Annotated in this window: 116 protein-coding genes, 1 other RNA gene, 1 pseudogene and 1 other annotated feature (2 of these 119 only partly in view); of the genes and pseudogenes, 36 read left to right on the top strand and 82 right to left on the bottom strand. The window is 47.0% G+C overall.

Annotation, left to right across the window (positions count from 1 at the left end; translation table 11 throughout):
• A protein-coding gene (gene comER / locus ACUUHJ_RS11005; RefSeq protein ID WP_472298896.1) for a late competence protein ComER crosses the window boundary here: on the top strand, positions 1–569 show its 3' portion. It extends 265 nt beyond the left edge of the window; 569 of the gene's 834 nt are visible here — the last part of the coding sequence; the start codon falls outside the window, past its left edge; its stop codon occupies positions 567–569.
• 94 nt (positions 570–663) lie between these two features.
• On the opposite strand, the gene leuS is transcribed toward comER, so the two are convergent.
• From leuS to ACUUHJ_RS10960, 9 genes are all read right to left on the bottom strand, one after another.
• Complete coding sequence (gene leuS / locus ACUUHJ_RS11000) at positions 664–3,081, bottom strand: leucine--tRNA ligase (protein ID WP_472298895.1); 2,418 nt, start codon at positions 3,079–3,081, stop codon at positions 664–666.
• 67 nt (positions 3,082–3,148) lie between these two features.
• Positions 3,149–3,393, bottom strand: a binding site (T-box leader).
• 39 nt (positions 3,394–3,432) lie between these two features.
• A complete protein-coding gene (locus ACUUHJ_RS10995) occupies positions 3,433–4,182 on the bottom strand; it encodes a class I SAM-dependent DNA methyltransferase (RefSeq protein WP_472298894.1) in 750 nt (249 codons plus the stop codon).
• A gap of 6 nt (positions 4,183–4,188) precedes the next feature.
• Complete coding sequence (gene rsfS, locus ACUUHJ_RS10990) at positions 4,189–4,545, bottom strand: ribosome silencing factor (RefSeq protein ID WP_047072622.1); 357 nt, start codon at positions 4,543–4,545, stop codon at positions 4,189–4,191.
• Positions 4,545–5,135 (bottom strand): bis(5'-nucleosyl)-tetraphosphatase (symmetrical) YqeK, encoded by a 591-nt coding sequence (yqeK, locus tag ACUUHJ_RS10985; RefSeq protein ID WP_472298893.1) that lies wholly within the window; start codon positions 5,133–5,135, stop codon positions 4,545–4,547. Before yqeK ends, rsfS begins: the two co-directional genes overlap by 1 nt.
• Complete coding sequence (locus ACUUHJ_RS10980; protein ID WP_472298892.1) at positions 5,119–5,712, bottom strand: nicotinate-nucleotide adenylyltransferase; 594 nt, start codon at positions 5,710–5,712, stop codon at positions 5,119–5,121. Before ACUUHJ_RS10980 ends, yqeK begins: the two co-directional genes overlap by 17 nt.
• 14 nt (positions 5,713–5,726) lie before the next feature.
• Entirely contained in the window at positions 5,727–6,017 is a 291-nt protein-coding gene (yhbY, locus tag ACUUHJ_RS10975; protein WP_007727776.1) for a ribosome assembly RNA-binding protein YhbY, read from the bottom strand.
• 29 nt (positions 6,018–6,046) lie between these two features.
• Positions 6,047–6,898, bottom strand: a complete 852-nt coding sequence (locus tag ACUUHJ_RS10970) for a shikimate dehydrogenase (RefSeq protein WP_472298891.1) — start codon at positions 6,896–6,898, stop codon at positions 6,047–6,049.
• 75 nt (positions 6,899–6,973) lie between these two features.
• Positions 6,974–8,095 carry a ribosome biogenesis GTPase YqeH gene (yqeH, locus tag ACUUHJ_RS10965; RefSeq protein WP_289677279.1) on the bottom strand — a complete coding sequence of 374 codons (1,122 nt, stop codon included), beginning with the start codon at positions 8,093–8,095 and terminating at the stop codon, positions 6,974–6,976.
• Positions 8,092–8,616, bottom strand: a complete 525-nt coding sequence (locus tag ACUUHJ_RS10960) for a YqeG family HAD IIIA-type phosphatase (RefSeq protein ID WP_012685700.1) — start codon at positions 8,614–8,616, stop codon at positions 8,092–8,094. The genes yqeH and ACUUHJ_RS10960 overlap by 4 nt, the downstream gene beginning before the upstream one ends.
• A 199-nt stretch (positions 8,617–8,815) precedes the next feature.
• On the opposite strand from ACUUHJ_RS10960, the gene ACUUHJ_RS10955 reads away from it, so the two are divergent.
• The 3 genes from ACUUHJ_RS10955 (at position 8,816) to ACUUHJ_RS10945 (ending at position 11,146) form a co-directional block, all read left to right on the top strand.
• Complete coding sequence (locus ACUUHJ_RS10955) at positions 8,816–9,379, top strand: TetR/AcrR family transcriptional regulator (protein ID WP_016742576.1); 564 nt, start codon at positions 8,816–8,818, stop codon at positions 9,377–9,379.
• A gap of 106 nt (positions 9,380–9,485) precedes the next feature.
• On the top strand, positions 9,486–10,703 hold the full coding sequence (locus ACUUHJ_RS10950; protein ID WP_472298890.1) for an MFS transporter: 1,218 nt from the start codon (positions 9,486–9,488) through the stop codon (positions 10,701–10,703).
• A complete protein-coding gene (locus tag ACUUHJ_RS10945; RefSeq protein WP_472298889.1) occupies positions 10,700–11,146 on the top strand; it encodes a GNAT family N-acetyltransferase in 447 nt (148 codons plus the stop codon). Before ACUUHJ_RS10950 ends, ACUUHJ_RS10945 begins: the two co-directional genes overlap by 4 nt.
• 54 nt (positions 11,147–11,200) lie before the next feature.
• Here ACUUHJ_RS10945 and ACUUHJ_RS10940 read toward each other — a convergent pair whose 3' ends face one another.
• From ACUUHJ_RS10940 to ACUUHJ_RS10920, 5 genes are all read right to left on the bottom strand, one after another.
• Entirely contained in the window at positions 11,201–11,386 is a 186-nt protein-coding gene (locus ACUUHJ_RS10940) for a hypothetical protein (protein WP_007727789.1), read from the bottom strand.
• Positions 11,387–11,399: 13 nt separating this feature from the next.
• The gene (locus ACUUHJ_RS10935) at positions 11,400–12,452 is read right to left on the bottom strand and encodes a DNA polymerase IV (RefSeq protein WP_472298888.1); all 1,053 of its coding nucleotides are present in this window, start codon (positions 12,450–12,452) and stop codon (positions 11,400–11,402) included.
• Positions 12,453–12,525: 73 nt separating this feature from the next.
• Positions 12,526–12,966, bottom strand: a complete 441-nt coding sequence (locus ACUUHJ_RS10930) for a peroxiredoxin (RefSeq protein ID WP_289677275.1) — start codon at positions 12,964–12,966, stop codon at positions 12,526–12,528.
• A 178-nt stretch (positions 12,967–13,144) separates the two neighbouring features.
• Entirely contained in the window at positions 13,145–13,882 is a 738-nt protein-coding gene (locus ACUUHJ_RS10925; RefSeq protein ID WP_472298887.1) for a gamma-glutamyl-gamma-aminobutyrate hydrolase family protein, read from the bottom strand.
• 27 nt (positions 13,883–13,909) lie between these two features.
• Positions 13,910–15,535 (bottom strand): peptide ABC transporter substrate-binding protein, encoded by a 1,626-nt coding sequence (locus tag ACUUHJ_RS10920; RefSeq protein WP_472298886.1) that lies wholly within the window; start codon positions 15,533–15,535, stop codon positions 13,910–13,912.
• Positions 15,536–15,645: 110 nt separating this feature from the next.
• On the opposite strand from ACUUHJ_RS10920, the gene ACUUHJ_RS10915 reads away from it, so the two are divergent.
• On the top strand, positions 15,646–16,458 hold the full coding sequence (locus ACUUHJ_RS10915) for a serine hydrolase (protein WP_289677271.1): 813 nt from the start codon (positions 15,646–15,648) through the stop codon (positions 16,456–16,458).
• Positions 16,459–16,564: 106 nt separating this feature from the next.
• Here ACUUHJ_RS10915 and ACUUHJ_RS10910 read toward each other — a convergent pair whose 3' ends face one another.
• The 4 genes from ACUUHJ_RS10910 to ACUUHJ_RS10895 all read right to left on the bottom strand — a co-directional run bounded on the left by ACUUHJ_RS10910 (position 16,565) and on the right by ACUUHJ_RS10895 (position 21,016).
• A complete protein-coding gene (locus ACUUHJ_RS10910; protein WP_016742568.1) occupies positions 16,565–17,860 on the bottom strand; it encodes a phytoene desaturase family protein in 1,296 nt (431 codons plus the stop codon).
• A 280-nt stretch (positions 17,861–18,140) separates the two neighbouring features.
• Positions 18,141–19,271, bottom strand: a complete 1,131-nt coding sequence (locus ACUUHJ_RS10905) for a virulence factor (protein ID WP_172142980.1) — start codon at positions 19,269–19,271, stop codon at positions 18,141–18,143.
• A gap of 103 nt (positions 19,272–19,374) precedes the next feature.
• Positions 19,375–20,235 (bottom strand): GNAT family N-acetyltransferase, encoded by an 861-nt coding sequence (locus tag ACUUHJ_RS10900; protein WP_472298885.1) that lies wholly within the window; start codon positions 20,233–20,235, stop codon positions 19,375–19,377.
• 22 nt (positions 20,236–20,257) lie between these two features.
• Complete coding sequence (locus ACUUHJ_RS10895) at positions 20,258–21,016, bottom strand: DUF4931 domain-containing protein (protein WP_173604649.1); 759 nt, start codon at positions 21,014–21,016, stop codon at positions 20,258–20,260.
• A 202-nt stretch (positions 21,017–21,218) separates the two neighbouring features.
• On the opposite strand from ACUUHJ_RS10895, the gene ACUUHJ_RS10890 reads away from it, so the two are divergent.
• Both ACUUHJ_RS10890 and ACUUHJ_RS10885 read left to right on the top strand, forming a co-directional pair.
• The gene (locus tag ACUUHJ_RS10890) at positions 21,219–21,464 is read left to right on the top strand and encodes a hypothetical protein (protein WP_012685685.1); all 246 of its coding nucleotides are present in this window, start codon (positions 21,219–21,221) and stop codon (positions 21,462–21,464) included.
• Positions 21,465–21,541: 77 nt separating this feature from the next.
• Positions 21,542–21,913, top strand: a complete 372-nt coding sequence (locus tag ACUUHJ_RS10885; RefSeq protein ID WP_012685684.1) for a L,D-transpeptidase — start codon at positions 21,542–21,544, stop codon at positions 21,911–21,913.
• 43 nt (positions 21,914–21,956) lie between these two features.
• Here ACUUHJ_RS10885 and ACUUHJ_RS10880 read toward each other — a convergent pair whose 3' ends face one another.
• The 4 genes from ACUUHJ_RS10880 to ACUUHJ_RS10865 form a co-directional block, all read right to left on the bottom strand.
• The gene (locus tag ACUUHJ_RS10880) at positions 21,957–22,178 is read right to left on the bottom strand and encodes a hypothetical protein (RefSeq protein WP_289677267.1); all 222 of its coding nucleotides are present in this window, start codon (positions 22,176–22,178) and stop codon (positions 21,957–21,959) included.
• 90 nt (positions 22,179–22,268) lie between these two features.
• Positions 22,269–24,185 (bottom strand): ABC transporter ATP-binding protein, encoded by a 1,917-nt coding sequence (locus ACUUHJ_RS10875; RefSeq protein WP_472298884.1) that lies wholly within the window; start codon positions 24,183–24,185, stop codon positions 22,269–22,271.
• Positions 24,186–24,449: 264 nt separating this feature from the next.
• Positions 24,450–25,172 carry an NAD-dependent deacylase gene (locus ACUUHJ_RS10870; RefSeq protein ID WP_289678065.1) on the bottom strand — a complete coding sequence of 241 codons (723 nt, stop codon included), beginning with the start codon at positions 25,170–25,172 and terminating at the stop codon, positions 24,450–24,452.
• A 101-nt stretch (positions 25,173–25,273) separates the two neighbouring features.
• Positions 25,274–26,029, bottom strand: coding sequence for a cupin domain-containing protein (locus ACUUHJ_RS10865; protein WP_472298883.1), 756 nt, complete (start codon positions 26,027–26,029; stop codon positions 25,274–25,276).
• Positions 26,030–26,207: 178 nt separating this feature from the next.
• Here ACUUHJ_RS10865 and ACUUHJ_RS10860 point away from each other — a divergent pair, with 178 nt between their 5' ends.
• The 6 genes from ACUUHJ_RS10860 to ACUUHJ_RS10835 all read left to right on the top strand — a co-directional run bounded on the left by ACUUHJ_RS10860 (position 26,208) and on the right by ACUUHJ_RS10835 (position 30,537).
• On the top strand, positions 26,208–26,993 hold the full coding sequence (locus ACUUHJ_RS10860) for a metallophosphoesterase family protein (RefSeq protein ID WP_472298882.1): 786 nt from the start codon (positions 26,208–26,210) through the stop codon (positions 26,991–26,993).
• A 169-nt stretch (positions 26,994–27,162) separates the two neighbouring features.
• Complete coding sequence (locus tag ACUUHJ_RS10855; RefSeq protein WP_142495733.1) at positions 27,163–27,591, top strand: disulfide oxidoreductase; 429 nt, start codon at positions 27,163–27,165, stop codon at positions 27,589–27,591.
• A gap of 3 nt (positions 27,592–27,594) precedes the next feature.
• Entirely contained in the window at positions 27,595–28,065 is a 471-nt protein-coding gene (locus ACUUHJ_RS10850) for a thioredoxin family protein (protein ID WP_016742557.1), read from the top strand.
• Between the two features lie 174 nt (positions 28,066–28,239).
• Positions 28,240–29,109 (top strand): cytochrome c oxidase assembly factor CtaG, encoded by an 870-nt coding sequence (gene ctaG, locus ACUUHJ_RS10845; protein ID WP_289677262.1) that lies wholly within the window; start codon positions 28,240–28,242, stop codon positions 29,107–29,109.
• Between the two features lie 33 nt (positions 29,110–29,142).
• The gene (locus ACUUHJ_RS10840) at positions 29,143–29,754 is read left to right on the top strand and encodes an SCO family protein (RefSeq protein ID WP_172142973.1); all 612 of its coding nucleotides are present in this window, start codon (positions 29,143–29,145) and stop codon (positions 29,752–29,754) included.
• Between the two features lie 6 nt (positions 29,755–29,760).
• Positions 29,761–30,537, top strand: a complete 777-nt coding sequence (locus ACUUHJ_RS10835; protein WP_472298881.1) for a FixH family protein — start codon at positions 29,761–29,763, stop codon at positions 30,535–30,537.
• Here ACUUHJ_RS10835 and ACUUHJ_RS10830 read toward each other — a convergent pair.
• On the bottom strand, positions 30,526–30,798 hold the full coding sequence (locus ACUUHJ_RS10830; RefSeq protein WP_472298880.1) for a hypothetical protein: 273 nt from the start codon (positions 30,796–30,798) through the stop codon (positions 30,526–30,528). The genes ACUUHJ_RS10835 and ACUUHJ_RS10830 overlap by 12 nt on opposite strands.
• 281 nt (positions 30,799–31,079) lie before the next feature.
• Positions 31,080–32,246 carry a UDP-N-acetylmuramoyl-tripeptide--D-alanyl-D-alanine ligase gene (locus ACUUHJ_RS10825; protein WP_472301167.1) on the bottom strand — a complete coding sequence of 389 codons (1,167 nt, stop codon included), beginning with the start codon at positions 32,244–32,246 and terminating at the stop codon, positions 31,080–31,082.
• Between the two features lie 154 nt (positions 32,247–32,400).
• On the opposite strand from ACUUHJ_RS10825, the gene ACUUHJ_RS10820 reads away from it, so the two are divergent.
• On the top strand, positions 32,401–33,468 hold the full coding sequence (locus ACUUHJ_RS10820) for a CapA family protein (protein WP_472298879.1): 1,068 nt from the start codon (positions 32,401–32,403) through the stop codon (positions 33,466–33,468).
• 150 nt (positions 33,469–33,618) lie between these two features.
• The gene (locus ACUUHJ_RS10815) at positions 33,619–34,587 is read left to right on the top strand and encodes a GNAT family N-acetyltransferase (RefSeq protein WP_472298878.1); all 969 of its coding nucleotides are present in this window, start codon (positions 33,619–33,621) and stop codon (positions 34,585–34,587) included.
• A 68-nt stretch (positions 34,588–34,655) separates the two neighbouring features.
• Here ACUUHJ_RS10815 and ACUUHJ_RS10810 read toward each other — a convergent pair whose 3' ends face one another.
• The 5 genes from ACUUHJ_RS10810 to ACUUHJ_RS10790 form a co-directional block, all read right to left on the bottom strand.
• The gene (locus tag ACUUHJ_RS10810) at positions 34,656–35,159 is read right to left on the bottom strand and encodes a CarD family transcriptional regulator (RefSeq protein ID WP_289677255.1); all 504 of its coding nucleotides are present in this window, start codon (positions 35,157–35,159) and stop codon (positions 34,656–34,658) included.
• Positions 35,160–35,261: 102 nt separating this feature from the next.
• Positions 35,262–35,729 (bottom strand): DMT family transporter, encoded by a 468-nt coding sequence (locus ACUUHJ_RS10805; RefSeq protein ID WP_472298877.1) that lies wholly within the window; start codon positions 35,727–35,729, stop codon positions 35,262–35,264.
• 21 nt (positions 35,730–35,750) lie between these two features.
• Positions 35,751–36,449 carry a Crp/Fnr family transcriptional regulator gene (locus ACUUHJ_RS10800; RefSeq protein ID WP_289677253.1) on the bottom strand — a complete coding sequence of 233 codons (699 nt, stop codon included), beginning with the start codon at positions 36,447–36,449 and terminating at the stop codon, positions 35,751–35,753.
• 23 nt (positions 36,450–36,472) lie between these two features.
• On the bottom strand, positions 36,473–36,898 hold the full coding sequence (locus ACUUHJ_RS10795; protein ID WP_289677252.1) for a DMT family transporter: 426 nt from the start codon (positions 36,896–36,898) through the stop codon (positions 36,473–36,475).
• A 139-nt stretch (positions 36,899–37,037) separates the two neighbouring features.
• The gene (locus tag ACUUHJ_RS10790) at positions 37,038–37,532 is read right to left on the bottom strand and encodes a DUF1648 domain-containing protein (RefSeq protein ID WP_289677251.1); all 495 of its coding nucleotides are present in this window, start codon (positions 37,530–37,532) and stop codon (positions 37,038–37,040) included.
• A 130-nt stretch (positions 37,533–37,662) separates the two neighbouring features.
• Here ACUUHJ_RS10790 and ACUUHJ_RS10785 point away from each other — a divergent pair, with 130 nt between their 5' ends.
• Positions 37,663–38,469, top strand: coding sequence for a DUF2935 domain-containing protein (locus ACUUHJ_RS10785; protein ID WP_289677250.1), 807 nt, complete (start codon positions 37,663–37,665; stop codon positions 38,467–38,469).
• A gap of 213 nt (positions 38,470–38,682) precedes the next feature.
• Here ACUUHJ_RS10785 and ACUUHJ_RS10780 read toward each other — a convergent pair whose 3' ends face one another.
• Positions 38,683–38,805: a hypothetical protein gene (locus ACUUHJ_RS10780; protein ID WP_256435350.1), complete on the bottom strand. Its 123-nt coding sequence runs from the start codon at positions 38,803–38,805 to the stop codon at positions 38,683–38,685.
• Between the two features lie 165 nt (positions 38,806–38,970).
• Here ACUUHJ_RS10780 and ACUUHJ_RS10775 point away from each other — a divergent pair, with 165 nt between their 5' ends.
• The 5 genes from ACUUHJ_RS10775 (at position 38,971) to ACUUHJ_RS10755 (ending at position 43,670) form a co-directional block, all read left to right on the top strand.
• On the top strand, positions 38,971–39,762 hold the full coding sequence (locus ACUUHJ_RS10775; protein WP_289677249.1) for a DUF2935 domain-containing protein: 792 nt from the start codon (positions 38,971–38,973) through the stop codon (positions 39,760–39,762).
• Between the two features lie 964 nt (positions 39,763–40,726).
• Positions 40,727–40,879, top strand: coding sequence for a hypothetical protein (locus tag ACUUHJ_RS10770; protein ID WP_472298876.1), 153 nt, complete (start codon positions 40,727–40,729; stop codon positions 40,877–40,879).
• Between the two features lie 166 nt (positions 40,880–41,045).
• Entirely contained in the window at positions 41,046–41,291 is a 246-nt protein-coding gene (locus ACUUHJ_RS10765; RefSeq protein ID WP_472298875.1) for a hypothetical protein, read from the top strand.
• A 570-nt stretch (positions 41,292–41,861) separates the two neighbouring features.
• Complete coding sequence (locus tag ACUUHJ_RS10760) at positions 41,862–43,025, top strand: serine hydrolase domain-containing protein (RefSeq protein ID WP_472298874.1); 1,164 nt, start codon at positions 41,862–41,864, stop codon at positions 43,023–43,025.
• A gap of 216 nt (positions 43,026–43,241) precedes the next feature.
• Positions 43,242–43,670: a NucA/NucB deoxyribonuclease domain-containing protein gene (locus ACUUHJ_RS10755; RefSeq protein ID WP_472298873.1), complete on the top strand. Its 429-nt coding sequence runs from the start codon at positions 43,242–43,244 to the stop codon at positions 43,668–43,670.
• A 147-nt stretch (positions 43,671–43,817) separates the two neighbouring features.
• Here ACUUHJ_RS10755 and ACUUHJ_RS10750 read toward each other — a convergent pair whose 3' ends face one another.
• On the bottom strand, positions 43,818–44,414 hold the full coding sequence (locus ACUUHJ_RS10750) for a hypothetical protein (RefSeq protein ID WP_289677244.1): 597 nt from the start codon (positions 44,412–44,414) through the stop codon (positions 43,818–43,820).
• 276 nt (positions 44,415–44,690) lie between these two features.
• On the opposite strand from ACUUHJ_RS10750, the gene ACUUHJ_RS10745 reads away from it, so the two are divergent.
• A complete protein-coding gene (locus ACUUHJ_RS10745) occupies positions 44,691–44,984 on the top strand; it encodes a hypothetical protein (protein WP_289677242.1) in 294 nt (97 codons plus the stop codon).
• 385 nt (positions 44,985–45,369) lie between these two features.
• Here ACUUHJ_RS10745 and ACUUHJ_RS10740 read toward each other — a convergent pair.
• The 3 genes and pseudogenes from ACUUHJ_RS10740 to ACUUHJ_RS10730 all read right to left on the bottom strand — a co-directional run.
• Positions 45,370–45,744: pseudogene (locus ACUUHJ_RS10740) on the bottom strand (sigma-70 family RNA polymerase sigma factor); the annotation flags it as partial.
• A 33-nt stretch (positions 45,745–45,777) separates the two neighbouring features.
• Positions 45,778–47,277 (bottom strand): recombinase family protein, encoded by a 1,500-nt coding sequence (locus ACUUHJ_RS10735; protein WP_472298872.1) that lies wholly within the window; start codon positions 47,275–47,277, stop codon positions 45,778–45,780.
• A gap of 213 nt (positions 47,278–47,490) precedes the next feature.
• Positions 47,491–48,681: a hypothetical protein gene (locus tag ACUUHJ_RS10730; protein ID WP_472298871.1), complete on the bottom strand. Its 1,191-nt coding sequence runs from the start codon at positions 48,679–48,681 to the stop codon at positions 47,491–47,493.
• A 624-nt stretch (positions 48,682–49,305) separates the two neighbouring features.
• Between ACUUHJ_RS10730 and ACUUHJ_RS10725 the strand changes: the two genes are divergently transcribed.
• Positions 49,306–49,686: a DUF1259 domain-containing protein gene (locus ACUUHJ_RS10725; protein WP_012685641.1), complete on the top strand. Its 381-nt coding sequence runs from the start codon at positions 49,306–49,308 to the stop codon at positions 49,684–49,686.
• 525 nt (positions 49,687–50,211) lie between these two features.
• Complete coding sequence (locus tag ACUUHJ_RS10720; protein ID WP_289677237.1) at positions 50,212–50,559, top strand: hypothetical protein; 348 nt, start codon at positions 50,212–50,214, stop codon at positions 50,557–50,559.
• Between the two features lie 118 nt (positions 50,560–50,677).
• Here the strand turns inward: ACUUHJ_RS10720 and istB are convergent, their stop codons facing one another.
• Together istB and istA are read right to left on the bottom strand one after the other, a co-directional pair.
• Positions 50,678–51,397 carry an IS21-like element helper ATPase IstB gene (gene istB / locus ACUUHJ_RS10715; RefSeq protein WP_092272886.1) on the bottom strand — a complete coding sequence of 240 codons (720 nt, stop codon included), beginning with the start codon at positions 51,395–51,397 and terminating at the stop codon, positions 50,678–50,680.
• Positions 51,394–52,896 carry an IS21 family transposase gene (gene istA / locus ACUUHJ_RS10710; RefSeq protein WP_472298126.1) on the bottom strand — a complete coding sequence of 501 codons (1,503 nt, stop codon included), beginning with the start codon at positions 52,894–52,896 and terminating at the stop codon, positions 51,394–51,396. The genes istB and istA overlap by 4 nt, the downstream gene beginning before the upstream one ends.
• 677 nt (positions 52,897–53,573) lie before the next feature.
• Between istA and ACUUHJ_RS10705 the strand changes: the two genes are divergently transcribed.
• Positions 53,574–53,924, top strand: a complete 351-nt coding sequence (locus ACUUHJ_RS10705; RefSeq protein WP_289677236.1) for a DUF2834 domain-containing protein — start codon at positions 53,574–53,576, stop codon at positions 53,922–53,924.
• A gap of 457 nt (positions 53,925–54,381) precedes the next feature.
• On the opposite strand, the gene ACUUHJ_RS10700 is transcribed toward ACUUHJ_RS10705, so the two are convergent.
• From ACUUHJ_RS10700 to ACUUHJ_RS10690, 3 genes are all read right to left on the bottom strand, one after another.
• Complete coding sequence (locus ACUUHJ_RS10700) at positions 54,382–54,843, bottom strand: hypothetical protein (RefSeq protein WP_289677235.1); 462 nt, start codon at positions 54,841–54,843, stop codon at positions 54,382–54,384.
• 55 nt (positions 54,844–54,898) lie between these two features.
• A complete protein-coding gene (locus tag ACUUHJ_RS10695) occupies positions 54,899–55,354 on the bottom strand; it encodes a hypothetical protein (RefSeq protein ID WP_472298870.1) in 456 nt (151 codons plus the stop codon).
• Between the two features lie 828 nt (positions 55,355–56,182).
• Positions 56,183–56,542, bottom strand: a complete 360-nt coding sequence (locus ACUUHJ_RS10690) for a sigma-70 family RNA polymerase sigma factor (protein WP_012685634.1) — start codon at positions 56,540–56,542, stop codon at positions 56,183–56,185.
• 153 nt (positions 56,543–56,695) lie between these two features.
• Here ACUUHJ_RS10690 and ACUUHJ_RS10685 point away from each other — a divergent pair, with 153 nt between their 5' ends.
• Positions 56,696–56,893, top strand: a complete 198-nt coding sequence (locus ACUUHJ_RS10685) for a hypothetical protein (protein WP_472298869.1) — start codon at positions 56,696–56,698, stop codon at positions 56,891–56,893.
• Between the two features lie 20 nt (positions 56,894–56,913).
• Here the strand turns inward: ACUUHJ_RS10685 and ACUUHJ_RS10680 are convergent, their stop codons facing one another.
• Genes ACUUHJ_RS10680 through ACUUHJ_RS10670 form a run of 3 tightly spaced genes read right to left on the bottom strand, consistent with a single transcriptional unit; the run spans position 56,914 to position 59,193 of the window.
• Complete coding sequence (locus ACUUHJ_RS10680; RefSeq protein ID WP_173604906.1) at positions 56,914–57,384, bottom strand: ankyrin repeat domain-containing protein; 471 nt, start codon at positions 57,382–57,384, stop codon at positions 56,914–56,916.
• Positions 57,385–57,421: 37 nt separating this feature from the next.
• Complete coding sequence (locus tag ACUUHJ_RS10675; RefSeq protein WP_472298868.1) at positions 57,422–57,850, bottom strand: immunity 22 family protein; 429 nt, start codon at positions 57,848–57,850, stop codon at positions 57,422–57,424.
• A 17-nt stretch (positions 57,851–57,867) separates the two neighbouring features.
• Positions 57,868–59,193, bottom strand: coding sequence for an SMI1/KNR4 family protein (locus tag ACUUHJ_RS10670; protein ID WP_289677229.1), 1,326 nt, complete (start codon positions 59,191–59,193; stop codon positions 57,868–57,870).
• 184 nt (positions 59,194–59,377) lie between these two features.
• Here ACUUHJ_RS10670 and ACUUHJ_RS10665 point away from each other — a divergent pair, with 184 nt between their 5' ends.
• From ACUUHJ_RS10665 to ACUUHJ_RS10655, 3 genes are read left to right on the top strand one after another with little or no spacing between them, the layout of a single operon-like run.
• The gene (locus ACUUHJ_RS10665) at positions 59,378–61,078 is read left to right on the top strand and encodes a molecular chaperone HscC (protein WP_289677228.1); all 1,701 of its coding nucleotides are present in this window, start codon (positions 59,378–59,380) and stop codon (positions 61,076–61,078) included.
• Positions 61,078–63,036, top strand: coding sequence for a J domain-containing protein (locus ACUUHJ_RS10660; RefSeq protein ID WP_472298867.1), 1,959 nt, complete (start codon positions 61,078–61,080; stop codon positions 63,034–63,036). Before ACUUHJ_RS10665 ends, ACUUHJ_RS10660 begins: the two co-directional genes overlap by 1 nt.
• A 20-nt stretch (positions 63,037–63,056) precedes the next feature.
• Complete coding sequence (locus tag ACUUHJ_RS10655) at positions 63,057–63,779, top strand: DUF1266 domain-containing protein (protein ID WP_472298866.1); 723 nt, start codon at positions 63,057–63,059, stop codon at positions 63,777–63,779.
• Between the two features lie 91 nt (positions 63,780–63,870).
• On the opposite strand, the gene ACUUHJ_RS10650 is transcribed toward ACUUHJ_RS10655, so the two are convergent.
• Entirely contained in the window at positions 63,871–64,437 is a 567-nt protein-coding gene (locus tag ACUUHJ_RS10650; protein ID WP_289677225.1) for a GNAT family N-acetyltransferase, read from the bottom strand.
• 193 nt (positions 64,438–64,630) lie between these two features.
• Positions 64,631–65,695 carry an HD-GYP domain-containing protein gene (locus ACUUHJ_RS10645; RefSeq protein WP_289677224.1) on the bottom strand — a complete coding sequence of 355 codons (1,065 nt, stop codon included), beginning with the start codon at positions 65,693–65,695 and terminating at the stop codon, positions 64,631–64,633.
• Positions 65,696–65,911: 216 nt separating this feature from the next.
• On the opposite strand from ACUUHJ_RS10645, the gene ACUUHJ_RS10640 reads away from it, so the two are divergent.
• Positions 65,912–66,403, top strand: coding sequence for a Mov34/MPN/PAD-1 family protein (locus tag ACUUHJ_RS10640; RefSeq protein WP_472298865.1), 492 nt, complete (start codon positions 65,912–65,914; stop codon positions 66,401–66,403).
• Here the strand turns inward: ACUUHJ_RS10640 and ACUUHJ_RS10635 are convergent.
• The 9 genes from ACUUHJ_RS10635 to ACUUHJ_RS10595 all read right to left on the bottom strand — a co-directional run bounded on the left by ACUUHJ_RS10635 (position 66,315) and on the right by ACUUHJ_RS10595 (position 76,052).
• Entirely contained in the window at positions 66,315–68,141 is a 1,827-nt protein-coding gene (locus tag ACUUHJ_RS10635; RefSeq protein WP_472298864.1) for a peptidoglycan D,D-transpeptidase FtsI family protein, read from the bottom strand. The genes ACUUHJ_RS10640 and ACUUHJ_RS10635 overlap by 89 nt on opposite strands.
• Before the next feature lie 106 nt (positions 68,142–68,247).
• On the bottom strand, positions 68,248–68,892 hold the full coding sequence (gene udk / locus ACUUHJ_RS10630; protein ID WP_142495701.1) for a uridine kinase: 645 nt from the start codon (positions 68,890–68,892) through the stop codon (positions 68,248–68,250).
• Positions 68,893–68,943: 51 nt separating this feature from the next.
• Positions 68,944–69,579, bottom strand: coding sequence for an O-methyltransferase (locus tag ACUUHJ_RS10625; protein WP_012685621.1), 636 nt, complete (start codon positions 69,577–69,579; stop codon positions 68,944–68,946).
• Positions 69,580–69,684: 105 nt separating this feature from the next.
• Positions 69,685–70,785: an endolytic transglycosylase MltG gene (gene mltG / locus ACUUHJ_RS10620; RefSeq protein WP_472298863.1), complete on the bottom strand. Its 1,101-nt coding sequence runs from the start codon at positions 70,783–70,785 to the stop codon at positions 69,685–69,687.
• A gap of 148 nt (positions 70,786–70,933) precedes the next feature.
• Complete coding sequence (locus ACUUHJ_RS10615; protein WP_005832492.1) at positions 70,934–71,224, bottom strand: DUF1292 domain-containing protein; 291 nt, start codon at positions 71,222–71,224, stop codon at positions 70,934–70,936.
• A gap of 5 nt (positions 71,225–71,229) precedes the next feature.
• Entirely contained in the window at positions 71,230–71,646 is a 417-nt protein-coding gene (gene ruvX / locus ACUUHJ_RS10610) for a Holliday junction resolvase RuvX (RefSeq protein WP_289677221.1), read from the bottom strand.
• Between the two features lie 9 nt (positions 71,647–71,655).
• Positions 71,656–71,916 (bottom strand): IreB family regulatory phosphoprotein, encoded by a 261-nt coding sequence (locus ACUUHJ_RS10605; protein WP_007727936.1) that lies wholly within the window; start codon positions 71,914–71,916, stop codon positions 71,656–71,658.
• Positions 71,917–72,026: 110 nt separating this feature from the next.
• Complete coding sequence (gene alaS, locus ACUUHJ_RS10600; protein ID WP_472298862.1) at positions 72,027–74,675, bottom strand: alanine--tRNA ligase; 2,649 nt, start codon at positions 74,673–74,675, stop codon at positions 72,027–72,029.
• A gap of 312 nt (positions 74,676–74,987) precedes the next feature.
• Positions 74,988–76,052, bottom strand: a complete 1,065-nt coding sequence (locus ACUUHJ_RS10595) for an AI-2E family transporter (RefSeq protein ID WP_472298861.1) — start codon at positions 76,050–76,052, stop codon at positions 74,988–74,990.
• A 378-nt stretch (positions 76,053–76,430) separates the two neighbouring features.
• On the opposite strand from ACUUHJ_RS10595, the gene ACUUHJ_RS10590 reads away from it, so the two are divergent.
• On the top strand, positions 76,431–77,117 hold the full coding sequence (locus ACUUHJ_RS10590; protein ID WP_472298860.1) for a TerC family protein: 687 nt from the start codon (positions 76,431–76,433) through the stop codon (positions 77,115–77,117).
• Between the two features lie 112 nt (positions 77,118–77,229).
• On the opposite strand, the gene ACUUHJ_RS10585 is transcribed toward ACUUHJ_RS10590, so the two are convergent.
• The 7 genes from ACUUHJ_RS10585 to cymR form a co-directional block, all read right to left on the bottom strand.
• Positions 77,230–77,424 (bottom strand): hypothetical protein, encoded by a 195-nt coding sequence (locus ACUUHJ_RS10585; RefSeq protein WP_289678064.1) that lies wholly within the window; start codon positions 77,422–77,424, stop codon positions 77,230–77,232.
• A 27-nt stretch (positions 77,425–77,451) separates the two neighbouring features.
• On the bottom strand, positions 77,452–77,658 hold the full coding sequence (locus ACUUHJ_RS10580) for a hypothetical protein (RefSeq protein WP_007717618.1): 207 nt from the start codon (positions 77,656–77,658) through the stop codon (positions 77,452–77,454).
• A 34-nt stretch (positions 77,659–77,692) separates the two neighbouring features.
• Complete coding sequence (locus ACUUHJ_RS10575; protein ID WP_087349711.1) at positions 77,693–78,172, bottom strand: PRC-barrel domain-containing protein; 480 nt, start codon at positions 78,170–78,172, stop codon at positions 77,693–77,695.
• 74 nt (positions 78,173–78,246) lie between these two features.
• A complete protein-coding gene (recD2, locus tag ACUUHJ_RS10570) occupies positions 78,247–80,508 on the bottom strand; it encodes an SF1B family DNA helicase RecD2 (RefSeq protein WP_289677216.1) in 2,262 nt (753 codons plus the stop codon).
• Positions 80,509–80,589: 81 nt separating this feature from the next.
• Positions 80,590–82,254 (bottom strand): methyl-accepting chemotaxis protein, encoded by a 1,665-nt coding sequence (locus tag ACUUHJ_RS10565; protein WP_289677214.1) that lies wholly within the window; start codon positions 82,252–82,254, stop codon positions 80,590–80,592.
• A gap of 171 nt (positions 82,255–82,425) precedes the next feature.
• A complete protein-coding gene (locus tag ACUUHJ_RS10560) occupies positions 82,426–83,571 on the bottom strand; it encodes a cysteine desulfurase family protein (protein WP_289677213.1) in 1,146 nt (381 codons plus the stop codon).
• Between the two features lie 210 nt (positions 83,572–83,781).
• Positions 83,782–84,201 (bottom strand): cysteine metabolism transcriptional regulator CymR, encoded by a 420-nt coding sequence (cymR, locus tag ACUUHJ_RS10555; protein WP_017247589.1) that lies wholly within the window; start codon positions 84,199–84,201, stop codon positions 83,782–83,784.
• 97 nt (positions 84,202–84,298) lie between these two features.
• Between cymR and ACUUHJ_RS10550 the strand changes: the two genes are divergently transcribed.
• Entirely contained in the window at positions 84,299–84,472 is a 174-nt protein-coding gene (locus ACUUHJ_RS10550; RefSeq protein ID WP_016739245.1) for a hypothetical protein, read from the top strand.
• A 16-nt stretch (positions 84,473–84,488) separates the two neighbouring features.
• Here the strand turns inward: ACUUHJ_RS10550 and ACUUHJ_RS10545 are convergent, their stop codons facing one another.
• The 7 genes from ACUUHJ_RS10545 to ACUUHJ_RS10515 form a co-directional block, all read right to left on the bottom strand.
• Complete coding sequence (locus tag ACUUHJ_RS10545) at positions 84,489–85,847, bottom strand: AAA family ATPase (RefSeq protein ID WP_016739244.1); 1,359 nt, start codon at positions 85,845–85,847, stop codon at positions 84,489–84,491.
• A 6-nt stretch (positions 85,848–85,853) separates the two neighbouring features.
• Positions 85,854–86,609 (bottom strand): tRNA threonylcarbamoyladenosine dehydratase, encoded by a 756-nt coding sequence (locus ACUUHJ_RS10540; RefSeq protein ID WP_016739243.1) that lies wholly within the window; start codon positions 86,607–86,609, stop codon positions 85,854–85,856.
• A gap of 69 nt (positions 86,610–86,678) precedes the next feature.
• Positions 86,679–86,860, bottom strand: a non-coding RNA gene (gene ssrS, locus ACUUHJ_RS10535) — 6S RNA.
• A gap of 50 nt (positions 86,861–86,910) precedes the next feature.
• Entirely contained in the window at positions 86,911–88,701 is a 1,791-nt protein-coding gene (aspS, locus tag ACUUHJ_RS10530; RefSeq protein WP_289677212.1) for an aspartate--tRNA ligase, read from the bottom strand.
• Positions 88,702–88,725: 24 nt separating this feature from the next.
• Positions 88,726–90,000 carry a histidine--tRNA ligase gene (gene hisS, locus ACUUHJ_RS10525; RefSeq protein WP_289677210.1) on the bottom strand — a complete coding sequence of 425 codons (1,275 nt, stop codon included), beginning with the start codon at positions 89,998–90,000 and terminating at the stop codon, positions 88,726–88,728.
• 490 nt (positions 90,001–90,490) lie between these two features.
• The gene (locus ACUUHJ_RS10520; protein WP_289677209.1) at positions 90,491–92,014 is read right to left on the bottom strand and encodes a coproporphyrinogen III oxidase; all 1,524 of its coding nucleotides are present in this window, start codon (positions 92,012–92,014) and stop codon (positions 90,491–90,493) included.
• Positions 92,015–92,121: 107 nt separating this feature from the next.
• A complete protein-coding gene (locus ACUUHJ_RS10515; protein ID WP_012685602.1) occupies positions 92,122–92,292 on the bottom strand; it encodes a hypothetical protein in 171 nt (56 codons plus the stop codon).
• Between the two features lie 155 nt (positions 92,293–92,447).
• Here ACUUHJ_RS10515 and ACUUHJ_RS10510 point away from each other — a divergent pair, with 155 nt between their 5' ends.
• Both ACUUHJ_RS10510 and ACUUHJ_RS10505 read left to right on the top strand, forming a co-directional pair.
• Positions 92,448–94,337, top strand: coding sequence for an SH3 domain-containing protein (locus ACUUHJ_RS10510; protein WP_472298859.1), 1,890 nt, complete (start codon positions 92,448–92,450; stop codon positions 94,335–94,337).
• A gap of 191 nt (positions 94,338–94,528) precedes the next feature.
• A complete protein-coding gene (locus tag ACUUHJ_RS10505) occupies positions 94,529–95,071 on the top strand; it encodes a DinB family protein (protein ID WP_472298858.1) in 543 nt (180 codons plus the stop codon).
• A gap of 81 nt (positions 95,072–95,152) precedes the next feature.
• Here ACUUHJ_RS10505 and ACUUHJ_RS10500 read toward each other — a convergent pair whose 3' ends face one another.
• From ACUUHJ_RS10500 to ACUUHJ_RS10465, 8 genes are all read right to left on the bottom strand, one after another.
• Positions 95,153–95,704, bottom strand: a complete 552-nt coding sequence (locus ACUUHJ_RS10500) for a short-chain dehydrogenase (RefSeq protein ID WP_289677206.1) — start codon at positions 95,702–95,704, stop codon at positions 95,153–95,155.
• 22 nt (positions 95,705–95,726) lie between these two features.
• The gene (dtd, locus tag ACUUHJ_RS10495) at positions 95,727–96,164 is read right to left on the bottom strand and encodes a D-aminoacyl-tRNA deacylase (RefSeq protein ID WP_047072750.1); all 438 of its coding nucleotides are present in this window, start codon (positions 96,162–96,164) and stop codon (positions 95,727–95,729) included.
• A 51-nt stretch (positions 96,165–96,215) separates the two neighbouring features.
• Complete coding sequence (locus ACUUHJ_RS10490) at positions 96,216–98,387, bottom strand: RelA/SpoT family protein (protein WP_289677205.1); 2,172 nt, start codon at positions 98,385–98,387, stop codon at positions 96,216–96,218.
• A 383-nt stretch (positions 98,388–98,770) separates the two neighbouring features.
• Entirely contained in the window at positions 98,771–99,283 is a 513-nt protein-coding gene (locus ACUUHJ_RS10485; protein ID WP_016739232.1) for an adenine phosphoribosyltransferase, read from the bottom strand.
• Positions 99,284–99,295: 12 nt separating this feature from the next.
• Positions 99,296–101,644: a single-stranded-DNA-specific exonuclease RecJ gene (gene recJ / locus ACUUHJ_RS10480; protein WP_472298857.1), complete on the bottom strand. Its 2,349-nt coding sequence runs from the start codon at positions 101,642–101,644 to the stop codon at positions 99,296–99,298.
• 164 nt (positions 101,645–101,808) lie between these two features.
• Positions 101,809–102,726, bottom strand: coding sequence for a protein translocase subunit SecF (gene secF / locus ACUUHJ_RS10475; protein ID WP_289677203.1), 918 nt, complete (start codon positions 102,724–102,726; stop codon positions 101,809–101,811).
• Positions 102,716–103,954 carry a protein translocase subunit SecD gene (gene secD / locus ACUUHJ_RS10470; RefSeq protein WP_289677202.1) on the bottom strand — a complete coding sequence of 413 codons (1,239 nt, stop codon included), beginning with the start codon at positions 103,952–103,954 and terminating at the stop codon, positions 102,716–102,718. The genes secF and secD overlap by 11 nt, the downstream gene beginning before the upstream one ends.
• A gap of 185 nt (positions 103,955–104,139) precedes the next feature.
• Positions 104,140–104,376, bottom strand: coding sequence for a post-transcriptional regulator (locus tag ACUUHJ_RS10465; RefSeq protein ID WP_172142895.1), 237 nt, complete (start codon positions 104,374–104,376; stop codon positions 104,140–104,142).
• Positions 104,377–104,464: 88 nt separating this feature from the next.
• Here ACUUHJ_RS10465 and spoVB point away from each other — a divergent pair, with 88 nt between their 5' ends.
• A complete protein-coding gene (spoVB, locus tag ACUUHJ_RS10460) occupies positions 104,465–106,051 on the top strand; it encodes a stage V sporulation protein B (protein WP_289677201.1) in 1,587 nt (528 codons plus the stop codon).
• A 9-nt stretch (positions 106,052–106,060) separates the two neighbouring features.
• Here spoVB and ACUUHJ_RS10455 read toward each other — a convergent pair whose 3' ends face one another.
• Entirely contained in the window at positions 106,061–106,768 is a 708-nt protein-coding gene (locus ACUUHJ_RS10455) for a DUF421 domain-containing protein (protein ID WP_289677200.1), read from the bottom strand.
• A 68-nt stretch (positions 106,769–106,836) separates the two neighbouring features.
• Positions 106,837–107,814, bottom strand: coding sequence for a magnesium/cobalt transporter CorA (gene corA, locus ACUUHJ_RS10450; RefSeq protein WP_007717563.1), 978 nt, complete (start codon positions 107,812–107,814; stop codon positions 106,837–106,839).
• Between the two features lie 130 nt (positions 107,815–107,944).
• Here corA and ACUUHJ_RS10445 point away from each other — a divergent pair, with 130 nt between their 5' ends.
• On the top strand, positions 107,945–108,352 hold the full coding sequence (locus ACUUHJ_RS10445; protein ID WP_012685589.1) for a TIGR04086 family membrane protein: 408 nt from the start codon (positions 107,945–107,947) through the stop codon (positions 108,350–108,352).
• A gap of 77 nt (positions 108,353–108,429) precedes the next feature.
• Here ACUUHJ_RS10445 and ltrA read toward each other — a convergent pair whose 3' ends face one another.
• The 5 genes from ltrA to ACUUHJ_RS10420 all read right to left on the bottom strand — a co-directional run.
• Positions 108,430–109,692, bottom strand: a complete 1,263-nt coding sequence (gene ltrA, locus ACUUHJ_RS10440) for a group II intron reverse transcriptase/maturase (protein ID WP_106834678.1) — start codon at positions 109,690–109,692, stop codon at positions 108,430–108,432.
• Between the two features lie 599 nt (positions 109,693–110,291).
• On the bottom strand, positions 110,292–110,612 hold the full coding sequence (gene yajC / locus ACUUHJ_RS10435; protein WP_016739221.1) for a preprotein translocase subunit YajC: 321 nt from the start codon (positions 110,610–110,612) through the stop codon (positions 110,292–110,294).
• An 18-nt stretch (positions 110,613–110,630) separates the two neighbouring features.
• Positions 110,631–111,761 carry a tRNA guanosine(34) transglycosylase Tgt gene (tgt, locus tag ACUUHJ_RS10430; protein WP_012685587.1) on the bottom strand — a complete coding sequence of 377 codons (1,131 nt, stop codon included), beginning with the start codon at positions 111,759–111,761 and terminating at the stop codon, positions 110,631–110,633.
• Between the two features lie 117 nt (positions 111,762–111,878).
• Positions 111,879–112,907, bottom strand: coding sequence for a tRNA preQ1(34) S-adenosylmethionine ribosyltransferase-isomerase QueA (gene queA / locus ACUUHJ_RS10425; protein ID WP_472298856.1), 1,029 nt, complete (start codon positions 112,905–112,907; stop codon positions 111,879–111,881).
• A 43-nt stretch (positions 112,908–112,950) separates the two neighbouring features.
• Positions 112,951–114,041 carry the 3' portion of a SpoIID/LytB domain-containing protein gene (locus ACUUHJ_RS10420; protein ID WP_472298855.1) on the bottom strand. It continues 844 nt past the right edge of the window, so the window shows 1,091 of its 1,935 coding nt (coding positions 845–1,935); its start codon lies beyond the right edge, outside the window; it ends in the stop codon at positions 112,951–112,953.

Genomic DNA, 114,041 nt, shown 5'->3' with positions numbered 1-114,041 from the left:
CAGACCACCTATTGATTACGATCACCAGTCCGATCAAGCTTGCGGATTTGGAGTCTCAAGTTCCTTGTGCCGTTGCCAGAGTCGTTCCTTCTATAACAAATGCCGTCATGAGTGGTGTCAGCTTATGTGAATTCGGGTCACGAATCAAAGAGGAACAGCGTCAATTCATACGAAGTCTGTTTGCGCACATTAGCTCCCCTATTGAGATTTCGGAGCCTTTCTTACGAATTACTTCTGACATTGTCAGTTGTGGGCCAGCGTTTATCAGCTATATTTTGCAGCAAATGATTCAAGAAGCCGTTGAAGAAACGGGTATTTCCGCAGAAGCTGCTACCTACATGACTACGCAAATGCTAATTGGGATCGCAGATCTTTTACGGGAAGAAGCGTTCACCCTCCCTACTCTCCAAAAAAGGGTCTGCGTGCCCGGAGGAATTACTGGGGAAGGACTGATTCCTTTGCAAGACGGTATTCCTGGTCTTTTCGCCCAAGTATTTCGCCGCACACAAGCGAAGTTTGCCGAGGATCAGGAACTGGTTGCACGAAATTTGAACAATCAGCCGCATTAGCGTATGACGACGTAAACGTGGATTGACGAAAAAAGGAGTGGATACCTGTCACTCTCAGGTTCCACTCCTCTTCTTATTTCTTGTCGCCCTTTTCTTAACGAACGACGATATTCACCAGTTTGCCTGGAACAGCGATGACTTTGACGATCGTTTTTCCTTCGATCAGTTCGTTAATCATCTCGTTGTTTTTCGCCATCTCTTCCATCTGTTCTTTCGTCGAATCAGAAGCGATGAGCAGCTTTTCTTTGTTTTTGCCGTTAATTTGCAGGACGATTTCTACCTCGTCTTCAACCAGCTTCGCCTCGTCGTACGTAGGCCATGCTGCGTATGCCACGCTCTCGCTGTGACCGAGTTTTTCCCACAGCTCTTCACCCAAGTGCGGAGCGATTGGAGACAGCATTTTTACAAAGTCCTCCATGAATTTCTTCGGCAAAACTTCTGCTTTGTACGCTTCGTTTACGAATACCATCAACTGAGAGATACCTGTATTGAAACGCAGGCCCTCGTAGTCTTCTGTTACTTTTTTCACAGTTTGGTGGTACACGCGCTCCATGCCAGCTACGTTGGAGGTTTCCACGATTTTTTCGTTCAGCTCACCGTTGTCACCCACAAACAGGCGATATACGCGATCCAGGAAGCGGCGTGCGCCATCCAAGCCTTTTGTCGACCAAGCGATCGATGCATCCAGTGGCCCCATGAACATTTCGTACAGTCGCAGTGTATCGGCACCATGGCTGTCGATGATATCGTCTGGGTTTACGACGTTGCCTTTGGACTTACTCATTTTCTCGTTGTTTTCACCCAGGATCATCCCTTGGTTAAACAGCTTTTGGAATGGTTCCTTGGTTGGTACGACACCGATATCGTACAGGAACTTGTGCCAGAAACGAGAGTAGAGCAAGTGCAGTACCGCATGCTCTGCACCACCAATGTAAATGTCGATTGGCAGCCATTCTTTCAGTTTGTCTGGATCAGCCAATGCCTTGTCATTGTGCGGATCGATGAAGCGCAGGAAGTACCAGCAGCTACCGGCCCATTGCGGCATCGTGTTTGTCTCACGGCGTGCTTTCATGCCTGTTTCCGGATCGACAGTGTTGACCCACTCCGCGATGTTTGCCAATGGCGATTCACCTGTACCGGATGGTTTGATTTCTTTTGTTTTTGGCAACATGATTGGCAGTTCGGATTCTGGAACGATTTTCATCGTGCCATCTTCCAGGTGGAGAATCGGAATTGGTTCACCCCAGTAGCGTTGACGGCTGAACAGCCAGTCGCGCAGACGGTACGTTACTTTGCGATTTCCTTTTCCTTCTGCTTCCAGCCACTCAATCATTTTGCTGATCGCCTGTTCTTTGTTCAAACCATCGAGCATGCCGGAGTTAATGTGCTCTCCGTCGCCTGCATACGCTTCTTTGGAGATATCTCCACCAGCGATGACTTGTTTGATTGGCAGATCGAATGTTTTCGCGAACTCATAGTCACGTTCATCGTGCGCTGGAACCGCCATGATGGAGCCCGTTCCGTAGCTGATCAGCACGTAATCTGCAATCCAGATTGGCAGACGCTCGCCGTTAACCGGATTGATCGCATACGCTCCGGTAAATACTCCCGTCTTTTCTTTTGCCAGATCAGTACGCTCCAGATCGCTCTTGCGCTTCGCTTGATCCAGGTACGCTTCTACTGCTTCTTTTTGAGCTGGTACGGTAATTTGTTCAACCAGCTTGTGCTCAGGAGCCAATACCGCATACGTCGCTCCGTAAAGAGTGTCTGGACGAGTCGTAAAGACGGTAAAGGATTCATCATGACCTTCGATACCAAAGGTTACTTCTGCCCCTTCAGAACGGCCGATCCAGTTGCGTTGCATTTCCTTGATGCTCTCTGGCCAATCCAGTTCATCCAGGTCAGCGAGCAGTCTTTCCGCATACGCAGTAATTTTCAAGACCCATTGCTTCATTGGGCGGCGTTCTACTGGGTGTCCGCCACGCTCACTTTTTCCATCAATCACTTCTTCGTTCGCCAAAACCGTTCCCAAAGCAGGGCACCAGTTTACAGCTACCTCGTCAATATAAGCCAAACCGTGCTCATACAGCTTCGTAAAAATCCATTGTGTCCACTTGTAGTATTGCGGATCAGTTGTGTTAATTTCACGATCCCAGTCGTAGGAAAATCCGAGCGACTTAATTTGGCGGCGGAAGGTGTTGATATTGTGCTCGGTGAATTCCGCCGGATCGTTTCCTGTATCGAGCGCGTATTGCTCCGCTGGCAAGCCAAACGCATCCCAGCCCATTGGATGGAGAACATTATATCCTTGCATCCGCTTCATGCGGGACAAAATATCAGTAGCCGTATAGCCTTCCGGATGTCCTACGTGCAAACCAGCTCCAGATGGATACGGGAACATGTCTAGTGCGTAAAACTTTTTCTTGCCTTCATCCTCGGAGGTTTTGAAGGTCTTGTTCTGCTCCCAATATTGCTGCCACTTCTTTTCGACATTGCGATGACTGAATACCATGGTAAAGCACTCCCATCTTAAAATAGGTAAAAATTAAAGAAAACCTCACATCCCAGATCGCTCTTGCGAAAGGGACGAGAGGTTGTTTACATTCCCGCGGTACCACCCAGATTGGCAAATGCCAAGCATTCACCCACTTGTTTCATCCGTATCGGGGATAAGCCGCTCACCCTTACGCAGTCATGACTTGGATGACCTTGGGGGCAAGTGCTGGGAGGTGAGTTCAGATAGATCCGGGTTGACTTGCACCATCCGTCAACTCTCTGTGAATGCTCGAATCCGATTCCTACTATTCCTCTTAAACGCGTCGAAATCTGTAGTTATAACGCCATTATAGTCAATCCGAACCAATCATGTCAAACTTTTCGGCTTGCGGGCTGAGAAAAATAGGCGTTCACTCGCTTCTTGTGGCGGCAAATCCGAGTAATCAGCGGTGATGATGATATCTGTGAAGCCAGCATCTGTCAGCCAGCGCATCAGTTGGACAGGCTGGTAAGCCCTTTGCCAATGCTCCTCTTCCATCCGCTCGTACAATCCGTTTGGCTGACGAATGAAAAACGTTAACTGATGCTCTACCTCTAGTCGCAGTGGGTCGCAAAAACATTGCCAAATGTACGAAACTTCATCTTCTACATGTGTGAACGTCTCATCTCCGAAAATGTGCAGCATCTTGTACGGACTGTGCACATCAAACAGAAAGCTCCCACCAGGCGCGAGATGGGCGAAAACGCGCTTGAACGTTTCCTGCACATCCGCTTCCTCTGTAAGATAGCTCAATGAATCACACAAGGAGATGACCGCATCCGCTTCCGGCAAGGACAGCTCCCGCATATCCTGCTGCACCCACGCTACTTCTACTTGCTCCTGCCTCATTTTGTCATAGGCGATTGCAAGCATTTCTGTTGAGAGATCCACTCCCGTAACACGGTATCCCCGCTTGGCGAGTGGGATCGCAATCGTGCCAGTCCCACAGCCAAGATCAATGACTCGCACAGGCTTCTCTCCCTTTTTCCAATGACGCTCGACCCAATCGAGCCACTGGTCATAAGGAGTATCCGCCATCAGCCTGTCATATACAGCGGCCATATGTGCGTATGCCATCTGTCCTTACCCTTGCGCGCTGAAGGAAACTTCCTCTGCGTCCTTCCACAGGCGCTCCAGGTTGTAAAACTCGCGATCTTCGCGATGGAAAACGTGAATGACGATATCTCCCAGATCAACCAGTACCCAGCGCCCTTCATCCGCTCCCTCGATACCGCGGACGTCAAAGCCGTTTTTGTGGGCTTGGTCACGGATTTCGCGAACAATTGCCTGTACTTGACGCTCGTTGTTTCCGTGGCAAATCATGAAATAGTCTGCGATCACAGACAGCTTTTTAATATCGAGCACCTTCAAGTTCTCTGCTTTTTTGTCCTCTGCTGCCTTCACAACCAACTGGGCCAAATCTTCTACTGTTTTAACCATCAAAACCCTCCTTCTCTCCCTTTGCGGGAAACCAAATCGTTATAGGCCGTCAATGTCAACGGGAAAACTGTCTTTTGCTTCTCTATCAAAAATTGAATGGTCCCTCCCAAGGCAAGTGCCAGGGCGGCATCCAAATCATGCATGGCTTTGGCGCGAATAAAATCGACACCGGGGTAAACCCGGTTTGGTTCTATATAGTCTGCCACACAGACGACTTTTTCTAACAGGGACATGCCAGCCCGCCCCGTCGTATGGTAGCGAACAGCTTGTAAAATATCTGCATCCGTTACACCCAGGTCAGTCTGGATCACAATCGCTGCTGCAAAGGCGTGCCACAGCTCTTTTTCCCCTTCCAAAAGCTCTGTAGGCATATCGTGGCGAACGAGAATCTCAAACATTTTTTCCACAGCCCAGCACTTACAGTAATCGTGCAACAGACCAGCAAGCTCGGCTTTGTCAGGATCAGCCCCGAATCTCTCTGCCAGCTCGCGAGCCGACGCAGCTACCCCTAGCGTGTGATTGTAGCGTTTTTCATGCATTTGTTGCCGTACGCGAACGAGAAGCTCTTCCCGATTATCCAAAATTCTCATAGATTCGGTTCTCCTTTATATAGCGCTCCACGGCATCAGGCACAAGATAACGGATGCTTTTCCTGGCAGCTGCCTTCTCGCGAATCATCGTGGAGGAAATGTCCCAAACAGGCATCTCCACAAATGTGACGTCCTCGCTCGATTTTAGGTCCAGTTCGGTTCCTGGTCTCGCTAGACCTATAAAGCGTACCATATGAATCAGCTCTTGGTACTGGTACCATTTGGGCAAGATTTTTACCATATCTCCCCCCATGATAAAGGAAAACCGGCAATCCGGGAACTGCCTAATGAGCTGAGTCATCGTATCATAGGTGTACGATGGCCCTTTTCTTTCGAACTCTACATCTGTAACACGAAACACCTCGTGATCAGACACGGCCAGCTGAACCATTTGCAAGCGGTGATGCGCCAGCGTCAGACTCTCTCTTTCTTTGTGTGGTGGAACGTGTGTAGGCATAAACCAGATTTCATCCAGACCCGCTTGCTCTCTGGCTTGTTCGGCCGCCAGCAAGTGCCCACAATGAATCGGGTCAAACGTTCCTCCCATGATCCCTACTTGCTTGATTGGCTGTCTCATTGCATGCAGGTCACTTATGGAAGCTTGATCGTCTTGTTCTCCCGAGACTCTTTGTACAAGACAACTGTATGGCCAATCAACTGCACAAGCTCTGCTCCAGCACCTGCAGCGAGATCTTCAGCCACTTGATGTTTATCGTCATTATTGTTTTGCAAAATCGCTACCTTGATCAATTCACGTACTTCCAACGCTTCTTTGATCTGCGTGATCATGTTTTCGTTTACGCCGCCTTTTCCAACTTGGAAAATAGGGGTGAGATGATGTGCTTCTGCGCGCAAAAAGCGCTTTTGCTTGCCGGTCAACATCGGCAATGCCTCCTTTTATATCCTGCCAATCAGGTTGTTTTCTTTAATTGTTGCAAGACGACCTCACGCATAACCCCAGTTGGTGCACGTTCGCCCGTCCACAGCTCGAATGCCAGTGCACCTTGATTCACGAACATGCCGATTCCGGAATGAACAGCGGCTCCGATGGCACGCGCTTCTTTGAGCAGACGTGTTTCGAGCGGGTTATAAATCAGATCGCTAACGGTTAAACCGGAATGAAGCCACTCTGCTGGCACAGGTGTCTCCTGCACGTTTGGCAGCATTCCGATTGATGTCGTATTGATCAACAGCGAAGAGTCCGCGATAGCTGCTTCCCCTTCGCCCTGTTCTACGATTTTCGTAGGTACAATCGTTCCCACATGCTCAGCCAATACCGCGGCTCTTTCCCGGGAACGATTGATGATGCGAATTTCCTTGACTCCTTTTTCAGCCAAGGTAAACGCCACAGCACGCGCAGCGCCTCCAGCCCCTACCATGGTTACCACTTGCTTTTCAAGAACGATTCCCGTCTCTTCCACAAGCGAACGAACATAGCCCATACCATCTGTGTTATAGCCGATCAAGCGTCCATCACGAGAAACGACGGTATTAACGGCACCGATTCGTTTGGCAAGCGGATCGATTTCATCCAGCATCGGCATGATAGCGACCTTGTGGGGAATCGTGACGTTAATCCCTTTCAGGCCTAACGCGCGAATACCCGCGACTGCATCTTCCAGATTTTCCGGTTCCACATCGAACGCAGCATAGGCAAATCCCAACCCGGTCTCTAAAAAAGCTGTATTGTGCATCATCGGTGATTGTGAGTGGGAAACTGGATGCCCAAACAGACCAACCAGTTGTGTTTTGCTTGTAATCATGGAGCTTTTCCTCCCCGGACGTCTCTCTATAGCATATGGCAAGGGGCAAGGCTAACTCGACTTTTCTTGTTTAAGCTAGATCAGCCCTTTGCGCATCCCAACACTTACGCCTTTAGGTGCATGCACGACAACACTCGCTTCGTGTTTTCCTTGGATGCTGACCCAGCCCAAACCGGAAATTACGATGTCAGTGGTCGTGGTGGACTTGTTGATTTTAAAGGTGTGCTTCACAAATGGTGGAAGTGCTTTCGCAGCTTCCTCCCCTGTTGGCGGTACCAGCAAGGTTCCATGGTGCTTTTGCATCACTTCGTCTGCTTTCTCCAGCTTCGTCCGGTGGATGTACAGATCGTTGTCGACATAGACGATGAACGGCTGTCTCTCTCCGCGTACGAAGTCGATACGGGCTAAACCACCCAAAAAGAGCGATTGTCCATCATCGAGCTGATACACCTTGGAATTGATCCGGCTGGTCGGGGTAATCTTTCTCAGATCAGTCGGGGATACCATATGTCCGATCTGGTCGCGATTAATGATTCCCGGCGTATCAAAAATGGAGCGGCCATCCTCGAGCGGGATCTCGATTTTGTCCAGTGTCGTACCAGGGAATGGCGAAGTGGTAATCTCCAGCTCAGCCGCGCCGTAGTCATGCAAGATACGGTTGATCATCGTCGACTTTCCTACGTTGGTCACACCGACAATATAAACATCACGGCCTTTGCGCAGCTCTCCAATGCGATTCAACAGTTCATCGATATGAAGCCCTTTCTGCGCGCTAATCAGAACGACATCCTCCGGGCGCAGTCCGCGTTCTTTTGCTTCGTGCTGCATCCAGTTGCGTACACGGTTCAGGTTGATGTTTCTCGGCAGCAGATCAACCTTGTTACCCACGAGCAAAATCGGATTCTTCCCGACAAAACGTGGCAAACCCTTGAGCCAGGAGCCTTGGAAATCAAAGATATCGACTACCATTACGACAAGAGACTCCGTAGAACCGATGCCATCCAAAATCTTGAGGAAGTCGTCATCGCCCATTCCTACGGGAGCTACTTCATTATAATGCTTGATGCGATAACAGCGCTGGCAAATGATTACCTTTCTGCCAAGCGCGGATTCAGGTGCATAGCCAGGCTTTTTTGCATCTGCTGTCTGAATGGCAATCCCACATCCAGCACAAGAGCCATGCGATTGTTCCGTCATGCTTTTCTCCTCCACGAAACCATTCCTTTCCTCTCCATCCAAATAAGGGCCACACGCTCCATCTGACGATTAAAGCGCGTCCAAAAACCATCCGTCTGGGCTACAGGAACAACCAGGATCGTATGAAATCCTAATCGATTTCCTCCCAGCACATCGGTAAACAATTGATCGCCAATGACAACAGTCTCAGCGATGGTTACATTCATCTGCCGCACTGCCTGCAAAAAGGCACGGTTTGTCGGCTTTTTGGCCGCATAAATAAACCCGAGATTTAATGGGGCACAGAAGCGGTCTACACGCTCCTTGTTGTTGTTGGAGACAACAGTGACCTGTATGCCTGCCTCATGCATGCGAGCAAGCCAGTTGATGACCTCCTCGGTAGCATGTGGCCTGTCCCATTCCACCAAGGTATTATCCAAGTCTGTAATCACCGCACGGATGTTATTTCGTTTCAATTGATCTATGTCAATGTGATGGATTGATTCGACGAACTGACTAGGCATCAGCTTCTCTAAAAACACGGGGCACCTCCAAATGATGTGAAGCAATCAACCGCGATTTCGGCACTTACTATACCATAATCGACCACTTGGTTGCAAAACAAAAAGCATGATCACCACTTGCATTGCACTCTCATCCTGTGTAAAATGGCGTTACCAAGAAAACTATTTTTGTTTTTATGGTTTTCTATTCCGTTGTTTTGGCTGGGGGTCGATTGCAATGAAAAACCGGATCATGAAAGGTTTCATTGAAGAGATTCGCGATAAAGGCATGAAATTCTCCATGGATGATTTGGCGAAGCGGCTCGGGATCAGCAAACGCACGTTATACGAGCACTTCTCATCCAAAGTGGAAATTCTGGAAACAATCATACAGCAGTCCTTTGAAGAGGGCGATGAAAAAACACAGCAAATTCTCGCAGACGACAGTCTCTCTCTTATCGATAAAATCAAAGGCGTCATGATGGTTTTACCGACACACTATGAATTTTATGATTTGCGCATCCTCGAACAGATGAAGCGATATTATCCTGAGCAATATGCCCAAGTTGAGGCTTCTCTATCCGAGGATTGGCAGACGCTTCGCCTCCTACTCGAGCAAGCGATTCGAGAAGGACTCATCGTTAATATGGACGTCACGCTCATGCTGAAGGTCATTGTCGATGCGCTGAATTCTACACTCGACCAGCGCTTTTACATGAAAAACCAGATTACAGTCTCAGAAGCGCTATCCGCTATTGTAGATGTCCTCTTATTTGGATTGGTACCAGCCGATAAAAGGTAACAAATGACTCGTGGTCATCCCACTAACATTGGAAGACCACGATATCGTTTTTTGTAAGAAAACCAATAAAACAAAAATAGTTTTTATAGTTGAGAGGTGTTCCATCATGTCCATTTTTACACAAATGACCAAACAACAACGAATCGGACTTTTGTTTGTCATCCTGATCCTTTTCATCGATATGTTACTCTATAGCTTATTGATTCCGATTGTTCCTTATTTTACGGAAAAGCTGCAGCCATCATCAACAATGATGGGCGTGCTGTTTAGCAGCTATGCGATTGCAATGCTCATTGCCACTCCTATTTTCGGGCCGATATCCGATCGGATCGGCAGACGAACTATGCTTTTGATCGGTTTGCTCGGTCTTGCTGCTTCTACGTTATTGTTTGCTTTTTCTGAAACAATGGCCTTGTTGATTACCGCGCGTTTTGTTCAAGGTATTGCTGCTGCGGCTACATGGCCAACTGCCCTTGCCCTCTTGGCGGATTTGTTCCCATCCAAAATGCGGGGAACTGTAATGGGAATTGCATTGACGGCCATTTCGACCGGTACATTGCTCGGAGCGCCGATTGGCGGATGGCTGTTTGAAATCAGTGACCATCGCATGCCTTTCCTGGCAGCAGCAGCCTTTACTGTGATCAACATTGTGCTGGTCTACTTGTTCTTGAAGGAAGACGCGACGAAAACTGTCAGTGAAAAGCTTCATGTTGGTGGATTTATCCGCAATCCGCAAGTCATCTTTATCGCTGGAATCGTCCTGTTGGCTGAGATCTCCCTTTGCTTGCTGGAGCCGACGTTACCCGTATTTTTTACAGAGAAACTCAACATGACGCCGACAACGATTGGTCTTTTGTTTGGGGTCATGACACTCGCGTACGGACTGATCGCCCCAGTTGCCGGCTCGCTTTCTGGCCGCATGAATCCGTATAAACTCATGTTTGGCGGAATCATGACGTTGGCTGTGTTTCTGCCATTTTTGGCGTGGGCGGACTCCCTCTGGCAGGCAATGCTCGCAATGGCCCTGATTGGAGCCAGCATTGGTTTCACCTTATCGCCTACCTTGGCTACACTGGGGGCCATCATTGACCAAGGAGGAAGCGGTGCATACGGCACAGCGTACTCTCTTTTTAATATGTTTCACGGGATCGGAATGGTTGCAGGCCCACTGGCAGGGGGAATTTTGACGGATTTACTTCCTGTATCGTCTGCCCTCCTGATCGTTGCAGCATCCATCCTTGGCTTCGGCATTTTCCTTTTTGTGCAATTAAAAGCAAGCAAATCCACCAGCCTCAGTATCAAGGAAAGCGAGATGAAATTTTGAGCTTGTCGATTCGTGAAATTACGAAAGAAAATTGGCGCCAAATTGCCAGCTTGACTGTAACGGAACGTCAACACTCCTTCATTGAAAGCAACTCTTTTTCCATCGCCCAATCAGGGTTTGAACCGGAATGGATATCATGCGGTTTGTATGACAAGGACATCGCTGTCGGTTATGCCATGCACGGGATCGAAGTAGAGAATGGCCGAATTTGGCTGGATCGCTTTATGATTGATGGCCGCCATCAGGGGAAGGGTTACGCCAAAAAGTTTCTGCGCATGCTCGTTGAGGAAATGGGCAGACGCTACAGCTGTACGCGCATTTACTTGAGTATTCATCCTGAAAACGAGTTCGCTCGTAAGCTGTATGAGTCGTTAGGCTTTACCTCCAATGGCGAAATGGATGGCCCGGAGGAAGTGATGGTCCTCGACTTGACAATGGAATAGAAAGGCACCTCCTCTGTCGATACGGACGAAGGGGGTGCCTCTTTTTTGTCGTTATCATTGACTTTTCCGTGCTTCCATCAGTCGCTTGACCTTCTCAGTCGGAGTCCAGCATTGGAATCGATAGTCCGGACGCGTCTCATAGGTCAGACGAGAACATCGATAGCTGACTCCACCCGTACCTTTCTCCACGCGAAAATGAATACAGGTCGCACAGCAATGAAAGGCATTCTCTGTCTCCACCGTTCTCCCTCCCTTACCTCCCCAGCTTCCACGAAAACATCGAGAGCTGTTCGTACCGCTCCCCTTGCTGCTCGGCAAAATTAGAAAAGCCTACGCCAACTAATCGAACGCCCGCTGTATAGTCAAAAGCGTCGAGTAAATCGTCCAACAGCTCCTGCCAATTAGCCCCCGACACAGCCTTGTGCTGCTTGGTCCGCTGGGTAAAGTCCGCGTACTTGATTTTTAGCGTAATCGTCTGGGGCTCGACCCCTTCTTCACGGATGTCCTCTTCGACCTCACGCAAAAGGGAGGTGGCAATCGGCGCAATCGCTTCCCTATCAAACAAATCAAAGGGCAGAGTCGTTTCGCGGCTCGTTGATTTCGGCGCGCGGTCCATCTCAATTTCGCGATTGTCTTCTCCCCTCGCCCGGTAATAGAGGGAACGACCGAACTTCCCAAATAATGTAGTGGCCTCATCGAGTGAAAGCCGCCAAAAATCCTCTACCGTCTCAATCCCCTTTTTCGCGAGCAGCTCTTGTGACTTTTTGCCGACTCCATGCAAGGTGCCAATTGGCAACGGCCGCAGCACATCCAAAGCCTGCTCTGGTCGGATGATGACAAAGGCATCCGGCTTTTTCAAATCACTGGCAATCTTAGCCAACGACATATTGTAGGAAAGTCCGATGCTACAAGTAAGTCCGGTCTCTCGTTTGATTCGCCTCTTGATATCGCGGGCGATGGGTACCGCATTCTTATAATGGGACACGTCCAAATAAGCCTCGTCTAGACCCACTGTTTGATAACGTTCTGTATAAGAAGTAAATATCTGTCTGACTTCAGCCGATTTTTCGATATAACGGCTATAGCGGACAGGCAAATAATAGCCTTGCGGACATTTCTTCCTTGCCATGGCGACAGGCATTGCGGAGCGAACACCGTATTTGCGTGCCTCGTAGCTACAGGTCGATACGACACCTCGATTGCCAGTTCCCCCGACAATGACCGGCTTCCCCCGAAGTTCAGGGCGATCTAACTGCTCTACACTCGCGAAAAATGCGTCAATATCCAAGTGAAGAATTTTTTTCATAGGGATACCCACCAAACATACATTCTCATTTCTATTATCCCTGTTTTGTTCCATTGACGCAAGCGAGAACGTCCTAGGCTTGGCTTTCGATTACCTGTAGCAGCTCTGATACTGGAGGATTTCCTTTTTTGGCGTAGATGATCGTCCCGTTTTTGCCTATGATATACACAATGCGTTGCTGGAAAAACAATCCAAGAACCTTGCCGACAGCATATGCTTTTCGAATGGATTCGTCTTCATCTACGATCAACGGAAATTCATAACGGAACTTATTAGCAAACGAGCGCTTTTTGTCCATGCCACCGGAATTGACACCAAAAACGACAGTATTTGCTTGTTCGATTTTGGTATAGTGATCCTGAACCGCACATAGCTGCTTCGTGCAAATCGGGGTATCATCTCCCGGATAGAAAATGAGGACAATATTTTCTTTGCCGATGTGATTCCTAAGATCAATGGTTCCTTTTGTGCTCGTCGCCGTAAAAACGGGAGCTGAGTCTCCGACCTTTAACATTTCTCTCACCTCTATGCTCAGTATACAGGGGCTTTCGGAATGTCAAAATCCACTCTCTTACGTGAAGTTCGATTCTGCCTGTCATTTATCCTTGTTTCACTACACTTCTACGGGGAAGCCCTCCCGCACGCAAAAAACCGCTCTGGGCAAACCCAGAACGGTTTCTCTCATTACGACTCTAGTTAGTCGCTTGCAGCTTCAACTGCTTTACCCGGGCAACAAATGCCTCGGCAATCTTCAACATGTCGTCGTCGTGTGCCCACATCCGTTCTGGATGCCACTGTACGCCTACATGTAGCCCGTCGAGGCTTTCCATCGCCTCAATCACACCATCAACCGCGCATCCTGTGACTTTGAAGCCCGGTGCTATGTCTTTGACTGCTTGGTGATGAGAAGTGTTCACGAGCACCTCTGTCTTTCCGAGGGCATCCGCTACAAAGCCAGGTTGCAGCGTAATCTTGTGCGCCCCGTATTGCCGCGAACCCTTCTGTGCATGCTGTAATGCTCCTGGTACTTGGTTCGGGATATCTTGAATGAGGGTGCCGCCACACGCCACATTCAAAATTTGCATCCCGCGGCAAATGCCCAGGATTGGCTTTTTCAGCTCCATCGCAATCTTGATAATCTCAAGCTCCGTGATGTCTCTTTCGTAATTGATATCGCCCAGCCCTTGCAGCGGGTCTTCGCCGTACAAATGCGGCGCAGGATCTTCACCACCGGACAAAATCAAGCCGTCCAGCGATTCAATCATCTCACGAAACGGAGCATCCTGAATCGTCAGCAGTGGCAAGATCAGTGGAGTACCACCACTGCGTGCAATTCCGTTCACATAGCCTGAACCTACATAGAAAAACTGGTCGAGATCGTTCTTCGGAAAATACATTTTCGTACATGCCACACCAATGATCGGACGCACGCCAGTCACTCCCTCATAGACTCATGATTACTTTTGATTGGAAGCGTACTTGAAATCGATGAACCCGAGTGCATCTACTACCACATCTTTAACGCTATCCTGCTTCACCCACGCATAGGTGAAATAGTAGATTGGCAACGCAGGCATTTCATCCATGACGATTTGTTCAGCTTTCTTGAGGATTTCCTTGCGCTTCGCTACATCCCCTTCTTTGGCAGATTGCGCGAGCAAATCGAGGAACTCCTTGTTTTCCCATTTGGATGTATTCAGCCCACCCTTGAAGACTTCCAGGAAGTTGATCGGATCGTTGAAATCGCCAATCCAGCTACCACGACCGATGGTGAAGTTCCCTTGCTTCATGTCCTCACGGTGAACCTTGTTCTCTTTGTTAACCAGTTTGACTTCGATTCCAAATGCTTTGCGCCATTGATCCTGAATGACTGTCGCAATACGTGAATTAACCTCTGATGTATTGTATGCAATCGTGATCGGTGGCAACTCTTTGATCCCCGCTTCTTTCATACCGTCCGCCAAGAGCTTCTTCGCAGTCTCTACATCGCCGTCTTTGATGTAGCCTTCTGGCGTGAGTGCCATGGTCGGTGGGAGAATACCCGTCGCTGGCGTGCTCTTATATGGTACGACATTATCGGAGATTTCCTGACGATTGACTGCCGTAGCAAATGCCTGACGAATCTTTTTGTTGTCAAACGGCTTTTGCTTCGTATTAAAAATGTACCAGTACGTACCCGCTGTTGCTTGAGATTGCATCTTTCCGGATTCTTTCAGCGCATCCAGCGCATCCAGCGGCAAATCGCCCAGTGGTGAGCCCGCCCAATCCAGATCACCTTTTTCAAACATCGATAGCTCTGTATTGGCATCCTCGATCATGTTCAACGTCAGCTTGGACAATTTGACAGCGTCCTTATCCCAGTAAGAATCGCTCTTTTCGAATTCGATCTTTGATTTGTGCTCCCAATTTTTCAAGCTGAATGGCCCGTTTGAAATGTACGTCTCTGGCTTCGAAGCCCACTCTTTGTTGCCCTCAACCGCTTTTTTGTTGACCGGGAAATAGGTGACGGACGCAACCAGTCCCGGGAAAAACGGCGCCGGGTTTTCCAGTGTAACCACCAGCGTCTTGTCGTCTGTTGCCTTCACGCCGACATCTTCTGCTTTTGCCTTGTTGGCGTTAAAAGCTTGCCCATTTTTCAAATAGTACATCTGATACGCGTAACCAGAAGCGGTCTTCGGGTCGAGAACCCGTTTCCATGCGTATTCGAAGTCATGAGCCGTAACCGGATCTCCATTGGTCCATTTGGACTCCCGCAGATGGAAGGTGTACGTGAGACCATCAGCGGAAACCTCGTACTTTTCTGCGACCGCCTCTTTTAGCTCGCCTTTTTCATTCAGGCGCAGGAGGCCATCAAATGCTGCACGGGCAACAGACATCGAAGGGATATCTTCTGCCAGTCCAGGGTCGATCGTGCTTGGCTCACCCGAGTTCAGGTTGACCTGCATTGTTTGGGGGGCGCTACTCTGCTCCTGCTTCGCACCTGTCGTCTCCCCCGTGTTGCTTGCTTGCGGTGCTCCACAACCAGCGAATGCTAAACTTGTTAACAGAACAGCACAAAATGATAGTTTCTTCCACTTATGCAACAGTAAAACCCCCATCTTCGAATAATTCTTCTTGATTGTTAGGAGCATGACTAAATAATATTATCTTGAGAAAATTTTGTCTACATCGAAACAAAAGGAGATGGGTCTGCATGTTATCCAGTCTTTTTGCCCAAATATCCAGTCTGATCAAGGACGCTGGCGGGGAATGGGGAATCTTTTTCGAAGATTTGCAAACCGGCGAAACATTATCCATCAACGAAGATCAGCGCTTCTATGCAGCCAGTGTGATCAAAGTCCCGATCATGACAGCTGTTTTTGCAGAAGCGTATGCAGGCAAGTTTGCCTTCGAGGACAAAATCAAGCTGCGCACAGAGGATCTCGTTGGCGGTGCAGGTGTTCTTCAGCATATGACTCCAGGCACTGAATTTACGATTCGCGACCTGGTTACCCTGATGATCATCCAAAGCGACAATACGGCGACGAACATGATGATTGATCTCGTCGGAACAGAGAGCATCCGCAACGCGATGCAAAAAACCGAAATGACAAACAGTCACTTCTACAACAAACTCATGGTCGTTCCAGCCGAATTGGAAGGATACAATGAGGTGACGGCAAAAGACATGGGAAGCCACCTCCGCTACTTGGCAACAGGAAAAATCATCTCCTACGACAGCTGTTTAAAAATGGTCGCCATTTTGAAGACTCAGCAGCACCGTGAGCGCATCCCCTTCCTTTTGCCTGACCCGTACGGTGATGTGATCGGGACGATTCCGAAATGGGAATTCGCCAACAAGACTGGCTCTGTAACCAAAATCACGCATGATGTCGGAATCCTCTACGTCGGTTCACACGCTGTCACCTTGTCCATTTTAAACAAGGGACTCGAACAAAAGGATGCCGCCAACGTCATGGCGCAAATCGGCAATCTCGTTTATCACGTATATAGTCAGAAAGCGTAATCCATGTGGCCTGCCATCTCCATTGGCGGGCTTTCTCTTTATAACGTTGAATGAGAAAAAACAAGCAGGCATTCCTTTCTCCAAGGAACACCCGCTCGTCATCGACTTATTCTTTTTCCAAAATCAGCTTGGCAACGTTCATCGCGCTAGAGAAAGACAGCTCAGACAGTTGGCCTTGTCCTTCACACCAGTCACCCGCAAAGAACAGGTTGCGGTAATCCGGCATGAAAATCGGCATTGGCTTCTGATTCATGGTCCATTTGATCTCCTGTACGACTGCACGAGCAGAAACGCGCGGCACAACCAGTTGCTCACGCCAGCCTGGGAAATGCTTGTCATACAGGTTTTCAATCTCTTGTTTGCGGATTTCGGCCGCTTCCTTGTTTCCTACTTCATCCTGACGCATGTAAGCAGTCGCCTGCAGCAACTGCCCGCCTTCAGGTACACAAGTGCGGTCATAATACGAGATATCGGTAATGAAAATATTGTTTGCTTTTTCGTAGATGTAGGAGAACGGTACGTCAATTCGCTCTTTCAAGCCAATGTCATACACCATAACAACCGTTGGCTCGTATTCAGCATGCTGTGCAACCGCATGTTCCAGGCGCGTCTCCGCAAAGACCTTCGCCATCTCCTTCGGCGGGATACAGCAAATAAATTCATCCGCCGTAAATTCGCCCTCCGGTGTCACCACTCCAACCACACGGTCATTCTCTACTTGGAACTTTTCTACTTTGGTTTTGATCAGAATCGTACCCTGATTTGCTTCAATCACACGCACGAATTCATTGATCAGTGCTTGCCAGCCGCCACCGATATACGCTACCGGTTTATTCGTTGTAAACAAACGGCTGTAGTAAGAAAAGAAAACGTCAGAAGGAATCTTTTCAGGCTCACGCGTGAAGAAGTTGGAAGAAGCAAGCGTCAACATCATTTCTCGCACTTCTTCGTTGACTTGCTTTTTCTCCATCCACTTTTGAATCGACATATGTGGATGGCCTTTCTCCATTTTTAGCATCGTTTTCAAAATCTCAAACGTGAACAATACTTTGTCCATACCTTTTAAGAGCTTCGTTTGGAAAAGTCCTTGTACATTCGCCGGAACTGCAGTCAGATCGCTACCAATATCGTACTTGGCTTTTGTCGGATTGAAATCCTGCCAATCGATGTTCAGACCCAATTCTTTTTCAAACGTTCTCAAAACGGAGCTGTCGCGAGCATAAATGGCGTGGGCACCGAAGTTGAAGTTAAATCCTTTGATCTTCAGTGTAACGGCACGTCCACCCAATTGACCGCGTTCCAAAACTGCAACTTTTTTGCCTTTCGACGACAGGTAGGCAGCGCTGGAAAGACCAGCAAGTCCTCCACCTACAATAACAACGTCATAGTGATTGGTTGTCATACACAATCTCCCCTACGCACTAGCGATGTTGAATACATAAACTAAACCCTATCCTAGTCTAAGGGATGGATAAGGTGGAAGTCAACTATTATTGAACTGTGTCTATTTTTATACTGACTTATACCAATATTTACCTAATAAACCAGCTTGTTTACCGCTCTTCTTGAAGCAGTATGCCCCGCTATCCGCTGTATATCCAACCAACGAAAATACCATAAAAAAGCCCTCTCCAGCAGGAATCTGCTTGATAGAGGGCTCAAACGCAACGGGAAGGAGCGAACTAATCGTTTCGCCGAGTCATTTGCTGCCAAACGGTACCGCTTGCCGCCTCGCCGCTTTCAATGCGCTGGACAGCCATTTGGACTTGCAAGCTGACCTCGAACTCGGGATCATTCTGTGCGGCACGCAAAGCATCCAAGGCCGTTTCGTCCCCCACCTCAAACAAGTAACGTGCAGCACGCCAGCGTACCAGCTTATTTTTATCCTTCAACGCCTCACACATCGGCAGAATTGCGCGTGTGTCACCTAAGTCAGACAAGGTATCTCCCGCTGTGCGTCGTACAGAGACGGAATCATCGCGGAGCGCTTCAAACAGCAGCGGGAAGACGTCATCTCCGCCAATCATACCCAAATACACAACGGCCAGCCTGCGAATCGATGGCTTGCTATCACGAAGCGCTTTTTCTAAAACAGGCAAATCCTCTTCAGTAGGCTCCATTCGATCCAGCGCTTCATATCTTTTTTGCCAATCCGGATCATCGAGCATCTCCAGCGTAACGACTTTCTTTTCACGCACGACTGGCTCTGGGGTTTCCCCGGGACCAAGCGCCATGGCCTGTTCCACGATTTCTTCCACGCGGCTCTCCGGATAGGAAGCATCGACTTCCAGTGCGACCTCTTCACCAATCTCGCGCAAATCGCCATAGCGCACGCCATGCTCGACCCATTTTCGCTCCATGATGAGGTTAGGCGACGCAGATCCCGCCCGCACGGCTGCCTGTCCAAAACGCTCTGGCAACGCTGCACGAATCTGCTCCGTCCCCATGGTCACCTTGACCTGCATCGGAACTCCACGGAACATTTGAATGTACACTTGCGCCTCTCCAAATGCCCCCGCATCTTCGGCAGACAGGTCAGGAACAGCCGCTCCTCCACCTGCATGCAAAACCTCGCGCGCGACCGTCAAAATACGTTGCCAATCTGCATTGGACTTTCGCTCCAGCGCGAGAAAATCTGCCGTATGAAAAATGGAGGTAACCCCTTCGATCTCCAAGAGCTTGTTCATGAGTTCTGGTGCTTTACTCGTATCTTTCTTTGTATAGACATGTTGGACCCCATCAGGCAAACGCTCGTCTACATTCAGCTTCATGACGTTTGGACTCGGCGTCGGTTCGATGGACAACAGTTTCATAATGAGTCACTCCTTTTTACAGCACACTTGCTTTCTCTTCTATCGTAGCATGGAACTTAATACGTTTTCCAACCCGAGAGATAGAGAAATGCAGTTTGCCCCTCTACAACGCCAGCTTGTAGTAATCATTGGCCGACTTTACGAAAAAGCCGCATGATTCATACAGCCCCAAAGCATTGCTGTTTTCACAGGCTACCTCCAATGATATGTTCTGGTATCCTTCTTTCCCCAGCATCTCGATCGTTTGTGCCAAAGCCTGGCGTCCATATCCTTTCCCTTGGTAATCCGGGTGGACACAAAATCCATAAATAAACGCCTTGCCCTCATCCTTGTTGACACTTATTTTACCAATTGCCTTATCATCGACAATCATCAAAAGCGTGGTGGCCTTTGGATCACCCGCCATGTTTTCGGCCATTTCCCTTGCACGTTCTTCCTCCATTTGAAAGCCATGGACGTTCAGCCAAATCAATGTTTCGTAGTCACTAGCGGTCTCCGGTCGAAGCAGCACGTTTCCAGAAACCGTTGCTCTTTGCTTCTCTCCCAAATCCATCCAATATTCCGAGAATTGATATTCCCCGCCGATTCGCTCCATAAATGACTTACCGTTTTCCGATTCTCGCTGAACGATAAACAACTGCGCCGGTATGCCTCTTCGTCTGCATGCACCTGCGGCTTGTGCTTGCAACGCTGTGAATATGCCTTTTCTCCTGTAGGCTGGGTGGACCATGCCGCTTACTTCTGCCTCACCGCCATGAAACACGTAAAGCCCGAGAAAGCCAACCAGCCTTCCATCCGCATAACAGACAAAATCCTCTTCATGCTCTCCCGAACGCTTCTCCAGCATCCCCGGGTTTACTTTGAGATCAATCCCATCCTGCTCATTGCAAATCCCAACCAATTCTTTAATTTGTGCCAGTTCCTCTGAGGTGAGTGTTTTTCTTGCCGAGATCGTATACGTCATCGCGTAAGCACCCTTCCTATGATTAGAAGTATCGTCGTTGCAATTGGGCGACCATATCTTCCAAATTATTGGCGACCTGCGGAATCGAATAGCCTACGTAAAGAGGCGAGGTAACAAATCTCGGAACCACTTTGGCGATCAGCTTTTCTCCCCAATGGTAAAAGAAAAAATTATAGCTTTGATGACGAGGATTGACATGAGTCAGTATCCAATGTGCTAAAATTTGTAAGTAGTCTGCCATTTTCGGCAGTCGATCAAAGTCCGAAAGAATGACATTGTATTCAAAAAAACCTGCACGCGGATGCGTAGACAGATTGCATTCAACCCCGGCCTCTTGATCGATGGTCATGCCAATAAAGTCACTGTCTTTTACTTGATCCAGATAGTCGTAGTCGTTTAATCCGACGATTTGCATGTGCGGATGGCGAATGCTCCCTCCGGAATACGGACCGTGGTTCTTGAAAAACAGAACGGAACGATAAGACTTGCTTTGCTCCATTTCAAGCCACTTCTCTACCCCGAATGCCAGCAATGCACGTACATGCTCTTTGGAATAGACAGACCAATCCCCTTGGCATTCATCCGTCTCAATCAAAACAGTCTGATGTGTATCCTCCAGAACAGGGAATTTGTTCATGAGCCAAATCATGGAGCCCCGCTGCTCCAAAACATCGGTGAGACTGTTTCGATCACAAAAAGGACAGGCCGTTTCCGTGTTGTTTACACTCACTGGCTTTTTTCTGCCTATTTGCATGTTAAAGTGCAAGTGCGTCTGCTTCATTCCCTTGTCCCTCCAGTTTGTGCTTACTTCCACTTTACACGCATTTTCTGGGAAAATCATGACGTTTTTTGCCTAGACGACACTTTAAAAAACGCAATTAGGCTGCCTATTTTCCAATGACTATGGCGTTTGTTTCTTTTTTTATCTCAAATGTTTTACATACAATGGGAAGCAGTGAAACCTGGAAAGGTGTTGGAATTGGATGGAGAGATCATTTTATTATCCTGTTAGCTGGAGTGAGGCTCAACATTACAAAACGTTGCTTGATCAAGAAGGAGTCCCTTATGAAATTCAATCGCCGCTCGATTTGCCTGTCTTGGAAGAAGGTAAGCTCGCCATCGTCTTTCCTTCCATTCCATTACGGATGTACGTCTGGGTGCGGACCTTGTTCTATCGTGACGGACTACGCTATCCAGATACGTTTTCGTTAGATTTCAAACTACATTAATCATCAGAGAAAAGGTACCGGTTCCGTTGGTTTTCATAAGATGGTAAAAGCGGCATTTCGTATCGTTTGTGGGGGAGGTGAAGAAGCTGCCGTCCTACAACATCCGCATCTCGATTGCGAAGCTACGGCTCGACCTGTTCGATGGGAACCGACTCATCCGTTCTTATCCTGTCGCCTTGGGCAAAATTGCCACATCGACACCACGAGGGGATTTTACCATCATCAGTAAGGTCCCCTATCCGAATTCCTATCCGGGAGGTCGTTTGAGTGCTTTCGGCACCTTATGGATGGGACTAAGTAAGCCACACTATGGGATTCATGGTACGAATGATCCTTCTTCTATTGGCAAGTATGTATCTCACGGCTGTATTCGCATGTTCAATGAGGACGTGAATGCGCTGGCAAAAATCGTGCCCATAGGTACGCCCGTTCGAATCAGACAGCAATAAATAGAAACAAAGACCCGCCCTTTTAAACCAAGGCGGGTCTTCTTCACATAAGACGAGTCTTTTTCGTTCTTTCTGCTTCCGTTTCATCCGATTCCAAGTATACAAGAAATCTTCTCGCTTGCTTGTACATGATCGATAACGTCATTTCCCTGATCTTGTTCATGATCACTTCTTTATCCTCTGGATGCACTTCGGAAGAGAGCTGATGTTCTTGCAGCTCTAGGTAAGACATCACCCATTCCGGGTCTAACTTATAGGCAGGCAACGACAGCGACTCCTCTACTCTAGTAATCTACTCTAGTCTACAGGTGGATGCGTCGGATTCCCAGCCCTCAATTACTGGCTACGTCACTAATTATTTCCCTTGCTCCAATTCCTCTACCATTGCAGATAATTCCGCCCAACGCTCAATAGTGGCTTCCAGCTCTGCCGCCACTTGCTGTTCTTCTGCATAGAGCTTTTCAATTTTGCCGTAATCGCTCCCAGACGCTGCAATCTCTTGCTTTAGCTTTACGCTGCGCTCTTCCAAAGCTGCGATCTTGCCTTCAATCGCATCCCATTCCTTCTGATCCTTGTAGGACAGCTTGCGCGTGCGATTGTTGCCTCGATTAGCCCCGCTGTTGCTTTGCTCCTTTTCTGCCTGTTGATCCGCTTCTTGCACTTGTGTTGCCTTTTCCTGACGTCTTTCTTCCAGGTACTCGGAGTAGTTGCCGTAGTAATGACGAATGTTTCCTTGCCCCTCAAAAGCAAACAAATGGTCTACGGTACGATCGAGGAAATAGCGGTCATGCGATACCGTGATGACTGCGCCGGGGAACTGCTCGAGATAATCCTCCAAAATACTGAGTGTTTGAATATCCAAATCATTGGTCGGCTCATCTAAAAACAGCACATTCGGCTCTCCCATCAACGTCCGAAGCAGATAGAGACGTCTGCGCTCTCCCCCAGACAGGCGGGAAATCGGTGTCCATTGCATATGCGGCGAAAACAGGAACCGCTCCAGCATTTGCGATGCCGTAATCGATTCTCCGTTGCTCGTCTGAATGACCTCTGCGGCTTCCTTTACATATTCGATGACGCGCAGCTTTTCGTCCATCTCGACACTATCCTGCGTGTAGTAGGCGATTTTTACGGTCGTCCCAATTTCCAATGAACCGCTATCTGGTTGAATTCTTCCTGCAAGCATGTTCAAGAGCGTTGTTTTTCCGCTTCCATTTGGCCCGATAATCCCCACACGATCACCCGGTAGGACAATATAGCTGAAATCGTTGATCAGTTTTCGCTCACCGTACGCTTTATGGATGTTTGTAAGCTCAATCACCTTTTTGCCGAGACGACTGGCCCCGAGTGCCATTTCCATCTTGGCAGCCGGTCCATCTACAGCTTTATCTCGTAACTCCTCAGCCCGTTGCACACGCGCCTTTTGTTTGGTCGTCCGTGCTTTTGCTCCGCGACGAAGCCATGCCAGCTCGCGTCGAAGCAGATTTTGCCGCTTGCTCTCTACGGCCGCTTCATTTTCTTCACGCTCTGCTTTTTTCTCCAGGAACATCGCGTAGTTGCCTTCGTAGCTATAGAGGTTGCCGCGATCCAGCTCAAACGTGCGGTTCGTCACGCGATCCAGGAAGTAACGATCATGGGTAACGAGCAGCAAAGCACCCTTGTATCGGGACAAATACTCTTCCAGCCACTCGACTGTCTCATTGTCAATATGGTTCGTAGGCTCATCCAAAATAAGCAGGTCTGCTGGTTGGATCAAAGCACGTGCCATGGCTACACGCTTTTTTTGCCCACCAGAGAGCTCGCCTACCTTTTGCGAGAAATTGTGCAGGCCAAGCTTGGTCAAGATCATTTTGGCTTGCGTATTGCTCTCCCAAGCATCAGCCGCATCCATCCGGTTTTGAACAGCAAACAATCGCGCCTGCTTTTTCTCGTCGTCAGGCGATTCCTGAACAGCCTCTAGTGCTGTTTCATAATCACGCAAAAGCTGAATGAGTGGAGAATCGCCGTAAAATACTTGTTCCAGTATGGAGGAGTTTTCGTCAAAATCAGGATTTTGCGGCAAATACTCCACATGGAAATGATTCGCGTGAACAATTTTCCCGCTATCCGCTGTATCCAAGCCTGCTACGATTTTCAAGAGCGAGGATTTTCCCGTACCATTAACACCGATCAGACCAATGCGCTCTTGCTCGGCAATATGAAAGGAAATGTTATCGAACAATACTTTTTCTCCATAGCCTTTGGAGAGGTTTTCTACTGATAATATTTGCATGAACGTCACCTGTTCTTTTCTATTTGCTTATCGAGAAGCCATATGAATCTTACACTCGATGGTATCATGTTTTTCGCGCAAGCTCTAGGGTGATTCAAATGGATGGACCAAATATTGGAATGCCGCCTCATTAATGGTAAAATATTGAATATTAAGTAATAATAACTCATGGACAAAAATACAATAGGAAGCGTCACCAGCAGTAAAGCAGGTCAACGAGCCCAAACAGAAGAGGCGTACTCTTTTCATCGAGCACGCCTGCTTTTATTCTCCTAATGACCGTCCTACTCTTTGCAACACGTCGCCGATCCGTTCTTTTTGGATGACCTCATCTGCCCACGCGTCCAATGGGGTAGGTTCCTGATTGACAATGACCAGTTTGGCTCCTCTTTCTTTTGCATGCTGCGGAAACCAATTAGCTGGACTCACGGTTAGAGAAGAACCTAACACGATGAACAAATCGGCTTGTTCCGTCCACGAGATGGCCTGATCGACTTGGGATTGCGGCAAAGATTCGCCAAACAGGACAACACCAGGACGCAAAAAGCCTCCGCATGCGCAAATCGTCCCTTGATCCTCCAGATAACATGTATTGGCATACTCGGTCCCGCAGTCTAGACAGCGGATTTTCGCAAGGGAGCCATGGAGTTCGGCTACTGCCAAGCTTCCCGCCGCTTGATGAAAGCCATCTACATTTTGTGTAATGATCCCATGAACGAAACCACGGCGCTCCCATTCTGCTAACCATTCGTGTCCGGCGTGTGGCTTGCAAGACAGTAGTCCTTGAATGCGCATCTGATAAAATTCCACAAACGCTTCCCGATTCTCCATCATCGCGCGTGTACTCGCGAGTTGCATCGGATCTTTGCCACGCCATAGCCCCGACTGTGAACGAAAATCAGGCAAGCCACTCTCTGTCGACATGCCTGCTCCGGTGAATACGACGGTAAAGGAAGATGTCCGTAACCAGTGTGCCAGATGATCCATCATGGTCTCCCCTCTTCTTTGAAAATGTTCTTCTTCTGATTGTAATAGAAGAAGAACAGATTTAGGAGACCTGCCCATCAGAACACGATCTTTCTTTCTCTTTAATAGGATGGATAAACGGGCTGTGGCGGATATCCGGTATGAGGGGGATTCGTGCCATATTGCGGATAACCGGTCTGCTGTTGATAGACTGGGTGCTGTCCATACCCACCCTGCTGCATGTAGTTGGTATCGTAATAACCGTAACTGTCTGGCAAATGACTCGAGTAACCATAGTACGGATACTGGCTTGAAGCAGCTCTATCTGGCAACGTCCCCTGCTGCTGACACCCTACTGGCGGACCAATCACAACTGTTTGGGTAAGAGGCGCAAATGTTTCTTGTACCTTTCCTTCGTCTAAACAATACGTATGTGCCCACACACTCGCAGGAGTCAATCGTAATATATCGGAGCCAAAGATCACCTCAGGTACAGGCGCATCAAAAATAGCCAATAGATGCGTATCGTCTGTCAAGGCCATTTCATAATGCCACCAGCCCTGCGGAATATTGGCAACTTGTCTCGGTTTTATATGATAGTTGAGCAATTGATTAGTAAAAGGATTGATCAAGGACACAATGGCTTCACCAGCGATGCAATACACCAGTTCTGCTGCATTTTGATGAATGTGTGGCTCGACAACATTTCCGGTTGTCAGGAAAATATCTAGCAGCGAACTGTTGCCCAATGTATTTAATTGGGCGATCCCCAAGGAATCGATGAAATTCCGATCGTCCTTTTTGAAAAACAGATTATTTCTCATATCGTACGTGAACTGCGTATTTGGCGATGTATAGTCGCGATAAGAAGTAGCCATCTTTCGTTTGATCCTCCCACCGTATGGGTATTTGACTCATTATGCATCTCTATTCCCATTTACAAAAGATGTGCACCCATTTATACACCTGGGAAAGAGACACACCCTTTCACCCTCCACTTTGCACAAACATATCCTACTAATAGGCAAAACGGGCAATCGAGGAGGGTGATCTTGTTTGGCTACTTATTTGGTCTCGGACATACATGGTCAGAATCAGGCCTTTCAAAAGGCGCTACGGGACGTTTCCTTCTCCCCTCAAGCTGGTGATCGTCTGTTCGTATTGGGGGACATGATCGATCGAGGACCTGAATCAAAGGAAGTATTGCTCGATTTACTCGCTCTTCGGCAGACGTATCCGAACCAAATCTATCTCATAAAAGGCAACCACGAGCAAATGCTTGTAGATTGGCTATCCGGCAACGGCAATCCCGAGTTATACCTGCGCTACAACGGCGGCGATGCCACCATTCGTTCTTTCTTAGAGAATCACCCGCTTCGGCGAGCTTTTCTTAATCGGGTGCCTTCTTTGCAGGAACAAGAAGAAGCACGGCAATTTATCCTTTCACACTACCCAGCAATTTTACCAGCCTTGTCGTCTCTTCCTTTGTATATAGAGCTGCCAGCCGATCCGCGAACAGGAGCTCCAGCTGCACTTTTGGTACACGCAGGCATTCGACCCGGCGTCCCCTTGCAGGAACAAAATCCGCATGATTTACTATGGATTCGCGAGCCTTTCTACCTGAATTATGATGGAGATCTCCCAGTCATCTTTGGCCATACCCCTGTGCCAGGATTGCCTCAATACGCTGGCAGCGGTCCTTGGCGCAGAGACAATATGGTCGGCATTGATGGTGGCGCAGGATATTGGCGAGGCGTCATGCTCGTCGAATGGCCTTCGCTACAAACCACTTTCGTACCGATTCGGGAAAGGCAATCCTCTCCACACGTACGGGTCTACTGATTATGGTCGGGAAAACGGAGAGCTTTCGCACTGGTTTCTACCTGCTGCAAGCGCATCGGGTAGTGCAGCCAGTATGATGCAGGAGACAAGCCCATACTTTCAACAAATTATTACTTTTTATAATCTACTTTCGATTTGTAATATGTTAAGATATGGACGAGGTGTTTATATGAAACGTCAGCAAATCGTTGAACAAGCCATGTTTGCCGCATGGGGAGTCTCCCTCATCGCAACAGGAGGCAGTTTGTTTTTTTCAGAGGTGTTAAAGTACATACCGTGTGACCTGTGCTGGTACCAGCGAATCTTGATGTACCCGCTCGTCATCTTACTGGGGGTTGCCTCCGCAAAGAAAGACGACAAGATCGCGTCGTACGCCTTGATTCTCTCCATTATCGGAGGACTCACATCGCTGTATCATTACTCGATTCAAAAAATACCTGCCCTTCAAGATCTCGGCAGCGCTTGCGGCATTGTGCCATGCAACACGGACTATATTAACTGGCTAGGGTTTATCACGATTCCGTTCCTTGCTCTCATTGCCTTCACCTTGATCAGCATCCTGCTTGTCATCGTTATAAAAAATGCAAAGGAGAAATGATTCATGAAGAAAGTCATCGCTCTATCCATCCTTGTGGCTGCGCTCCTGATCGGTGCGATTGTGTACGCTGACATTTCGAACCGTCAGCTTGCGGAAGGAAACCCTTATGGTAAAGCCAATTTGCACCCCGCTACTCTCGAACAATTGAGTGACCCACTATATGATAATCTCATTATGCCTAATGAGCTTAAAGGTAAGCTCGATAATCAGGAGGACGCGTTTGTTTACTTTTACAGCCCAGTTTGTGAGCATTGCAAAGCAACTACCCCCGTCCTTGTACCGATCGTGAAAAGCTTGGACATCGATATGAAAAAGCTCAATTTGCTGGAATTTAACGCCAGCTATGGTGAATACAACATCGAATTCACTCCGACCCTCGTTCATTACAAGGGCGGCAAGGAAGTGGCGCGACTCGTCGGTGGACGCGAAGCAAGCGAATGGAAAGCTTGGTTGGAAGAACAGAAAAAATCATAACGTGTGGTAGCCTCCCTCGATTAGCGGGAGGCTCTTTTCATATTGGACATACGTGACAAATATGTGAAGAATTCCGTTCCCTTGGAAGAAATAGCCCGAACGAGTCATTAGGCTTTCCCAGTTATTTGCCTATAATGGGTACTGGGGATAATCCTTGAAAACGGAGGTAATCGAATGACCCTCACCTATTTCACTGAAACCTTTGGCTTTCGGGCGACATGGAATCCAGAGCTGATTCTTTTGACTTTCTTGATTGGTCTGGCTTATTTCTCTCTGACCGGACCATTACGCCAAACCTTTCAAGATTCCACACCTGTCACACGCAAGCAAAAGATCTTTTTCACTCTCGGCTTACTTGGTTTTTACTTTAGTTTGGGGAGTCCCTTGAACGTAGCTGGGCATTTTTTGTTTAGCGCCCACATGCTACAGCAATCATTGCTTTATCTCGTCATGCCCTTGCTGCTCTTGGCAGGTACCCCGTCATGGTTGATTCGCTCCCTGTTCTATCGCCGGGGGCTCAAGCTTTTCATGCGCATAGCGAGTCATCCGATCCCTGCTATTCTCATGTTCAATGCCCTGTTCTCGTTTTACCATATGCCTGTTATTTTAGACTTGGCAATGAACAACCTGGCCCTACATAATTTGATTCATTTACTGCTGCTGGTGACTGCGATTTTGATGTGGATGCCTGTTATCGCTCCGATACCGGAAATTCACCGTCTGTCAGAGCTGCAAAAGCTTGCCTACATCTTTGCTAACGGCGTTTTGATTACACCTGCTTGTGCACTGATTATTTTTTCAGCAACCCCTTTGTATACGACATATGTAGACGGTCCTTCCATGCTCTGCGCTCCATTCTTTTCCGCGCCGATCGACAAATCGATGTTCGCCGTTCCCCTTCTCCCTCTGGATGATCAACGACTCGGCGGAATCGTGATGAAGCTCATGCAGGAGCTGACGTACGGAGTCGTCCTGGCTTACATTTTCTCTACCTGGTACCGAAAAGAAAAGAATCAGGAAGAGGACGGCCTCATAACGCCATAGCCAAAAAGAATGAGAAAGGAGGCGCTCTCACACGTGAATATCGCCCCTGCTACCGCTATCCGAATCAGACGGTTGCTCTTGTTGTTACCCGTCCTCGTCCTTGTTGCTCTTGTCGTTTCTTGGGTTGGGTTCGGGCCCAAAAACGCCCAGGCGAAATTGCCAGATGTAACTTTGCAAACCATCGATGGACAACCCTATTCGCTAGCACCGCAAAAGAAAACATTTCGCTTGGTGGAGCTAATTTATACCCGTTGCCCGGATATTTGTCCCACGACAACCATCAAAATGGTTCAGCTGCAAAAGCGCTTGCTCGAAGCAAATCTGATGGGGCAAGACGTTGAGTTTTTGACCATCACGATTGATCCGCAAAACGACACTCCTGATGTCATGCGCTACTATGGCAAGCAGTTGGGGATTCAAGAACACGGCTGGACCCTGCTTCGGGGTGATGACGAAACGATCAAAACGGTTACAAATTCGCTTGGCTTTTTTGCCAATAAGATGGATGATGGATTTATCTCTCATACATCGAGTACGTATCTCGTGGATGATAACAATGCTGTCATTCAAAAATTCGGCATGGGTGACGATTTCGATCCCGATCAAATTTATCAGGAACTGTTGAAATTAAAAAAGGAAGGGTAATCCAACATGAAACGAACGATGATTTTGCTCTTATCCATGCTTCTGCTCCTCTTAGCCGCTTGTGGAAAAGAGAACGAGCAACAAGCTTTTCAACCCGGAGCTCCCGTTAAGGCTGCCTTTACTTTGGAACCAAAGGAGCTTGTAGCGGGCGACACCGTTACCTTCTCTGTTAAAGTGACACAAGATGGCCAACCCGTAGATGATGCCAAGGAAGTGAAATTCGAATGGTGGAAAGATGGGCAAGAAAAGCATGAAACGATTCCGGCTTCGCTGCAAGGAGACGGTGTCTACACGGCCCAACAAACCATTAAGGAGCCAGGTTCTTATTTTGTCTACTACCATGTAACGGCACGAGATTTCCACAATATGCAGAAGACACCTTTTACCGTAACCAACAAAGCAGGCGAAACTCCTGGACCTGGGGCGCCCTCCGCGCCGGAAGCTGGTGCAGATCAGTCACACGATCATGGAGCGACAGGCCACGCGAATGCCGAAACGGTAGATTATCATTTCTCGCCAGCCGACAATATCGAAGTAGCAACACCAACTGCCCTCACTGTTCATCTCATGAAGGACAACAAAGCGTTGGACAAAGCGACAGTCAAGTTTGAGTTCTGGAGGGGTACTGACCAAAAGCATAGCTTCGTGGATGCAACGGAAACTGCGGCTGGTCAATATGACGGCAACGTACAGTTCCCTACTGCTGGGGATTATACAATCAAGGTCCATGTGGAAAAGGGAGAAATTCATGATCACAAGGATTTTTCACTTTCAATAAAATAAGAACACAAAATAAAGCGGCCATCCACCCAAGGAATGGCCGTTTTTCTTGTAAATTTGGTTAGCAAGTAAAATAAGCGATTCGATGCAAGTCTGTCCCGTAATACTCCCAACGATATCCAGTCCATCGGTATCCAGATACAGAATTACGACTGACATAGACGGGGTAAAACCAGAAAGAACGACCATTTCGCAACCATACGTACGTGTAGCGATATAAGCAGGGATAGAATCCTCCAGCATCAATCCGGCGTGTTCCCCCATAGCCTCTGGCTCCTGGTGCACTTGGCGTCCTGCTGGGTGGAGGACCTGGTGGTGGCGGGGGGAAACCTCCCGGTGAACCGGGGGAACCAGGGGAGTCTGGAAAACCTGGGGAACCATCTCGGCCGCCAGGGGGAAATTGATATGACATGACGTGTCACCTCCTACTAGTCTCCCTATAGGAAATGCAGCAAACGCACAGATGGTATGTGCGTTTGCCCGCCGTCATTCACCTATTTTTTCCGCAATAGCCTGTATATAGATCCGCAGGCGCCCCCACTCTTTCATCCATTCCGAGCACCTAGATTGGCAGTTACCCTGCACAAAAATTGTACAGTCTCTCCCATTTTCAACCGATTCGATCCTTTTACGAGAAAAGCTGTATCTGGTTTCAGCTGTTTTGCTAGACGCCGATGCAAGCCTGCCTTACTCAAGCAATGCCTCACCCGATTTGCCGGAAATCCGGAGCGAATCGCTGCTCTTGCAATATACCTCGCACTATTTCCCAGCGTATATAAGTAGTCTACATTTTTTTGACTCAAATATATCCCGACATCCTCATGACCTTTCACGTCGTATTTTCCCATTTCTAGCATACTGGCGAGCACGGCGATCTTTGTGGTATGCCCGACCTGGCTTAACACATCAATCGCTGCCTTGGCCGCATCGGGATTCGAACTGAAGGTATCATCCAGCACCTGAATGTTATTTGCGAGTCGATAGCTGGTAAGACGTTTTCTCTGTCTGCGAAACTGGCTTAACCCGCGACGAATGTCATCGACGGGAATCCCCATCGTATGTGCGACTGCAATAGCAGCTAATGCGTTGTATAAATTATGCTCGCCAGGAATAGGAACAAAAAATGACTCCTTTTCTCCACGCAAAGAACATTCGAATCGAAACCCATTGCCTTCTATTTTCGTTCGCCCCGCCTTATAGTCCGCCTCCTGCTCCTTGCCAAATGTCACGATTTTTCCCGTGAACGACCCCAGGTAAGGCTGTTGAACGAACTCGCGAGAATAGGGACAATCCCGATTCAGAAAAACGGTTCCCGTGGGTTTCATATGACGAATTAACTCCGTTTTTGCTAACGCCAGCTGCTTGGCATCACCGCCAAAATTTCCGATGTGAGCCGTGCCAATATTCGTGATGACTCCCATAGACGGCTGGATGATTTTGCAATGCTGTCGCAAATGACCGCTTCGATAAATTCCATATTCAAGCACTGCGGCTTTGTGCTCGTCCCGAATTCTTTTGGTATGCGCTCTTGTATTTCCCAGGAAGTTCTTGTTGTACATCGATTTATATGTGGGCATCCGTAGACTTAAGATGCTGTAGATCATTTCCTTTGTCGTGGTCTTCCCTGCGCTTCCTGTCACAGCGATAACCGGCTTGTCAAGAATTAGCGTCTTTACAGGTGCAGCAGCTCTTCTCTTCTTTTTCACGGGCATCACCCCTTTGCCTCGTTCTTCTTCTCTCGATCAGCTTTCCTATTGTATGAACGGCATAGACAGCCTGTATAGACCATTATCTATGAAAACGTTCCGCTACTATCCAAATCAGAAGGACGACTTCTGGAATAGAGTAGGAGGGGAGGTGAAGTGCATGAAAAAGAAGGCTACGATCGCCGCTGTAGGCGACATCCTGATGTGGAAAGAGCAGGTGGCAACTGCCAGATTGCCTGGTACAGATCAATTCTCTTTTACCGATATGTTTCATCCCGTGGCACCGATTCTCTCAGCGGCGGATCTCACGATTGGCAATTTAGAAACCACTTTTTCCGGGAAAACACAGCCCTATCAAATCGGCTCGGCACGAACCGGTTACCCTCGCTTCAACTGTCCAGATGAATTGGCTCGGGACTTGAAAACATCTGGATTTGACGTATTGACTACAGTGAATAACCACTGTCTGGATGGCGGAGTAACCGGACTATGCCGAACCCTTGATGTTTTGGATCGATACAAGCTTGCTCATACCGGAACCTATCGAAGCCCCGACGAGGCAAATACCTACCTGATCAAGGAGGTAAACGGCATTCGCATCGCCATGCTTGCTTATACCTACGGGACAAACAAGCAGGTGATCCCCGCTCATACACCATGGATCGTCCGACTTCTTCATCTTGACACGATATTATCCGACTTGAGAAAAGTTCGTCCTCTCGTCGATGTCGTGATCATCTCCCTTCACTTTGGGATTGAATTCCGCTATACACCGACAACGCGCCAGCGGCAGCTCGTACAAAGCCTGCTCGACAATGGTGCTGATGTCATCCTCGGGGCTCACCCACATGTTCTGCAGCCTGTTGTCACTCCGAGTATCATGACTCCTCACGGGACAAAGAGACAAACATTAGTCGCGTATTCTTTGGGCAATTTTACATCAGAGAAAATGCTTTCGTTTGATCAATCCCAGTGCGGGGCAATCCTGCGATTTACTGTCGAAAAAAATGAGAGGAATCAGATTTCACTCGAGCAAATCTCAGTCATCCCGACCTTTTCGCAACGATATGTAAGTCAAGGACGTATATGTTTTCGTGTCATCCCCATGCGTTCCTATTTGAAAAGCCCTGATCTGTATGTGCGACCCCTGCTGAGAAAAAAGCTCCAGCTGCTGTGGAATCGGGCCATCCGCATCATAGGCAGGTCGCGGGGCGTGTTGATTGAATAACACAGGAGCAAACGAGGGAGCGGGCAGTTTGCTCCTCCCCTTCCTCTTTTCCTACATAGACCAAGATTGACGATTTACAGAACATTTTGGTAAAATCCATTTGTAACTAACAAAATAACTATGGGTAGTTACAAAGGAGAGATGCCTTGCATGATCACTGTTCGCCGTATCGACTCGGAGGATTTACCTGCATTTCTGGCCTTCCCGGATCACCCTGCTTCCGTTCGGGATGATATCGCTGCTTATCTCGATAAAATGTTTACACAAGGAGCCATGCGTCAAGACTGGTGCTTCGTTCTGGAGGTACAGGGTGAGATCGCTGGTCGTCTTGCCTTCTGGACATTGCCTGGCAGTAAGCAAGCGACTGATTTGGTTTTGTGGGAGCTTCCATGGAAAGAAACAGAATGTCCTTCGCTCGGAGCTCATTTTTTACGCGAAGTCTTTACACTCATGGCAGGGGATCTATCGGAGAAAATCGGCTATGTTCTGGATTCCCCTTCCTCCTCTCCCCAATGGCAAACGGATCACCAAGAGCAGAGAAATGTTCTGGAAGCGCTCGGCTTTCAGATTAGCCGGGAAACAAACCGATTCGAATGGCATGCTTCGAACGAGACAACTGCTATACCGTCAAAAGGAACGCATGATCTGATCGTGTACCGCAGTCTTCCTGAGGTTGGCGAGGCTGCATTTGTGGATGCCATCCTGCGTGTCTCGCAGTTCACCCATGATCAACAAATAACAGAGCAGCGCTTGGAAAAAGGCCCTCAAGTCCAAGCGCAGGAAATGTTCCAAGATTTGCAACAAATGAAATACGAACCGGAATGGTGGCAGCTTGCCTATACTGCCAAAAATGAGCTCATTGGATTTTTGATGCCTACAGTCAGCCCTACCTTTGCTACGATTGGATACATCGGTGTTCTCCCCGAGCAAAGAGGACACGGCTATGTTGATCAATTGCTGAAGCAAGCCACAGACGTTCTTGTACTAGCTGGCGAAACATACATCCGCGCAGATACCGATGTAAAAAACACACCAATGGCCAAAGCCTTTTTACGTGCTGGTTATCACCAGTTTGCCAGTCGCCAAGAATTTTCCCTCGATCGCAGCTTGTTGCTCTAACAGACAAACAAAAAAGGGGGCGATTGCATTAACAATCACTCCCCTTGCTTCCCTTGTATAGACAATATTTATGGGACAATTTCAGACATTTCTTCTGGGCATACAGCCTGCTTTAGCATTTCTGTTGCCTGTTGCGTATCTACATCTTTTACCAATTCAATCTCACTAATGAGGAGCTGCTGCGCATTATCCAGCATCACTTTGTCACTCGTTCCCAACACTTTTTCTTTACTCATGCCAACCAAATCGCGAATGACCTCAGATTGCTCGTAAATATCGCCACTCTTCATTTTTTCTGTATGAAGCTTGTAGCGCTGTGCTGCATTCAACGCGGTGTCGCGTTGCCCCTCTAGCATGGCGGCCAAAACATTCTCTAGAATGTCGGCTTCGACCACCTTTCTGATACCAAGAGCGGACATCTTTTCAACCGGGACCATGATGTTTAACTCTTTCAGCGACATGTTGAGCACATAATAGAGGTGCTTTTCACCCAGAAATTCCTTCTCCTCCATCGCCTCGATTACGCCTGCTCCGTGCATCGGATAAAAAACCTTGTCTCCAACTTGAAACATACGTCCACCTCCTTCAAAGCAATCTATAGCCATTATAACACAAATATTGAATTTAAAATTTTTTATTTTATCATGACGTTTAAAATTAAGTCAACAAAAAAATTACATCTTACTCACGGAGCGTTTCTGTTGCCATTCGCCACCTAGTTTAAAAACGACCACACCCCCGACAATGACCAGAACCCCAAGCAATTGCGTAAACGTAATCGGCACTTGAATCAGCCCTAACCAGCCGATTGAATCCGACCATAAAGCAAAGCCGAGCTGGGCAGTGAGAACGATGGAGATGGCATACGTTGGGCCAAGCAGTCTCATCCCTTGAACCAAACAAAAGACCACCCCAACGCCGATCATGCCGCTGAACCAGTACCACGGCTGCATAGTTTGTGGCGAAAACAACTGATTTCCTTCAAAAATGAGACCCATCGTCAAAGACGACAGAAATCCCATCCCAAGCACAAGAGTCGTCGTAGACCATGTTCCTGCCTGTTCACTTACTTTCCTGTTAAAAATATTTTGCAGGCTGACCAACAAGCCAGCCAGTAACGCAAAAAATAGCCCGACTACCATGATTTTGACACTCCTGTCTCCTTATTCGTTGGGAGTCTCGCTCGCCATTTTAGCTAAACCTTCCCTATCCTTGATTAGAAGGTATCCATTGGCACGCTCAATCAGTCCCTCCTTGCAGAACTGTTGAATGACCCGATTCAAATGTCTGTAGCTCGTTCCAATCATATTCGCTGCATCCAAGAAATAGCTCGTACTGATCTGTTCTCTGTTAGCAGAATTCCACTCCTCTATCGAAACGGACAACAAATAACGTGCGAAACGTACTTCTACTGGGTACAAAAGGTTGATACTTAATGTGTTGGACTTCACACAAAATTTATTCGTAATGATTTGCAGTAAAAATTGCAGGAGTGGAGCGTAGTCTGTCCCGTATTTTTTCAACCAGCGATAATGAATCCCGATCATCTGAACAGACGAGGCCGCTTCTACCGAATTTAGATAAGAAATTCCTCTTACATACTCAATATCTCCGATCACTTCAAGGGGCTTTTTAAAGGATAGGATCAGCGTTTTTCCTTCGGGGGACGTCGTAAAAACCTTTACTTTTCCCTTCACCAAAACATACAGGTGACAGGCCGCTTCACCCTGGGCACAAATGAGCTCCCCTTGATCAAATTGGTACAAGGACAAATACGGCAGAAGAGGCTCATAAAAAACAGACGCTAACTGATGCTCATGGAGATATTGTTGCAAAAGCTCACGATTTTCGATTTCCTTCATCCCTCTGTTTCACCCTCTCGCTATCAGGATCTCAGTATCAGCACACCCAGAATCATCATCCCGATCCCAATAAAATGCGGCAGCCTCATCTTTTGTTTATCGACACCAAACCACCCATTGCTATCAATGAGAAAAGTCAGGCTAAGCTGGGCAATCAAGACAGCTGAAATCGTCATGGTTACCCCGATCTGCTGGATAGCCGTAACATTGCTAAAAATGATAAACGCTGCGAGTGCCCCACCTGTCAAATATAACGGTTTCACTCGCCTATATGCCTGCCATTTTCCATCTCGAAAAAACAACAGGAGTAAAAAAGCCGTGAGAAAGCCCGTTAACTGCGTAAGTGTCGCGGTTTGCCAGGTACCTATATCTTGACTGATTCTTGCATTCGCAACACCTTGCAAGGTAATGAAAACACCGCCCAAAATCGCAAAAATAATTCCTTTCATCCCTCTCACCTCACACTGATCTGTTCCTAATTAAAAAGGATGGCAAGGTGGATAGGGAAGGACATATGTCCTCATGATTTTCGTTGCCAAAAACAAAGAAAAGGCCCTTTCCGTTAGAAGGCCCCCTCGCTTACTCTTCTCATTGAATCTTTTTTTGTTTCACGATTCCTATCACAAGCAAAACGATCATCCCAATGATCGTGATCGGCAGAAACCACTTCCCAAAGCCGCCTCCCCAGCCTAGAGCAATAGAAACCGACTCCAATAAGATTACGGAAAAAATAATTAAGCAACTATTTTTTATTTGGTTCACGATTTTTCGGCTGTGCAAATAAAACTGCTCGGCATTCGATTCAGAGAAGCGTGCTGGGTAGTTATGTAGCTCCGGATGTTTTTCGAGTACCTGCATGAGGAAAATGATAAAGACGCCAATCCCAGGCAAAAGAAGCAACTCCCATTTTGAACCCCAGCGATCTACTTCCCCCAAGGAATCGTAATGGGCAGGCACCTCGTCAGGAAGCTTATTCCATACAAAGACTAAAAAGAGTAGTGATCCCACAAAAAATACACAACCTACTACATCCCATAACCATTCGCTGCCTGTCTTTGGTATATTTGTGATTGGTCTCTTCATATTCTCCCCCCTACTGCTGCTCCTCCTACAAGCATTTTACCATTAATGTCCATTTGTGAGTCAAGGTCAATCCGTCACACACTTCTGGGCGTTTTTACATATCTTGATGTGGAGTAAGGAGGGAACATCAGTGAATGCTCCTATAAAGGAAAGTATGTTGTTTGAGCACCGTTTCTGGCTTCAGATTCTGGGCGATCATGCCCGCTTTATTTTTCAATCACTCGCTCCGAATGAAGAGGAGGAGATTGAAAAAGCTGTATACTTTATTGTGTCATTTGATAACTTACTGGATATCGCCAGGCAGAATCTATCTTCCGATGAACTAGACGCACTCAACCAGCAAGCAAGTGAACTCACGCAACAGCTGCGTGAATTTAAACTCCACATTCTGGAGAGGCACCTCATCAGTAAAATATCGATTAGTCTTCCTCCAACGTTTATAAACCACATGGTCAATGAACTAGAAGAGTATGAACGTATCTTGCATGCCTTCCTCTCCGGAAGCTTGCCACCTGCCAATCACCCGGTAGAGCTCCACCTTCTGTGGCTATCCGATGCGGTCGGGCATGCAGCCACCATCACTTCCCTTTTGGACATGGTGGAAAAAGACTATCAGCGTAAAAGTGAACAATTTACCAAACAGTTCGAGCATTTTTACCTAAAAGCGGTAGAATTAGCCGGGTATCTCCGAACAAACCTGGATAACTTCCCGGCACTACGCCGTTTTAACCATCAAGCAGAAATGGAAATGAAGCTTTTTCAGGTATTCTTGCATGAATTGGAAGAGATGCGGATGCGCGATGAATTGCTTGGAGTTTTCTCCCCGCTCATGGCCGACCATATGTCCCGAGAAGAATGCTACTATTTGATGAAGCTATCTGAGGTTTCCGACGTGCCATCACCAGACTGTTTCCCGACAAGACCGCGAACCGAGTAAAAGATTAACCTTATTCAGAACTGGGCGAAAGCTAAAGGCTTTACGCCTCTTTTTCATTCTTTTTTCGCGATATCCACTCATGCATAAGCAAGCAGAAAGCTGTCCTCATATCCTATAAGTACCAACGGTTAAGGGGGTAGTGTTATGGATCCAATTGATCATCATAGACAGCGTATGCATCACCATATGAGGCAGGCAGAACGTTTTCGCTCTTTAGCTTTTGAACATCGTCATGACCGACTGCGTCATCATACCTTTAGAGAAAGAGAACACTTCCATCGCATGAGAGCCCATCACCACAGAATGCAAATGCATTCGATGCGTCGTTTTTGACATGGAAAACTCCCTTTACCGGGAGTTTTTTTGTGGGACAAGCCAGAATTTTATAATTCTGTGCTCATGCCCATTCACGAAACTGGGTAAACGCATAGTCATACATTATATATGATCAAAAGTGGAAATGGGATTTGACCCGCCCAAATCCTTATGCGGAGGTACAACATGGCAGATGTTTTTGTTGATCGATCATTAGAGGAAATACGTTTTTGGTCTCGCATCATGAAAGAACACTCCCTGTTTCTCAAATTGGGCTTTAACTGCGAAGACACAAAATTAATTGAAGAAGCGAATCGCTTTTACAGCATTTTTGAAGAAATAGAAAGCCAAGCACTTGCCTTTTCTTCTGACGTAGACCCTCAGCGAATCTATGACTTTAATCAACTCGTCCACAATGCTGTTTCCTATATTTGGGCTTTTAAACGCAAAGTACTCGGACTCATTATTCATTGCAAAATCGGTGGTAACAACTTTCCGCTGTTGGTCGACCATGTGAGCAGGGAGGCTGCCTATTTTCGGAATCGATTAGAACAATTGAATACAGGAAACCTTGATCCCTTACCTGATGCGGTGATTAATGAAAATGTCTTTTTCCTGCGAATCATGGCTGACCATGCGAAATTTATTAACCATTTGCTCGATCCTTCCGAAAGAAAGCTAGTGGATCAAGCTAGAGAATTCAGCCATGATTTTGATCAATTATTGTTCCAAGCTCAGGATCTTGATTCCATGCGTCCCCAGTCTCAAACGAAACCACTACTGAATCAGTTTGTGGATCAAAATCGCGTATCCGTTCGTCAATTGCGCGACTTCAAAAAAACAGCTCGTGATTTGATTGAGGAATGCAAAATTAAGAGCATAATCCCTCCATTGCTCGCTGACCATGTATTTAGAGAAGCTTCGCATTTTCTTGAAATTTTAGATGCCTTTGAAGTATCCCTCACACACGCAAAGTAGCGAAACAGGGTGAACATCTATCGGATACTTTTAAACCCGTCTCAATAATGCGAAGAGGCACCTCCTATCAGACAGGATGGTGCCTCTTCGTATTGATAACCATGAAGCAAATGATTAACTCAGAGAGTCTCTTTAGAATAGGGACAAGTTAAACAGCAATCCAAGCAAAAACATCAGAATTACATACCCTGGTATTACTGCAAGTTGTATATTCGTCTTTCTAACGGTAATAAAATGCGCCCAGTAAAAAGATGTTGACCCCAACACTGACAAAACTAAATAAAATCCAAAAGATTTTCCCTGCAATAAAAACCTATGTACCAAATATGAATACATGATGCCCGTTAATACAAAGATCAACGTTACAAGAAAACGGTTTACTATCTTGGATGTAAAAGAATATACCACTTCTCCTAACAAGCATCCAACATAGCAAAACGGTAGTAAATAAAAACTCAACATAAATGTCAAGGAAGTGAAAACATTAACCACTCCTTCACCTTGATAGGATAGGAAGGAGAGCATACAAATAATATACAACATGGCACTGACAAGAAACGCTACACTTGCTGCACTAAAAAAACGTAAAATCTGCATAGACACCTCATTAAATTGAAACTTGGCATCACGACCACCTCGATAAAAAAGCACACAGTCTATCAATTCCGATAGCCATTATTTTAACATATGTTATATCCAATACATTAGGGGCAGAGACTTTTGATTTTCCTCTTCAGAAAATTCCCGAAATTACAATCGAGGTTTCCCAAAACGCCAAACTGTGGGACGTTGGAACCTTATTGGGGTGCCTTTTCATTCAATCCTCAATAAGGCGAGCACACGTCCGTGACCATCCTAACACTATTTTATCGTCCATTTTCGTCACTTGAGAACACTCGTACAATCAAAAAGAAAATTCTGTTAATACCTTATTTTAGATCCATCCTAAAGGAGAAGAGATCCCATGAAGAAGAAGAAAACTCATTCTAAGAAATTCAAGAAAGTAAATGGTCAATTGGTTCAATATTCATCTTATTATCCAGCACAATCTGGAGGCTGTATCTGGCTTTGCCTTCGTCATGGATGCGGTTGGTGGTGTCCAGAACGCGAGATGTAATGTGACCTTGCTTCAAGAAACATCGCGCTAACCAAATTAGTTGTCTCTTTACCACTCCCTGTTTATTAGGGAGTTTTTCTTGTTACAATTCCCGGAGCCATTTTAATGTTTCTAGATCGCCAATCTGTTAAAATCATTACAAAAAGGAAATCGTTGGTGATTGTTTATGAAAAATAGAACTCTTTGGTTCAATATCTTTTCAGTAGTTGCTCTTGCTATTGCAGTAGTGAATATTTTTACACATGTGGCTTTCTTAAGAATCGTAACGATGATATGCCTTGCCGTTGTCATGGCTTCTTTAGGAATATTTGAACGGAAGAAAAACCGTAAGATGGCATTTATTTTGTTTGGTGTGGCTGCTTTTCAAGTTTTCGTGTTGGCAGAGATGTTATATGTCACCGTTACAAAATAATTAAGAAGCTTGTACCTCAAAGCTAACCGATCAACTTGGCTTCCTTGTGCACTACCTTCTTCGCCTCTACTTCTGCTCGTTTGGGACGTTTCCATTCATATTGCACAGGAACAAGATAGCGGCAGACATTTTTTCATACCTAATGTTGCTGTCTCACGTAATCCCCACGGTGATCGGACTTCCTTAAAAAACTCCACGTTGACAATGAAGTTCTGTGCACTAATCATCCCCTCGTTAAAACCAGGTTGTCTACGAAGTCGCCAATCTTCATGAACTTATTGTCGTTACTAGGCATGTTATCTTCATTTTGAGGAGAATTTTGAATTAATTGTGTAATTAGCTTTTCCATCATGTGGCTTCCTCCTATTTACTAAATCTAACGATTAAAAACGTTTATGTGTAATCTTTTGTAATGAAATATAATTCGGTATGTATGTAGTGTTTTTGTTCAATCTTACTAGAAAAGTTCATCTGATTGAGATAATATGAACTTTGGCAGTATGGCACTAATAAAATGCATAGGCTCCTTTCTTTTTGCTTCATAAAGTTAGCTTACTGGAGATTCAATAGATGATTACTGAGAGAATTAAAATTTTTGTTAATTACTGTATTTCCAACTTTATTTATTTAACGTACCAAATTTTTAATCGCCCAATTCTGTCATCCGAAACTTTTCAAGAAAGTACCAATGAAACGGATAGTTTTATTAAATCAACATTAAAAAAAGATGTTACGAATGAGATTGTTGACGCTGTAAATCAGCTAAGAGCAGAATTTGACGTTCCGAGTATCCAAGTATCGCTAGTCTTGAAAGAAAATGCTGAATTTCATTTTATTTCGGGGTATGCAAATCTAGAATCAAAAAAAAGAGCTACATTAAATACGGTTTACTATTTAGGAAGTATCACAAAAATTTACGTGCAAGCAATCATATTAAAACTAGTTCAAGATAAATTAATCTCGCTGAATGATTCAGCTTCAAAAGATATAAATATCTCTTCAGATAATAAAGGTGTCACAATTAAACACTTACTAAATCATACTAGTGGTTTATATGACCCTTTGCTTAACAAATTTCATTTATTTAAACTATATTTTTTAGGTAAAAAGTCTACACCTGATGAGCTTGTAAATAAAGTTAGAAAAAACAAGCCCTATTTTGCTCCTGGTGAGAATCGGAAGTATTCTAATACAGGTTATGTTCTTCTCGGTTTACTAGCTGAAAAGGTAACAAATAAATCATTTTCGAACATACTGAAAGAGTTTTTTTTAGACAACTATAATTTAACGAATACTTTTTATTCTGCTCAGGATAAGCTCCCACATGGCCTTGCCACCGGATACGATTTAGATAAATATCACTTAGGTAAAAAAGCGAATATCGATCAATTTCCACTCTTCCTTCCGACTTTAAGCTTTACATCAGGTGGAATTGTTTCAAATGCATCAGATGTTAGTCGGTTTTTATATAATATTTTTAATACCGATGTTCTTGATGATCAAAGTAAACGGAAATTACGATTGTTTTTTAGTGTAAAAAACGAAAGTGGTGTCGTTCTAAGAACCAATATCGGCCACATGTGCGGATACAATCATTTTTCAGGCTACTCGCACAGCAAAAAACTGAGTATTGTTGTCTTAACTAACCTAACTTATACTTCCAGTGGGATTTGCATTCCTGAAAAAATAGCTGAAAAAATAATAGATATCATGCTAAAAAAAGGTATAATTTAATTTTTTTATAATAGCGAACAGGAAGTTTTGACGTACATCGATTTTAACCAGTAGATATAAGCGATCCTTTTGGCTTTCGCACAGTAATCACCCGTAAGACGGCTAGTTTAAAGAATTGCCTCTCTTACGGGTGATCGTTTTCGTCCGATAAAACTCATTAAACAACTTCATCAAGCAGTTATTATTGATCAAGAACTTATATTGGAGGACAAAAGCATGACCCAGAAAAAAATGCTGATGTTGATTGTGGTGCTGCTGATCGGCGCCGCCTATTTCTTTGGGCTTGTGCCAATAGAGAACAAAACAGTCAACAACGGGAATGTAGACCATACGATCGTTTTTCCGTCTGATCGATATCCTCAGACTGCAAAGCATATCAAAGAAGCGATTGCCTCTGGGAAGTCAGCTGTATGTACAATTGACCGCAGTGGGGCAGATGGAAATCGCGAAAAATCACTCAAAGGTATTCCTACAAAAAAAGGATATGATCGAGATGAATGGCCAATGGCTATGTGTGCTGAGGGAGGCACAGGGGCACATATTGAATACATATCACCTTCAGATAATCGTGGGGCTGGATCCTGGATTTCCAATCGACTTGAGGATTATCCCGATGGAACCAAGGTTGAAATCTTGGTCAAATAAAGTTGCCCGCACATTCTGGATACGAATAAACATTTCTCAGTAAAGAACCCGTCTCTTTTATACAGGGACGGGTTAGCTGTGGAATTTGCAAGATGAAAACACTTTTCCTCACGTATTTGCGGGGCCAAGTGGCTTGTGTCAATCATTTTAATCAAGTCCTAATTGACTTTCCTTATCTATCTGCAATCCTTTGGCCACTCCATTAGGAGACTGCAACTTACCTTCTTCTTTGAGGAATTTCCCTTGATAAACCCCTTTAATTACGTACGCGTCTTCGGTAACGGGACCATCATATTTTTCTAAGTATACATACGCTTTTTCACCTGTTTCGAATACCTCATTACCTTCAAAAGTATACTCTGTTCCATTTTTATATCCGCCGGTCTCTAGTATATTGATCACATTTTCTGGCAGTACCTCACCTTTATACACTTGTTTGACTTTTGCATCACTAAGGGTAAATACGACGTTTTCATACTGGAAGCTCTCCGATTCATTGATTTCAACCTCGGCAATCACTTCAGCGCTTTCATGAAGCTCTTTGGTACTGTCGAAGCCCTCTACTACCTCTCCCGATACATCTACTTTTTTTAAAGTCTGCTTATCACTTTTTGCTGGTTTATGAGAGGTTTGGTCGTAAGCACGACTCGTTTCGATCTTATGAGAATCTAAAAACAAATAGCCTCCGCCAACGAGAAAACCTAATGCAAGTGTTGATAATATAATTTGTCTTTTGTTCTTCATTACATTTTTCATCCTTCCCATACCGCAATATCATCGTCAGGTTCTTTTTTTATTTTCACTCCTCTCTGTTTCTATTTTTTCAAAAGGTAGAATGCTATAATGCTTTTTAACTGTAAATATATGGAACCCCCTTTATTTTGACGAACGATTCTCGCTTTTGTTTCACACGTGCAAATAAAAACCGCCACATGATTCAAGACGGTTATTGGCTACGTAAGTAATAGGTCCATGACCATAGTCCGGAATGATCCGAATCTAATTTGGAGAGTGAACATATTGACCCTGCTTAAAAAGTTTAGTTTTTGGCTAACTTTGGTCAGTATTTTGATTTGCCTTTTCGATATTTTAGGGAATGATAAAAAGCACATCTTATTTGCAGTGACAAACCCCATCCTCAATGAAATTGTTTATATTGAACCGTTCAGACATTGGATAATCGAAGTGTATCAGGATGCTAACAGTACCATTCTTTCTGTTGGGTATTTACTGCATGTCATTACTTACTTCTTGTTTGGACTAGTGATTGACTTAGCACTTGCATTTAGAAAAAATTATTCAAAAAATTCCTAGTGTGTTAGATAACACCATAGATGGAGAGGATAACTATCGTTACTCTTGAAAAACTCTTCAAGGAGGGAACGAATTGGAGAAATATCGCTGTTATTATTGTGAATGTGAAACAGACAGCGTTCGCCAAATCACGTTTTTCCAAGGTAAGCAGGACCGCAATGAACTTTTGTGCGGTACCTGTCATGCTGATTGGATTGAATCCCTAAAGAGTGAGCCATAGGCAGGGTAACGTTTCCCACTCCACCCTTAGTGAATTTGGCTATAGGGTGGGGTTATTTTTGCCGATGCTATTCGCACAGCAATCACCCGTAAGACGGCTGGCTTAAAGAATGCCTCGCTTACGGGTGATCTTTTCTCAAATGATTTTCCTTTATCCCTTTACCTTTTATCTACCCTGCGGCTGTTTCGTCCGATAAAACTCATTAAACAACTTCATTAACGCTCGCTTTTCGATACGGGATACATACGAACGAGAAATGCCCAGCTCCCGCGCAATTTCACGCTGTGTCTTTTCTTTGTCCTGATCCAACCCAAACCTACCGATGATCACCTCTTTTTCACGCTCATCGAGGATGTGTATGTGCTGGTAAATTTTATTGGACTCCAGCTTGAGCTGCACAGCGTCGACCACTTCATCAGTTTCTGTACCAAGGACGTCGATTAAGGTGATTTCATTCCCCTCTTTATCCGTCCCGATTGGGTCGTGCAAGGAAACATCTTTTTTGGTTTTTTTCAGACTTCTCAGATGCATGAGGATTTCAATCTAAATGTCAAAAGAAGTGCATAAACGGATTTAGAACGTGTATATCTCCACGCTCTCCTCATAAACTCTAACTTCCCTTACTACATGACGGATCAGCTCTTTCTTATCCTCAAACGAAAGTTCATCCTGTGCTTTTGATAAATAATAGTCTGCAGCTTCCTGGATCAAGTTTCGGCTATATTCGTTATCGATCTGTAGTTTCGCTTGTTCATGTAGCTCGTTCAAGCGCTGATTCAGTTTATCTTCCTTTTCCTTCAGTTCTTTTAACCCTTGTCGTATATCTTCTTCGCTTATGTCTTCTTCAATGGATGCAAACAATTTGAGCAATCTTTTGCGCCCTGCTTTCGTTTTTTCGAGTTCCTTTTGCAAACGTTCCAGCTCTGCTTGCTCAAATGGAGCCTCCACCTTTTCTTCAACCGCTATCGCTATCTCATCTGGATTGTTCAACCATGAGCATACCGTTTCCCAAACCTGGTTGTCCAATTGCTCACATCTTACACGGTGACCGCATCCCTTATTTTTTGCACCTGCTGTATTCTTAACGTCAGTATACTCAAATACATGGCGGCTCCAGTTTTTCACTTTTCTTCCTGACATCGTATTACCACAGGACCCACAACGTACTAGGCCACTTAAGAGGTACTCGTTGAAGCTCCGCCCTGCCCATCTCCTTCTGGATTCCTTTAGCAGTCGCTGGGCATGTTCAAATCTTGCTTCGTCAATGATAGTTGGGCAGGGTAAGGATATCCACTCTTCCTTTGGGCGCATTTTCATACGGACTTTCTCATCTGCCTCGCGAAACTGATTACCCAGCATTCCTTCCGTATTCCACTTATTTTGATAAAATCTCCCCACGTACGCCTCGTTCATCAACATCTGCCGCACCACCTGACGATGCCATACACTAGCACCACGCTTGGTAGGAACCCCTTTTTTGGTTAAATAAACAGCTATCCCATTAATTCCCTGAACGAGCTCGTTGGGCTGAGTAAAAAGATCGAATACGAGTCGCACTACTGCTGCCTCTGCTTCATTTATTACGATCTGTTCCTTCCTAGAATCATAACTGTATCCATATATTTGAAAATCACGGAGAACGCGGCCCTGTCTTGCCTTTTCTCTTCTTCCACGACTCATTCGTTCATTGATTTTCGCTTTTTCGAATTCTGCTATAGCTCCACGCATGCTATAAAAGAGCTGTCCTTCTGGCGTCTTGGCGTATTCGCCATTCACGAATACGAGCTCTATCCCGCGTTTATCAAATTCATCTGTAATTAGCAGCTGGTTCATAAGCTTGCGTGATAACCGGTCGGGATCCAGACAAACGATCTTCGTAATGAGTCCTTCCTTCGCATCTCGTCTAAGCCTTGAGAGAGCCGGTCGATCTAAGAACTCGCCTGATACATCGTCAACATATTCAGCAGCTTCACTCGTCGCTGCTTTCTTCCTGCATTCCCTTAACTGATCGTCGAGGCTGAATCCGCTCTTGGCTTGTTCCTCTGTACTCACCCTGGCATATATTCCGATCATACGGCTTCTCCCTCCTGTATTTTCCTAATAAATACTGATAACAGGCGGAACGAATACTGTCAGTAGCAATACCCGGTATAATCTTTACATGCACCGTTCATCCCCTCCTGTCGAGAAGATATGCGCGAACGGCTTGTCAAAAGTAGTGAAGAAACATGAAAAAAGCACCACACGGGTGCTTTTGTTTGATGATGGTGTAGTGTTGTCGAAAACTCACCGAATATGATCCAGGACGCTTTTTATGACCTGCAGTGAGTCCTGCCGATCGAATAAATTATAGCGTGCCTTGACTGTTTGATAGACCTGATTCAGCGCTTTTTGGTTCTTCGTTTTTCGGTACTCGCTCACAAGTTTGGTAAAGGAAGGATGCCTGACTACGTCTGTTCGCCAGTCCCACACACGCGGTTTTTGGACTTCTCGCCGAACTTGCTCCACCATCTCCAATACTTTAGGTGCAAGAGAGGCGCTAAGCTGCGTTTCGGCCTTCTTCGTCTCTGGAAGATTAGACAGAATCACATAGTTGGGATGGGAGGACAACGGCTTGTTGTTTACATACAATAATTGGCCCGAATAGTTGCGCACGGCCTCTAGCAGCATGTCTTGATTGACTTCGTATTGAAAATACTCCCATCCAGCCCCCGTTTTTTTACTCGGCAAAAACAGCTGGATGAAGTCGAGCGAATTTGTGTAGTACGGCTGCGATTGCGGATACACAAACCCTTTTGCATCGACCTGGAATTGAGGCACTCCCACCTCTACTGCCCAACGGACTGCTTCACTTTGGCTGTCCTTGGGAGCTACACTCCCTTTAAAAGGCTTAACTTTTTTGTACATGCGGTACAACGTCTCCGCAACAAATTGCTTCGTAAGCTGTTGGTCTTTCAGTTCCTCAGGCTGTACGTACCCCGCTTGGATAAGTGCGTCTATCCGTGCTTTTAGTTCCATCTCTCCCCGTTTTCGCCGAAGATCGCCTCCCCATTGACCAGATGCTTCCTGCTCCAATATTTGCTTGCTGATGGCGGCCGGATCGTAGCCTTGGGGATAGACGGGATCCAATACCCCGATCTCATTGTACAGGGCAAACAAATACCCGTTTTTTGAAACGACGAATTCATCGATCATGAACCCGCGCGGCGTGTCTGTACCGTTAAGATCGCCGACGATTTCCGTAAGGCTTTTTCTGTTTTTGTCCAGGGTGCTGGCCGGATGCGGATTTTTGATCTTAAGCGCATCTTTTAGGAGAGAATGAAAAACTTCTTTTTCTTCCAGCGTATTGACCGTGGGCATTTTGTAGGAAATGCGATAAGAGGCCGCCGTTGCCGCTCCTACCTCTTGAATGGGATAGGCGATCTGCCCGACAGACAGAACAGCTATCATTGCAGCGATAAACACAACCTTTTTCATGGATTTGTTACCTCCTCAGTGGGGCAAACGTTTATTGGGTGTTTGAAAATACATTTGTTTGACGAATCGTTTTTGAATAAGGTTACACCCCACCCAAAATTACCCAAATACACCCAACCTTTGGGCAGAGTTCTCTCCCGCAAGCCAATCCTTATACCAATTGCGGTCACAGGTTATAAGAGGTGGTGCAGAAAGTAAATCTGCACACTTGTGACAGGATCGGTGTATTCTCATAATCGTTAGGTTGGTATAAAAAGGAGGTTATGGAAAATGTCTTGGCGTAGATTACATTCAGGTCTTTGCTCATCATCATACAACCTGCACTGAATTCAACATCGCTATATTCCACCCATATTGCCTTTTGGTGCTTGGATATGAAAGAGCAAGCACTAATGACATTGGCAGTTCAAAACATAAAAAAGATAGCCTTACACCTCTCACAAGTTAGTTAGGTGGTGGCTATCTTATTTTTTCAGTGTTCATAAGCCACTTTTCGAATACGACGAGCAATTTGCTTGTCGTGTAAATCCTTTCACTTGTACATGCACCCTTTTTTCCCCCTGTCCAGAACCTCTTATTCTGTTCTACATAGAATGTATGAAAACAAGAAAAGGAGGATCACACTTGAAGATACCGAAAAGTTTATGCGATCGGATAGCCAAAATTCTGGGTGGGACAGGCATGTCAAATGATACTTGTTCTATCACGATTCAGCGTAACCTCAATGCAACAATCTTGGGCAAGCCATATGATACTGAGCATGAAATTACCATTGAATCCCTCGACAAAGAAGGCAACACCTTGAATACAGGTGAATTTACACTCCTGCAAACCGAAGTCCAAAAGTTTATTGACGCTGTTCGTAAAGAAGGGTTTATCGTTTCTGCCCTGCACAATCACTGGCTCTTTGATAAGCCACGTCTCATGTATTTGCATATTGAATCTGTTGAACCACCCATAGAGTTTGCAAAGAAACTACGTCGTGCTTTGAATGTACTGAAATAACCAATCCCCGTGGCGCTAAGCGTATAAATGCCTTAGCGCCTCTTTCATTTTCTACCACTATCGTTTCGCATATCGATTGTTGTCTTGCCTAGTCGTCTCCTTGCTACATATTTGCATCGTCTCTCCTCCCCATTTAACAAATCGTGTGGCTTGTAAACTTTTCCTGCCAATTGGGCAACCTATACCATCATGAATGCGGAGGTATTCACATGAGTTGGACTCTGATATGGCAAACTGTAGGTGTAATTGTACTCGGTACCCTTCTACTGCGAATTGCGGGTAGAAAATCAATTTCTCAAATGACTATGGCCCAAGTAATTGTGATGATCGGGCTTGGTACTTTGATCATCCAACCTATTACTGGCCTACTTTTCTATTAGCAGCAGTCTTGGTCGTGGTCATGATATTGATGGAATTCCTAGAGATTAAATCTAATGGATTCGAAACTTTTATTACGGGCCCTTTTATTAAAGGGCTTTTTCAATAACTATTCTATTGTGGTAAATTACCAAAGGTCGTGATTTTTTGAACAGTGGATTCTTAAAACAATGGTGCCTCACACATGAGGTCGAAACTAGGTCGATTCATTCGTTCTGGAAAAGTTTTTGGATCTACCAAAGTGAAGACACTGAGGAATTCCATTCTGTATTTGGTGTTGATTTTAAGACCGAAGATTTAACCATATCGCTAAAAGAAGTAGCCATGTTCATCGATAGATGGGATGAAAACATGACATATGAGGGTATCTCATACGGATTTGATTACGTTGCCTCATACATTCCAATCGTTTTTAAAAACAAGAAACTTGGCTGGTATAAACTACTATTCAATCTTGACGGAGAGATTTTTGACGATTTCTTCGTCATTGACTAAGTATGCATTGTGATTATATGAACAAAAATCTTACTAACTTCAGGTGTATTTGGCAAGTAAAAAGTGCAGAGTTCGGCAGCCATTTTGTGCATAGCCTTGCCAGGCTAAATTTTTATTATTAACGGTGGGAAAGAGCATGCCGAAGGCGATAACTCTCTCCTGTGAAAGCTACGATGTGAGCATGATGCACAAGACGGTCAATCAAGGCAGCGGTTAAACGGTTATCTCCGAAAACCGTATTCCATTGGCTGAATTCCAAATTCGAGGTAACAATGACACTGATTCGCTCATAACATTCTGAGATTAGATGGAAAAGTAGGTCAGCACCATCCTTGTGAAACGGAACAAATCCTAACTCATCTAAGATTAGTAAATCAGCATCCATTAATTCCTTCTGAAATCTCGGTAGATTGCCAGCATGAAACTTGGTTTGCAAAATGGAAACCAACTCTGCAACCCGATAAAACCTCACATTTTTCCCCTGTTTACACGCCTCTACACCAATTGCCGTGGCCAGATGCGTCTTTCCTGTGCCTACGGCACCCAGCAAAATAACATTTTCCTTTCGTTCTACAAACGAGCCTCTCTTCAATTCCTCAATCGTTACACTCTCAGGTAGCGAAACCGACTCGAAAGAGTACCCTTCAAAAGTCTTTATTTGCGTAAATCTTGCTTTCTGTAACAATCGTCGGATTTTTCCCTGCTCACGGGAACTTCGTTCCGCTGATAGAACCGCATGAAGAAACTGAGTTGGGTGTTCAAACGGTACTTGATCATAGATATTCATGACATGTGCTAATCTCATCTGCTTGCATAGTTGACGTAATTCTTCTCTCATTTTCGTACCTCCGTCCGTTGAAGTTGATCATATCTCGAAAGATCTGGCTGATACCCAACGAAAACAGACGGTGTTCGATTGTCTTTCATAGGTGTTGGGATTATCTCTGGATGACGTAAACGGTACAGAACATGCTCCAATCGACTCACATCATCCTGCTTTTCTTGCGTAAGGCATCTTTCGATCTCCTCAATTTGGTATGTTCTTAGCATTCGAATGATCCAGCCGATTCTTGCTTTGCGACTTTTTCCTTCCACAGATTGAAGAAAAGCTTTTGTTTGGCTGGGAAGCAAAGCAAGGACAGAACTGTAATCGAGAGCCTTCGGCCTATTATAAAGTGGCTCCAACAGCGTTTGCAGATCAATTGGGATCGGCTCGTCTATATATCCCCTTGGTAGTGAAATGAGGACTTCATAGCTGTCATTTAGTACGTCTACTTTGTTCCACCAATACTTCAGCCATACTCGTTCGTGAGAACGGATAGATGGAACCTTTAACGTTTTTTGATCAACGAGAACTTCACCGTATCCATTGGCTTTTACGGATTCTAAACGGAAAGCCTCGTAAGGTACGAGAGGAAGTTCCAAAAGCTTGATTTTCTCTCGCTCCCAAAGCTCTTGCTGTAAGACTCCCTTCGCATAATGGAGTCTTTTCAAATCCTCAAAGGCTTGCTGATTGATAACATACTGTAGTTGTTCCAAATCATTGGCTACAGGTAATGGAACACACCAATTTCTTCGTGCATAACCAACTTTATTCTCAACATGTCCTTTTTCGTTTCCCTGAGCTGGATTACAAAATACAGGCTGGAAGCGATAGTGAAGAGCAAATCGTTGAAATTCGTCTGTAAGCTTTCTCTTTCCATCGGTTCCTACAGATACAACTGCCGCTGAAAGATTGTCAAACCAGATTCGATTAGGCACTCCGCCGCTCATCTCAAATAACCGCCGTAACCCTTCCAAGAAACACTCGGTGTTCTCCTTCGGAGTAACAAAAACAAATGCCGCGTTGCTGTAAGGGTAGGAGAGGATCAACATTTTCCGCTCTACCAGTTCACCGCCAATAATTGCTTGAAATGTTCCAAAGTCCGCCTGAGCTTCTCCACCTGGATGTTTTAAACGAATATAAGGTTCCGATTTTTCGATTTGCAGTTCTAACTTCCGCTTGGCAACATAGTACCGTACGGTACGATCTGATCCTGCAAAGCCAAATTCGGAAACAAGGCGATCATAGATACGTTTTGCCGTGTGCCTCTGCTTTTTGGGGCGGGTTTGATCTTCCATAAGCCAAGTATCCACTTGCTCACGATAAGCTTCCATAATAGGGAATTTTCCTCGAAGAGGACACTCTTCTTTGTTCCAGTCCGAACAATCTGCATATTTCTTTGCTGTTCTCCAGTTAACACCAGTTTGTTCTGCTATCTGGGAGATCGATTGATCTTTTACGTCCCGCAAGTATTTGATATAGTATTGTTGAGCCATTGCCAGCATTCCTTTCATCCCTCTCCTATCTGTTCCGCAAATAGAAGAGTAGGGGGTTGTTTAGTTAGCTGGCAAGGCTTTTTTCATGTTCGGAAATGGTCTGCACTTTTCGGTTGCCAAAGTGTGTACTTTTATTTTGCCAAACACATTCAGGTGATAAAATAGGCCTTACACATGAGTTTTTCTTAGTACGAAGTGAACTCGAACATGAACCAGTTGAGACCGTAGTTTTAAGTGATAACCTTGTCCTCTACATATGGGACTCTCTTCGATGGATCCCTTCCTTTAATCCCTCAACCCAAGAAATCCACACCGGCTTAAATTACCATGGCATTACGATCATTCGTCACGAAGGTGCGAACCTTCTTAAAGACATTTGTTTAAATTGGTCACGGTTGTTTTCTCTGGCTCCTTCAACCATCCAGCTCACCGGAGACTTTGTTATGGATGAGAATGGGAATGGTGCCTACGAGAAGTGGAATTGCACCAGAGATGATCTGACTAAAACCCTATCTTCATTGGCAGCTATTGCTGAACAGGCCTTTCATGAAAACTACAGTATTGTTCACCATGGTATTTAGCATGTTGAGAAACACATAAATTCCCTAAACTGTAAAGAATTTACTCTAAAACGAATTGAAGTGGACTCTTTACCTACTGTATAATATCTCCAAAAATAAGGGGGAGAGTTGAGGATGAAAAACCTATATTTATTACTGGCAATTTTGGGGGCAGTCTTGCCTTACAGTTATTTCATTCCGTTCCTTCGTACAAATGGATTAGATATCAATCTTTTTACATCGGAACTTTTTGCAAACGACATTTCTTCGTTTTTTGCAACCGATTTTCTTATCTCATGCTTCATTTTCTGGGTATTTCTTTTTCAAGAAGTTAGAAAGCATCACATGAAGCATTGGTGGATTTACATCGCCGCAACTTTAACAGTTGGTCTATCATTTTCTTTTCCTCTGTTTCTTTACTTCAGACAGAAAACAATAGAAGGTCGTAAACATAGGCAGGGAAACGATTCCCAATCTTTGTTCTAACTTTAGACTACCTCACCACTTCATGGGGTTTTTTCAAAAAATGAGCGTCCGATTGGATGCTCTTTACTCTTCGATATTAATCATCATGCGAATTAATTTAAGCACTGCTACCGTCAGTCATATAAATGCCAACAAACTGCCCCCCATGCCTTTGAGTTGCTGCAATAGCAGCAATCAATGCTGCGTACCCCGCTGTCATTAAGGAGCGATCTTCAACGAAAAGCCAGCCTCAGCAAGTGACAGCTTTCTGAGCCGTCGCTTTGCCTTTTGGCTGGCTTTGATCTTCGCGAATTTTGAGCTGCGATCAACTGGACGAAAAACTTTTACAATCTCGTCCGACCGGCGCTTCCTCCGTGTAGTATATTTCTCCTGTCACCGAGTTGACCTATTGGCGCACTACATTTCACCAGCCTCTATGACGGCACTTATTCCTTCATTTATTTAAATCGTAAAAATACTAATTTTTATATAAATTTACATTCATAAAAATAGGACGACTTCCATAATTTACGCACTCTAAATAATAGGTCCCGGGCTCAAGTTCAAAAACTTCTTCTTTATATTGATTCCCAACAATTGACATAGATAAGGTCTTTCCATTTGGGTTAACGATATAGACCTTTGAATCCGGGAACACTGGATAACTTGGATTTACACTACCAGTAAAACCTACTACCTTAACTGACGTTTTTGATTCAATGGTGAATGTTCCTGATGAAGCTATTCTATCTAATCTAGAAAGATGGAACCAAAAGAAAGCGTCCTGACTTTGTTTTTCAACTTGAACCTGACTCTGCCCTTGCTTAAGTGAGGTTTGGTTTTGTTTGATATCACTTGCAAAAGCAGCTTGAGTGCCAATTGTTAAAGCAGAAACAGCTAGACCACATAATAGGAACTTTTTGAATGTGCTTTTCAACATCTGCTCCACCTCTTCGTTTCTATATTTATTGCTGAAATTGTTATACAGAGAAAAGTTAATTTTCAATTACGGATCCTCTCATATAAACCGGCATACTCATGTGGTTTAGAAACTCTAAGTAATACGTACCAGGCTCAAGAACAAAATCCTCTTCCTTATAATCCCTTGCATAAATCGACATGGTCACGCGTTTGCCGTCACCCTGTCTAACTATACTGACTTCTGAATATGGAGTTACTGGAGACCAAGTTATATTCGCCGTAAGGACTTTTAGCTTAACTGACTTGGTTGAGTTAAGAGTGAATGGGCCAGAGCTTTGCCAACGATCTACTCTAGAAATATCAAACGAGTGAAGAACCTGCCCTTGGGCATTGGCTTGGATTTTCTCTTGACTTTGTTTCTGGATAGGCTTCTGTGTGCTATCACTTGCAAATGCACCTTGAGTACCAATCGTTAGACCTGAAACAGCAACAGCACATAATAGAATATTTTTAAATTTTCCTCTCAACATCTTACCCTCTCCTATATTACATTTAATTACATTTTTAGTTTATTTATGTAGTACGACCTCTGCAATAGTTTTTTATACAAAATATCACAACGCACACTGAGCGCGAGTAACCATCATTAATTCGGTTCTACAAGACTCCCGAGAGGTTAACCAAGCCTCGTCAAGCCGAAATAAGGTTTTTAACAATGGCGGGAGACGATTTTTAGTCTTACTTACCCCGCCACAACCGACGAAGGACTAGCGCTAAGACTCAGAATGTTCCTCTCGGTAGGCTAACATTCCTCAACATCCATAGGTGGTTCGAGTACGCCATTGATAAGGGATTGACGGTATCTCTAAAGTCAAATTTCAACCTGCATTTTATCGCGATTTTGTTGGGCTTTTTCGCACAAAAAAGGCACTCAGATCATGCCGAGTGCCGTAGCAATTTGCCTTATTGCATCTTTCTTTTTTGTGTAGAATTGGACTTTTGTTAGCCCTCAATCAAGGTACACATTGATGTCTTTTACGCGTGACGTGCTGAGGGCTCAATGATAGCGTCAAGTTTCTTCTTCTCTTCGTCTGCAAATGTAAACGACTTGTCCAACAAACCCTTGATCAGTCTGGAGCCGTTCATTATATCCCACCATTTGTTTTAATTATTGCTGCTAATTCGTCACCAACAGTTCAAATGGAGAATAATGGTACTTAATTCGTCTACTTAATAAAGATCAACTGTTACTTGTCGAAAATCCGAATTTAACTGTTTCAAAAAAAGTAAAACTGATTTCTAAAAGTGAACTCAATCAATATGTAGGTCCCCCTCCTCATATGACTACATCCCATGAGCTACCCTTTTGACATTACTATCTCATTCTCAATACAACGCGCAGCATACGTAGCCAGCTTGGTGCCCTTATCCACCTGATAACTCTCGATTGCTTTGATCAGGCCGATGGTACCGATGGAGATCAGATCTTCACTGTCCTCACCCGTGTTCTCGAATTTCTTCACAATATGCGCCACCAAACGCAAATTGTGCTCAATCAGCTTGTTGCGGGCGTAAGGGTCGCCTTTGGCCATGAGTCGGAGGTACTTTTCTTCTTCGGTGTCCTGAAGCGGTTGCGGGAAGGCATTGTTCTTGACATAAGCCACAAAAACGAGTAGTTCTTTAAAAACAAGGGAAAGCGCCGCGATAATGCTGGACATGGCTGCCACCTCCACGTCTGGAATAGCTTACTTCTATCCTTATGTGGGCGGTCGCCTATGCGTGCCTGTACGCAGGGAGTTGTTGTCGATTAATTCACGGTTGCTTGTATGGTAAAGGATTCACATTTCCACCTATGATTGGAGTGATCACCCATGCTAGATTTTGGCGCTGTGTCGATCGAATGGGGTACTTTACTCTTCCAGCTCTTTGTCTTTCTAATGCCTTTCGCACTTGTCATTGCTTGCTGCTTGTTCATCGTAAAACGCACCGCAATCAAGCAAAAAGCCATCGACGAGCTGGAAAAACGCGTCGCAGCACTCGAGCAAGAAAGAAAGCGTCCGGAATCATAACGGACGCTTTCCTTTTTCCCCTATTCAAATAGAGCCATCATCTCTTCGTCTTCTCTCTCACGCGCTATATCGTATGGTGTTTGCCCATCCATGTCTTTTTTGTCAGGATTCGCACCTTTGGCCAGCAATAACTCTACCACATCCAAACGTTCCTCTCCATCCGCTACCTGTGTGTGCAACGGGGTACTTCCATCATGAGCACTGGCATGTATGTCTGCACCGTGCGCGATGAGCGCCTCTGCAACCTCTGGATAGAGCGTGATATGCAACGGGGTAATCCCCTCATCGTTTTTCGCATGAACGTCCGCACCTTGTGCGACCAAATACGCAATGAGGTCAACATCGTCCGTCATCACTGCGCCATGCAGTACGGAAAACTCATACTCATCCTTTTCATGCAGCAATTCCGGCTGTTTCGTAACAATCTTTTTTACAAGCTCGATGTCTCCCAGTTCAGCCGCATCATACAAATCTGCGAAATGATAAGCCATATCTTTCTCTCCTATCTTATGTATTTCTCTCTGCTCCTTATCGCTCTTCTGTTTCAAATACAAGTTTGGCGAGCAGGACTAACGGTGAATCTTTTTCTTGCCCGCCCTCAGTGAGATCGAACAATTTTTCGTTAATCGATCCGTACCGCGATTCATTGCCATACAGCAAAATGACATGTGGGTACTTGCCAATTTCCTCTGTTAGCTTTTCCGGCCATTCTTTTCGATCGAGGGTTGCATTCATTGCATATTCGTTTTCCAAATACATGAAAAAGTCTGCTCTCGCCTCTGCATCCTGTACCTCATGTACTTCAAAAAAGTCCTCGTCTATCCATTCAAGACCCGACGCTGTTAAAAAGCCAGACGGTATCACTTCAACATCCTCATCGTAAACCGGAGTCAGAAAATCCGCTAGTTCATCAGCCGATTGCAAGGTTGTTCCCCATACGGTTACTACATTTCTCATTATCTCTCCCCCCTCGTCTAATGCTTTACGGTTTCCAAGGAAGAGCGAATACGATCTACACGCTCCTTTTCCTTGCGCAGAATGGCTTTCTCGTATGCTACATCCAGCAACCGATTGATTTCTTGCCAATTCGCTTCACCGGAAGGCGATTCACCACTTGTCAGCATTTTCCCCCAAGCACTTAATGCAATCTGTCGCTGTGCTTCATTTCCGTCCAGCCAGCGAATCAGATCCTCCCATTGTGGACGTGACACCGCGAAAAGCTCATCCCAGCCTTCTATCGGGTACGCCACATGCGGCTCCATCCACAAAATGACTTCTCGGGAGCGAAAGTGATGCAAATGACTGTTGGCAGCATATCCTACCAAACATTCTTTTCTGGCAACGACTTCGTCCATTTCAGCCAAAACTCTCTGTAAGCCCTCTTCTTCCGGCAAACAAGCTGCCGTTAGATATGCACGTTGGCTTGATCCTAGCCGTTGATAATGTGGCCCGGACTCCCATAGAGAGCGCACCCAGCTCTCTGCCTTCTTGCCTACTGTCTCGACAATGAGCTGGCACCAAAGTAGCAGATTACTCGATGAGGTTTCCTGCTCAATTTGTGTTACCCATTTTTGTAAAATTGGCTCCCAATCGTACTGGGTAAATGCCTCTTGGATGCGTGAATCTCCTGCACCATGCATTTTTGCAAACAAGACTAGCTTCTCGAAATCTTGCGCTGCCTCTTCAAAGCTTAGCGTCCGATAGATTTGCAGCCATTCTTTCCACTCTTGTGCGACTTGTCCCTCGACATCGAGCCCATCTGCACCGGCGAGTGCTTCATAATTCCAGCACTCTGCCCCAATACAGCCAAGCTCCGTGACTCGCTCTACGAACTCTGTAAAGCTTTTGCCGAGCAATAGGAATTCGTCTGTCTCATGCCCCCAAGAATAAACGGGTGGGTCATCCACGCCTGTCGACAAATCGATGAGCAGCATGTCGCCATTCCCACCGACGTGAAAACAGAGATACCTTTTCTCGTCCTCACTCTCTTCGTCCCCACCAAAGTACGGCCACTCAAATGCATCCAATGACCATCCCAAGTCCCCACTGAGCGAAAAAGGATCTAACGCTCGAGATGGCAACGACCAATTTATTTGAACCTGACTGCTGCCCAATAGTAAAATAGTCCGGATCGTCGCTGGAAAGCTGATCCCGAGACTTTCCTCTCTTCTTTCGATTTCTTCCAGCGCTGCTGGAGGTTCTATGGTGAGCGGCCAAACCTGGGCACCTTGTCGCTCCATATCATGCATAAGTAACTTCCACGCTTCAAACCACTTTTCCATTCGTTGCTGCATTGGCATAACGACCTCTCTCGTCTGTCGTTTTCTATCTTACGAATTCTATATCTATTTTCTTTATCTAAAATTCGATTTCATATCCTACTAAAGAACCAATTATATCCATATTTTTCATGGTAAAATTATCTACAAAGTCACTATTTTTGCCGATATTAGTAGAAAAAACACGGAAATGAGGACCTAGCTAATGACCACCATTGGAATTGATTTGGGCACGACGAACAGTCTGGTTGCCTACTGGACTGAAAATGGACCCGCGCTCATTCCAAACGCTCTCGGAGAAACACTAACTCCTTCTGTTGTCAGCGTCGATGAAAACGGCGAGATCTTGATTGGAAAAATCGCCAGAGAGCGCCTCTTGACTCACCCAGATCGTACCGCTTCTACTTTCAAACGGTTTATGGGGACAGAAAAAAGATACCAGCTGGGGAGATATTCCTTTTCTGCCGATGACCTTTCCTCCTTTGTGATTAAATCTTTGAAGACGGATGCAGAGGCTCATTTAGGGCACCCCGTTCACGAAGCGGTTATCAGTGTGCCTGCCTATTTTAACGACACACAACGCAAAGCGACCAAGCGGGCAGCAGAGCTTGCAGGACTGAAAGTAGAGCGCTTAATTAGCGAACCGACTGCCGCAGCGATCTCATATGGGCTCCATCAAGAGGAATCCGAGACACAATTCCTCGTATTCGATTTAGGTGGTGGAACGTTTGACGTTTCTATTTTGGAAATGTTCGAAGGTGTGATGGAAGTAAAATCAATCGCTGGGGACAACTTTTTGGGCGGCGAAGACTTTACCGATCTGATCGCCTCTTATTTCATAGAAGCCCATCGACTCGATATCAACACGCTGGACAGCAAAACGCGTTCGTCCATCCACAAGCAAGCTGAGTTGTGCAAACGCGCCTTGTTTTCCGAGCAAGAAGGGAAAATGAGTGTCAATATCCAGGGTGAGCTGGTTGAAACGACCCTTAGTCGAAATCAGCTGGAAGAACTCGCATTTCCCCTGCTACAACGACTGCGTCAGCCGATCGAGCGTGCTTTGCGAGACGCATCCATCTCACCTCGGGACCTAGATGCCATCGTGCTTATTGGCGGTGCGACGCGGATGCCGCTTATCAAATCCATCGTAAGCAAAATATTTGGGCGACTGCCCTATTCCCATATTAATCCCGATGAGGCCGTTGCATTGGGAACAGCAATACAAGCAGCACTCAAGGAACGCAACGAGGCGTTAAACGAGCTTGTATTAACAGATGTTTGCCCATACACACTCGGTACGGGGATTGTTCAAACCATGGCAAACGGCAAACATGAGGATGGCTACTTTTTTCCGATCATCGAGCGCAATACGCCAATCCCGGTCAGCCGGGTAGAACGACTGTACACCGTTCTCGATTATCAACGCTCCATTCTCGTTGACGTGTATCAAGGCGAAAGCCGACGCGTCGAACATAACCTCAAGCTTGGCGAACTGAATATAAAAGTCCCCCCTGCCAAGAAGGGCGAGGAGTCTATCGATGTTCGTTATACATATGACATCAACGGGATTCTCGAAGTCGAAGTGACTGTCGTATCTACAGGAGTCAAAACCAAGGCCGTCATCGAAAAAAATCCGGGTAGCCTTTCAAAAGAAGAAATTGAGGAGCGTTTTCAAGCTCTTCAAAACATAAAGATCCACCCCAGAGAACGAACCGAAAATCGATTGCTTCTGGCAAAAGGCGAGCGTATGTATGAGGAAGCGTTGGGCGAAAACCGGATGATCATTGCGAATTACTTACGCCGCTTCGAAAGTGTCCTGTCCACCCAAAATGAAAGGGACATTGCCAAAGCAGCAGAAGAATTGAAGCAGCAGCTGGACATGTTTGAAGGGTGGAATGAGTATTAATGGGGATTTGGGAGATTCTCGGGATTGAACCGACGGACAATCCTGCCCAGATAAAAAAGGCTTATGCCAAAAAGTTGAAGGTGCACAATCCGGAAGTTGATCCTGAAGGCTTTCAGCGATTGCGAGAGGCGTATGACCTCGCCCTGAAGTTCACACGTAATGACAAGCGGGATCCTGAAAAAAGACAGCTGGACGGCGAGGAGAATCACGAAACGCAAGAAGAGCAGCCTAGCTACGATCCACCGCATCGGCTCACACTATTTGACAGATTTTTAGAGGAACCACTGCAAGAAGTAGTCTCTCAAGAAGAAATCCCGATTCCCAAGCGGTACGATTTCACGGAGAACTACGATCATTCCGAACGCTCCATGAACCCTGGTGATATGGTGGAGCGTTTTTTCCACCGTACACAAGAGTTGTACGACAACTATCACGAACGTATCCAGCTTGAAAACTGGCGTGAGTTGCTGAATGACGAGGCCATGTGGAATGTCGGCTGCCATCAACTCATCGATACGCAATTTCTCCACTTTTTAGAAGAACACTACCACTTGCCTCATGAAGTGTGGAAGCTGCTCGATTCCCATTTTCAATGGCAGGAGAAATCAGAAAAGCTCGTAAGCCAGCTCTCAGGACGTTTGGTCGCTTACCTGAACGGCCAGCTTAATCAGATCTTCACGCTGCGTTACCACTCTTTTGAGAATCGCGATGACCTGGATATTGAAGCGTTTCTAGAATGGCGCAGCGATGCGTTATTTGCCCTCATGGAAAACGATTGGGAAACGGCTCAAAGCTATTTGGCAAAAGCTCATGCTCTGTACGCTCTTGACCCCGATTTGATCCGTTTACAGGGTGAATATTTTTTGCGAACCGGAAATAAGAATCGTGCCTTTCATACCTTTGATCAATTGATACGTCTTGATCCAGATAACATCGATGCGTATTTGTATCGTGCACGACTTTTCCTCGAGAAGGGAGATGCCACAGATGCGATCAAAGATTGCGAGGAAATCCTCACTCGCATGCCAGAACTGTGGGATGCTCGCAGCTTGCTGGGGAAAGGCTATCTTCAGCTAGGGGAATGGGAGAAGGCTCAAGAGGTTTTTCAGGAGATACTCTCGCATAATCCATCCGATATCGACGCGAAGATATGCTTGACACAAATACACTCACCGTTTAACAAGATGACGGAACCACCTGCGAGCAAGCAGGCCAAAGCTGTTAGGAGAAAAAACCTGCAAACGCTTGGACTTCCTGGCAGGCTAGCAAGGTTCAAGCAATTTTTTGCTCTCTACACGAGACGTAACATTTGGACGATTATTTTTCTCCTTCTGCTCCATTACGCTATGTTTGCTGTCGTATCCATGAAGCTGGATATGACTTCGGAGCAAATGTTTGACTCCTTGGTCAATAAATATAAGCCTGTCCAAATCAAGACCGTAGAAGGGATGAAACAAACTCCTCTTGGCTACCAGGTGGAGTTTACTTTGACCAAAGCGTCTTATACCAATATGCTCCGTGTCTATGACAAAGAGAAGTATCCTGAGCCAATAGCCGAGTTCATCCCTGCTGCCAAAGCCAAAGAGCGAGATCTATTAAACTCGGACACAGGCTATGTAAATGTGGGTTATCTGGGTCAACAATTAATCATTGTCATTACGGACTACGACCATGCCAAGGAAATTCATGACAAACAATCCATAACGATGCGAGGAACGCTGAAGGCGGTACCGGATGGGGAGATGTTGCCTGTCATTGTGAATGCTCTGGATAAACGAAAGCTTCCCTATCAGTCGATTCTCGTGACCGATACGTATATCAATGCCAAGCCTGACTTAGAAGAAAAAGGATGGACGGGATCATGGCTTCTGGGCATTCTCGCGATGATTTCCATGTTGTATTACATCCGCATCATTCGTGAGTTTCCCAAAACTCGCAAAGCATTGACATTCCACTAAAGGAGGCAAGGAGGATTACCATGACAAAAGAAGCAGAAAACGAAAAAGAGATCGACCCAAAGTTAAGCCGCTACTTGCATGCGCTCTCCTCTGTTTGCCTAAATCAGAAGCGGCTCGCGTATTATTTGGCCATCCACGAATACAACCGCCTGCGCGATACGTTTTTGCGGCTTCGTATTGATAACAGATGGGATACCGGGGATGCCGCGAAAACGAAAGAGCGCTTGACTTGGTTTTTGGAGCATGGGCGAAGAACTGAATTTGATCAGCATCGCCACGTATTATCTTCACTCGGCGCTACCAATCGTTCCAACTACATCGCGTCCTTAAAAAAAGGCGATCTGGAGTCAGCCCGACAGTTGGTCGTTTACGCGTACATGAACAGACTCCCATATGCCGGTATTGCCGCCTTTGATTACGCCTGGTATCTCATTATTTGCAAGGCAGGCGCCCAGCAGTCCTATCTTCCCAAGGCAGAGGCCGTAGAAGGCATGCTGGACGTAGCCAAGCGAATCCAACTCGCTTATTCGAGCTGGGAAGAGTATTTGTTTGCCTATGCATGCGGCAATCTTTACGACGAAGCAGGCGCGTCTAAAAATACAAGGAAAGTAACCGAAGCTCATATTTTGAAACTCTTGACGGGTAAGTACAGTCCGATCCGTGAATTTGACTGGAAGTTTGATCTCACACCTTACCTGCCCTCACCACCCCATGCAGAAAGCCTCCCTGCTTTTAGCAGCTAAGCTTACAAAAAAAACGTTTCCCTCGGACATTTTGCGCGTTGTCCGACTGGAAACGTTTTTTATTCTTGTATCAAGCCTAACAGAAGTCTTCTTACGCCTTCTTCGGTAGATCCTTCACCATGTGGCTCAATTTATGCCCGCTTACAATCACTGTCCCATCCTCGCGATAGCCGAGCGATTCATACAGCTTGCGCGCACGTGGTTTTTCCTCATCAACGAGCAAAGCGATTCGGTCATGTCCACGTTGAATCGCTTCTTTTTCAAAAGCATCCAGCAGAAGTGATCCGATCCCCTTCCCTCTGCATGAGGAATCAACCGCAACAGAATCCAAATAGAATTCGTCATCCTTTGCTTCTTTTACGAGCGTAATCGTCTCGCCAGTCAAACGTTGGACATGCTCAACGAAGGGGCGATCGAGCACCTCTGTTTGGCTTCCATGATAAAAGAGCGCCAGTCCTACTGGTACATCTCCATCCATGGCAATCACTGCGTTTTCGTAGCTAAGCCGGTTGTTTTCCTTCGCAAAAAACTCCTCCATCATGCGAATCGCTTCCCCCGCCTCCGTTGCACCTGTCAACGTATGCGCGATATCGCCAATGGCATCGTAAATTAATGGCGCAGCAAAAGCTGCATCTGTGGGTTCCGCTTTGCGTATCATCTGTTTCCTCCTTGCGTTTCGAGCATTCGCACGACACGAATCTTTTCGTTTCTTTGTCTATCATACACACTTTCATTGTGTCACAATCTTCCAAGCTGATCGAGCTTTCCCGACGATCGTTCACAGATCAGCAACAATGAAACCGCTCTCATTTTTTTCGAGAGCGGTTTTCCCTTTTTCGTATCGGATTTTCTTATCCAATCATTTTTTCAATCGTCAGCTTGCGATCATGCCGCAAATCGAGGAATTCACCCATTCTTCTTACCAACGGACGCATCGGTTCATCTTGATGAATAAGAATGACTTCGACTTCTTCCCCGCTGCTCAACCTCGCCTTCGCGCCTACGTACAGCAAGGCAATGTAGCGGACAAACTGTGCAACGATCTCGACGTTCAAGATTCCGTTACAGGCTTCCTTCCATAGGAGCTGTGCCGCCTCGAATGGGGACGTCCTCCCCTTGTACACCCGATCAGAACAGATCGCATCAAACATGTCTGCAACAGCGAGCACCTGACATTCGATTGGAATGTTATCGCCTTTTCTTTGCTCCGGATAACCAGACCCGTCGAGTCGCTCGTGATGCAGCAAGGCACACAATGCCAACAGCTCAGACCCACCCTTCATTTCACGGATCATTTCATAGCCGAAGACAGTATGCTTCTTCATGATCGCAAATTCCTCTTCACTTAGCTTGCCTGGCTTCAGCAATATTTCCTTCGGTACTCTCATTTTCCCAATGTCATGCATAAATCCGGCTATCCCCATGAATGCTACTCGCTCTTCATCCCATTTCATTAAGCGAGCTATGAGCGAACAGAGAATGCCTACATTTAATGAATGTCGGTATGTATAGCTGTCTGCCCCTTCCAGCACGTACAAGTTCCGGAACAACCCCAAATGCTTCGTCGATTTTTCTGCTACATCAAAAAAGATGTTGGAAAAATGATCAAGTCTTTGTGCCCCGCCAACTGTCAGTTCATCGAAGAGTAGTCTCGTTTTGTCGAGAGCTTGTACATAAGCAGCAACGGTCTCAGAATCTGCATCCAGTTGGAATAGTTGAGAAGTAACTTCCTCACCAGTTCCCTCTGTAAGACTCTGTATGATTTCAACCTCACGGACTCGTTGCTTTTGCAATAGGATCACATGGGCAGGTGTGATCGTCGTATTTTGTCCCAGCAGCAATATTCCTTGTTCCGTGTACAAATCTGCCGCTAATACTTGCCCAATCAGTGAGAGATCAACAGGTGCCAAAGGCATACAATCAACCTTTCCAGTCTCCGTCTTAGTAGAAGTTGTTCAAAAAGCCGACTTTTTGAACTCACACTTTTATTCAAATTATAGAAAGGAAGAAGGTTCGTTACAATCTTTTTTTCGACAATTCCTAACTTTGCTGGACACGGGTCATTTCACCATTCGCATACATATGATATCAAGCAAATGTCAGTGGTTTTATCAAGGAGGGACGAACGTCTCATGACGACGCTGTACATCACACCAAAAGCGTGGAAACAGATTGAGCAGGCCGTACGAAAAAAACCCTCACTAGAAACAGGAGGGGTGATGATGGGATACCCACTTGGTGAGGATAGATGGGTCGTTACGTATGCAAGTGAACCAGGCCCAAATGCGATTCACCAGCCACATTCTATTTTTTTCGATGACACGCATCTCAACAAGCTCGTCCGCAAATTAAGCAGAAATCGTCAATGGAAATACATTGGTGATTGGCATAGTCATACGGTGAAACGCCTGTCACCCAGCAAAGGTGATAAGAGAACCATTTGGGCAAAAGCCTCGCAATCCATGTACATGTCTTCCTCTCCCCTCATGCTGATCGTCGGGCTAAGTAAAAACAATCAAATTAACGCAAGAGGATTCATCCTCGGAAATACTCTTCGCGAGGTTGGGAAGATTGAGCTGTATGATCGGCAAGCCCAGCAACAGCTTGGTGAAAAAACTCCATAGCCTGGTTTTTTCCCCAGCTCGGCTGGTTTTCTGCCACGACACAAATGGCGTAACGTGGCTCTTCTAACGGAGCGTACCCGAGAAACCACAGATGGTTGTTTCCATTCGCATCCCCGATTTGTGCAGTCCCGCTTTTTCCTGCCACCTGCCAAGCGGAATTCATGAGTATCTTTCCTGTTCCCTCTGTGACGACTTTTCGCATCATTTTTCGCAATTTGTTGGCTGTGACGTAGTCAATACCGTCCAAAGAGAGCTTCTGCTCGGGGAATGTATGGAACGACTGACCATTTCGGTATGCGATCTCTTTTACCAGCCGTACTTGAGAGCTTTGACCGCCACGCAAAATCGTTACCATCATATTGGCTGCTTGCAAGGGGGTAATGCGTACATCCCGCTGACCGATAGCGCTTTGAATCAGGACGCCTTCATCGTCGCGGGATATCCCCTCAGCAAAGACTCTACCTGGCTCTTCGCCATCCAGCTGCTTGAAGTTTTGGATTTTATATAGATGAGGGGTAAGATGTCCCACCTGAGTGGTCAAGCCCAGCTTTTTTGCATACTCCTCCAACTTTTCCCCGCCTATCATCTTGGCAATATGAGCAATCGCAATGTTGCAGGATTGGGCGTAGGCTTCTTCCAGTGTCACACTGCCGTGGCCTTCTTTTTTCCAGCAGGAGAATTGGTACTTCCCGTATTCCCCTGTACATGAAAAACGGTCAGTTGGTGAAACGATTCCTTCCGCCAGGGCGGCTGCTGCTACCACTGTTTTATAGACGGAACCAGGCGGGAGTTGTTTGAACGCGCGATTCTTCCAATCGCTCGTGTTTCCTGTAACATTCGTTTGATCATAGGTAGGGCGGCTCACAGCTGCAAGAACATCGGCTGTCTGTACGTCCAAAACGACGATACTGCCCTCTTTTAGACCTACTTGATCGGCGGCTGCCTCCATGCTTCTCTGAATCGCTGCATCCAAGGTAGTCGTCAAGGACAACGGATAGTATTGATTCGATTGCTTTGTATAGCGGATATCCAGCCCTCGGAGCGGTTGACCATGCCCATCTACATAATAGGACAAGACAGATGGCTCGACCCCCTGTAAAAAACGGTCAAAGCTTCGCTCCAGACCCGACGCCCCTAGCGTGCTCTCGGCATTCATTTTGCCGCTTGTCCATTCATCTGGATACAGCTTCTGCACCATGTTGGGATTTTTATGGATAAAACCAATCAAATGCTTGGCTACTTCATCAGCACGGTATCGCTCTGTCACCGCCAATGCCACAACTCCTGGAATGGCAAGGGCATTGATTTCCTCCGCCTGCCGCTCGGTGAGCATCACCAGCTTTCCGGACGACTCTCGCATGAGCAGCGGTACTTTCGCCTTTTCCATGGTCTCTGACAGGCGTTCCTTAGATTCTCCGGTTATTTGAGCCAACCGCTGCAAGCCATCTGTTCCTTGCAGGCTCCCACGCGCCAACGGGAACAAAATCAAGGCGAGATGCTCTTCTCCGGTAAAGGCGTACCCATTTCGATCTACGATATCGCCACGCCCGCTATGCAGTACGATGCTTTGCTGTCTTTGCTTTACTGCTGCTTTTACCAAGTCAACGCCATGCCGAGAAAACCGATGGGGTGATCCGAGTTGAATCCACCACAAGCGCACGATCAAACCGAGCCATAACAACGACATGGACAGCAATACAAGGAAGTGACGTCTTTTGATTCGTCGATCCAGCTGCATCGAATTCCCTCCCTGGCTTTTTTCACCAGTATTGCCGGAATGTACGCGACAGAAACAACGAACAAAGAAAAAAGCACACCGTACGTCACGGTGCACTTTTAGGTGTCTATGATTGATTGGTGAATTGTTGCTTCTCCAATAAGATATTTCCGATCTTCGTGGATAACAGATCCAATGCTACTCGGTTGTAGCCGCCCTCTGGGATGATGACGTCTGCATATCGCTTGGTCGGCTCAATAAACTGCAAGTGCATCGGTCGAACGACGTTTAAGTACTGTGTCACCACTGAATCAAGGGAACGACCGCGCTCTTCGATGTCACGTACGATTCGACGAGCAATACGCACATCCGCATCGGTATCGACGAACACCTTGATATCCATTAAATTACGAATCCGCTCATCCTCCAGAATCAGCATTCCTTCCAGAATGATGACATCCTTTGGGTCGACTTGGATTTGCTCCGGCTTGCGGTTATGCACCTTGAAATCGTAGATCGGTTTTTGGATCGCCTTTCCTTGCATGAGCTCCTGCAAATGCGCAAGCAACAAATCGTTGTCAAAAGCAAAGGGATGGTCGTAGTTAGTCAGCGCCCGCTCTTCTGGGCTCAAATGGCTTTGATCCTTGTAGTAGGAATCCTGTTCAATCATCGTTACACTATCATTTTGGAACTGGCGGTACAGCTCCTTTGCTACAGTCGTTTTTCCAGAACCACTGCCTCCCGCTACCCCAATCAATACGGGGTTACCCATGCTTCATGTCCCCTTCCTCATGATGCTTTACGCATATACGACCCTATGTTTTTACTTCTTTTTCATACTGATGGCCAACCCGTCTCCGACCGGAATAAATGTCGTTTCTAAATCAGGACGCTCCATTAAATGTGAATTATAAGAAAGCAGCTTGTCCACCATCGGACGCTGGCGCTTGCCCGCTTCTTCTGGGGTCGCCACCAGTCCTCGGAACAGGACATTGTCGCTGATTACCAAACCGCCTTCGCGAAGAAGCGGTAGATACAAATCGAGGAACGTTCGATATTGACCTTTGGCCGCATCGATAAACAAGCAATCAAATTGATACGACTCCGGCAGCCCTAAAGTGGCGTCACGTGAGAGTATTTCCACACGATCTGCACATCCTGCTTCTTTTATATTTTCCCGTGCTCTCACCAATCGATCTTCATCTATGTCCATCGTGACAATTCGCGCTTCCGGTGCAGCTTCTGCAAGCCAAATGGTAGAATAGCCAATTGCCGTACCCACTTCAAGAATCGCTTTGGGACGATGCAGCAATAACAACATCCGCATGACTTGAGCGGACGGGAGCTGCACAATGGGGATGTTTTCCTCTGCCGCCTCCTGCTCCAGTCGCTTGAGCAGCAAAGAACGCTCGGGAACCAGGCTTGACACGTAGTCGTCAATTGCCGGATTGGTAATCATGATTTCACTCCTCTTTCGTTACAACCGAATTATTATAGCACACCAAAGGAAAACTTGGCTACGTCAAGCACTGTTGACCGCAGGCAAAAAAAAGAGGAAACCTGGTTAGTTTCCCCTGCTTTTCTTATCATTTGCTTCATGCTCTTGCAGTGTTTTGGAAAAGTAATGCTCGGACGTTCCGTCTTTTTTCGTCACGTAGAAAAAGTAGTCGTGTTTGGCCGGATTGACGACAGCTTCAAGCGAAGCTCTGCCAGGGTTGGCAATCGGCCCCGGTGGTAATCCAGGATTTGTGTACGTGTTGTACGGGCTTTTTACTTTTAGGTCCTCAAAGGTCAGACGATCTCGTTGTTTGCCGAGAATAAATTGCACGGTAGCATCAGCCTGCAACGGCCACTTATCGCGAATCCGATTGTAGTACACGCCTGCTACAAGCGGACGCTCCTTGTCAACGGTTACTTCACGCTCAACGATCGAAGCGAGATTCACTGCTTCATCAAGTGTTAAATGGCGCTGCTTCAGCTGCTCAGTCCACTCTGGCTTCCATTCCTTTTGGAATTGAGCCAGCATACGCGAGACGACTTCATGTGCCGTAGTGTCTTTGTCCACCTCATACGTTTCCGGGAACAGATACCCTTCCAGACGGTTCTTTCGGTCTGCTTGCTTCGGTATGGCGGCGACAAAAGGATATTCGGGGAATGCACCTTCATTTACTTCTTTTAAGAATGCCGCTTTCTCTACAATGCCTTCTTTATCGAGATGATCTGCGATCTGTTCGACATTCCAGCCTTCTGGGATCGTAAATCGGTTCGCATTGATCACCGTGTTTCCTTCCACCATGGCTGTTAGTATCTCGTCAATAGCTTGGCCAGTCGTAAATTGATACTCTCCCGCCTTAAGATCAGGGGCCACACCTTTATACTTCACGTAGTAATTAAAAACATCGGCATCTCGGATCAGACCTTGTTCTTCCAGTACCCGACCAATTTTTTGTACAGAGGAACCGGACGGAATCGACACGTTCTTTACCGTCTGTTCACCTGCAACAGGCTGTAATTGCTGGTGCACGTACCACGCTGCTCCCCCCGCAGCCAAAATGATCAACAACAACAAGGCAACCAGCCACATCACAATTCGTCCGCCGCGTCTGCGTCGACGCGTAGCAGGGCGTTCGGGGTTAAAATCAGGCTTCGCTGACATTGGTTTCAAGCTAGAAATCCTCCCTTTAGGGTCTCTTTATCTCCATCCCATTCATTATACAAGAGGCTTATCCAACTGTCACTTCATGGGTGATTTTGGCGAAAAAAGTCATAAAAAAAAGAGCCCGCCAGTTGCGGACCCTTTTCTCACGCTTCTATTAAATTCCGTCTTTCTCCAAATCAGCAATCAACGTTTCGAAGGTAGCTTCTACTTGCTCCCACTCTTCATCATCCTCGATTGGCTGAAGCATGTCTGTACCGTCATAACGCAGGAAGTGAACCTCGTACTCTTCTTCCTCTTCCTGATCTACTGGTACGAGTACCAAATAGCTGCGGTCTTCGATGTCAAAAATGTACATGATACGAAAATCTCGCGGTTCCTCGGTACCTTCTTCCGTCAGCGCGATCACATCGCCCACTTCGAACTCTTCCATCATCTCTTCACTCATTGTGATCACCTCGATTTCGCGTCCAAATATCCTTGGAGGATTAAAGTGGCCGCCATTTTATCTATCACTGTCTTTCGCTTTTGACGGCTAACATCAGCAGAAATCAGCATACGCTCTGCCGCCATCGTCGTCAAGCGTTCGTCCCACATGTGGACAGGAAGAGACGTGCGTTCCTCCAAAAGCTTGCCAAATGTTTGACACATTTCAGCACGCGGGCCTATGGTTCCGTTCATGTTTTTGGGCAAACCAACGACGAAAGCCCCAATTTGATACTGCGAAACTAATTCGCTCAGGCGGGCAAAATCCTTTTCCTTGGATTGTCGCTTGATGGTCTCTACTCCTTGCGCAGTCCATCCCAGCTCATCGCTGACAGCCACTCCAATCGTCTTGTCGCCTACATCCAACCCCATCAATCGTGTCATCGTTAAGGTCTACTTGCGCTCTGACAAGTAAACGGTCACCAACTCTTCTATGATTTTGTCCCGTTCCAATTTGCCAATCAGGCTCCGCGCGTTGTTGTGGCGTGGGATAAACGCCGGGTCGCCAGAAAGCAAGTAACCGACGATCTGGGTGATCGGGTTGTATCCTTTTTCCTGCAGGGCTTTGTACACCTCTGTCAATGTTTCTTGGACATCCGCCGCATTCGCTTCCTTGGGCACCGTGAATTTCATGGTATTATCCAACGAACTCACAATCAACACCTCGATTTCCTTTGAGACTCTTTTGGTTACCTACTCTTTTTTGTATTCGACTCGGATTTCGTTTACTCCTGTCGATTATACAAATTTCTCTTGCAATCGCATTATTTCGCTACTGCTTGACTCTTCACGAAGTCAGCCACTGCATCTAGTGCTTCTTGCAGCTTGGATGGGTCCTTACCACCGGCTTGTGCCATATCAGGACGTCCACCACCGCCACCACCACAACGAGTTGCGACTTCCTTGATGATCTTGCCAGCGTGAATACCTTGATCCATGAGATCTTTGGTTACACCTGCAACGAGGTTCACCTTGTCGCCATCGACCGCACCCAACACAATGACAGCGGAGCCGAGTTTGTTTTTTAGCTCATCCACCATGCCGCGCAGGTTGTCCATATCGACAGCGGAAACACGTGCAGCGAGTACATTCATGCCGTCTACTTGTTGGAGTTTATCCGTCAACGACGCTGCCTCGATGTTCCCCAGTTTTGCACGCAGGGACTCGTTTTCGCGCTGTACTTCTTTCAATTGTTGTTGCAGACCTTCTACACGTGCAGGTGCTTCTGCCAGTACAGGTGCTTTGAGTGCTTGCGCCACTTCTTTGAGTGTAGTGAACTGCTGGTTCAAGAACTGGTAAGCGCCGCGTCCTGTTACTGCTTCGATCCGGCGTGTACCTGCACCGATACCGCTCTCGCTTACCAGTTTGAACAGACCGATTTCCGCGGTGTTGTTCACATGGCATCCACCACACAGCTCCAGGCTGTATTCGCCCACTTTTACAACGCGTACAACGTCGCCGTATTTTTCACCGAACAACGCCATCGCGCCCATCGCTTTTGCCTCAGCCAATGGTTTGTTGGCGATCTCGACACCCAGGTTTGCCCACACTTTTTCATTCACGATTGCTTCGATACGCTCCAGTTCTTCTGGAGTAATAGAGCTAATGTGAGTGAAGTCAAAACGGAGACGCTCTGGTGCTACCAAGGAACCTGCCTGGTTGACATGCGTTCCCAGGACATCCTTGAGTGCTTGATGCAGCAAGTGAGTCGCTGTATGGTTTTGCGTGATAGCGAGACGTGCTTCACGGTTCACTTCCGCGCGAACCTCATCGCCTTTACGCAGGGTACCTGCTTCGACGATGACGGAATGTACATTTTGACCCATTGGCCCTTTTTGTACATCTGTCACACGTGCTTTCACGATATCAGAAATCAGGAAACCTTCGTCATTGATCTGACCGCCGCTTTCTGCATAGAAAGGTGTTTGGCTCAGAACGACTTGTACGGTTTGACCTTCTTCTGCTTCTTCTACCAGCTGGTTGTCCAAAATAATCGCTTCCACTTTACCTGTTGCTACCAATTCAGTATAACCAACAAATTGGCTCGTAACCGTCAAATCAGACAATGGACCACCTTGGATTTGCATGCTGTCTACGTCTTGACGTGCTGCACGTGCACGCTCACGCTGTTCTTCCATTGCTTTATCAAAGCCATCGCGATCGACAGTCAGCCCTTGCTCGTCTGCGAAGTCTTCTGTCAAATCAACAGGGAATCCATACGTATCGTACATTTTGAACACATCTTGACCAGATAGTTGTGTCTTTCCGCTATCTTTTGCTGCTTTTACCATGTCAGACAGGATCGCTAGACCATCGTTTAATGTCTCGTGGAAACGCTCTTCCTCGGCACGAATGACTTTTTCGATAAACGCACGCTTTTGAACAACCTCTGGGTAGAATTCGCCCATCATCGTGCCTACTGTCTCAGTCAAGCTGTACAGGAATGGCTTTTCTACGCCCAGCTTTTTCCCCATACGTACGGCACGGCGAAGCAGGCGGCGAATGACATAGCCACGTCCTTCATTGGATGGAAGCGCACCGTCACCGATTGCAAACACAACCGTACGTGCATGGTCAGCGATAACCTTCAGGGCTACATCCATCTCAGGGCTTGTTTTATACTTCACACCGGAGATTTCCGTGGTCTTTTCGATCAGCGGGAACAGCAGGTCTGTCTCAAAGTTGTTGTCTACGCCTTGGATGACAGACGTCATGCGCTCAAGACCCATCCCCGTATCAATGTTTTTCTTAGGCAGCGGCGTGTAGGTACCGTCTGGATTGTGGTTGAACTGGGAGAATACCAGGTTCCATATTTCCAGGTAGCGCTCGTTCTCCCCACCCGGGTACAGCTCAGGGTCGCTCGGGTCGTTTCCGAACGCTTCTCCACGGTCATAGAAAATCTCCGTGTTCGGTCCGCTCGGGCCTTCTCCGATATCCCAGAAGTTGCCCTCCAGTCGGATGATTCGCTCTTCTGGAACACCGATTTTCTTGTTCCACAGCTCAAATGCTTCTTCGTCCTCTGGGTGAATAGTAACGGAGAGCAACTCAGGATCAAAGCCGATCCATTTTGGGCTTGTCAAAAACTCCCATGCCCATTCAATCGCTTCTTCCTTGAAGTACTCACCAATTGAGAAGTTACCCAGCATTTCAAAAAAAGTGTGGTGGCGAGCCGTACGTCCCACATTTTCAATATCGTTTGTACGAATAGACTTTTGCGAGTTCGTGATACGCGGGTTGTCCGGGATGATGCGGCCGTCAAAGTATTTCTTGAGAGTCGCCACACCGCTGTTGATCCACAGAAGGGAAGGATCGTCGATTGGAACCAATGGAGCGCTAGGCTCAATGCGATGTCCTTTTTCTACAAAAAAGTCGAGGAACATCTGGCGGATTTGATTGCCTGTCAGCTTCTTCATCTACATTCTCCTCATCTAAAAATAAAAAAAGCCCCCATCCCCTCAGGGACGAGAACTGATTTCTCGCGGTACCACCCTGCTTACAGGCTCGCTACACTTATCTGAGCCAAGGCCTGTCGCTTAAGTGGCGTCTAACGGTGCCAAGCCGCCGGGTTTTGCCCGGTCTTAGGAGTAGCCTTCTGCTGCTCTTCTTTTGGTCGCCCTCTCAACCATGGAGCGTCCTCTCTGTAAAAGGTCTGCAACATACTCGTTCCCTCATTGATTTCACATAAATCACTTTGTCCATATTATAAATATTTTACCTGATCACTGTCAACTTTCATGCATCATGACAGCGATTCGGCTAACGATCACTTTGCAAACGGCCAAAATCGGGACAGCAACGATTAACCCGATGATCCCCCCTACCGTCTCCCCTACCAGCAGTGCCAAGATAATCAGTAGCGGATGTAAATGCAAGGAACGACCAACGATGTTCGGAGATAAAATGTTTCCTTCCACGATTTGAATGATGAGATTGACAACGACAACGAGTAGCAGTGTCTTGGTGGAAATCGTAATCGCGATCACAACTGCTGGTGCCGCCCCAATCAATGGTCCGATGTACGGAATGATGTTGGTGAGACATACGAATGCAGCCAATACAAAAGGATACGGCATGCCGATCCACCAGTAGCCCAAGTATGCGAAGACGCCTACGATCAGGGCGACCATCATTTGTCCATGTATGTATTTACCCAAGGATTCATTAATATCCCGCAGGACGATCAGCACTTGCTTCCGATAAGCCTTTGGAACAATCGACATCCCCGTCTCATGCAATTGCTTCATATCCTTCAAAAAGTAGAAAGCGATAAACGGCACAATAGCAAAGGCAAACAACTTTCCCATCGAATGCTTGGCATTATCCACGAGTTTCGATACGGAATGAGACATTCCCTCATTCGACTGGATGATCACCCGGTCCACACCCTTCGAGATGCTATCCGGCAAAAAATATTTTCGTGCCTCCCACTCACTCATCCATGTATAGTACCAATCCATCAGGCGGGGAATATCGTCTGACAGCTCCACCAATTGCTTCGTGAAAACTGGGATGGCGTTAATGATCGCAATCGTAATCACCAATACAAATGATCCATAGATGAGCAGGACTGCCATCAAGCGCGGAACCCTTCTTTTTTCCAGCAATTGCACGATCGGATGGAGCAAGTACGCAATGACGAGTCCCAATATGACGGGAACGAGCACTTCCTTTATGAGCGAAAACAACTGTGACAGGACTGGTCGGAGCAGCCAAAGCAGATTGCCGATGACCAAAAGTGTGATGACCCAAACAGCAGCAGCAAATAGACGACTTCGCCGAAGTTCATCCACGTTCCCCAACTCCTCCCTATTTGCCTACATCTTTTTTAGCTTGTCTCATTCACATTAATTTCATGTAACCTATTGACACACAATTTCGTGTTCAGTACTATGTAATTACAAGAGGATATCTCCAAAGGGGAGTAGCTTTTTCGCAACATAGTCGTCATTACGGGATTTTTCCCCGGCTATGTTGGCAACATTTTCGCAATGTTGTAAGCAAGACCTTTGCCGATCAGGTAAAAGGTCTATTTTTGGTTTTCAAACGACCTTTTCCTGAATCGGGAAAGGTCGTTTTCTTTTTCGCCCCTTTACATACACTATGGGAGGTATCAAGAAAACGGCCAGCGGATTATTCGCTTCTACAATGGATTAGGAGGAGGAAGAGAAATGGATTTATTATTAAGCCCTGAGTTTTGGACCGCATTACTTTCAATCGTTATCATCGACCTCGTGCTGGCCGGGGACAATGCCCTCGTCATCGGGATGGCGGCTCGTAACCTGCCCGCTCATCAGCAAAAGCAAGCCATCATCTGGGGAACGGTTGGTGCCATTGTCATTCGTGCATTGGCGACTCTCGCTGTGGTTTGGTTGCTGAAAATTCCTGGCCTGTTGCTTGTAGGTGGTTTGATTCTCATTTGGATCGCTCTCAAGTTGCTGATTCAGGATAATGGTCATGAGAATATGAAGGCAAGCGGAACACTGGGAGCAGCGATTTGGACGATTATCGTAGCCGACACCGTAATGGGCTTGGATAACGTTATCGCCGTTGCTGGTGCAGCACATGGTGATTTCCTTCTGGTAGTTATCGGTTTAATCATCAGTGTTCCCATCATGGTATGGGGTAGCACATTGATCTTGAAGCTGATCGAGAAATATCCGATCGTTATCTATATCGGTTCTGCGGTATTGGCGTATACCGCTGCGAACATGGTAACAGGTGAGAAGCTCCTCACACCATTCTTTGCCGCTTACCCTTGGGTAAAATGGGTATTCATCGTGGCTGTTGTGGTTGGTGTCCTGTTGATCGGGCGCACGAAAAGCCAACAGCAAAAACGCTTGGCAGAACAATCTTAATACACGCAAGCTCCGTCATTTCCACGACGGAGCTTTTTCATGTATGGCGAAAAAAGCACCCGAACACAGTGTATGTTCGGGTGTTTGTTTACGTTCCAATTCACATTTTGTGTTAACGAGTAACGGCACGCATCAGCTTGCGACCTGATTTCCACATACGCGTTACATCACGCATGGAGAAGGGCAACTGATTCCAATTCAATGAAAACCGACTGCGACGTCGCGGAGCCAACCAATAGCCAATGATCGCCACAATTCCGCTTGTGGCCAGAACCCGCAACAGGCCTCGAATGAACAAGCGTGCCACCTCCATTGGATTTGCCGCTCAAATCCACTACATATTCAAGTGAGCGGTTACTGTCTGGTCCTCAATAAACAGATCGTTGAGCGAATGCAAGGATCCATCTTCCTCAACTTGGTAGACAGAAGCGATCTGCTCATTGGAAACGCTCATTTCTATAAAGCAGTTCCAGCAATAGTATTGATTGGTTCCAATCTTTCCTACATCTTTGGAACTGCAATTCGGGCATATGACACGCATCACGCTTTTCCTCCCTTTCACGCCTAGCCACGAACTAGTCCGGCACGATCAGGTTTTCTTCCCCGATAATAACGGATGCTGGTGCAGGGAGGCGCTTTCGTCCTTCCGTAATATCTGCAAACCAGCCATTTGATAGTTCGTACCCTACAAGTTTCTCCCAGTTGGCTGAAAAGTAAACATCTTCCAGCCTTCCCAAACACTCTCCGGAAGCGGTAATTACCGCTTTTCCTTTTAACTTCGTCTTTCCCGTCACAATGCCGACAGGCTCTAGTCCGGCGAGATGAGGTAAGGGCGTGATCGCGTCTTTTCCCGATACGGTAAGGCAGGACTCCCCGACCGCATGAATATGTTCGGTAGGAATATAGGTACCTGATTGGAACCAGCCCTGTTCGCTCAGCAAGACTCCTCGTACATGCCAAGTGGAGTCGCAAAGAATGTCACGCACGGTTCCAATCGTCTCCCCTGTTTGAAGGCAAACAACTGGCAATCCGACTGCATCCATTGCCTTGCGCATGTGGGACATCCCCCTTCCGCCTTGTTAGTATCAGGCGAAATGGACGCGCCCATTCGGCGCAAATGGTTCCAACTTCACTCTTGCTTTAGCCGTTCCTCCAGATAACTGTACCGTACCCCTTCCTCATCAGACTCTACAGCAGCACGGAACGCATCCGGCTCTCCACACATGATGAGGAATGATTTGCTCCGGGTGATCCCGGTATAGACCAACTTGCGTCTGAGCATACGGTAGTAACTTTTGACAAACGGCATGATCACAATCGGAAATTCACTACCTTGAGACTTATGAACCGAGCAGCAGTAGGCAAGCGTCAGCTGATGGTAATCCGAACGCTTGTACACCACTTCCCTGTTATCAAAGGCAGCGACCAGCATCTCCTGGTTCTCCGCATTTTCATTCGGGAAAAAGATGGCGACGATCTCACCCATGTCACCGTTAAACACCTGTTCTTCAGCATTGTTCACCAATTGCAGAACCTTGTCTCCTGTACGGAAAGTCGTCTCTCCAAAAGTAACTTCACGCTTTTGCGGCGTTTTCGGATTAAACAGCTCCTGCAATTCTTCATTCAACCGGTTCACACCGGCATTACCTTTATAGATAGGGGCTAATACCTGAACATCTTTTGCCGTATATCCTTTTTTTACGGCTCCGAAGCAAATTTGTTTCACTGCTTCCGGAACTTCTTGTGGCAAACTTGTGAAGAATCGCCGATCCGGGGTGGTGTGAAGCAAATCTGTCGGTACATTCCCCTTGCGTACATCATGGGCCAACCGAATAATGGTAGACTCTTCTGCCTGCCGATAAATTTCTGTCAGCTGTACCAACGGAAGCAATCCGGATCGGATCATATCTAACAGAACATTCCCCGGTCCTACGGAAGGCAACTGGTCAGGGTCACCTACCATGATGATCTGCATGTCGTCTGGGACCGCACGAAACAATTGATTGGCAAGCCAGATATCGACCATGGACATTTCATCCACAATTAATAGCCGACCACGGATTGGATGCTCCGCGTCATGCTCGAAGCTCTCACCTTTATAACCGAGCAAGCGATGGATGGTCATTGCAGGTAAACCCGTAGTCTCTGTCATACGTTTTGCTGCGCGTCCGGTAGGAGCCACAAGAACGATCGGGAATGGATTTTCCTCGTTGTATTTTTTCAAGTCCAGCGACAATCCATGAAGCTGAGAAAAGACACGACATATCCCGCGAATGACTGTCGTTTTCCCCGTACCAGGTCCCCCTGTCAACAGCATCAAACCTGCTTTGATCGCCTGTTCAATGGCATCACGCTGCGTCTGAGCATACGTAATCCCCAGCTCATCCTCAACCGCCCCTAACGCACGGTAAAATTCCGATGTCGGAAACGTACCGAATTCATCCCGTGATGCGAAGTGACGCAGTCTTTTAGCTAGACCAAGCTCGGCAAAAAAAAGCGAGGGCAAATAAACCCGCTCATCTTCCCAGGCAATTTTGCTCGACACAAACAGGGCTTCCACTGCCAGTTGAATATCGTCTCCAGAAAAGACGTGCCCCCCGCACTCTTCGAGAAGGCGCAGCGTTTTTTCACAAAGCTCCTCCACAGGCAAATAAACATGTCCTTCCGAATACGATGCCTCCTGCAACATAAAGAGAGCCGCCGCCTTCACACGTTCTTCTGAGGAAGCAGCGATTCCAGTTGCTCGTGCAATATCATCTGCCCGCTTAAAGCCGATTCCTACGACATCTTCAATCAAACGGTAAGGCTCTTCCTTTAGCACTGTCATCGTTTCGATCTTGTAGGTCTGATAAATACGCAGCGCCATGTTCACACCAATGCCGAAGTCGTACAAGAAAACCATGGCACTTTCCAAGGAGCGATGCTCGACTACGGAATCATAGATCGTTTTGGCACGTTGTTCAGAAATGCCTGGTACCTCAGCCAATCGCTCTGGGAAGTCCGCGATAATCGACAGCGCATCTACCCCGAGCTGCTCGACAATTCGTTTGGCCATCTTCTTTCCGATCCCTTGAAACAAGCCACTGGCTAAGTAGCGCTCAACCCCTGCCAATGTTTTCGGCGTTTCACGTTCATAGCGTTTTGCTACGTACTGCTGTCCAAAACGAGCATGTGTTTTCCATTCACCGTAAAAGGTGTACAGCTCATCTGGATGCGGGCGAGGAAAATTACCGACAATAATGACCTCCGATTCTTTAATCGATTCGGTAGTCTCTTCTATCTTAAGACGGATAACTCCGTACCAGGTTTCTTCATTGTAAAAAATTTCTTGAGAAACAAATCCTCGAATGTAGGTTTCCGCAAACAGCGAGATTGACTGCTGCTCGTCCATCTAAACGCCTCCTTACATAAAAAACCGTTCCAGAAAGGAAAAATCCACTTCTCTTGAAAGTGGATTTTTCATATGCTCGTCTTAAATTGTAAATCGTTTTACTTGTTCTGACAACTGCTCCGCCATTTTCGCAAGCGTTTCGGATGCTGCCGTCATTTCCTGAGACGTTGCTGTCTGTTCTTCAGACGCTGCTGCCACTTCCTGTGTATCTCTGGCCGCTGTCTCCGCAAGTCCAGCAATTTTTTCGGAGTGACTCACTAATTGAACTGTATCGCTATGAATCGCTTGGGCTGCATCGTTCATACGATGTACTTGCTGGCTGACGTCTTGAACGGCCACCAAGATTTGCTGGAAGCTGTCTCCTGCCTGCGCCACTCCTTCGCGTCCATCCTGGATAGCGACTGCAGTCGTCCCCATTTCCGTTACAGCCGCGAGAATATCTGTATGGATCGTATGAATCAAGCCTGCAATCTCTTCTGCAGCTGCACCCGATTGCTCAGCCAGCTTACGTACCTCTTGAGCCACAACCGCAAAGCCACGTCCCTGTTCCCCCGCCCGTGCAGCCTCGATGGCGGCATTCAAAGCCAATAGATTCGTCTGGTTGGATATTTGACGAATGATCGTGATGATACCGATGATTTGCTCGGATTGAGAGCCAAGCTCGCGGATAACCTGCTCTGTACGACGGGCGTGATCCGTGATTTGATCCATTTCTTGTACAAGCTTGTGCAGCTTGCCTTCCCCAACCTGTGCCAATCGATTCGCGTCTGTCGCATCAGCATTGACTTGGGAAGTCGAGGTCGCAATGAGTTGGATATCTCCACCGATGCGAGATAAAAAGCGTACCGTATCCGTCACCGTTTGTTTTTGTTGTTCGGAACCCGTAGCGATTTCCGAGGAAGCGATGGAAATCTGTTCGGAAGCACGCGCACTTTCTGTCGCACTCGCTGTTAATTCTTCTGACGCTGCCGCGACCTGCTGGGCTACTCGCTGCACCTCGTTGACCATGCTGCGGAATACCCCCATCATCTCATTGTACATCGATGATAATTCCCCAAGCTCGTCCCGGGAACGAACAGTCACTTGCGAGGTCAAATCTCCTGTCTCTGCACGTTTCATTGCCGATACCAGCTCATTTAGCGGTCGTACTAGCTTGTTGACAATAAAAATACCTGTTATCAGCGCTAAGCTAGCACTTATCAGGCTGAGGAGAAACATCATCGGACGACTGCTCTCAATCGTCGTCAGCAAATCATTCTCGTAGCTGCCAATAACAAGAATCCACCCGTTCGGCAGCTGCTTATACGCCGCCACTTTGGTAGAGCCTCCGAATTCATATTCGATCCAGCCGTTTTTTTGAGCGAGCATGACTTGCGTGAATGGTTCATTCGCCAAAGAGGTATTCTCAACTTTCGGGTCTGGATGAAAGATAGCGATTCCACTCGCATCCAAGATATAGGCGTAGCCAACCATACCATTTGGCTTGTAATATTTTTCGGCCACCTCACGTGTTATTTCGTTAATGTTCTGTCTGTTCCGCTCACTACTCGTTGCCTCTTGCGTGTAATCAGCCAGCTCGCGTGCCTTTATTTCCGTTATGTATTGCAAGTCAGATACAGCGAGCTTGTATAGCGCGCTGCGCGCATTTTCAAATTGGATATAACCGACGACCATTAATGGGAGCATGGTTAGGATGAGTATTGTAAACATCAGTTTGTAGCGAATAGAGTAGCGTCTGGCCAACATGAAAGTCCTCTCCTTATCGGATGATCAGAATTGTATAGTAGTTCTTCAGGATCAGTACTACAGCATCATTTTACCATCCCCTTCCACAATTCACCACAAACTCCAATAAGAAACCCACTTTTGCTCCAATGAAAAACCGCTTGGCTTCAACCAAACGGCTTTCATCCTTCGTTATTCGCGTACCAAACGCTTCACAATCGCTGCAACCGCTGTAGCAGCTTGCTTCGCCTCTTCCACTGTATTCGTAATCCCAAAGCTGAAACGAATGGCTGAAAGAGCAATCTTCTCGTCCAAGTGCATTGCTTTTAGAACATGTGACAGCTCTAGTGATCCGGATGTACAAGCTGAGCCGCTCGCTGCTGCAATTTTGGCGATATCCAAATTCATCAGCATGGTTTCTGTATGAGCACCAGGAAAGGACACATTTAAAATATGTGGCAATACCTGCTCACGATGTCCATTCAGGCAGAACGTAATTCCTGCTTCCTGCCAGACTGCGATCATCGCTGCTTTCATCTGCTTATACTTTTCAACTCGCTCCGCCATTTCCTCGCCAGCGACCCTGGTCGCTTCGGCAAACCCAACAATCCCAGCCAGGTTTTCCGTTCCTGCTCTGCGCTTGCGCTCTTGCGAACCGCCGTGCAAAATCGGGGAAAACGGAACCTTACGCGCTAAATACAAAGTGCCGACTCCTTTTGGCCCATTAATTTTATGGGCGGATACCGAGAGCATATCAACAGGCAGCTTCCGTACATGGACAGGCAGTACACCAAAAGCCTGTACGGCATCTGTATGAAAAACAATCCCTTTTTCACGCAGAAAGGTGCCCATTTCCTCGATGGGCTGGATCGTTCCTACTTCGTTGTTGCCGTACATAATAGACACCAGTACCGTATCGGGACGAATCGCTTGTTTCAGGTCTTCCAAACGGACCATGCCTGTCTGGTCAACAGGTAAGTACGTCACTTCAAATCCTGCCTGCTCCAAAAATTCACAAGCATGCAAGACTGCATGGTGCTCGATTTGCGAAGTGATGACGTGGCGACCACGTTCGCGCTGTGCCATTGCGGCGCCGATGATTGCCATATTGTCCGCTTCTGTCCCGCCACTCGTAAAGATGAGCGATTGCGGATCAGCATCCATAAAGTCGGCAATCGTGTCTCTCGCATGCTCCAACGCTTTTCGTGCTTCGCGACCTGCACCATGGACACTGGATGGATTCCCGTATACTTGAGTCAAATAGGGAGTCATAGCAGCAACTACACGTGGATGTACCGGCGTAGTAGCTGCATGGTCAAAATACATTCGCTCTGACAATGCCGTCACCTTCTACCAACTTATAGTACGTGTTCAAAAAGTCGGCTTTTTAGCACCGAGAAGATGGCGAGAACCGAACGAAGGAGGAGCGGAGTGTAGGTAATCTACATGAGCACCGGACTTCGGAGGTGAACGCCATATTCCATGTCGAATTAGCTTTCTGAGCTACTTCGTGATCAAAAGACGACTTTTTGAACAACCTCTTATATTCTAGATGTAAAACATATAATTATCGGCAGGACCATCGTCCTCAAAACTGATCAAGTCTTGAAGGGATGTCGAATCCAGAACAGCAGAAATACTATCCCGAATACGCAGCCATAAAAAACGCTTAGCCGGGTCTTCTTCCTCTGCAAATTCCACAGGGCTGATCGGTCCTTCCAGTACGCGAATCACATCACCAGCAGAAATCTCATCCGGTTGCTTCGCCAGAACATAACCGCCATATGCGCCACGGATGCTCTTTACCAAACCCGCGTTACGCAGAGGTGCAATCAATTGCTCCAAATAATGCTCGGACAAATCGTGTTTTTGGGCGATGCTCCGCAAGGAAGTTGGCCCTTCTCCGCAACGGTTGGCCAATTCCATCATGATCGTAAGCCCGTAACGTCCTTTCGTTGAAATCTTCACGTTAACAACTCTCCTCTTTGTATCGGTAATACGCGCCCGCCCCCTACATGTCTTCTGTATCGAGGGACACACTAACATCTTAGGGGGTGATATGCAGATGACAACGAACAAACGCTCGGAACGAGGTCCCAACCACCCGTCCGAAACCTTGTACGACCAACCCGCAGGCACGATTGCTCACAAAGCCCGTTACGGTGCGAGTGAGCAGAGCAAACAGCCGAATGAAAACGGTGATTTGCCCAATAAACCGGGCGGAAATGTCCGCACTTAACATGTTAGCTCCCCCATTATTCGGGGGAGTTTTTCCTTGGTAATCCACGTTCATCCATCTTCTGTCTTTCTTCCTGGAAGCGGCGAATGTGACGCTCATAGCCGTGATCCTTTGGCTGGTAGAACGAGTAGTTTACACCGTCAGGCAGATACTGTTGAGGTACATACCCATATGGATAGTTATGCGGATACAGATATCCCTGACCGTGCCCCAGCTTCGCAGCTCCCTTGTAAGCAGAATCTCGCAGATGAATCGGCACTTGCTTGTGACCATCTGTTCGGATACGATCCAACGCAGAATTAATTCCGTTGTAAGCAGCATTGCTTTTGGGGGCGGTTGCCAGGTACGTCGTCGCTTGTGCTAAAGGGATACGCCCTTCAGGCATCCCCACCAATTCTACCGCCTGAAAGCAGGAAATCGCAACTGTGATCGCTTGCGGGTCAGCATTTCCGATGTCCTCTGAAGCCGAAATAACCAAGCGGCGAGAAATGAACCGCGGATCTTCTCCGGCATCTATCATTCTCGCCAACCAGTAAAGAGCTGCGTCCGGATCAGAACCACGAATGGATTTAATAAAAGCGGAGATCGTGTCGTAATGATTGTCCCCACTCTTATCGTAGCGTACTGCCCTGCGCTGAATGGATTCCACGGCGACGTCCAATGTCACCGTAATGCGTCCATCTGCTCCTGGTTGCGTCGTTGTCACCGCCAGTTCCAATGCGTTGAGCAAACGTCTGGCATCCCCTTCTGCGTATTGAACCAAATGCTCTGCCGCTTCCGGTTCTACAGTGACAAATAGCTCCGCCAATCCGTTTTCTTCATCAGTAAGTGCCCGATCCATAACCTGCTTTAATTCCTCATGAGAAAGCGATTGAAGGGAAAATACTTGTGAACGCGACAAAAGCGCCGGATTCACCTCAAAAAAAGGATTCTCCGTCGTAGCGCCGATCAAAATAATCGTGCCTTCCTCCACATAAGGAAGAAGGGCATCCTGTTGTGATTTATTGAAGCGGTGTATCTCGTCTACGAACAAGGTTGTCCGCTGACTGTCCATAACAAGCCGTTCCTTCGCTGCATCTACCACTTTGCGGATGTCAGCGACACCGGCCGTCACGGCATTTAACTCGGAGAAATGCGTACGTGTGGTTCGGGCAATGACTTTTGCCAGTGTTGTTTTCCCTGTTCCCGGAGGTCCATAAAAAATGACAGAGGACACTTGATCTGCTTCAATCGCGCGTCGAAGCAGCTTTCCAGGAGCTAAAATATGCGATTGCCCGATTACATCCTGAATCGTTTGCGGCCGCATTCGTGCAGCCAATGGCTTCTGTTTTCCGCCACCCTGCTGGTCATAGGCAAACGTGAATAAATCATCCATGTTCCACTATCCTTTTACAGGCTGCCACTCCAAAATATCTCTTGCCACTACACTGGCCAAAATTAAACCAGCTACAGAAGGCACGAAAGCATTGCTCGCTGGAGGCATCCGCACTTTACTAATCGGTGAATCCGGGTTGGAAACGATCTGTTCGCGTACATCTACACGGACGGTTACGGGAATCTCACGGGAATATACCACTTTTACCCCTTTGTAAATACCGCTTTTCCGCAGCTCACGACGAATGACCTTTGCAATCGGATCATAACTCGTTTGGGAAATATCGGCAACCTCAAAACGAGTCGGGTCCATTTTGTTGGCCGCACCCATGCTAGAAATAATAGGGATATTGCGACGCTTTGCTTCCTTAATCACATGGAGCTTCGCGGACATAGTATCCATCGCATCCACGATGTAATCCAGTTCATGCTCGAACAGCGCATTCGCTGTTTCTTCATTGTAGAACATATGGAGAGTTACGACCTCGCACTCTGGATTGATCGTCGCAATGCGCTCCTTCATAAGCTCAGCCTTTTTTTGACCGACTGTGTTCAGCGTCGCATGGATTTGGCGGTTGATGTTCGTGATGTCTACTACATCCTTATCTACCAAAACGAGCTTGCCTACACCTGTTCGCGCCAGTGCTTCCACTGTAAAGGAACCTACTCCACCAATTCCTAATACAGCAACGCAGCTATTTTTCATTTTTTCCAAACCTTCGGGACCGAAGGCCAATTCACAACGAGAAAATTGATGAAGCATATTTCTTGTCACCTTTCATTCGCAAGCTGGATTATAGTCAATCGGAAAAGTAGGATTGAAATAGAAAAAAGGAGCCCCATTATGTCGTGTTACTCCTTAGTTTTGAACCTGCTCATCGCAGGTGGGTGTCTTGCCGAACTGTTACAGACGTCCACTCTAAGGAGGCATGCCTTTACAATCACGGACGAAAAACTCCCTAAACAAACTTTGTGGCTCAAAACTATCGGATATCACGAGCATCGCAGGGCTTTCATCATAGTATTACCAATGTATCAAAGAGCAATGCAGTTGCGCAAGTCGATTACGCTTCCACCTTTTCTTCTTCTGTGACAATTGTTGCAATGGACAGCTCTTTCAATTGTTTTCCGTCTACGACATCTGGAGCTTTTACCATCAGGTCGCTCGCACTTGCTGTTTTCGGGAATGCGATGACTTCACGCAGGTTGGTGCGTCCAGCCAAGAGCATGATCAGACGGTCCAAGCCAAGAGCGATTCCACCGTGTGGAGGTGTACCGTATTCGAATGCATCCATGAGGAAGCCGAATTGTTTCCGCGCCTCTTCTGGTGTAAAGCCAAGTGTAGTAAACATTTTTTCTTGGACTTCGCGCTTGAAAATCCGCATGGAACCTCCGCCGAGCTCGTATCCGTTGAGAACCATGTCGTACGCTTGTGCGCGCATTTGACCTGGATCGGTGTCGAACAGGTGCAGGTCTTCATCTTTTGGACGCGTGAACGGATGGTGCAGGGCAACGTAACGTTTTGCATCCTCATCCCACTCAACCAGCGGGAAGTCTACTACCCACAGGAAAGCGAACTGGCTTTGGTCAATCAGACCAAGTTCTGCACCCAGCTTGGAACGAAGGGCACCCAGTGCATCTGCTACTACTTTTGGTTTGTCAGCAACGAACAGGAGCAGGTCGCCTTCTTCTACCGCCAAGCGTGCTTTCATCTCGTTAAGCTCTTCTTCTTTAAAGAATTTCGCAATTGGCCCTTTGACCTCTCCGTCTTTGAAGCCGATCCAAGCCAAGCCCTTCGCGCCATAACGGGAAGCGAATTTGCCCAAGTCGTCTGCTTCTTTACGAGAGTAGTGTCCGCAACCTTTTGCGTTGATCGCTTTTACTTGTCCGCCGCCAGCTACAGCTGCTGCAAACACCTTGAAGTCGCTTGTCGCAACCAGATCAGATACGTCTGTCAGCTCCATGCCGAAGCGTACGTCTGGTTTGTCAGAACCGTAACGCGCCATGGCATCCGCATACGTGAGACGAGGGAATGGAGTCGGTACGTCTACCCCAACCGTTTGCTTGAACACGTGAGCGACCATCTTTTCCATCATTGGCAGGATTTCTTCCATAGACAGGAAAGAGGTTTCAATGTCCACTTGGGTAAATTCAGGCTGACGGTCAGCACGCAGGTCTTCGTCACGGAAGCAACGAGCGATTTGGTAATAGCGTTCCAAACCGGATACCATCAAAAGCTGTTTGAACAGCTGTGGCGATTGTGGAAGTGCGTAGAACTCGCCTGGGTGTACACGGGAAGGCACGAGGTAGTCACGTGCGCCCTCAGGCGTGCTCTTCTGGAGAATTGGTGTTTCGATTTCCAGGAAGTTGTTCTCATCCAGGTAGTCACGGAAAGCTTTTGCTGCTTTGCTACGCAAAAGCAGGGAGCGCTGCATTTCTGGACGGCGCAAGTCGAGGTAGCGGTATTTCAGACGAACTTGTTCATCTACATCGATCTCATCTTCAATCAGGAACGGAGGCGTTTTTGCATCGTTCAGGATTTCGATTTCGGAGATGTGCACTTCTACTTCGCCTGTTTTCAGCTTTGGATTGACTGCTTCCGGTGCACGGTTTACCACTTTCCCTTTTACAACCAGTACGTATTCGCTGCGAACCTTGTCAGCCGCTTCCCAAGCTTCTTTGTTGTACTCCGGGTTGAATACGATTTGGACGATGCCAGTGCGGTCACGGAAGTCGATGAAGATGACGCCTCCGAGGTCGCGACGCTTTTGTACCCATCCGTTCAGTACGACTTCCTGTCCAACGTGTGCTGTTGTTACTTCTCCACCATGTACGGTGCGATATTGCCAAGACATGATCATTTCCCCCAACAATTTGTTTTATTGATTTGCTTTTGCAGCGAGTACCGCAACGAGTTCCTCTCGTTTCACTTCTTGTTGCTCGCCTGTTGCCATTTCCTTTAGAACAACCGTGCCGTTCGCTAATTCAGACTCACCAATGATCGCCGTAAAACGTGCCTGTAGACGATCTGCTTGCTTCAGCTGTGCTTTCATTTTCCGATCCAGATAATCCAGCTCAGCCGCAATTCCTGCTTGGCGCAATTGGTCAACGAGGACGAAAGCTGTTGTTTTCGCTTCCGGTGTCTGCACCACTACGAAGCAGTCGATGCCACCTGAGGTCGGCAGTTGAACACCTTGCTTTTCCAGAGCCAACAGCAGACGCTCGATACTGAGTGCGAAGCCAATGCCCGGCATATCGTCGCCGCCCAGCTCTGCAACCAGTCCGTTATAGCGCCCACCGCCACAAAGTGTTTCTACCGCACCGATCTCCGCCATTTTGATTTCAAATGCGGTCAGTGTGTAGTAGTCCAAACCGCGAACCAGACGTGGATTTACATGAAACGGAATATCCAGTGCGGTCAAATAGTTTTGTACGGCTTCGAAGTGTGCCGCAGATTCTTCACTCAAGTAGTCTAAAATGGACGGAGCGTCCATCGTCAGTCTTTTGCATGTTTCATTTTTACAATCGAGTACGCGCAACGGGTTGCGATCGATACGAGACTGGCAATCCTCGCACAGCTCGGAGCGAACGCCGTTCAAATGTGCGAGCAAATGCTCACGGTGACGTGCCCGGTCTTCTCCTGTACCTACGCTGTTCAACTCCACAGAAAGTCCTGTCAATCCGAGCTCCTGATACAGACGAATCGCAAGGCCAATGACTTCGGCATCGATTGCTGGATCGCTTGAACCGATCGCTTCTGCACCGAATTGGACGAATTGGCGATAGCGGCCTGCTTGCGGACGCTCGTGACGGAACATCGGTCCTAAGTAGTACAGCTTGGTAGGCTGATTAGGCACACCGTACAGCTTGTTTTCCACGTAGGAGCGAACAACACCCGCTGTCCCTTCTGGACGCAGCGTGAGAGCATCCGTACTGCGCGGATTGGCTACACTGTACATTTCTTTTTCCACGATATCCGTAGTCTCGCCTACACCCCGTTGGAACAACTCTGTGCTCTCAAACAGCGGCGTACGAATTTCCGCGTAATTGGAGCGGCGACACAGATCGCGGGCCTTGGCCTCCACGTAGTGCCACAGCTCTACAGTACCAGGCATGATATCCTGCGTACCGCGTGGGATCTGGATTCTTGTCATTCCTCTCGAACCTCCATGTCTTTTCAAAAACTCGGGCTAAAGCCAAACCTTCAGGATCAAGGAACCTTTCTTTATGAACAAACAAAAAAGCCCCTCGTCTCCTGACATTTAGCAAATCGCCGCATGTCAGGGACGAGAGACTGGTTATACTCCCGTGGTGCCACCCTGTTTGAATAGCCCTACATCTCAAAAGGCTATCCCACTTATTAGCCGTTAACGCCGGCACACGCCTGCCAGTTACTGGGGAAAGAGATTTCTTTCAGCCGTTCACTGCGGTCTTCAGGGATGTCATTCACCAAGCCGTTATACGAAAGCACTCTCAGCCACGGCGCTTTCTCTCTGGGCATCCGGTTCCTGGATACTTGTTCCCGTCATCAGATCATTTCTTATTCAATAAAAAAGCTTAATGTGAATCATAGCAAACCCGCCAACAGCCGTCAACAGGCGCTCAAATAAAACTTTTTTTATTAAGAACAAGTATATCCATCACTTACTTGCCAGATACCTGTCCAGCCAGTCTCGCACCCGAATAGATTTCAACCAAATCACGGAGCTTGTTTTCAACCAGAACCTTGTACGTATCATTGTACGTTTTCGGGTCCTTGGGGTTCGGAAAGCGCGTCAGCTTGCCACTTCCTGGAGCCATCAGCTTGGAAACCGCACCACAGCCGAGACCAAGGATGGTTTGTACCTCTTCCATGATCATGATGTTGTAGATGCTTTCCTGCCCTGGCTTGGCATACCCGACATTCTCCAGATTTCCCAAAATGTTTTTCTGACGATATAAATAGTACGGGTCATAACCGTTCGCTGCTGTCCAATCGGAAGCCATCTCCATCATCTTGCTAATTTCTTCGCGACTGGCGACCTTGTAGCGGTCTTTGTTTTGCGTCATCTCAGATGCTCTCTTGAACGACAGCGTATGCACCGTCAGCGAGGCAGGCATCAGCTTTTCTACCTCTTGGAGACTGTGTGCCAGCTCGGATACGCCTTCGTTTGGCAGCCCGATGATCAGGTCCATATTAATATTTGTCAAGCCCATCTCCATAGCCAGATGGTATTTCTCAATCGTCTCTTCGACGGTGTGGTGACGTCCGATTGCCTGGAGCGTCTCCTGCGTGAACGACTGTGGATTAATGCTGATCCGATCCACTTCCCACCGCTTCATGACATCGAGCTTTTCGCGTGTAATCGTGTCGGGTCTTCCTGCCTCAACTGTCAACTCACGTACATCTCCCATGTGTGGAAACGAACGATGCATCGTCTCAAACAGCTGATTCATGTCATCTGCGGTAATACTCGTAGGGGTTCCGCCACCGAAATAAATAGACGTGATCCGTTGGTCATTCGCCCGAAGCCACTCCCCCATCCGCTCCATCTCGTAATGGAGACCTTCGAGAAACGGATTAACCGAAGCCGTATGACTGCGAATCGCGTAAGCAGGAAACGTACAGTACGCACACTTCGTCGGACAAAATGGAATACCGATATAGACCGATAGCTCGCGGTCAATCTCATACAAATCAGGCACGACGTTAAGCTGCTTGTCTACGATTTCTTGCAAAAGCTTTAGCTTGTATGGACGCAAAATCACATCTTGCTGCAATCTCTTGTGTGCTTCCTGTCTGTCTACACCAGCGGCGTTCAACTGATGCAACAGTTTCGTCGGGCGTATCCCGGTCAAAATTCCCCAGCCTTGCTCCATGCCCGTGTATTCTTCCAGCATCAATAACAGCGCATAGCATAGCGCTTGCTTGGCCGTCTTTTTCATCGCTTTCTCATCACGTGCTACGTAGTCTCGCTCCACCTGATGGGAGATGCTTCGCTTGCCATCGTATAATTCTCCCGAAGCTACGACTCCATTTTCACGTACGGTTAATGCCAGCTTGATTTTCAAATCAGCCTCATCTGTCCACTCGGGCACAAAAGTGAGTGCTGGATCTTCATAAAATAATGCGAGAATTAAGGAGAGTTCCCGCTCGAATGCGTGTCCCTCACATATCATTTGTATCATGGAGTTCACCTGCTTTTTTCAAAAATGCCACTCCTCATCATAGCCGACGAGAATTACTCGGGTCAACTAGACAAGTTGTGGCATCGTGTGCAAGGTGACAAAAACGGTTATTTCCGTTTCTGCCGAGGGTGTTGGATATCCCGTAAGCCCGGATGAAAATCTTGGGCCATTTCCGCATTTTGTAGTGACGTTTCTTTCTCTAAATCGTCTTGAAAATCAACAGACAAAAACTGCCGATTCAATCCTTGCGCGAATGTTTCCTTCTTTGACTGTCTCACGATAAATTCCTCCTGAAAAGCTGCGTTCGCTAGTATCTAGTAAAATCTAGTATTGCCTTGCCAGCTAAAAAGCAATCAGGGAACCCATGCAGAACCTTGTCGTATTTTGCAGGAAAAAGCAGGAGAAATAGCGAAGTGATTATTTTGGCAAAAACATGCAAGATCGCAATGAATTTAAAAAGCTACGTATTTCGGAAAGGATGTCTATCGTGTTTGTTCGTCAAAAGATCCTGATGAGTCTCCTGACTGTCATCTGTGCCATTTCCCTCCCCGTTTCTGCAGCCTGGGCCGCCGGTTCTGTTCAGGTCACCGTGGACAAGCTCAATGTCCGTTCAGGTCCCAGCCTCCAAGACGCTATCGTCACTTCACTGCCGAACAAAACTGTGCTGCCTGTCATCTCCACCAAAAATGACTGGATTCAAGTAAAGCTTCCGAACGGTCAGAGCGGTTGGGTAGCGAACTGGCTCGTCAGCACACAGCAACAGCAACAGAAGCCAGCAACAGTATCTGCCAAGCAAGTGGAGAGCACCACAACGAATCTCAATGTTCGTTCTGGACCAGGTCAGACATATGCAGTGGTACAAACCATCAATCCAGGAACACGCTACCCCGTCGTTCAAACGAGTGGCGAATGGCTCCAAATTCAACTCAACGCAGGAACAAAAGGCTGGGTCGCAAACTGGCTTGTAAAAGAAGTAGGTACGGGACAAGCAGTTCCTCCTCCCTCTACAGGTAGTACGCCTCCAACGACCAATCCAGCGGGTACTGACTCACAACCGAAGCCTCCTGCACTACAAGGAACCAGCCTAACCTTGGATTTCGCTCCGTACGTATACGCCACGCCAGATGCCAGTACACCTGCAATCGGTCAACTACATGCGGGCGAGAAAATCACAGTCTTGAACAGACAAAATAGTTGGATTCAATTCCCTTACGATGGAGTCAATGCTTGGCTCTCCACCGATCAAACCAACCCGAACACAGGTCAGCCGACCCTGCCCGAAAATGGAAATGGGAACACGCAACCTCAGACTGGACAACCGTCCTCTTCCAGTCAAACCGCCACAGTAAAAACCGACGGGTTGAATCTGCGCAGTGAACCGAACACAAGCAGTGCCATTCAAACTACATTTCCCGTCGGAAGCAAGCTGACCGTTTTGGAAAAACAAGGAGACTGGTACCGCATCAAAGCGGCGGACGGAAAAACTGGCTGGGTGGCAGGCCAGCACATTACGGTGGACCAACCAAGCATGCCTACTCCGAGTGGCCCATACGTGACGATCATGAATCCAGATACCAATGTTCGTTCTGGTCCGAGTACCGATCACAATGTTATCAAACAGGTACAGCCCGGCGAGAAATACGGGATTGCCAATAAATCAGGCGAGTGGTTCCAAGTAAACTTCCCTGACGGCTCCACTGGCTACATTGCAGGCTGGCTCGTTTCAGCTAACGGTGCGCCAGCAGTGGTACGCAGTAATGATCTTGCCGGTAAAGTCATCGTCATCGATGCTGGACATGGTGGCACAGATGGTGGTTCGACTGGCTCCAGCTTCTCTACTTTAGAGAAAACGGTCAATCTGCAAGTATCTCTGCTCCTGCGCAACAAGTTGGAAGCAGCAGGTGCCAAAGTCATCATGACACGGGCTGATGATCGCAAACTGACCCTGCAACAGCGTGTCGACATCGCGATTCAAAATCAGGCTGATATTTTTGTCAGCGTCCATCATAATACGCATCCTAACTCTGCAACGAATGGCTCGATTATTTTCTACTACAGCCAAGGTAACTCTAGCAAGCTCGCCTCCCTCGTTCAAACAGAACTGGTGAAAGCGACGAGCTACAAGGACATGAATTATCGGTACGGAGACTATTTCGTTCTACGCGAAAACCCGGTGCCATCCATTTTGGCTGAGATCTCCTTCTTATCCAACTACAACGATGAGATTCGCGCACGTTCCGAGAAACAGCAGGATCTTGCCTCAGAAGGTCTGTTCAAAGGGATTGTCCAGTACTTTAATACACAAAGCAATCAGGGAGGCTGATCCCTCCCTTACAAAACCCCCAGGCGAAAGAAGCTGTCTCAAGCTCTCTCGTATGGGGGTTTCTTTTATGGCACATCTGATCGCATCAAGGCAAGACAGGCAGGAATTCCCAAAGGATTTGCGAATATCATAAGGCATTGAAAGGAGTGATGACGGATGAAAAACAATCACAATAACAGTAATCGCACGGTATGGACGCAGGTGATCACAAGTTAACCTTTGAAAATGGAGTGATTTCTATTAAAACATTGTTTGAGTACAATTGGATTGTTCGTGAAGAATGGCTGAAATGGTGTGAGGACGTTCCGATAGAAGAATTGCTTCGTCCGCGCATCGGAGGTGTCGGGGGGATTTTGCATACCCTGTTCCATGTCATTGATGTAGAGTGGAGCTGGATTCAAGTCATGCTCGGAAGGCCTGATTTTCAAGAAAGCTTCAACCTCTACAACCGGTTGGAAAAGGTTTGTGAGCTGGAGGCGACTTTTCGCCCGGATGTGCTTCAATTTTTGCGCAATTGGGATGAAAGTATGGAAACAAAAGCCTTTCAGGACACGAAGCCAGACGGCAGCATCGCTACGTACACATGGGGTGAAATTATGCGGCACATGATCGCTCATGAAATTCACCATGTCGGACAGCTATCGATATGGGCACGAGAAGTCGGGAAAAAGCCGATTTCTGTGAACCTGATCGTCAAAAATCTGATCCTCCCTACAGCCAATTATATTCACTGACCCGATTTCGTACTGAAACGACAAAAACGATTGCCGAGTGCAATCGTTTTTTTGTTTTTGACTTCGCTATTTCGAAATGGATTAATAAGCCGGGCGTTTTTCCCACGGCTCGACCTGACCGACGATTACTTGTTGTTCAGTTGTTTGCAGAGCCTCAATCACCCCAGCCGCAATTTCATCATTCGTCAGCCAGCGTGAATGCTCACCTGCACATGTAAAACCGAGGATGACCCGTCGATATATACAAACTTCTGATGTCGGCTTTGCTGGTGAATTTTTCCAAGCACCGCTCCCACACAAATGCAGCAATTGCCAGCTCTTCTCAGGACGCGACAGTTCTTCCACGATCACAGAGAGTGCTTGTGGTGCAGTCGAATGAATCCACGCGACAACCACATCCATTGGCCCTCTCTTCTCTACGAGCTCGGCCATAGACTGCCGCAAGCTGTCTGTCTGCTGATAGTCTTGAGACAGCAAATGAATCGACTCTGGATGAATGGAACCGTCTCTGATACGACTTAATTTGACTGGATCACGCCCAAGCACCGTTACTTGATAACCTTGGCGAGCCAGCCATCGGGAAACCTCTGTAAGCATGCCACTCGCACCGATCACCAATGCTTCTTGCGCCATGTTTTCATCCCCTTGGTTGTGCCTATGATTCCACAATCAATGTGACAGGGCCATCATTTAACAAACGCACGTCCATCATTGCACCAAAGCGTCCTGTTTCCACCTGGAGCCCTTTTTCCCGCAGCTTGGCGTTAAACAGCTCGTACAACGGTTCAGCCTGCTCTGGTCGTGCGGCAGCCATAAAGTTGGGTCTTCTGCCCTTTCTACAATCGCCATACAGCGTAAATTGTGATACGGACAAAATTTGACCACCCTTGTCTAAAACAGAGAAGTTCATTTTGCCTTCCTCGTCTTCAAAAATACGCAAGTTCGCAATTTTGTCTGCGACAAATTCTACTTCTTTTTCTGTGTCTTCATGCGTAATTCCTACCAGCAGCATTAAGCCGTGATCAATTTGCCCGACAATCTCTCCTGCTACGGTCACACTCGCTTCCCTCGTTCTTTGTACGACAACTCTCACACTGATTCATCCTTCCCCTTCGCTAAACAAGAACACCCAATCCACGAGGGATCAGGTGCTCAGTATCCGGCGAACCGAATAAATATCTTTGATGCGCTTAATACGCTCTACTACTTTCAACAGATGATCCACATTGCTAATCGAGATGGTCATATGAATCGTTGCCACTCGATTTTTATCGGACTTGCCACTGACAGCCGCAATATTCGTCTTTGTTTCAGCCACAACCTGCAATACATCGTTTAACAGTCCGCTCCGATCATTGCCTGTGATCTCGATCTCTACATGGAAATTATGCTTGAAATCTGTATCCCATTCGACATCAATCAGACGCTCTGTACATTCGTCAGTCAGTACGTTTGGACAGTCCAGTCGATGCACCGATACCCCACGACCTCTCGTGATGAAACCGATAATTTGGTCGCCTGGGACAGGTGTACAGCAACGAGAAATACGGACGAGCAAATTATCCAAGCCACGAACTTTGACGCCAGACTCGCTCTTGACAGAGCGATTTGCTGGATTCGGTTTGACCTCAGGAATGGTCGGGTTTTGTTCTTCGCGCTCCCGACGGAGTTTGTCTAGGAGACGAGTCGCAATTTGCGAAGCCGTAATGCCGCCATAGCCCACAGCGGCAAACATGTCTTCTGCCCCTTGGAAATTAAACCGAGCTGCTGCTTCCTTCAGGTTCGTTTCCGTCATCGCTTCTTTTACGTCAAAGCTGCGCGACTTGATCTCCGCTTCCACCATTTGCTGACCTTTGGCGACGTTCTCTTCCCGCTTCTCTTTTTTAAACCACTGCTTAATTTTATTTCGAGCATGCGCGGATTTGGCCATCTTTAGCCAGTCCTGACTAGGACCGTAGGAATGCTTGGACGTCAGGATTTCGACGATATCGCCTGTTTTCATCGCATAGTCAAGCGGTACAATCTTGCCGTTCACCTTGGCGCCAATCGTTCTGTTTCCTACCGCCGAGTGAATCCGATAGGAGAAGTCTAGCGGGACGGAGCCTTTTGGCAACTCGACTACATCGCCTTTTGGCGTGAAGACGAAAACCGTATCGGAGAAAAGATCCTGCTTGAGACTCTCCATGAACTCTTGCGCGTTCGGAGCTTCTTCCGACCCACCTTCGATAATCTCCCGCAGACTACCCAGCTTCTCTGCAAAAGAGCCTTGCACGATGCTTTTGCCTTCCTTGTACGCCCAGTGAGCCGCGATCCCGATCTCTGCTGTCTGGTGCATATCCCACGTGCGGATTTGCACTTCCAATGGCTCACCTTTTGGGCCAATCACTGTGGTATGAAGCGATTGGTACATGTTCGTCTTTGGCATGGCAATGTAATCTTTGAATCGGCCTGGCATCGGCTTCCACAGGGTATGCACGATACCGAGAACCGCATAACAGTCGCGGATGTCATTCACGATGATTCGCAACGCAAGCAGATCATAAATCTCGTTGAACTGCTTGTTTTGTCTCGTCATCTTTTTAAAGATGCTGTAGATATGCTTCGGACGTCCCGAAATTTCTGCCTCGATGTTTAACTCGCCCAGCTTTTCTCTGATCGTATCCGATGCTTCATTCAGGTAGGCTTCACGCTCCACCCGTTTCTTTTGCATCAAATTCACAATCCGATAGTACTGTTGCGGATTCAAATACCGAAGCGCCGTATCTTCCAGTTCCCATTTGACGGAAGCGATCCCCAAGCGATGAGCGAGTGGCGCAAAGATTTCCAGGGTTTCATCGGAAATCTCGCGTTGCTTCTCCTCCGACATGTGCCGAAGTGTCCTCATGTTGTGCAGACGGTCTGCCAGCTTGATCATGATGACGCGGATGTCCTGCGCCATGGCAACCAGCATCTTGCGGTGGTTTTCGGCGAGCTGCTCTTCTTTGGACTTGTATTTAATTTTTTCCAGCTTGGTCACTCCATCTACCAGGAGAGCTACATCCGGTCCGAACTGCTCACGGAGATGATCAAGCGTAATCTCGGTATCTTCCACGACATCATGCAAAAATCCAGCCGCAATCGTAACGGCATCCATGTGCAGGTTTGCAAGAATACCCGCCACGGCGATTGGGTGCATAATGTAAGGAACGCCTGATTTGCGTATTTGCCCTTCATGCGCTTTTTCGGCTAGCTGATAGGCACGTGTAATCAGGTCCATATCCGTTTGTGATAAATAGGTGCTTGCTTTTTTTACTATCTCATCAATGCCGGTAATCATAGTTCCCTTCCCTTATCCTCTCAGTAAAATAACCTCGATCGAGGCCTTCTCACGGAGGAGCGACCGCATTATAGCGGAAAGTTTCACCGAAGTATTGCCGGAAGCAGACGCTGAGGCACTTCGTGATGCGCTCCGGAAAGTTTAAGCCTGGACGCATTTCGCACTGTGAAGCACTTGAACTTTCCTATACGTCTAGAAAACTTGGGCGTTGCCAAGTCTTTTGGCGCAGGCGAAGGCTTACTTGCACGTATCATGTCTGTCTATTTCATACTATTATCTTGTATGTCGTTCGTCTTGTAAAGCTGAATTCCCCTGTAAAGTATGTACAGTCGCAGAAAAAAGAAAAAAACGGGCATTTCACCCGTTTTTCCTTGTTGCATCAATTAATATTGAACGAGCGATTTGATAGGAATTTCACCTATTTTGCTACGTCCATCCAAGTAGGACAGTTCGATGAAGAAGGCCGCTCCTACTACTTTGCCTCCAAGTTGCTCAATCAAATTGATTGTTGTCTCAATGGTTCCACCTGTCGCCAGCAAATCGTCTGCAATCAGAACACGCTGACCTGGCTGGATAGCGTCCACGTGTACAGCCAGCGCATCTTTTCCATACTCCAGGTCGTAATTCGCCTTGATGGATTCATATGGCAGCTTGCCAGACTTGCGGATCGGTATAAAGCCAATTCCCATTTCGTACGACAATGGCGCACCTACTACGAATCCACGAGCTTCTGGACCCGCAATTACGTCTGCTTGTACTTCACGAGCGAAGACAGCCAAGTCTTGGATCGCAGCTTTGTAAGCAGGACCATCCTTCAAGAGAGTAGTGATGTCCTTGAAACGAATACCTGGCTGTGGAAAATCTGGGATAACTCGAATGTATTGTTTAAAATCCATGAAAAATTCCTCCTAAACGGTGGTTGGTTCCACCAATTGATGAAGCGCTTGAATCATTGCATCGGAAGAAGAAAGTAATAAATCCGTCGCGAGCTGTGCCTCTTCCTTCCAATTCGCGTAGAGCACAGAGCTCTCGAGTGGCCTTTTGGCAGTATTGGCCTGCAGCGTGTACTGCTCGGCCTCCTCCGCTAAAAACTCCAGCTCCATAAAAATGGCGATCATGCCGTCCAATAGATTTCTTTTCCATTGCAGCTTTCTGGCCAATGCATCCATATGGATTTTTTTAACAGTTGGCACTTGCACGAAAAACTGGTACAACTGTTTAAAATGATCCCGGCCCGGACAGGAAAGCCGCTCCATTCCTAAATCCGGATCACCAAACAAACAGTATATTCGCTCCGCTTGTTTGAGCAAGACACGAACCACTTCCAATTCGGAACGGCGCGTCGGCAAATCATACAAAATCACGTTGGAAGAGGCTGTGATATTCGTCCCCTCTCGACCAACCACGATCAAGGAATTCACCTGATCGCTTGTCGCCTTCGCTGCCAATGGTTCATAGCTTTCCTCGCGAAACAGAATCGTCACCGAATTGGACTCCGTCATCACTTGCTGCCATTTCTCTATCTTGTCACGACTGCCTCGCCAGTCAAACACTTGCTGGTGTCCAACAGACAAATCACGGATCGTCAGCTGAGGCTTTCGATTTCCGTTCCATTCGTTTACAGACAATTCTCCCAATACGTGAAAACGTGCCTTGGGCGTTACTCTCTTTGTTACATGTGCCCAGTTGAAGCCAATTGCATCCAAAGAGGTTCCCGCTTTGTTCAATGTACACTTCAAATGATTGTCATCTCGCCCAATGGTGCGCATTCCTTGTGTTTCTACTTCTTCTAACAAAACGAGCGGTGTTGGATTCCCCATGCCATATGGGGCGAGCTGTTCGAGTTGCTCCGCTGCGGTCAAGCTGATCTCTTCCATACTCATCGCAACGTCTACTTTGGTCATCGGTGTGAAGTCTTCGGTGGACAACCACTCTCCAGCGAGCTCGTTCAATTTTTGGCGTAATAAATCGAGATTTTCTACAGGCAAGGTCATCCCCGCTGCCATTGTATGACCGCCATAGTGCGGTAGCCATTCCTTGCAAGCAGTCAAACCTTCATACATATCAAAACCTGCAATGCTCCTCGCCGAGCCCTTTGCCGTTCCTTTTTCGGGATCGATGCCAAGCACAATCGTTGGACGATAAAAAAGCTCGACCAATCGGGAAGCTACGATCCCTACTACGCCCACGTTCCAGCCTTCTTTAGCCAGAACGAGAACATTGTTCTGGTCTGGCGGATACAGCTCATTCACCATCTGGACAGCTTCCTCAGTCATCTCTGCAACGATTTCCTGACGTTCGCGGTTTAAGTCGTCCAGCGCCTGGGCACATTTCTCTGCTTCGTCCATATCTGAAGTCGTCAGCAGTTTCACAGCGGATTCAGCCGTCTCCAGCCTTCCACTCGCATTCAGACGCGGTCCAAGCGCAAAGCCTACATGTCCAGCAGACAGCTCAGTATCGGCCAACCCACAAACTCGGATTAAGGCTTGCAGACCAAGGTTCCTTGTATGATTTAAGCGCTTTAATCCTGCTCGAGCAAGAATGCGATTTTCATCTACCAACGGCACCAGATCCGCTATCGTCCCCAATGCAGCCAAATCAGCCAAATGCAGAGGCGGCTCCTTCAGTAAGGCATGCCCTACTTTAAAGGCGACCCCCACTCCCGCCAACATATCAAACGGGTACGAACAACCAGGCTTCTTGGGGTTAATCACAGCAAATGCCTCCGGGATGACTGCCGGAGGTTCGTGATGGTCGGTTACAATGACGTCAAGACTCAACTGGTTCGCGTACGCTACCTGTTCGACTGCACTGATCCCTGTATCAACAGTGATGATCAGTTTATAGCCGCTTTGATGCAGATGTGCCAAGGCGTCTTTATGTAACCCATACCCTTCTGTAAAACGGTTGGGAATGTAGTAGTCAAAAACAGCGCCGAGTTGGCGCAGTAGATGTACCATTAGCGATGTGGAGCTAACCCCATCGGCGTCGTAATCGCCGTATATGCAAATCGGTTCTTGCCTTTGAATGGCTTGTTGAATGCGATGCACGCTTTGTTCCATTCCATCCAGCAAGAAAGGGTCATGAAACAATTCTGGACCGGCTTGTAAAAAATCACGAGCCTTTTGTGATGTATCAATGCCACGTATCACCAGTAGCTTGGATACGAGCGGAGTAAGCTGGCAATCTGCGGCGATACTAGCAGCAAGCTGCTCATCATAGGTGGCCAGTTTCCAGCGTGTTTTCGCTTTCAGCATGGGCTTTCCTCCAATCCTCATTCATTATAGTGGATGGAGCAGGAAGCTGACAACTGCATAAAACATACCGTTTTATGCAAAACTCTCATACGGCTTCAAACTGCGGCAAATACAGAAACAGAGAATAGAAAAACCGCAGGGTTCACCTGCGGTTATGTCCACCGTTACATTACTTCTTTTTTCTTTTTCATATTCCGTTCTTTCAAATTCACCCATACTTGGGCTGCAATAAAAATAGAGGAATACGTACCACTCACCAGACCGAACAGCAGGGCCAAGGAGAAGTTCTGGATGCTCTCGCTTCCCAAAACAGCCAGTGCAAGAGCTGTGAAGAATACAGTCGCTACCGTGTATACAGAACGGCGCATCGTTTGCCACAGCGACACGTTCACCAGATGTTCCAGTTCAGGAATTGTCTTGGATTTCATTGTTCTCAAGTTCTCCCGAATCCGGTCAAAAATAACGATTTTATCGTTAATCGAGTAACCCAAAATCGTCAGAAGCGCGGCGATAAAGGTAATGTCTACCTCCAACCCGAGGATGGAGAACAACGCAATCGGAATAAACACGTCATGCGCAAGCCCCACCACACATGCAATACCGAACAGCCATTGGAAGCGGATCGCGATGTAGATGGCAATTCCCACAGCAGCAATCGCAACCGCAATCGCTGCTTTTTGCACCATCTCTTGCGCAATACTCGGATCAACCGACGAAACCTGCTTCGAGACCTGCTCACCGTATTTTGCTTTAAGAGCCATTTCCAGTTTCATCAGTGTGTCGGATGAAATGGTTTGGTCAAAACGTGTGTAGGCTTGATTTTCACCATACGGAGTGACCTTACTGAAATTCACATTAGGAACCTCTTTTTTGATCACTTCTTCTACATCTGTCGGATTGAATACTTTTCCAATGAACATATCTAAGCGAGTTCCTGCCTTGAAGTCAACGCCAAGGTGAAGACCTTGAAATAGCGTAAACAGAAGGCCGATGATAATAATCACAGAAGAAGCGATGAAAAACTTCCTGCGATTTTTCACGATGTCAAATCTGATTACAGTATGGTCTTTATCATAGCTCACGGATCTCACTCTCCTTTACCCCGAACCAGAACGGCTTTTTAAACATGTTGGAACGGACAACCAGCCAGAGGAGGAAGCGGGACCCAAACACGTTGGTAATGATACTTACGATAATCGTCATCGCTAATACAACAGCAAAGCCTTGTACGGAGCTCGTCCCGAAGAAAAACAGAACGCCCGTTGCAATCAGTGTCGTTACATGAGCATCGATAATCGTAATCAAGGAACGGCGTTCACCTGCACGGAAGGCAGAGAGGACTGTCTTGCCAGAACGGATTTCTTCCTGGATGCGCTCATAGGTAATGATGTTGGCATCCACGGCAATCCCTACGGCCAAAATAAATCCAGCAATACCTGGCAGCGTCAGCGTTGCATGCATCCAGTCGAGTACGACCATACAAAAATAGGTAAATCCAGCCAAGGTAATGTTTGCAATCATACCTGGCATACGGTAAACAACTAGCATGAAAATAAAGATCAGCGCAGCCCCGATATACCCTGCATACATGGTTTTCTCCAGAGCCAGAGTTCCCAAGGAAGCACCCACCGAGGTTACTTGCTTCTCAATCAGTTTGGCTGGCATCGCACCGGAATTCAGCAGATCAGCCAATTCCTGTGCCGATTCCTGTGTGTAATTTCCAGTAATTTGCGCGCTACCACCAGAAATGACCGATTGAATGGTCGGATTAGTTTGCATCGTCTCATCCAAAAAGATCGCCATTGGCTTGTGCAGGTTTGCACGTGTAGCTTCTTCTAGCTTCTTCGGGTCAGAGAATTTCAGGGTAACGAGCGGGCGTTTCAGGTCGTCATAACCAACTGCTGCCCCGTTTGGAGCCAAGTCACTTCCCTGCAACATAATCTTGCCTTTTTCATCACGGAATGTCAGATGAGCAGGCTTCCCGATCAACTCGCGAAGCTTGTCCTGATCCGCTGATTGTGATGCGATTTGAACACGAATCCGGTTTGGCAATTCGGTAGTGGTGACTGGCTCAGCTACGCCACCGATGTTAATCCGTCTTTCAATCATGTGAGCTGTTGATTTCAAAAGCTCGATATCAACTTTGTGCCCAGCCTCGAGAGGCTCTACCTCATACAGAATCTCAAACCCGCCCTGCAGATCCAGACCGAGTGTGATGTTTCCTGCCACCTGCTTGGTCGTAGTCGCTACAAGCGTAGCCAAAAGCCCTACAACGACCAGAAACAGGAGGAATCTTCCCCATTTAACCATAGTAGTAATACCCCTCTTTCCTAACAGGGTCCCGTCCTAGACGAGAAACCAATATGCCCATTATAACGAAGTACAAAAAAACGTGTCAATTATTGCTGGGAATGTAAACCATGGTAACCAACCCCTTGCGTTTTTCGCGACATGTACGTATACGAAGAGGGCGGCCGGAAGTTTCTATAAAATCACTAAGAATTTTTGTACATTTGAATCATGAGGTAATTCATGTACTTGTTAGGCTTCAAGGACAAAATGTCGTTGACAAGCTGATGTATCGGTGGCATTTCTTTATAGCCATTCGTGACGCATTCCCAAACGTCTTCAGGCGCCACGTTGTCATACCCCAAAAGAGCAAATTCCTCTGCCTTGCTTACACAGAGACTTACGACTTGCCCATACCATTCCTGTTTTTGCGCTTGGTCCATCCCAATTTTCCCCCTCAAAGTAGTCATGCCGACAGCGGCACGTCCATATTCTTTACTGAGTGAATTTATCCTTGCAAAGGAGCCTTCCATGAAACAATCCTTCTTTTACGGAACGGTCATCCTCATTATTGCTGGTGGCATCACCAAAGTGTTTGGCTTTGCTCACAGGATCGTGTTGTCGCGCATTATCGGAGCGGAAGGAATGGGGCTTTATCAGATGGTTGTGCCCCTTTTATACTTTCTGATTACTGTGACGACATTCGGACTTCCGGTTGCCATTGCAAAGCAAGTGGCAGAGACGGAAGCAGCTAATAATCCGCGGCTGACTCACCGATTTTTGTTACTAGCCTTGTCGGTTGCCGGCGGGATTAGCCTCTTCATTTGCGTCCTGCTTCTCTTGTTCTCACAATGGATTTCCGGAATGCTATTCGCAGACCCTCGTGCACACATTGTTCTGCTCGCAGCCATTCCGGTCATCCCGATTTCCGGCATTTCCCTTGTCCTGCGAGGATACTTCCAAGGCAAGCAAAACATGATCCCTACAGCCGTCTCTCAACTTGTGGAGCAAGTCGTCCGAATGGCACTGGTCGTTGTCATGACGATGTCGTTTCTTTCTAAAGGCATTGAGTACGCCACAGCAGGGGCTGTCGCCAGTATTATTTTTGGGGAAGCCGCCGGACTCTTGTACATTCTCTGGCAGTATCGCAAAGGCAGCAAAAAAGCAGCAGCTCAGCTTCTAGATAAGCCTCTTCTCATGACGGTTTCAGCAAGCAAAAAGAGCTTGTCGCAACTCATCCATGTCGCACTCCCTGTCACGCTTAGCCGCGTCATCGGCTCCATTGCTTACGTGCTTGAGCCGATGCTCGTACCGTACGCACTCGTCATTGCAGGCTTTACCACCTCGACTGCTACTAGCTTGTACGGGCAGTTTGCTGGAATGGCCGTTCCTTTGGTGCTTTTCCCCACTTTTTTAACGTATTCCTTGTCCGTTTCCCTCGTTCCTGCCGTAGCGGAAGCGGCCTATCAAAAAAATGCTCCACTCGTGCATCGCCGCATTTATCAAGCCATGCGGATAACACTCGTCATTGGAGCACCTTGTACCGTCTTACTCACTATTTTTGCAGAACCCTTATGTGTCCTGCTCTACGGCAATGAGTATCGGGAGGTTGGCGTGCTGCTAAAAGAGCTGGCACCGTTCTCCGTCTTCCTGTTTTTCCAAGCCCCTCTTGCCGCCGCTTTGCAAGGTCTCGATTACGCTCAGGTCGTCTTTCGAAATACACTGATCAGTGCCATCATCAAAACTGTCGCCATGTTTTTTTTCACGGCACATCCATCATTCGGTATTCACGGCGCTGTCATTGCTCTTAATATCGGCATTACGCTTGGGACGTTATTGCATTTTGCCAGCCTGATCAAAAAAATTGGTTTTACGGTCGACCTTCGGGAATTCGGCAAAATCGCGGTTGCCATGCTGCTCATGGGTTATTCCGGTTCCTACATTGCCAAGCACTGGTTTACGGACATTTCGATTGGACAGCTATTGACCGCAAGTACCTTCATTAGCATGTTGCTGTACATTGTCCTACTCATCGCCATGCGCGTCTTGGGCAAGCAAGACGTCCGGCGCATTCCGTGGATCGGCGAACAACTCGCCGCATTCTTCCCTCGCCGTTAGCACTTATTGCTACGGCTTGTCTTTTTTGTCCAAATACATGATGCCACGCTCGTCAATGCTGCAAAAAGAAACTTCTCGAATGTCTTTGATTCCGTATTTCCTGATTTCTCGTTTCAGCCATAGCTCGTTTTGTCCGATCTTGCTCAATGCCTCTGTTCGCACCTTGCCATCGAGAATCAGTGGGATGGGCAGGCCTTTGTATGAGACAGGACCGACCTGTAGCTTCTTCATCAACCCGAGATCTTCCCTGGTAACCTTTTCTTTTTGCTCCTTTAAAAACACACTCATCTGTCCGGTTGGCTCCAACAACGCAAATTCAACATCGGCAATGTTTTTTACGTCTTTTTGCCGCAGGTGTACCATCAAATCATCCATGTTCAAGCGATTGCGACGCATCGCCTGCTCCCTGATTTGCCCATTTTCTATAATCAAATCGGCAGAGCCGTCCACAGTATCGCGGAATTTCTTGCTTTTTAATGACACATAAGCGAAGGCGACTTCCAATAAGGCAATCAACAGCATCGGCAAATAAAACCGAAGAGCAGGCTTATCGACATCCTCAATCGCCAGTGCAGCCATTTCTGCAAGCATAATCGAGATGACCACATCAAAAACGGACAGCTTTCCCAATTCCCGCTTTCCCATTAACCGCACTAAGATCAGGAGGAAAAAATACGAGAAAAGGGTGCGAAGTAACACCATAGTAAGATTATCCACTTACGCTGCCCCCCAAAGAACATTTGATACTAGTGTTCAACAGGGGGCAGGGAAAGTATTAGCACCAATTACAGCCACTTTCGCTTGCGGAAAATGTGAAGCATGGCAAACGTCATGGCTAGCATAATTACGAGTGCCACGATCAGCATATACGGTTCTGCTTCTTCACCCAGCCATGCGAAAGTATTCATCCCGAATAGTCCGGTGATAAATGTCAACGGAAGGATGATTGTGGAGATGATGGTAAGAACCCGCATCGTCTCGGTTGTTTTGGCGCTAATGATGGTGTAGTACGTATCCAACGCACCGTTAACCAGATCACGGAAGGTTTCCGTTGAATCCGAAATCCGTTCCAAGTGGTCTGTTAGGTCGGTGTAGAACGGAACGTTTTCCTCGGAAATGTCGAAGGAGTAACGGCCGTTGACGTTCGCGAAAATTCTTTTTTGCGGCATGATCACACGCCTGATTAAAATAATCGTTCGCTTCAACGCCAGGAACTCTTCGGTAATTTCCTCCATCTGATGTTCATAAATCTCGTCCTCCAGCTCGTCAATCCGCACACTAATCCGATCAATAATGGGAAAATATTCATCGGTAATCCCGTCTACAATGGCATACAGCAAATAGTCAGGACCTCTGTTTAAGTAAGAAATGTTGCGGTGACACATGGCAGCGATCCGACCGATGGTATTCATCGGGGACTTGTGGATCGTCACGATGTAGTTAGGGCCGAGAAAAACGTTCAGTTCTACCGTTGTGATCTCGTCGTCACTTTCTTCATTGTAACGCAGGGCGTGAAAAACGAAGAAATAGTAGTCATCGTACTTGTCTACCTTGGCACGTGGACTGACGTGCAGGCAGTCCTCAATTGCCAGCGGGTGAAAGTCGAAAATCTTGGCAATATAGGGCAGTTCATTGTTTCCCACATCATACAGATCGATCCAGAGCAAATCCTCTGGTGATTTCAGCCATTGATCCTTCGTTGCCAGATCAACGTCGTGAAACATCTTCTGTTCAGAGTGGTTATAAAAGTACGTTTTGATCAATCTTCCTCACCCCCGTCTCGTTCCCCATCCATCATACGAAAATTCCTTTCAATGTTCAACGCGAAGATGAATACGTGAGCCAAGCCTCTCATATAGATGTACAAACACTTCCAATAAGGGGGTACATACCGTGCGAAGTGCATCCACCTCTGTACTGACCGGTCTATTGTATACGACATGTCTTGTTTTAATTGGAGCGTTGCTCGCAACCCTGCTCCTTAGCTTCACCTCGATACGAGAAGGCACGCTGCCCTATTTTACGTACGTAATCAATGCCATTGCCCTCTTGGTCGGGGGATACGTTACTGGACGTCGTTGCGGCGGCAAGGGCTGGTATTATGGCGGACTTACCGGACTCACGTACTTCCTCTTCATTCTCTTGATTGGCTTCCTCGGCTTTGACGCCCCGATGCAATGGGGAACCTTCCTGTTCTTGTTCGGTGCTTTTGGAGTGGCTGCGTTAGGCGGGATTCTCGGCGTGAATTCGGCAAATTCCAACAACAAGCATAAACCTAAAGTTATCAAGCCACGCCGCTAAAACAATCGAGTAGGAGGGAGTGACTAACTCCCGTCCTCTCACACCACCGTACGTACCGTCCGGTATACGGCGGTTCATCAAGCTTGACGAAGAACAGAATATCGTTGTACTAAACTTTTCAGCCCTTGTTGTTGCCAGTATGCAACTCCGAGGGCTTTGTGTATTTGAGGAGTCTTTGTGGAACGCCACGCACCCTTTCGGGTGTTTGCAATTTCTATTGCTTGGACGTGTGATAAACCCAGAGAACGAAGTTCTCGATATCGGGTTTTTATTCGCTTCCACTGAGACCACAAGCAAAGTCGGAGTCTACGCCGTATCCATTCTTCGATGGATTGTAGAATTTTCTTTGCATCTGCAAGGGCGAAATATCCAACCCATCCCATGAGATACTGGTTTAGCTTCCGAATCCTTTCATCCATAGAGATGCTCCATACCGGATTTGTGATGAAGCGGATTTTCTCTTTCAACTTCAGAAGTGATTTTGGATGAAGCCGAATCCTTGCTTGCTTTGCGTTAGTGAAACTGAAACCGAGGAACTTACGTTTCCAAGGTCGATCCACTGCACTTTTCTGCTCATTTACTTTTAGCTTAAGTACCTTCTCCAAGTAGTTTTGGATACTCTCTTTTACCCGTTCTCCCGCCCGCTTTGTTTTCACGTAGATGTTGCTATCGTCTGCGTATCTACAAAAGCGATGTCCTCTCTTTTCCAGCTCTTTATCCAAGTCGTCAAGCAGGATGTTCGCCAATAACGGACTAAGCGGGCCACCTTGTGGTGTGCCTTCTACTGCCGAGAGGCAGACTCCATTGATCATGATGCCTGCTTGTAAGTATGCGCGAATAAGTTTCAACAAAGCTTTGTCTTTTACTTTTCGGGCAACCCGACTCATTAAAATATCGTGATTTACCCGGTCGAAGAATTTCTCTAAGTCCATATCTACGACAAAGCGATATCCTTCGGAAATATAAGATTGTGCTTGTCTCATAGCGTCATGCGCACTGCGATTCGGTCGGAATCCGAAACTGGATTCTGAAAAGTGGGGATCGAATATGGGAGTAAGAACTTGGAGAATGGCTTGTTGGATTAAGCGATCTATCACGGTAGGAATACCTAATAACCTTACCCCTCCGTCAGTTTTCGGGATTTCGACTCTGCGGACAGGGGAAGGTTTATAGGTTCCTTTCATAATCTGTTCTTTAATGGTTAACCAGTGTTCACGGATATAATCGCGCAGTTGTTCGGTTGAAACACTGTCGATTCCCGCCGATCCTTTGTTTCTTTCCACTCTTTCGAGCGCCACTAATAGATTTTCCCGTGATAGGACTTTCTCCAACAACTCCATGACGATACCCTTTCCTTCGCACGCATCCTTCTAGTCTTGTCGGTCAATACTCAGCCCTCTCTTGTACCCTCAGGGCTTCACCCTTATTCTCCAAGAGTAGTTCCTTACGGAATTCTGCTTCACAGTTTGATCACGAAAGTGATTAGCGGATGTGTTGACTTAATGTTCAGCCCTTCCCCGTTCAAGCGTCCTATACTTGGGTACTATGGCTTCTGCTGACTTCTGCATGTTCAGCGACTCCTTACGGAGACGGTTACCAACATTTGAAGGCACTTCATGCAGACCTCCCCAGGTAAGAACGATAACTTTCATCCCATGTACCTGCCCAAGTTTACTGCTGTATTCCTTGGCTGTATAGGGCTTCGTCTTGTTCAGCAGACTCGCCCGAATACAACAGCCTCAAATTGGATTCGTGTACCTCAGGTCGGGACTTTGCCGCCGGCTTCCTCCAGATTCCACCTCACGGTAGACACCCTTGCCTTGAGCTAACGGTTGGTACAGCCAACCCCCGTTCGGGACTTACACCCTAGAGTTATCGCCCATGCTGGGCGCACAGACAGAAAAAAGCAGGTGGATCACCCACCTGCTTTTCGCATGTATTATTTGGATTCTTCTTTTGTTTCTTCGCTCTTCGTTAGTTCAGTCTTAGCAGGTTCGTTGCTGGAAGAAGCTACGTTGTTGATCGCTCCACGATCGAAAGTAACGTTTACGTTGTGAGCAATACGCAACGTAACAGTATCATCAGACAGGTCTTGGATCGTTCCATGCACTCCACCGATTGTTACGATCTTGTCGCCTTTTTTCAGAGCACCAAGCATAGCGTTGCGTTGTTTTGCCTTCTTTTGTTGCGGACGAATCAGCAAGAAGTAAAAAATCGCAAACATGATGATAATCGGTAAAAACTGAGTCAAGCCATCCATGAAAAAAATCCCCCTCGATTAAAAAGATCTATCTTCACCCAATCCATATTGAGCGAAAAACTGGTCGCGGAAATCTTGCAAGCGGTCTTCGGCAATCGCCTGACGCACCTGTTCCATTAACTTCACCAAGAAGTGCAGGTTATGGTAAGTAGTTAATCGGATACCAAAGGTTTCCTCCGACTTGACCAGGTGTCGGATGTAAGCACGTGTGTAATTTTTGCAAGTGTAGCAATCGCAATTTGGATCAAGCGGGGTAAAGTCGCGCGCGTATTTTGCATTACGGATGACCAGTCTTCCCTGGCTTGTCATGCATGTCCCATTGCGGGCAATTCTTGTCGGCAACACACAATCAAACATGTCAATGCCGCGGATCGCTCCTTCGATAAGAGCATCTGGTGAACCAACCCCCATCAAGTAGCGGGCTTTGCTTGTCGGAAGCAGTGGAACGGTATGCTCCAGCACTTCGTACATCAATGGAAACGGTTCTCCCACGCTCAAACCGCCGATCGCGTATCCTGGGAAATCCATGGAAACAAGATCTCGTGCACTTTGTGCGCGCAAGTCGTTGAACATTCCACCTTGAACGATCCCAAACAACGCTTGCTCGTTTGGACGGGTATGCGCCTTCAGGCAACGCTCTGCCCAGCGGGTTGTTCGCTCCATTGATTTTTTTACGTAATCGTACTCCGCAGGATAAGGAGCACACTCATCGAATGCCATGAAAATATCGGCACCCAACGCGTTCTGAATCTGTGTCGCCTCTTCAGGACCAATAAACAGCTTCTCTCCGTTTAGGTGGGAACGGAAGGATACTCCTTCTTCCGTGATCTTGCGGAGGTTACTAAGGCTAAATACTTGAAAACCGCCGGAATCAGTCAGAATGGCACGGTCCCAATTCATAAAACCGTGCAGTCCGCCTGCCTCGCGAACAATTTCATGCCCTGGACGAAGAAACAAATGGTACGTATTACTGAGGATGATGCCCGCACCAATCGCTTTTAACTCCTCGGGGCTCATCGTCTTCACTGTCGCTTGTGTACCGACAGGCATAAAGACAGGGGTGTCAATCGTCCCATGAGGTGTATGTAGCTTACCGAGACGTGCACCAGTTTGTTTGCATGTTTTGATTAACTCGTAGCGTACAGCCAAATCTTTGCACTCCTCAAGCTATGTATGTAAGTCTTACCTATTATAGAAAAACTTCCGGGTGAAGTAAACCCACCTGACTAATAAGTATACACTTATACAGGTGGGTTGTTCACATTTTTATAAAATTAGCATCGCATCGCCAAAACTGAAGAAGCGATACTCCTCTTCGACAGCCGTTTTGTAGGCACGCATTACATTCTCTTTTCCAGCCAATGCACTCACAAGCATGACGAGCGTAGACTTCGGCAAGTGGAAGTTTGTCAGTAGCCCGTCCAGGATGGAAAACGTGTAGCCCGGATAAATGAAAATATCCGTCCAACCAGAGGTTGCCACCAGCTTTCCTCCATTCGCGCGCCCTACTGTCTCCAATGTTCGGCAGGATGTCGTCCCGACAGCGATTACTCTTCTACCTTCTGCTTTTGCCTGGTTCACCAGCTCTACTGTTTTCTCGGGAATCTCATAGTACTCCGCGTGCATGACATGCTCTTCCACGGAATCCGCTGATACAGGGCGAAAAGTCCCAAGTCCAACATGCAGTGTCACATAAGCCAGCTGTACCCCTTTGGCAGCGATTTGCTCCAAGTATGGCTTTGTGAAATGAAGCCCGGCTGTTGGAGCTGCCGCTGAACCGCGCTCCTTCGCATAGACTGTCTGGTAACGCTCGCTGTCCTCCAGCTGCGCGTGAATATACGGAGGCAAAGGCATCGAGCCTAATTGGTCGAGAATCTCATAAAAGATTCCCTCGTACAAAAAGCGCACGATTCGTCCACCTGTCTCTGTCACGTCTTCACAAACACAACGCAAAAGGCCGTTACCAAAAACCACTTCTGTCCCCGGCTTCATCCGCTTCCCGGGCTTCACCAGCGTCTCCCAACGATCCTCACCAAGTGATTTCAACAAAAGGATTTCTATTTTCGCACCAGTGTCAGCCTTTTCCCCTATCAATCTGGCAGGTAAAACGCGGCTGTCATTCATGACGAGTACGTCCCCTGCTTGGAGGTGATCGATTAAATGGGTAAATTGCTGATGAACGATATTCCCTGTTTGTTTCTCTAATACGAGCAATTTCGATGAAGTTCGGTCTTCTAGCGGGTGCTGCGCGATCAAATGCTCCGGTAGATCAAAATCAAATTGTTGCACGTCCACGAAATCGTTACTCCTTTTTGCGGTAGATCTTGTGGCAAACGACTTACTTTTCGATTGTCACATCCTGGTAGTAGTGTTGCAAGATATCTTTGTAGTCATACCCTTCCTCTGCCATTGCACGTGCTCCGTATTGCGAAACACCAAGTCCGTGCCCAAAGCCAGTACCACGGAAGATGAATTGCGAACCATTGATCTTTTCTACTTCAAACTTCGTGCTGCGAAGAGGGGAGCCACCTTGTTGAAAAACAGAACGGAAAGCATCCGGTGAAGAAACGACGATTGGCTTCCCGTTTGCTTCCATCGCGATCACACGTCCAGATGGACCGCGCTCTGTCACTTTCAGGCTCGTTACGTTTCCTGATATGCGTGGAGCTTTGTTCTTGTCATGCGCTGCATTGATCATGGCTGCGATCTCTGTAGCGGTAAACGGACCACGCGTCCACGAATACGCATTTTCTTCTTTTACTTCTGAGAGGATCGTTACCTCTGCACCAGTAGGAAGTACGGACAACACACGATTCGTCGTTGTACTTGGACCCGAGCGCAAATTGGTATTCTCGGTCGAAATGACCGCCATTCTTTGTCCGGCTGAATTGCTCTGGCCTGTTTCGGTTACTAGATCATTTCGTACATAGCCGCTCGTACCATCCGCTAAAGCCACACGATACCATACGCTTGCATTATCCATTGGATAGGTGTCTTTACTCTCGACAGATCGCAAATAAGGAACGGGATTGCCCCATACTTCTGTGCCATCCGCTGTCATACCGCCTGCGTTGGAATAGAAGAGAGACTCGGCTGGTTTGCCTTGGTAGTAAATGACTTCGCCTTCCGTCTCGTCAACGGCCTCACGCACATCATCAGACTCTTTTGTATAGCCATAATACGCCTGTTCGAAAACCGTATCGGACACATTGGCAACACCATACTTATTGCCTTGCCACACAGCACGAGTTCTCGACAGGACTGCCTGCGTTTTCAATGCTTCCATTGGCCAGCCTGGAGCCATTTCAGAGCCAACGACGCCATACAGATACTCCTCCATCGGAAGCTCATTTACTAGCGTCAAGTGACCATTGTATTCCGACAGCTCCATCTCACCGCGATATGTGCGCTGCTCTCGTTCTACAACGC

The sequence above is a fragment of the Brevibacillus schisleri genome, assembly GCF_055685845.1.
Note: the sequence above shows the minus strand (reverse complement) of the source record. Positions and strands in the feature narration are given on the sequence as shown.

Excerpts from the sequence above, each read along its gene's own strand:
- leuS (WP_472298895.1), bottom strand. The coding sequence starts at position 3,081 with ATGGTATTCAGTCATCGCAATGTCGAAAAGAAGTGGCAGCAATATTGG.
- ACUUHJ_RS10995 (WP_472298894.1), bottom strand. The coding sequence starts at position 4,182 with ATGGCATACGCACATATGGCCGCTGTATATGACAGGCTGATGGCGGAT.
- rsfS (WP_047072622.1), bottom strand. The coding sequence starts at position 4,545 with ATGGTTAAAACAGTAGAAGATTTGGCCCAGTTGGTTGTGAAGGCAGCA.
- yqeK (WP_472298893.1), bottom strand. The coding sequence starts at position 5,135 with ATGAGAATTTTGGATAATCGGGAAGAGCTTCTCGTTCGCGTACGGCAA.
- ACUUHJ_RS10980 (WP_472298892.1), bottom strand. The coding sequence starts at position 5,712 with ATGAGACAGCCAATCAAGCAAGTAGGGATCATGGGAGGAACGTTTGAC.
- yhbY (WP_007727776.1), bottom strand. The coding sequence starts at position 6,017 with ATGTTGACCGGCAAGCAAAAGCGCTTTTTGCGCGCAGAAGCACATCAT.
- ACUUHJ_RS10970 (WP_472298891.1), bottom strand. The coding sequence starts at position 6,898 with ATGATTACAAGCAAAACACAACTGGTTGGTCTGTTTGGGCATCCAGTT.
- yqeH (WP_289677279.1), bottom strand. The coding sequence starts at position 8,095 with ATGACGGAACAATCGCATGGCTCTTGTGCTGGATGTGGGATTGCCATT.
- ACUUHJ_RS10955 (WP_016742576.1), top strand. The coding sequence starts at position 8,816 with ATGAAAAACCGGATCATGAAAGGTTTCATTGAAGAGATTCGCGATAAA.
- ACUUHJ_RS10950 (WP_472298890.1), top strand. The coding sequence starts at position 9,486 with ATGTCCATTTTTACACAAATGACCAAACAACAACGAATCGGACTTTTG.
- ACUUHJ_RS10935 (WP_472298888.1), bottom strand. The coding sequence starts at position 12,452 with ATGAAAAAAATTCTTCACTTGGATATTGACGCATTTTTCGCGAGTGTA.
- ACUUHJ_RS10930 (WP_289677275.1), bottom strand. The coding sequence starts at position 12,966 with ATGTTAAAGGTCGGAGACTCAGCTCCCGTTTTTACGGCGACGAGCACA.
- ACUUHJ_RS10915 (WP_289677271.1), top strand. The coding sequence starts at position 15,646 with ATGTTATCCAGTCTTTTTGCCCAAATATCCAGTCTGATCAAGGACGCT.
- ACUUHJ_RS10910 (WP_016742568.1), bottom strand. The coding sequence starts at position 17,860 with ATGACAACCAATCACTATGACGTTGTTATTGTAGGTGGAGGACTTGCT.
- ACUUHJ_RS10905 (WP_172142980.1), bottom strand. The coding sequence starts at position 19,271 with ATGAAACTGTTGTCCATCGAACCGACGCCGAGTCCAAACGTCATGAAG.
- ACUUHJ_RS10900 (WP_472298885.1), bottom strand. The coding sequence starts at position 20,235 with ATGACGTATACGATCTCGGCAAGAAAAACACTCACCTCAGAGGAACTG.
- ACUUHJ_RS10895 (WP_173604649.1), bottom strand. The coding sequence starts at position 21,016 with ATGAAGCAGACGCACTTGCACTTTAACATGCAAATAGGCAGAAAAAAG.
- ACUUHJ_RS10890 (WP_012685685.1), top strand. The coding sequence starts at position 21,219 with ATGGAGAGATCATTTTATTATCCTGTTAGCTGGAGTGAGGCTCAACAT.
- ACUUHJ_RS10875 (WP_472298884.1), bottom strand. The coding sequence starts at position 24,185 with ATGCAAATATTATCAGTAGAAAACCTCTCCAAAGGCTATGGAGAAAAA.
- ACUUHJ_RS10870 (WP_289678065.1), bottom strand. The coding sequence starts at position 25,172 with ATGGATCATCTGGCACACTGGTTACGGACATCTTCCTTTACCGTCGTA.
- ACUUHJ_RS10865 (WP_472298883.1), bottom strand. The coding sequence starts at position 26,029 with ATGGCTACTTCTTATCGCGACTATACATCGCCAAATACGCAGTTCACG.
- ACUUHJ_RS10855 (WP_142495733.1), top strand. The coding sequence starts at position 27,163 with ATGAAACGTCAGCAAATCGTTGAACAAGCCATGTTTGCCGCATGGGGA.
- ACUUHJ_RS10850 (WP_016742557.1), top strand. The coding sequence starts at position 27,595 with ATGAAGAAAGTCATCGCTCTATCCATCCTTGTGGCTGCGCTCCTGATC.
- ctaG (WP_289677262.1), top strand. The coding sequence starts at position 28,240 with ATGACCCTCACCTATTTCACTGAAACCTTTGGCTTTCGGGCGACATGG.
- ACUUHJ_RS10835 (WP_472298881.1), top strand. The coding sequence starts at position 29,761 with ATGAAACGAACGATGATTTTGCTCTTATCCATGCTTCTGCTCCTCTTA.
- ACUUHJ_RS10830 (WP_472298880.1), bottom strand. The coding sequence starts at position 30,798 with ATGGGGGAACACGCCGGATTGATGCTGGAGGATTCTATCCCTGCTTAT.
- ACUUHJ_RS10825 (WP_472301167.1), bottom strand. The coding sequence starts at position 32,246 with ATGCCCGTGAAAAAGAAGAGAAGAGCTGCTGCACCTGTAAAGACGCTA.
- ACUUHJ_RS10820 (WP_472298879.1), top strand. The coding sequence starts at position 32,401 with ATGAAAAAGAAGGCTACGATCGCCGCTGTAGGCGACATCCTGATGTGG.
- ACUUHJ_RS10815 (WP_472298878.1), top strand. The coding sequence starts at position 33,619 with ATGATCACTGTTCGCCGTATCGACTCGGAGGATTTACCTGCATTTCTG.
- ACUUHJ_RS10810 (WP_289677255.1), bottom strand. The coding sequence starts at position 35,159 with ATGTTTCAAGTTGGAGACAAGGTTTTTTATCCGATGCACGGAGCAGGC.
- ACUUHJ_RS10805 (WP_472298877.1), bottom strand. The coding sequence starts at position 35,729 with ATGGTAGTCGGGCTATTTTTTGCGTTACTGGCTGGCTTGTTGGTCAGC.
- ACUUHJ_RS10800 (WP_289677253.1), bottom strand. The coding sequence starts at position 36,449 with ATGAAGGAAATCGAAAATCGTGAGCTTTTGCAACAATATCTCCATGAG.
- ACUUHJ_RS10795 (WP_289677252.1), bottom strand. The coding sequence starts at position 36,898 with ATGAAAGGAATTATTTTTGCGATTTTGGGCGGTGTTTTCATTACCTTG.
- ACUUHJ_RS10790 (WP_289677251.1), bottom strand. The coding sequence starts at position 37,532 with ATGAAGAGACCAATCACAAATATACCAAAGACAGGCAGCGAATGGTTA.
- ACUUHJ_RS10780 (WP_256435350.1), bottom strand. The coding sequence starts at position 38,805 with ATGTCAAAAACGACGCATCGAATGCATTTGCATTCTGTGGTGATGGGC.
- ACUUHJ_RS10775 (WP_289677249.1), top strand. The coding sequence starts at position 38,971 with ATGGCAGATGTTTTTGTTGATCGATCATTAGAGGAAATACGTTTTTGG.
- ACUUHJ_RS10770 (WP_472298876.1), top strand. The coding sequence starts at position 40,727 with ATGAAGAAGAAGAAAACTCATTCTAAGAAATTCAAGAAAGTAAATGGT.
- ACUUHJ_RS10765 (WP_472298875.1), top strand. The coding sequence starts at position 41,046 with ATGAAAAATAGAACTCTTTGGTTCAATATCTTTTCAGTAGTTGCTCTT.
- ACUUHJ_RS10760 (WP_472298874.1), top strand. The coding sequence starts at position 41,862 with ATGATTACTGAGAGAATTAAAATTTTTGTTAATTACTGTATTTCCAAC.
- ACUUHJ_RS10755 (WP_472298873.1), top strand. The coding sequence starts at position 43,242 with ATGACCCAGAAAAAAATGCTGATGTTGATTGTGGTGCTGCTGATCGGC.
- ACUUHJ_RS10750 (WP_289677244.1), bottom strand. The coding sequence starts at position 44,414 with ATGAAGAACAAAAGACAAATTATATTATCAACACTTGCATTAGGTTTT.
- ACUUHJ_RS10735 (WP_472298872.1), bottom strand. The coding sequence starts at position 47,277 with ATGATCGGAATATATGCCAGGGTGAGTACAGAGGAACAAGCCAAGAGC.
- ACUUHJ_RS10730 (WP_472298871.1), bottom strand. The coding sequence starts at position 48,681 with ATGAAAAAGGTTGTGTTTATCGCTGCAATGATAGCTGTTCTGTCTGTC.
- istB (WP_092272886.1), bottom strand. The coding sequence starts at position 51,397 with ATGAGAGAAGAATTACGTCAACTATGCAAGCAGATGAGATTAGCACAT.
- istA (WP_472298126.1), bottom strand. The coding sequence starts at position 52,896 with ATGAAAGGAATGCTGGCAATGGCTCAACAATACTATATCAAATACTTG.
- ACUUHJ_RS10705 (WP_289677236.1), top strand. The coding sequence starts at position 53,574 with ATGAAAAACCTATATTTATTACTGGCAATTTTGGGGGCAGTCTTGCCT.
- ACUUHJ_RS10700 (WP_289677235.1), bottom strand. The coding sequence starts at position 54,843 with ATGTTGAAAAGCACATTCAAAAAGTTCCTATTATGTGGTCTAGCTGTT.
- ACUUHJ_RS10695 (WP_472298870.1), bottom strand. The coding sequence starts at position 55,354 with ATGTTGAGAGGAAAATTTAAAAATATTCTATTATGTGCTGTTGCTGTT.
- ACUUHJ_RS10690 (WP_012685634.1), bottom strand. The coding sequence starts at position 56,542 with ATGTCCAGCATTATCGCGGCGCTTTCCCTTGTTTTTAAAGAACTACTC.
- ACUUHJ_RS10685 (WP_472298869.1), top strand. The coding sequence starts at position 56,696 with ATGCTAGATTTTGGCGCTGTGTCGATCGAATGGGGTACTTTACTCTTC.
- ACUUHJ_RS10680 (WP_173604906.1), bottom strand. The coding sequence starts at position 57,384 with ATGGCTTATCATTTCGCAGATTTGTATGATGCGGCTGAACTGGGAGAC.
- ACUUHJ_RS10675 (WP_472298868.1), bottom strand. The coding sequence starts at position 57,850 with ATGAGAAATGTAGTAACCGTATGGGGAACAACCTTGCAATCGGCTGAT.
- ACUUHJ_RS10670 (WP_289677229.1), bottom strand. The coding sequence starts at position 59,193 with ATGCCAATGCAGCAACGAATGGAAAAGTGGTTTGAAGCGTGGAAGTTA.
- ACUUHJ_RS10665 (WP_289677228.1), top strand. The coding sequence starts at position 59,378 with ATGACCACCATTGGAATTGATTTGGGCACGACGAACAGTCTGGTTGCC.
- ACUUHJ_RS10660 (WP_472298867.1), top strand. The coding sequence starts at position 61,078 with ATGGGGATTTGGGAGATTCTCGGGATTGAACCGACGGACAATCCTGCC.
- ACUUHJ_RS10655 (WP_472298866.1), top strand. The coding sequence starts at position 63,057 with ATGACAAAAGAAGCAGAAAACGAAAAAGAGATCGACCCAAAGTTAAGC.
- ACUUHJ_RS10650 (WP_289677225.1), bottom strand. The coding sequence starts at position 64,437 with ATGATACGCAAAGCGGAACCCACAGATGCAGCTTTTGCTGCGCCATTA.
- ACUUHJ_RS10645 (WP_289677224.1), bottom strand. The coding sequence starts at position 65,695 with ATGCCTTTGGCACCTGTTGATCTCTCACTGATTGGGCAAGTATTAGCG.
- ACUUHJ_RS10640 (WP_472298865.1), top strand. The coding sequence starts at position 65,912 with ATGACGACGCTGTACATCACACCAAAAGCGTGGAAACAGATTGAGCAG.
- ACUUHJ_RS10635 (WP_472298864.1), bottom strand. The coding sequence starts at position 68,141 with ATGCAGCTGGATCGACGAATCAAAAGACGTCACTTCCTTGTATTGCTG.
- udk (WP_142495701.1), bottom strand. The coding sequence starts at position 68,892 with ATGGGTAACCCCGTATTGATTGGGGTAGCGGGAGGCAGTGGTTCTGGA.
- ACUUHJ_RS10625 (WP_012685621.1), bottom strand. The coding sequence starts at position 69,579 with ATGATTACCAATCCGGCAATTGACGACTACGTGTCAAGCCTGGTTCCC.
- ACUUHJ_RS10615 (WP_005832492.1), bottom strand. The coding sequence starts at position 71,224 with ATGAGTGAAGAGATGATGGAAGAGTTCGAAGTGGGCGATGTGATCGCG.
- ruvX (WP_289677221.1), bottom strand. The coding sequence starts at position 71,646 with ATGACACGATTGATGGGGTTGGATGTAGGCGACAAGACGATTGGAGTG.
- alaS (WP_472298862.1), bottom strand. The coding sequence starts at position 74,675 with ATGAAGAAGCTGACAGGCAATCAAATCCGCCAGATGTTCCTCGACTTT.
- ACUUHJ_RS10590 (WP_472298860.1), top strand. The coding sequence starts at position 76,431 with ATGGATTTATTATTAAGCCCTGAGTTTTGGACCGCATTACTTTCAATC.
- ACUUHJ_RS10580 (WP_007717618.1), bottom strand. The coding sequence starts at position 77,658 with ATGCGTGTCATATGCCCGAATTGCAGTTCCAAAGATGTAGGAAAGATT.
- ACUUHJ_RS10575 (WP_087349711.1), bottom strand. The coding sequence starts at position 78,172 with ATGCGCAAGGCAATGGATGCAGTCGGATTGCCAGTTGTTTGCCTTCAA.
- recD2 (WP_289677216.1), bottom strand. The coding sequence starts at position 80,508 with ATGGACGAGCAGCAGTCAATCTCGCTGTTTGCGGAAACCTACATTCGA.
- ACUUHJ_RS10565 (WP_289677214.1), bottom strand. The coding sequence starts at position 82,254 with ATGTTGGCCAGACGCTACTCTATTCGCTACAAACTGATGTTTACAATA.
- ACUUHJ_RS10550 (WP_016739245.1), top strand. The coding sequence starts at position 84,299 with ATGACAACGAACAAACGCTCGGAACGAGGTCCCAACCACCCGTCCGAA.
- ACUUHJ_RS10545 (WP_016739244.1), bottom strand. The coding sequence starts at position 85,847 with ATGGATGATTTATTCACGTTTGCCTATGACCAGCAGGGTGGCGGAAAA.
- ACUUHJ_RS10540 (WP_016739243.1), bottom strand. The coding sequence starts at position 86,609 with ATGCTTCATCAATTTTCTCGTTGTGAATTGGCCTTCGGTCCCGAAGGT.
- aspS (WP_289677212.1), bottom strand. The coding sequence starts at position 88,701 with ATGTCTTGGCAATATCGCACCGTACATGGTGGAGAAGTAACAACAGCA.
- hisS (WP_289677210.1), bottom strand. The coding sequence starts at position 90,000 with ATGACAAGAATCCAGATCCCACGCGGTACGCAGGATATCATGCCTGGT.
- ACUUHJ_RS10520 (WP_289677209.1), bottom strand. The coding sequence starts at position 92,014 with ATGATACAAATGATATGTGAGGGACACGCATTCGAGCGGGAACTCTCC.
- ACUUHJ_RS10510 (WP_472298859.1), top strand. The coding sequence starts at position 92,448 with ATGCAAGATCGCAATGAATTTAAAAAGCTACGTATTTCGGAAAGGATG.
- ACUUHJ_RS10505 (WP_472298858.1), top strand. The coding sequence starts at position 94,529 with ATGGACGCAGGTGATCACAAGTTAACCTTTGAAAATGGAGTGATTTCT.
- ACUUHJ_RS10500 (WP_289677206.1), bottom strand. The coding sequence starts at position 95,704 with ATGGCGCAAGAAGCATTGGTGATCGGTGCGAGTGGCATGCTTACAGAG.
- ACUUHJ_RS10490 (WP_289677205.1), bottom strand. The coding sequence starts at position 98,387 with ATGATTACCGGCATTGATGAGATAGTAAAAAAAGCAAGCACCTATTTA.
- ACUUHJ_RS10485 (WP_016739232.1), bottom strand. The coding sequence starts at position 99,283 with ATGGATTTTAAACAATACATTCGAGTTATCCCAGATTTTCCACAGCCA.
- recJ (WP_472298857.1), bottom strand. The coding sequence starts at position 101,644 with ATGCTGAAAGCGAAAACACGCTGGAAACTGGCCACCTATGATGAGCAG.
- secD (WP_289677202.1), bottom strand. The coding sequence starts at position 103,954 with ATGGTTAAATGGGGAAGATTCCTCCTGTTTCTGGTCGTTGTAGGGCTT.
- ACUUHJ_RS10465 (WP_172142895.1), bottom strand. The coding sequence starts at position 104,376 with ATGGACCAAGCGCAAAAACAGGAATGGTATGGGCAAGTCGTAAGTCTC.
- spoVB (WP_289677201.1), top strand. The coding sequence starts at position 104,465 with ATGAAACAATCCTTCTTTTACGGAACGGTCATCCTCATTATTGCTGGT.
- ltrA (WP_106834678.1), bottom strand. The coding sequence starts at position 109,692 with ATGGAGTTGTTGGAGAAAGTCCTATCACGGGAAAATCTATTAGTGGCG.
- yajC (WP_016739221.1), bottom strand. The coding sequence starts at position 110,612 with ATGGATGGCTTGACTCAGTTTTTACCGATTATCATCATGTTTGCGATT.